Source organism: Caenimonas sedimenti (assembly GCF_007833165.1).
Taxonomy (GTDB): domain Bacteria; phylum Pseudomonadota; class Gammaproteobacteria; order Burkholderiales; family Burkholderiaceae_C; genus Ramlibacter; species Ramlibacter sedimenti.
On sequence record NZ_VOBQ01000015.1, the window covers coordinates 108,265 to 217,409 of the forward strand.

Here is a 109,145-nt window from a genome sequence, read left to right on the forward strand (position 1 = left end):
ATTCCGCCGGCTTCTCCACGCACCTGGAGGCCGGCGGCGCAATGCAGCGCTACCTGGGCCTCACGCCCGATGGACGCGAAGCCAAGCGCGCGTTCGCCGAGAAGCGCAAGCCGAAGTTCACGGGCGGCTACCCGCGCGTGGCCGAGTGAGGGTGGCACCATGAGCCGTCCGCTCGAGGGCTACCGCGTGGTCGACTTCAGCCACGTGCTGGCCGGCCCCATCGCCACGCACTACCTGTGCATGCAGGGCGCCGAAGTCGTCAAGGTCGAAAGCGGCAAGGGCGACACCATGCGCAACTACGGCGGCGAAGCCTTCGCCGATGGGATGGGGCCGTCCTTCATCTCGGTGAACACCGGCAAGCGTTCGGTCGTGCTCGACCTGAAACGGGCCAGCCACCAGACCGTGGCCCGCAAGCTCGTGGCCTGGGCCGACGTGGTGGTGGAGAACTTCCGCCCCGGCGTCATGCAGCGGCTGGGGCTGGACTTCGCCACCTGCAAGGCGATCAAGCCGGGCATCGTCTACTGCTCCATCTCCGGCTTCGGCCAGTCGGGCCCGTTGCGCGAGAACCCCGCCATCGACCAGATCATCCAGAGCATGTCCGGGATGATGGAGCTGTCCGGTGAACCGGGCAGCACGCCCATGCGCGTGGGCTTCCCGGTGGTGGACACCTTCACGGGGCTGCTCGCTTCCTTTGCCATCGTCAGCGTGCTGGCGCGGCGGGGGGAGAAGAAGGAAAGCCAGTACATCGACCTCGCCATGCTCGACGCCGCGCTGGTGATGATGATGTCCGTGGCCGGCCCCTACCTGGCGGCGGGCGTGGAGCCGCGCAAGACCGGCAACGTGGGCTACAGCAAGTCGCCCACGGCGGACACTTTCCCAACGGCCGAGGGCGACATCACCATCGGCGCCGTGCGGCAGGACCAGTTCGAGGCGCTGTGCCGCACGCTGGAACGCATGGACCTGGCGCAGGACGCCCGCTTTGCCGACCGCAAGCTGCGCCAGCAGAACGCCGCGGCGCTGCGCGACGAAGTGATCCGCGCCCTGGCGGCGCACACCGCCGTGGAGTGGGAGCAGCGCCTGAATGCGAATGGCGTCGCAGCCGGCGCCGTCCGGACGATCCCGCAGGCGCTTGCGCTGGAGCACCTGCAGCACCGCAACCTCACCCAGCCGGCGGGCCTGCACGACAGCCCGCAGGCGCGGGTGTTCCGCACCGGCTTCCTTTCCGGTGGCGCGCAGGCCGGCACTGGCCGGCCGGCCCCGCACCTGGGCGAGCATTCGCATGAAGTCCTGGCCGAACTGGGCTACGACCCGGGGCAGATCGAATCCATCCTGGGCGAGCCTGCGGGCGCCCTCCACCAAGAAGGAGACAAGCCATGAAAAAGCGCCACTTCCTCCGGATCGCGGCCGCCGTGCCGCTGGCCAGTGCCTCACACCTGGCCTGGGCCCAGGCCACGGACTACCCCAACCGGCCGGTGCGCATCATCTCGCCCTTCGCCGCGGGCAGCACCAGCGATACGTCGGCGCGTTTCATCGCGCAGCAACTCACGCAGGCGCTCGGCCAGCCCGTGACGGTGGAGAACCAGCCCGGCGCCGATGGCCGGATCGGCATGATGGCCGTGAAGAACGCGCCGGCCGACGGCTACACCATCGTCGCGGGCAGCTGGACCAACCTGGCCGTCAACACCATCGTCAGCAAGGACCTGCCCTATGACCCGCTGAAGGATTTCAAGCCGGTCGCCGGCATCGGCCGCAGCATGCTGGGCATCGCGGTCTCGGGCCAGTCGGACATCAAGACCTTCCAGGACCTGATCGCGGCGGCCAAGCGCAAGCCCAAGGGCACCAACTTCGGCAACTTCGCGGCCGGTTACCGGCTCGCCACCGAGTGGCTGTCCGGCCTGGCCGGCGTGCAGTTCACGCACGTGCCCTACCGCAGCACCAGCCAGATGAACACCGACCTGGCGGCGAAGCAGATCGACGTGGGCATGGACGGCGTCACCTCCATGACGGCGCTGGTCAAGCAGGGCCAGTTGCGGCTGCTGGCTGTCACCGGCGACCAGCGCCACAGCGAATTTCCGGACGTGCCCACCATCAAGGAGTTCTATCCCGAGTTCTCCATCTACGGCTGGTCGGCCCTGATGGTGCGCTCCGAAGTGCCGGACGCCATCACCAACAAGCTGGCCGACGCGATGACGAAGATCCTCCAGTCCAGCGAAGGCCGTGACTTCGCGAAGAAGGTCGGTTCCGAGCTGCTGCTGCGCAGCACCGGCGAGATGCGCAAGTACCAGGTGGCGCAGATCGAAACGCTCAGGCGCGTGGCGGACGCCGCCGGCATCAAGGCCGAATGAGCTGGCCCTTGTCAGCGCCGGGGCGACGAAGCGGCGAAGGTCTGCGGCAGCGCCTCCATGTGCGCGCGATGCTGCTCCACCACGCCACGCAGCGCCTCGACGAAGCCCTCGTGGTTGGCGCGCAGCGTGACGATGCGCCCGCCCAGTCCCAACACCATGGGAGGCTGGTGCTGCGGCGCGGCCAGCAGCATGGTGATGATGCCGGAGCCCGGCGTGGCCACGCCTTCGCTGAAGGCGTAGCCGCGTTCCCGGCATTCGTCCACCCGTGCCATGAGCTCGTTGAAGCGGACCTGGCGCGCGGGCGGCTCCTGCGCATTGGCGCGGCTCACCAGTGCGCGGATCTCGGCCTTGGGCTTGAGGGCCAGCACCACCAGGCCCATGGCCGAACGCAGCAGCGGGCGCAGCGCGCCGGTGTTGACGTCGGTGCGGTGCAGCGAGTCGGTGCCCTTCACCACCTGGATGTACTGCACCTGCAAGCCGCTCTGGATGCCCAGCACGGCGGTGCAGCCGGTGTCGTCGCGCAGGCGGTACATCAGGCGCACGATCGTGCCGTCCTGCAGCAGGGCATCGTTCACCCAGATGCCCAGCAGCGCGGCGCGCACCGTGGGCACGAAGGTGCGGTCCTCGCGGGCGTAGTCCAGGTAGCCCAGGTCCTTCAAGGTGTTGAGCAGCGCGAACGTGCTGGAGGCCGGGTAGCCGAGCGCGGCGCAGATCTGGCTGAGCGTGGCCGGCGCGCGCCGCTGCGCGAAGTACTCGAAGACTTCGACCACGCGCTGGGCGGACTTGACCGGGGGTGCCATGCGCGCATCCTAGCGGCTCGCCCTTCGGTTCTTCCCATCCTGCTCCCCGGAGACGACGCATGACTCGCCAATCCCAATTCCTTCGCCGGCGCCTGTTGCAGGGCGCCCTCTTGGCGGCCTGGCCGATGGGGTGGGCGCGCGCGCAGGGCTTTCCGTCCAGGACGGTGAAGACCTTGTTGCCGCAGCCGCCCGGCGGCGCCGCCGACCGGCTGGCGCGGGTGATCGGCGAAAAGCTGGAGGCGCGCTGGCAGCAGCCCATGGTGATCGAGCACAAGCCCGGTGGCGGCGTCGTGATCGGCACGTTGGCCACCGCACGCGCGCCGGCTGACGGCCACACGCTGGGTCTGCTCGGCAGCTCCATGAGCATCAACGCCGTCATCCGCAAGGACCTGCCGTACGACACCGTGAAGGAGCTGGCGCCCGTGGCGCGCATCGGCTACTACACCGTGGCGCTCCTCGCCACGCCGGCCGTTGCCGCCAACGACATCAAGGGCCTGATCGCGCTGGCGAAGCAACAGCCCGGCAAGCTCTCGTTCGGCTCCAACGGGATCGGCACCTCGGCCCACCTGGCGGGCGAGATGCTGAATCACATGGGCGGCATCCAGATGCAGCACGTGCCCTACAACGGCGCGGCCAAGATGTACACCGACATGGTGGGTGGACAGATTCCCCTGGGCTTCGCCATCGTGAGTTCGGCCGAGTCCTTCATCAAGGCCGGCCAGCTGAAGGTGCTGGGCGTCACCAGCGCGCAGCGCAGCCAGCTCTACCCCGAGTGGCCGGCCATCGCGGAGACGCTGCCGGGCTACGAGGCCGTCAACTGGGCCGGCTACGTGGTGCCGTCGGGGACGCCCAAGGACGTGGTGCAGAAGCTCGCCGATGACATCCTGGCCGTCATCAAGCAGCCGGATGTGGCGAAGAGCCTGGCCGGCATGGGCATCGACGTCGCGCCGCAGGGGCCGGCGGAGTTCGAGGCCTTTGTCCGCAGCGAGGTCACGCGCTTCGCCGTGCTGGCCAAGCCGCTCAGCGGCCGGATGCAATAGGAGGACCGTCAATGAGCAACGACAACGCGGCCTGGCAATACACCCGGTCCATCGCGTCCGACCCCACCTACGACCTGGTGGTGGCGGGCGGCGGCCCGGCCGGCACCGCAGCCGCGGTCTGCGGCGCGCGCCTCGGCCTGAAGACCCTGCTGCTGGAAGCCACGGGTTGCCTCGGCGGCATGGGCACCTCGGGCCTGGTGGCTTCCTTCGGGCCGGTGTCGAACGGCGAACGCATGCTGGTCGGCGGCTTCATGAAGGAGTTGCTGGAGCGCATGTGGGAACGCCAGGCCTTCGGCCCGCATGTGGTGCAGGAATTCCTGCATTCGCAGCTGAACCGTTGGGTGGCTTTCCGGCCGGAAGCGTTGAAGCGCATCCTCGATGAATTCGCGGTCGCGGCCGGCGTGGAAATCCGCTTCTTCACCCGCGTGATCGACGCCGACATCGAAGGCCGCCGCCTGAAAGGCGTGGTGGCGAGCAACGTGGAAGGGCTACGCTATGTGCCGGCGCGCACGTTCGTCGATTGCACGGGCGACGCGGCGTTGGCTGCCGCTGCCGGCGCCGAGTGCAAGGTGGTGCTGCGCGACACCGACACCGTGGCGCCGAGCACGCTGTGCTCGCTCTACGCGGGCGTGAACTGGGCCGATCCGGCTTATGGCGACGGCGGCTGGAAAGACCTGGACACGGTGCGCAACCGTACCAAGACCGAGCTGCTGGAGAAGGCCATCGCCGATGGCCACTTCTCGCAGGAAGACCGCTTCATGCCCGGCATGAACAAGATCGGGCAGCACAGCGGGGCCCTGAACGGCGGGCATGTGTTCAACCTGAACCCGTTGTCGAACCGCAGCCTGTCCGATGGCATGGTGTTCGGCCGCAAACTGGCGGTGGAGTACGAGGCGTTCTACCGCAAGTATGTGCCGGGCTGCGAAGAGATCGAGCTGCTGACCACCGCGCCGGTGATGGGCGTGCGCGACTCGCGCCGCATCGTCGGCGAGTTCGAGCTGGGCATCGAGGACTTCCGTGCGCGCCGTCAGTTCGCGGATCAGGTGGCGGTCTACAACCGGCCGACCGATGTCCACCCGACCAACACTTCGAAGGAAGAGTACGAGCGCTTCCTGAAGGACTTCCACGGCAAGGACAACCTGGGGCACGGTGGCAGCGTCGGCATCCCGTACAGCATCCTGGTGCCGCGCGGCTGGGAGAACCTGTGGGTGGCCGGCCGCTGCCATTCCAGCGACACCAAGGTGCACGGTTCGATCCGCGCGCAGTCGGCGGCCTACATGATGGGCCAGGCGGCTGCGTCGGCGGCGGCGCAGTCCGTGCGCACGGGACAACCCGCGTGCGATCTGGACACGGCGGCCCTGGTCGGCAGTCTGCGGGAGCAGGGGGCCTACCTGCCGCAGGCGGAACTCTCCAGGCACATGACGCGCTGAATTGACTTTTGCTCCCTCTCCCGCTTGCGGGAGAGGGCGGGGGTGAGGGTCCCTCTCCCCAGAGGGGAGAGGGAGCGACATCTGCGAGGCAGCGGGAATTCAGGTATGGTTCGCGCCCAATGCACGACGCCATCCTCTCCGTCACCGGGCTGTCCAAGACCTACGCGACGGGCTTCAGCGCCCTCAAGAACATCGACCTGCAGATCCGCCGCGGCGAGATCTTCGCCCTGCTCGGCCCCAACGGCGCGGGCAAGACCACGCTGATCAGCATCGTCTGCGGCATCGTGAATGCGACCGCCGGCAAGATCACGGTGGACGGCCACGACATCGCGGCCGATTACCGGGCCGCGCGGGCCATCATCGGCCTGGTGCCGCAGGAGCTGACCACCGAGGCCTTCGAGACGGTGTGGAACACGGTGTCGTTCAGCCGTGGCCTGTTCGGCAAGGCCGCGAACCCGGCGCACATCGAGAAGGTGCTGCGCGACCTCTCGCTCTGGGACAAGAAGGACAACGCCATCCGCACGCTCTCGGGCGGCATGAAGCGCCGCCTGCTGATCGCCAAGGCGCTGTCGCACGAGCCCAAGCTGCTGTTCCTCGACGAACCGACGGCCGGCGTCGACGTGACGCTGCGCCAGGAAATGTGGCAGCTGGTGCGTGCCCTGCGCGAAACCGGTGTCACCGTGATCCTGACCACGCACTACATCGACGAGGCCGAGGAGATGGCCGACCGCATCGGCGTCATCAGCAAGGGCGAGATCATCCTGGTGGAAGAGAAGACCGAGCTGATGCGCAAGCTGGGCACGAAGCAGCTGACGCTGCAGCTGGCGCAGCCGCTGGCGGCGCTGCCGGCGAGCCTGGCGAACCAGCCGCTCGTCCTGGGCGCCGGCGGCAACGAACTGACCTACACCTACGACGCGCGGCAGGACCATTCGGGCATCGCGGAACTGCTGCAGGCGCTGGATCACGCCGGCATCGCGTTCAAGGACCTGAAGACCAGCCAGAGCTCACTGGAGGACATCTTCGTCAGCCTGGTGAGGGAGAAGGAAGCATGAACCTGCACGCCATCCGCGCCATCTACCGTTTCGAGATGGCGCGCACCTTCCGCACGCTGCTGCAAAGCATTGTCTCGCCGGTGGTGTCCACCTCGCTCTACTTCGTGGTGTTCGGCTCGGCCATCGGCTCGCGCATCCCCGAGGTGGGCGGCGTGAGCTACGGGGCGTTCATCGTGCCCGGGTTGGTCATGCTGTCGCTGCTGACGCAGAGCATCTCCAACGCCTCCTTCGGCATCTACTTCCCCAAGTTCACGGGGACGATCTACGAGCTGCTGTCGGCACCGGTGTCTACCCTGGAGATCGTCATCAGCTATGTCGGTGCGGCCGCCACCAAGTCGATCGCGCTCGGGCTGATCATCCTGGCCACCGCGGCGCTGTTCGTGCCGTTGAAGATCGAGCATCCGGGCTTCATGCTGCTGTTCCTGGTGCTCACCTCGGTCACGTTCAGCCTGCTCGGATTCATCATCGGCATCTGGGCCGACGGCTTCGAGAAGCTGCAGTTCATCCCGACGCTGATCATCACGCCGCTCACCTTCCTGGGTGGCAGCTTCTACTCCATCGACATGCTGCCGCCGTTCTGGCAAAGCGTGAGCCTGTTCAACCCGGTGGTGTACCTGGTGAGCGGCTTCCGCTGGAGTTTCTACGGCGTGTCGGACGTGGGGGTCGGGATCAGCCTGGGCATGACGTTGCTGTTCCTGGTCCTGTGCCTGGGCGCGGTCGGGTGGATTTTCAAGACGGGGTACCGGTTGAAGAGTTGAAGGGCGCGTCGCCCTCGCAGGCAAAGCCGCACGCGGGCGGGCCTACGGACGCCGTGCCAGCGCGCCACAGCCTGCCCGCGTGCGGCTTTGCCCGCGACGCAGTAGAGCGTCAACAAGCGCGTGCCCTCACCCCAACCCTCTCCCAGAGGGAGAGGGAGCAAGACCAAAAGCAAAATGCCCGCCGAAGCGGGCATTCCACGAAACGGCCAGCCGGAATTACTTCTTGGCGGCAGCGTCCTTCTTGGCGTCGGCGGCGGCGACAGCCTTGTCCTTGGTGGCTTCGGCGTCGGCCTTCTTGCTCGTCTTCATAGCCTTCGCGTCGGCGTCGGCCTTCTTCTTCGCAGCCTTGGCTTCGGCATCGGCCTTCTTCTTGGCAGCCTTCGCGTCGGCGTCGGCCTTCTTCTTCTCGGCGTCGGCCTTGTCCTTGGTGGCCTTGGCTTCCGCCTTGGCCTTCTTCTTGTCGGCATCGGCCTGGGCCTTGGCAGCCTTGTCGTCAGCCTTCATTTCGGCCTTGGCGGCCGGGGCGGAGGCACCGGCCATCGGGGCGCCCGCGTGCGAGGCGGCAAAGGCGGGGGCGGCCAGGAAGGCGGCCAGCAGGACGGCGAAGAGTTTGGTCATGGGGCAAGGGTAGGAAAAGTGGAGGGGCGGCCGGGCAGCATGCCCAGCCTGGACCTACAACGCCCCATGGCCCGGCCGGGTTGACCGCGTCACTATCCGGGCGCCAGCATCCGCAGCCTCCGGGCGGCCTCCTCCGCCCGCGCGTCGTCGATTTCGCGCAGCACGCCTCCCAGGTCCACCTGGCCCTCCTGTTTCCGGAATACACCGGTCAGCGGCGTTTCCGGGGTCAGCAGCCCCCGTTGGTACAAGTCCCAGATCTCGGGGCCGAAGTCCATTTGCAACAATTCCGGCGCGAAGCCGCCGAAGAAGCCGCGCAGGTTCGCCACGTCGCGCAGCAGGATGCGCTGGGCGTGGTTGTTGCCGGCGGCGTCCACGGCCTGGGGCAGGTCGATGATCACCGGGCCGTCCTCGCCCAGCAGCACGTTGAATTCCGACAGGTCGCCATGCACGATGCCCGCGCACAGCATGCGCACCACCTGCAGCAGCAGCGTGGCATGGTGCGCGCGCGCCTGTTCGGCCGTGAGCGGCACGTCGTTGATGCGCGGTGCGGCGTCACCGTGTGCGTCGGTGATCAGTTCCATCAACAGCACGCCTTCGTGGAAGTTGTAGGGCGTCGGCACGCGCACGCCGGCGTGGGCCAGGCGGTAGAGCGCGTCCACCTCGGCGCTTTGCCAGGCGGCTTCCTGGGCCTGGCGGCCGAACTTCGTGCCCTTGGCCATGGCGCGCGCCTGGCGGGTGTTCTTCACCTTGCGGTTCTCGGTGTAGTCGACGGCCTGGCGGAAGCTGCGGTTGTTGGCTTCCTTGTAGATCTTGGCGCAGCGCGTCTCGTCACCACAGCGCACCACGTACGCCAGCGCTTCCTTGCCGCTCATCAGTTGCCGCACGACGCTGTCGACCAGCCCTTCATCGACCAGGGGCTGCAGGCGGGGCGGGGTTCTCATTGACGCATTGTCGGGCTTTGTGCCGGTGCTAAGCTGGCTGTTCCCTCCGCATTCCTCGAAAAGAACGCCATGCCCGGACTCCTGCCCCACGTCGACCCTGACGGCCTGCTCGAATTCTCCGTGGTCTACACCGACCGCGCGCTCAATCACATGTCGCGCAGCTTCCAGGGGGTGATGCGCGACATCTCCGCCATCCTGAAGGAGGTCTACCGCGGCCATTCGTCGGTGCTGGTGCCCGGCAGCGGCACCTTCGGCATGGAGGCCGTGGCTCGGCAGTTCGCCGGCGGGAAGGACGTGCTGGTGATCCGCAACGGCTGGTTCAGCTACCGCTGGACGCAGATCTTCGACATGGGGAACATCCCCGCGTCGTCCACGGTGCTCAAGGCGCGCAAGGTGGGCAGCGGCCCGGCCGCGGCGTGGATTCCCGCTCCCATCGCCGAAGTGACGGCCGCCATCCGCGACAGGAAGCCCGCGGTGGTGTTCGCGCCGCACGTGGAAACCGCCTCCGGGATGATCCTGCCCGACGACTACCTGCGCGCCGTCGGCGACGCCGTGCATGAAGTGGGCGGCCTGTTCGTGCTGGACTGCATCGCATCGGGCGCCATGTGGGTGGACATGCAGGCGTGCAGCGTCGACGTGCTGATCTCCGCGCCGCAGAAGGGCTGGAGCAGCTCGCCCTGCTGCGCGATGGTGGTGCTGAGCGAGCGCGCCCGCGCCGCCATCGACGGCACCACCAGCAGCAGCTTCGCCTGCGACCTGAAGAAGTGGCTGCAGATCATGGAGGCGTACGAAGGCGGCGCGCACATGTACCACGCCACCATGCCGACCGATGCCCTGACGCGCTTGCGCGAAACCATGCAGGAGACGCGGGCCTACGGCTTCGCCAAGGTGCGCGCCGAGCAGGAAGACCTGGGCCGCAAGGTGCGCGCGCTGTTCGAGAGCCGCGGCCTGCCCAGCGTGGCCGCCGAGCGTTTCAAGGCGCCCGGCGTGGTGGTGAGCTACACGACGGATCCCGACATCCAGTCCGGCAAGAAATTCCTGGGCGAGGGCCTGCAGACCGCCGCCGGCGTGCCGCTGCAGTGCGACGAAGGCAGTGACTTCAAGACCTTCCGCGTGGGACTGTTCGGGCTGGAGAAGTGGCACAACGTGGACCGCACGGTCGACCAGTTGCGCGGTGCCCTGGACCGCATCGGCGTCACTGCGGCAGCGGCGCCGTCGCGCACCGCCCAGCACGCCTGAAAAAAAGGCGCGGTCAGGGCCGCGTGTGGCTGACCACGCGGCCTTTGGCCACCGCCTGGTTGCCGAGCAGCACGTGGAAATCGGTGCCGGGTGCCAGGTGGGGCAACCCCGCGGCGGGCCGCAGCAGCTCGATCGGCAGCGATGGGTTGTCCGCGCGGGCGAGCACGCTGGCCAGCGGCTCCGCCAAGCGCGCGCTGAAGCCCCGGCGGCCGACGACCAGCGTACAGCGCCCGCCGGTGTCCGAGACGGATGCGGCGAAGCCCGCCGGCACCGGTACCGACTCCACTTGCGCCGTCAACTGCGCGGTGAAGACGCTGCCTTCATCGAAATCCAGCGGCGGTGGCGCGCCGCGCGGCACCTTGCGGATCAGGTAGGCGACGAAGTTGCCGACCGCGGGGAGCCAGAGCACCAGCAGCAGGGTGCCGACGTCGCGCAGGGTCGACGGGTTGGGCGCGAAGTAGCGGATGATCGCGCCCACCGTCGCCAGGCTCAGCAGCACGGCCATGACCAGGCGGCGCGAGGCGGAGGAGACGGTGAAGGCCATCCCCCATTGTCGGGGCTACCGCGGCGTCGGGTCGCAGCCGATGCGCTTCAGCGCCGCCTCCACCCACGACGTGTCCAGCTGGCCGGCTGCAATGTCCTGGATGGTCTTGACCTCGGCCGCCACTTTGGCGCGCGCCGCAGCCAGCACGGCCTCGGCATCCGCGACCGGCACGCACAGCACGCCGTCGGCATCGCCCAGGACCAGGTCGCCGGGATGGATCACCATGCCGTCGATGGCGATGGGCACGTTGACTTCGCCCGGGCCATCCTTGTACGGCCCGCGGTGGGTGACGCCGGCGGCGTAGACGGGGAAGTTTCCGCCGCTGATCACGTCCAGGTCGCGGATCGCGCCGTTGATCACGAAGCCGGCGACACCGCGGCTGATGGCATAGGTGGTCATCAACTCGCCGATCAGCGCGGTGGTGAGGTCGCCGCCGCCGTCCACGACGATCACGTCGCCTGGCACCGCCATGTCCAGCGCCTTGTGGATCATCAGGTTGTCGCCGGGACGCGCCTTCACCGTCAGCGCGGGGCCGGCGAGCTTGCCGCCCTTGTGCATGGGCCGCAACCGGGGGCCGGCGGCCGTCATGCGTGCCATGCAGTCGCTGACGTTGGCGACGGGGATGGCGCGGAACGCCTCGACGTGGCTGGCGGCGATGCACTGTCGGCGCGCGAGGATCTGCAGTCCGATCATGAATGGAATCCTGGTGGGTGGGAGACGAGGTAGCTGGAATCGAGTTCTTCGAGACGGGTGACGCCGAGCAGCGCCATGTTGCGCGAGACCTCGGCCTTCAGCAAGGCGATGCCCTGGCGCACACCGGCTTCGCCGCCAACGGCCGCCGCGAAGCTGAAGGGGCGGCCGACGAACACGAACTGCGCGCCCAGCGCCAGCGCCTTCAGCACGTCGCTGCCGCGGCGCACGCCGCTGTCGAGCATGATGGGGACGCCGGGGCAGGCCGCGACGATCTGCGGCAGCACGCGCAGCGGTGCCACAGCGCCATCGAGCTGGCGCCCGCCATGGTTGGAGACGATGATGCCGTCGGCGCCCGCTTCCACCGCCTGCCGGGCGTCGCGCGCATCGAGCACGCCCTTGACCACCAGCGGGCCTGGCCACTGGTCACGGATCATGCGCAGGTGGCGCCAGTTCAGGTGACCGCGGTCCGACATGTCGCGCTCGACGTTCGGCGACAGCACCGGTGCGCCGCGGTGGGCATAGCTGTTCTCGAAGTGCGGCAGGCCGTGCTGCAGCAGGGTGCGCAGGAAAGTGCCGCACAGCCAGCGCGGATGCGTCAGGCCCTGCAAGGCGAGCCGCGGACCGGGCCGCACGGGAATGGTGAAGCCGGCGCGCACGTTGTTCTCGCGATTCGCCGCCGCCGCCGTGTCCAGCGTGACGACGAGCGTGCGGAAGCCCGCGACCTGCACGCGCAGCAGCAGCGCCGCGATGGCCTCGTCGTCGCCCGGCAGGTAAGCCTGGAACCAGGCATCCGGATTCGCCGGCGCGACCTCTTCCAGGCGGATCAGGGAGGAGCCACTCATCACGAACGGGATGTTCTCGCGCGCCGCGGCCTGCGCCAACACCACGTCCCCGCGATGGGCCACGATGGCTTGCAGCCCCATGGGCGCGATGCCGAAGGGCGCGTCGAAGCGCTTGCCGAACAGCGTGACGCCGAGGTCCCGCCGGCTCACGTCCACCAGCGTGCGCGGCACGAAAGCGTGGTCAGTGAACTGGTCGCGGTTGGCCCTGAACGAACAGCCCGTCTCCGCCGCGCCCGCCACGTACTGGAAGATCGGCCAGGGCAGGTGGCGCCGCGCCGCCGCCTCGAAATCATCCAGGCACAGGATCAAGCCGGTTCTTTCGTCGCCGGGATGGGCATGCCGCCGAGACGCTGCACTTCCAGCGCGAGCGCGCACCAGTCCCAGTCGGCGCGGCCGGCTTCGCACATGGCATCGAGCAGGCGTTCGGCGAGTTCCGCCGTGGGCAGCGCGGCGCCGGTGGCCCGCGCGGTGTCCAGCGCCAGCCGCAAGTCCTTGCGCATCAGGCGGGCGCGAAAGCCCGGCGTGTACGAATGGCCGATGATGCGCGGCCCGTGCTTCTCCAACGAGAAGCTGCGGGCCGTGCCGCCCAGCAGGACGTCGCGCATGACGGCGGGGTCCACGCCCTGCGCCTTGGCCAATGCGACGGCATCCGCCACGCCTAGCAGCGCGCCGGCCACGGCGACCTGGTTGCAGGCCTTCACGGTCTGGCCGGCACCGGGGTCGCCCACGTGCGTGATCGTCTTGCAGAACGCGCCCATGACTTCGCGGCAGGCATCCACCACTTCGGCCGGGCCGCCGACCATGCAGCCGAGCGTGCCGTCGGCGGCGCCTTGCTGGCCACCGCTGACCGGCGCATCGAGCAGCCACACGCCTTGCGCTCGCAGCCGGTCGCCGAAGGTGCGGGCGGAACTCGCGGCGATGGTGCTCGTGTCCACGACGACGCTGCCCGGCTGCAACGCCGCAGCGAGCCCGTCGGCGCCGAACAACACCTCTTCCACCGCAGCGGCGTCGGGCAGGCTGAGGAACACCAGCTCGCAATCCCGCCCGAGAGCGGACAAGGGTGCGACAGCTTGTGCGCCAGCGGCCACGAAAGGCTGAGCCGCCGCCGGCTGGCGCGCGAACACCTGCAGGCGACGGATGCCCTTGCGCAGCAGGCAATGCGCCATGCCGCCGCCCATCACACCGAGGCCGGCGAAGCCGATGCGGCTTTCGGGGCCGAAGGGCTCAGGCACCTTCATTTGGCGATCGCCTTGCCGATCAGGTCGTATGCCTCCGACACTTCCTTCTGGAAGGCCGGGCCTTCGGCGTAGTCCTGCGTCAGGCCGGACTTGGCGACGTAGTCCTTCCAGGCGTCGGTCTGCATGGCCTTGCGGAAGGCGTCGTGCAGGTAGCGCTGCACTGGCGCGGGCAGGCCGGCGGGACCCATCAGGCCTTTCATGTTGTCCAGGGCGACGGGGACGCCGATCTCCGTCATGGTCGGCACGTTGGGCAACCCGGGCAGGCGCGAGCGCGAGAACAGCGCCAGCGGACGCACCTTGCCAGCGTCGATCATGGCCTTCATCTCCTCGTAGGCGCCGAAGGCGGAGTCGACCTGGCCGCCCAGCAAGGCGGTCATCGAATCGGCGGCGCCCTTGTACGGCACGTGCAGCAGCTTGATGCCGCTCTGCTTCTCCAGCACCAGCGCCGTGGCGTGGAAGATGCCGCCTTCGCCGGTGGAGCCGTAGGACACCTTTTCGGGCGCCTGCTTCGCCTCGGCCAGCAGCGCTTTCATGTCGGCGAACTTCGAATCCGCCCGCACGGCGAGGATGCTGGGCGCACGGGATACCTTGATCACGGGCGTGAACGATTTGCGCGGGTCGTAAGGCAGCGGCTTGAAGTGGCCGACCGACGTGCTCTCGCTGCCGCCGCCCACGAACAGCGTGTAGCCGTCGGGCTTGGCCTCGGCGGTGGCCTGCGCCGCGATGGCGCCCGCCGCGCCCACCTTGTTCACCACCAGCACCGGCACGGAGATGATGCTCTTGGCCGCGAAAGACAGCTGCCGCGCGATCTGGTCGGCCGAACCGCCGGGCGCGAAGCCCACGAGGATGGTGATGGGCTGCGTGGGTTCCCAGCCCGCCTGCGCCCAGGTGGGGGCGGCGAGCGTGGCGAGTCCCAGGGCGCCGAAGCGGCGGCGGGTCAGGGGGTGTGGCGTGGTCTTCATGGGGTCTCCTGCGCGGGATTGTCCGGCCGGAGCCCGTTCTCCAAAAGTGATAAATAGCGAACGCGCTTGTTCGCTTTTGGTGAAGAAGCTACCAAGCCCAGCTCTGCCACAAGGTCCACGTGGCCGTTCCCATCAGGAGCACCGCGACGGCACGCGCCAGCCGTTCCTGCCGCGCCTGGCTGCGGCCCAGTCCCGCCCGCAAGCCCGCCGCACCCAGCGCCACGGCGCCATAGACCAGCCCCTGCGTCACCGCGATGATGGCGCCGAGCACGATGGCCTGTTCGAGCACCGGCCCGCGGTCCGGGCGGATGAACTGCGGGAACACCGCCAGCATGAAGATGTAGGCCTTGGGGTTGAGCAGGCAGGTGACGAGCGCGCGCGTGAAGGTCTGGCCGAGCGAGCGTGTGACCCCCTCGCGCACTTCGCCCAGCGTGGCGGGATGGCGCCAGAGCATCCAGCCCATGTACCCCACGTAGAGCGCCCCGGCGAACAGCATGGCGTTGAAGGCGGCCGGGAACAGCTGCAGCAGCAGGCCGATGCCGACCGAGCTCATCGCCACGTGCACCATGCCGCCGGCGATGGTGCCGCCCACGGCCGCCAGGCCGGCGCGGCGCCCATCGACCAGCGCGCTGGAAAGCACGAACGCCATGTCCATGCCGGGCACGACGATGATGCCCAGGACGAAGAGCGCGAACAACCACAAGGGATCCATGACACACCTCCAGAAACTTGAAGGTGTGCAGTCTGCGGGCCTATACATGACAGCTGGCGGCATGATTTGAAGCTAGACTGGTTTCCATGCGTGCGAGCCGCCTGCTGTCCATCCAGATGCTGCTGGAAACCCGCGGCCGCATGAGCGCCACGGCGCTGGCCGGCGCGCTGGAGGTGTCGGTGCGGACGCTGCACCGCGACATCGACGAGCTCTCCGCCGCCGGCGTGCCGGTGTTCGCCGAGCGCGGCCGCCATGGCGGCTTCGCCCTGCTGCCTGGCTGGAAGACGACCTTGACCGGCCTGACGCCGTCCGAAGCCGAGGCCGTGTTCCTCAGCGGCCTGGCCGGTCCGGCGGCCGACCTGGGGCTGGGCGCGCACGTGAAGAGCGCCCAGCTCAAGGTGATGGCCTCGCTGCCGCCGCAGATGCAGGGCAGCGCCGGGCGCATCAGCTCGCGCTTCCACCTGGACCCGATCGACTGGTACCGCGAGGCCGACGCCTTGCCGCATCTGGCTGCCGTGTCGCAGGCGGTTTGGGAAGAGCGGCAGCTTTCCATGGCCTACGAAAGCTGGGCGAAAACGGCCAGCCGCGTGGTCCATCCGCTGGGCCTGGTGTTGAAAGCAGGCGTGTGGTACCTGGTGGCTGCGCGCGAAGGCGAGCCGCGCACCTACCGCGTGTCCAACATGTTGCAGGCGGAAGTGCTGGAGGCCGCTGTCGCGCGCCCGCGCAACTTCGACCTGCCGGCGTACTGGCGTGCCGCCGTGCGGCGATTCGAGACCGAGCTGTTCACGGGCGAGGCGGAAGTCGCCGCCACCGAAGGCGGGCTGGCGCAGCTGCGCCGGCTGGGCGCGGCGCAAGCGCGGGCCGTGGCCGCCGCCAAGCCCTCCCGCAGAAAGGACGGCCGCACCGTCCTGCGCGTTCCGATCGAATCCACCGAGCACGCGGCGGGCCAGATGCTGCGCTTGGCCCCGGAGGTCGAAGTGCTGGGGCCGGCGAAACTGCGTGCCGCGATCGTCGGGCGGCTGGAGGCGGCCCGCAAGCTCTATGGGCCCGCGCGGGCGCCAGGTGTTAGAAAGCGCCCATGACCCTCAAGCAGCTGGAGGCTTTCTACTGGGCGGCCAGTTCCGCCAGCTTCGGGGTGGCGGCGGCGCGGCTGCATGTCTCGCAGTCGTCGCTGTCCAAGCGCATCACCGAACTGGAGGGCCAGTTGCGCCAGACGCTGTTCGACCGCAGCGGGCACCGCGCCGTGTTGACGGAAGCCGGGCAGCAACTGCTGCCGCTGGCGCGCCGGATGCTGGGCCTGGCCGACGAGATGCGTTCGCTGGGCGCGCCCGGCGGTGGCCTGCAGGGCCATTGCCGCTTCGGCGTCGGTGAACTCGCCGCCCTGACGTGGTTGCCCGACCTGGTGGCCCTGGTGCGGGCGCAATACCCGGAGCTGGTGCTGGAACCCTACGTGGACCTGGGGGCGGCGCTGGAGCAGCGCCTGGAAAGCGGCGAGCTCGACTTCGCGGTGGTCGCCGGCTATTCGCAAAGGGCCGGCATCGCCAGCGACGCCATCGCCGAAGTCCGCTTCTCGTGGGCGGCGTCGCCGGCGCTGGTCGGCCGGCAGCGCTCGGTGACCGCGAGCCTGCTGCAGGAAACACCGCTCATCACCATGCCGGCGGCGGCCGGGCCCACGCGCATGCTGGAGCACTGGTTGGCCGTGAACAACCTCGAGGCCGGGCGGCGCCTCACCTGCAACAACCTGGCCGCCGTCGCCAGCCTGATCGCCGCGGGCGTGGGCATCGGCCTCTTCCCGAACGGCTGGTTGCGGCAGATGGCGGAGCGCCAGGCTGTGGTGGAGCTGAAGAGCAAGCCGGCCCTGCCGCCCCTGCAGTACACCTTCCAGTGGCGCCGGGATGACGGCCGGCCGTTGCTGAAGCGGATGCGCGAAGCGGTGGCCGGGACGGTGGATTTCACCAAGCCCAGCCCCTTGTGGTGAGCGCCGGCCTACTGGGCCAGCATCAGGTTGACGATGAGGCCGGTGGCGATGGCCATCAGCACGTAGTCGCCGCCCACTTGCACCCACTGGTGGCCGCGCGGCGGCGCATGCAGGTGGTGGCCGCGCCAGTCGTTCACCACGTACTGGCGGTGACGGTACTGGTGGGGCACATGGCCGCCACGCCGCCATTCCGGGCCACGCGCGCCGTAGTGGTAGTGGTCGGCGCGGCGGTCGTAGCCGCGGTCGCCGCGATGGTCGCCACGGCGGTCGTTGTCGCCGCGCTGGTAGCCGCGGCGGTCGTCGCCGCGGCCATCACGGTCGCCGCGGTCAGCGCGGTCGCCACGCTGGTGCTGGCCCTGGCGGTCATTGTCGCCACGATCGCGGCCTTGCGCGAAGGACAGCGAGCTGAAGCCGAGCGAAGCCGCGATCAGCGCGCAGACGATGGTTCTGGGGGTTCTGGATGTCATGAGTCGCACTCCCTGTTGATGGGTGAAGGTCCATGGTCCCCCGGATTCGTGTCGGCCGGGGTTCCGCCGTGTGCATGCTTTGTAAACTGCGGGCGTCGGGCGCACGAAGCGCGGTTGTCCTACAGGGCTCTCAGAACCCGAAAACCAGCAGCAGGTTGTTGGCCGGCATTGGGTGCCTCGCCCGCAATGCCAGACCAGCTTGCCGGGCCTGTGCCTCCACATCCTCCCGCCGGCGCAGGCCCCATGCGGGATTGCGCTCACGCAGGCTGGCATCGAAGTCGAGGTTGCCCGGCGCCGTGGCCACGCCGTCCTCGAGGTAAGGCCCGTAGGTCAGCAGCAGCCCGCGGGGCGTGAGATGGCGTGCGGCGCCCCGCATCAGCGCGGCGCATGTGGCCCAGGGCGCGATGTGCAGCATGTTGCAGCAATAGATCGCGTCGAAGCGTTCGGCGAACGGCAAGCCTCGCGAGGGCCATTCGGCGTCCAGGACATCCAGCAGCAAGGGCTGGCGCACATTGCCCAGCCCGTCCTGCGACGTCCAGGCGGCGATGGTGGACAGGATTTGCGGATCGGCGTCGGTCGGTTGCCAGGTCCAGCCGGGTAACGCGGCCGCGAACCAGGCCGCATGCTGGCCCGTGCCCGCGGCGATCTCCAGAGCCGTTCCGCGGGCCGGCAACAGCGTGCGCAGCACGTCGAGGATCGGCTGCTTGTTGCGGTCGGCGGCGGCGCTGTGGGGGACGGAGGGCACGGGGCCATTCTGCTGCCTGCGGCCGCAAAGGTTAGAGTGGCGCCCGTATCCCCAGCAAGCAAAAGCAACACGGCCATGGCCATCCAGTGGTTTCCCGGGCACATGAACCTGACGCGCAAGGCCATCGCCGAGCGCGTGAAGGAGATCGACGTCGTCATCGAGGTGCTCGATGCGCGCCTGCCCGGCTCCAGCGCCAACCCGCTGCTGGCCGAGATGACCGGGCACAAGCCCACACTCAAGATCCTGAACAAGCAGGACATGGCCGACCCGGTCCGCACGCAGCAATGGCAGGACCACTACAACGCCATCCCTGGCACCCGCGCCATCCCTTTGCAGGCCAACGCCGCAGGCGCGGCACAGCAGCTGGTGCCCGCCTGCCATGCACTCGCACCCGGGCGCGGCGGCCTGGCCAAGCCGATGCGGGTGCTGATCTGCGGCGTGCCCAATGCCGGCAAGTCGACGTTGATCAACGCGCTGTCGAACAAGCGCCATGCGAAGACGGCCGATGAAGCCGGCATCACCAAGCTGGAGCAGCGGATCACGCTGGCCGACGACTTCTATCTGTACGACACGCCGGGGCTGCTGTGGCCGCGCATCATCGTGGCCAAGAGCGGTTTCAACCTGGCGGCGAGCGGTGCGGTCGGACGCAACGCCTACGACGAGGAAGAAGTGGCGCTGGAGCTTCTCGACTATCTCCGGCGGCACTACGCGCCGCTGCTGGAGGCGCGCTTCAAGCTCACCGGCGTGGCGCAGATGCAGGACGAGGAAGTGCTGGAAGCCGTGGGCCGCCAGCGCGGCGCGCTGCTGGCCAAGGGCCGCATCAACACGCAGAAGGCCGCGGAGATCGTCATCCAGGAGTTTCGCGGGATGACGCTCGGGCGCATCACGCTCGAGACGCCGGAAGAGTTCGCGCGGTGGCTGGCCGAGGGGCAGCAGCTCGATGCGGAGCGTCTGGCGAAGAAGGCCGCTCGCAAAGGCAAGGGCAGGAAGACCGACGACGGCTAGTTCAGTCCGGCTGCTGCCACGCCGGGTTCCAGGCCACCTCCCATAGGTGCCCATCCGGGTCCTTGAAGTAGCTGGAGTAGCCGCCCCAGGTGGTCTCGTGCCCGGCCTTGACGATCTCGCCGCCCGCCGCCTGGACCTGCGCGAGCACGCCGTCGACCTCGTGCGCCGAGTTCACGTTGTGCGCGATCGTGAACTCGGTGGCACTGCGCGGCTGCTGCGGTAGGCCACTGTCGAAGGCGATGCTGGCGCGTGGCCAGAGCCCCAGACGCAGACCGCCTTGAAGTTCGAAGAAGCACACCGCGCCATGCTCGAACTCCCGGCCGATGATCCCCTCGGTGGCCAGGCCCAGCCCGTCGCGGTAGAAGCGCACCGCGGCCTCGAGATCGTCGACGCCAAGGGTGATGAGGCTGATGCGGGGCTTCATGCCTCGGGCGTCAACGGCGTGTGCTCGAGGAAAGCCGGACGGCAGGCTGCGCGCGGGGGATCACCGCCGGACGCGCCACGGCCAGCGGGGCAGGTGCCGCTTCATCGCGCCGGTAGATGCCGCAGCCGATCACGGCCTCGTCCACGCGCTCGACATAGGCCGATTTCGGCTCCACCCGCCCGCTGACCGGGTTCGGCACCCGGAAATCGTTCCAGCCCGAGCCGGCCGTGCGCGCGATCTCCACGTTCTGCCGCGACAGGTAGTTGCCGTCGGCATCCTGCAGGTTCCAGTCGCTCTGGCCGACGGTGGATGGGTCGGGCGGGAACGCAAGGCGCCGGCACTGCATGTCGACGACGAACAGGTAGTCCTCGCCCTGGACGAAGCCACCGCGCGGATCCATGAAGTCGCGGCAGGCACGCTCCAGCCCCACCTTGCGCATGTGGCGCACGCCGGACTTCACCAGCGCGACCGCCCGTGCGCGGTCCTCGGCGCGGTCGGTCTTGAAGCGACCGATGGCCCGCACCAGCTGCGCCGATTCGCGCTGGAAATCCTCCGTGGCACTCGCGGCCTCCTCCACCAGCGCCGCGTTCTGCTGCGTGGCGGCATCGATGGCGACGATGGCGCGGTTGATCTCCTCCACGCTGCCGCTTTGCTGGCGCGACGATTGCGCGATGGCCGCCAGCACCTGCGTGACCTCTTTCGCGCTGGCCACCACGTCCGTCATCGTGCGCTCGGTCGCGTCCACCAGGCCGCGGCCCTTCTGCACGCTCTCGGCGGAGTGGCCGATGATGTCCTTGATCTCGCGCGCGGCCTGCGCGCTGCGCTGCGCCAGCGCGCGCACCTCGCTCGCCACCACCGCGAAGCCGCGGCCATGTTCGCCGGCGCGCGCGGCCTCCACCGCGGCGTTGAGCGCGAGGATGTTGGTCTGGAAAGCGATGCCCTCCACGGTGGCCAGGATTTCGCTCACCTGCCGCGCGCTGCTGTCGATCTGCCGCATGGTCGCGGCCATCTGCTGCATGCTGGATGCGGCCTTCACGGCCACCTGGCCCGAATCGGCGGCCAGGTCGTTGGCGCGCGTGCAATGCTCGGCGTTCTGTCGGGCGAAGGCCGCCAGCTGCTCCATGCCCGAGGCGGTCTCCTCCAGCGACGCCGCCTGCGAATGCGTCCGCTCCGACAACTGCGAATTCCCTTCGGCGATGGTGCGGGCGCCCATGGAAATGGCTTCGGCGCTCGCCGTGACCTGCTTGACGATCCCGGCCAGGCTGCGGTTCATCTGCATGATGGCATCGTGCAACCGCACGATGTCGGCACCTTGCCCCGCCTGGGCCGACTGGGCGCTTTCGGTCACCAGCTCGCCGCTGGCGATGCGCTCCATGAGCTGGACCAGGCTGCCGATGCCGCGCGAGCGGTACAGGCGGACAGCCGCCAGGAAGTAGCAGGCCAGCGGGCACAGCACGAGCGCGGCGGCCCAGGTCGCCGAAGGGCCGAGGACACCGGTGAGGGCGAGCGCCGTGGGGACGAGGAACAGGATGGCCGACAGCGTCATGCCGGCCGGCAGGCCGATGCGCGCATAGAGCCAGAAAGCGGGGGCGAAGAAGGATCTCACCGTGTGATGCTACGGGAGAATCGCCCAAGCAAGTCAACAGTGGGCGAGCGGCTGATGCTGCGGGCAGCTCGGCCGCAGGGTCTGAATCACTTTGTTTCAAACACGGCAGAGCTCCGTTCAGCTTCCATTCACCCACCGGGGCCTAAGCTCACTCTCACATCAACCAACCTTGTGAGGTGAAGCATGAAATCCACTGTCCGTACCCAAGTCGCTGTCGCCCTGGCCCTGCTGGCCCCGCTGGGCGCCGCGATCGCCGCGCAGCCGGCGGTCGTCATCGACCGCGGCATCGTCCACGTGCAGGCCACTTTCGGCGGCAAAGCCATCGTGGCGCCCAGCCAAAGCCTGGCCATCGAACGCTTCGTGCTGCGCCAGGAAGGCCGCATCCAGCCTGGCGAGGAAGTGCGCTATCGCCTGATCGGGACCCCCGGCGGCCGGGCCACGGTGGACGTTCCCGGCGTGATGCGCAACGTCGTCATGACGGAATCGCGCCCCGGCGTCTATCTGACCACGTACGTGGTGCGGCGCGACGACAATCGTGATGCATTCGCGAACGCCACGGCCTCGCTCGAGAAGAACGGCCGCCGGATGAGCGCCAAGGTCGACATCGTCAACGACCGCGAATTCGCCGGTGGGGACAATCGCCCGCGCGACGAGCGCCCGCCGCAGATCACGGACCTGACGCCGTCCAATGGCGACCGCGTCCGCGAACGTGGACGCACGGAGATCTCCGCCACGGTGAAGGATGAAGGCTCCGGCATCGACCGATCGACCGTGGTGCTGCGCGTCGACGGGCGTGACGTGAGCAAGCGCATCCGCTTCGAAGGCGACGAGGTCCGCTTCCGGGACGACCTGCGGGACGGCCGCCACGTGGCCGAACTCTCGGTGCGCGACCGCGCCGGCAATGCGACCCGGACCAGCTGGAGCTTCGACGTGGTCGACCGCGGCCGCGGCGGCAACGGCCGTGGCGACGGTGAAGGGCGCAACCGCTAAGCGGTGACAGGTTCCGGCGGGTGCGGTCTGCACCCGCCGGTTCGATTTCCCTCCGGCGTTACCATCTGGACCAGCGATGACCCTCCCCTTCACCCGACTGCTCGCCGCCGCCTTGCTGGCCGCGGCCCTGCTGCCCGCCGCGGCCGCCGTCAACCGCGACCAGGCCGCGGCCGCCGCCCAGCGCGAGTCGGGTGGCCGCGTGTTGTCGGTGGACAGGGCGGATGCCAATGGGCGCAGCGTCTGGCGCGTCAAGGTCGTGACGAAGAATGGCGACGTGCGCGTGTTCCTCGTCGACGCCGACAGCGGCCAGGTGCAGTAGCCGCGGAGGCCTCCACGCGCATGCGGCTGCTGCTCATCGAAGACGACACCGCGTTGCGGGAAGGCCTGGCCCGGCAGCTCGAGGCCGATGGCTACCGTGTCGACCAGGCCAAGGATGGCGACGAAGGCCTGTTCTACGCACGCGAATACCCGCTCGACCTGGCCATCGTCGACCTGGGCCTGCCCAAGCTGAACGGCCTCACCATCGTGCAGCGGCTGCGCGCCGAAGGGCGCGACATTCCGCTCCTGATCCTCACGGCGCGCGGCACCTGGCAGGACAAGGTGGCCGGCCTGGAAGCCGGCGCCGACGACTACGTCGTCAAGCCCTTCGACTACCCGGAGCTGGCGGCCCGCGTGAAGGCGCTCCTGCGCCGCTCGCTCAAGGCCACGGGCGACGTGATGACGTTCGGGCCCATCGCCATCGAGGTCGGTGCGCAGGTGGTGCGGCTGAACGGCGAAGCGCTGGAGCTGACCGCCTACGAATATCGCCTGCTCGAGTTCCTGGTCCGCGAGCGCGAGCGCATCGTGCCCAAGCAGGAGCTGGCGGACTATCTCTATCCGCACGGCGAAGACCGCGACAGCAACGTGCTGGAAGTGCTGATCGGCCGCCTGCGCCGCAAGCTCGACCCCGAAGGCACGCTGAGCCCGATCGAAACCGTGCGCGGACGCGGCTACCGCTTCACCCTGCAATGAGCGCCGAGCCGGCGGCCGCGGGCTATTCCATCCGCGCCCGCCTGCTGCTCGGCGCCGCGCTGGTGCTGCTGGCCTTCATGGCGGGTGCGGGCGTGGCCGTGCAGCGCGCCCATGCCGACAGCGTGCGCGACGCGCACTATGCGCGCTTGCAAAGCACGGTGTACCTGCTGCTCGCGCGGGCGGAGCTGGACGCCGCCGGCGCCTTGCAGATGCCCGGCGAATTCGCGGAGCCGCGGCTTTCATTGCCGCAGTCGGGCCTGTACGCCGGCGTCTACAACGGGCTCCAACGCGAGCAGTGGCGCTCCCCGTCCAGCCTGGGTCTGCAGCCGCCGCTGCGGCAGGACGGGGTGGAGACGGGCCAATGGCGCAACGAGCTGCTGGCGCAGGGCGGCCGCAACTACCTGGCGGTGAGCTACGCCGTGCGCTGGGCGGTCGGGCGGCAGGCCGTGCCGCTGGTGCTTTCGGTGGTGGAAGACAGCGCCGCGTTCGACCGCGAGATCGCCACCTTCTCGCGCACGCTGTGGGCCTGGCTGGGTGGGGCGGGCGTGTTGCTGTTGCTGGCGCAACTGCTGCTGCTGCGCTGGGGCCTGGCGCCGCTCGGCCGCGTGTCGGCGGAGATCGGCCGCATCGAAAGCGGGGCGCAACATCGCATCGAGGGCAGCTACCCCACCGAGATTTCCGGGCTCACCGATGGGCTGAACGCGCTGATCCTGCAGGAGCGTGCGCGCCAGGAACGCCAGAAGGAGGCCCTGAGCTTCCTCGCGCACAGCCTCAAAACGCCGCTGGCCGTGCTGCGCAACGCATTGCAGCAGCCCGCGCAGCTGCCGGCGGCCGTGGAGCAGCAGGTGGCGCGCATGGACGAAATCGTGCAGCATCAGTTGGGCCGCGCGCGGGCGGGTGGCGCCTCGCGCTTCGCGCCGCCGGTGCAAGTGGCGCCCGTGCTCGCCCGGGTGCGCGACGCACTGGCGAAGGTGTATGCGGAGAAGTCGCTGGCGTTCACCGCGGATTGCCCAGCCGGACTGAGCTGGCGCATCGACGAAGGCGACCTGTTCGAGATCCTCGGCAACCTCATGGACAACGCCGCCAAGTGGGCGAAGCACCGCGTGGCGGCGAGCGCGGAGCGCACGCGCGAAGGCCTGGTGCTGCGCGTGGACGACGATGGCCCGGGCTTCACCGACACCGAGTCGGTGTTGCAGATGCACGTGCGCATGGACGAGCGCGTGCCGGGGCACGGGGTCGGGCTGGCGATCGTGAGCGACCTGGTGGCCAGCCATCACGGCCGGCTGACATTGAGCCGGGGCCCGCTGGGAGGCGGGCGGGTGGAGATCGTGCTGCCGCTGGCGTGAGGCAACCGTCATTCCTGCGAAGGCAGGAATCCAGGCCCAGCAAGTCCCGATCGCCAGTCCTCAGAACTTCCCGAACTCCAGGTAAGCCCGCTGCGGATCGACGCCGGCCAGGATCGCCGTGCGCACCTTGTTCTCGGTGGTGATTGCCGCTTCCGCTTTGGCCACCACGTCTTCGGCGATCGCGCGTGGAACGCGCACCATGCCGTCACGGTCACCGACCAGGTAATCGCCGGGCGCCACGATCACGTCGCCGATGCGGATGTCCACGTTCACGGCGCGCGGCAACCAGTAGCCCACGATGTCGCGCGGCGTGAACCCGCGCGACCAGGTCTGGAAGCCCATGGCCAGCAGGAAGTCGACGTCGCGCACGTAGCCATCCGCCACGCAGCCGAGCACGCCCTTGTTCTTGAGTGTCTCGGCCGAGAGTTCGCCCATGTGCGCGACGACGCGGTCGTTGGGCTGGCAGGTCCAGATGTGGCCGGCCGGCGCCTGCGACAGCAGGCCGGTCCAGGCGAGCAGCGTCTCGTGCGGGTCGGAGCGCGGATCGACCTTGCCGTCGATGGTGAAGGCCGGGCCGGCCATCCGCTTTTCCGGCATGAGCGGCCGCAATTCCGCGGGGAAGGTGAAGTCGCGCAGGCCCATCGCGCGCATCACGTCGTGCACGACGCCGGTGTAGCAATTGGCGAGGCGGCCGGTGATGGGGTCTTGCATGGGCTGGGCTTTCCGGGGAGGTTCGGAGGCTCAATCTACCTCAGGAACAACGCCGGGTCGACCATGGCGCGATTGAGCAGCACGCCCCAGTGCAGGTGCGGGCCGGTGGCCCGGCCCGTGGCGCCGACGGCGCCCAGCGGGTCACCGGGCTGGAGCACTTCGCCCACCTTGGTGCCGATCGAGCTCAGGTGGCAGTAGAGGGTGAGGAGGCCTCCGCCGTGGTCCAGCCAGACGGTGCCGCCGTTGAAGAAGTAGTCACCCGTGTCGACGACGCGGCCTGACAAGGGTGCCGAGACCTGCACCCCGGTGGCGGCCGCGATGTCCATGCCCGCATGCGGCGCGCGCGGCTGCCCGTTGAACACGCGCCGCAGGCCGAACGAACTGGAGCGCGGGCCGCGCACCGGCGGCTGCATGCCGAGCGCGTCGTGCGCGGGCGGCGGCAAGGAGAAGGTCGCCATCACTTCCTGCTGGCGCGCGCGTTCGCGCTCATGCCGCGCCAGGTCCTGCGGCGACAGTTCGACATGCCCCGGCGCCACCTTCAAGCGCTGCTCGGCGTATTTCTTGGCGCGGATCGCATAGACCAGCTTGCGAGGTGGTCCGCCGACGGGCTGCACGGTGATGTGCGCTTCGCCCGGCGTCGCGGACAAGGGAATGCCGACCAGGGCGGTCCAGGCTTCGGGGGTGCCGACGACCAGCAGGGGCACATCGCCGGTGCGCGCGGCGGGCGGTTGGGGACTGGCGCCGAGGTCGACACGCGCGACGCCGCCAGGGACGGGCAGCTCGCGGGGCAGGGGGGTCGCCTGGGCGTGCGAGTCAGCGCAGGCGAAGGCGGCAAGGGCGGCGGCGAAAGAGCGGCGATGGAGATGCATGTCTGCCCATCGTGCCACGGGAAATTGGAATCTGACCCCAATTCCTGCTTGCCAGCGGCTTGGCCCTGCGTCAGCAACGTTCACCCGGCCTTCACCTCGCGTTCACCGGTTCGCTCCAGAATCGCCGGCAAGAGGAGGGCGCGGCGATGGACCAAGCAAGACTTTTCTGGTGCGCGGCAGCGACGCTGCTGCTGGCGGCGTGCGGAGGCGGTGGTGGCGAGCCGGAGCCCGCGCCGACCCCCGCTCCGGCGCCGGCGCCGGCGCCGGCACCCACGCCCTCTCCGACGCCCGCACCCACTCCGGCCCCGACCCCGGCTCCCGCCCCCGGCGTGCTGCCCGTGGTCGGCGCCGGCCCGGCGTCCGACTGCTTCAGTGCACGGGGCTATGACGCGCAGGCCACTTCGATCGCCGTCTACCAGGAGACGGACGCGCTGGGTGCCAGCACGCAGTTCAGGGTGAGCACGCTGGGCCGTGGCGAGACCGTGTTTAACCAGCAACGGGCCCGTGCGCAGGGCGAGTATGTTGCGCGGCCGGTCGGGGCGCCCGAATCCTTCCGGACACTGCGGTACGTCCAGATCGAAGGCTTGGACATCCTGCTGGTCGGGACGTCCTCCGTGCCGCTCACGCCGGAGGGCAACCCGAGCACGCTCGAAACGGTGATCACCCATGCCGCGCCGCTCCCGCGCGACAAGTCGTTCACGCTGGCACCCGGCGGCAGCCACGTGACGAGTTACGCCGCAGTCACCGGGAACCCGGGCAACACGACCACCACGCCCTACACCGTCACGACGCACTACCTGGGGCAGGAGATGCTGACCGTGCTGGGCAAGCCCTACGAGACCTGCAAGTTCCAGTCGTTCGACTCGCGCAGTGCCTCCTTCACGGTGAACTGGTACGCCAGGGCCGAGGCGCTCAGGGGCATCATCGTGCGGACCGAGGGCCGCACGTCCGCGGGTCCGTTCGTGCGGGACCTGGTGATGGGCTACAACGGCACCCTGTTCGCGCCGTGAGCCCTGAGCGGGGCCCGCAATGGGCGCGACAATCGCGCCGTGCCCATCCACCGCCTCTACCTCGCCGGCCCCGACGTCTTCCGCCCCGATCCGCTGGAGCACGGCCGGCGCCTCACCGCGCTGTGCGCTGCCCATGGGTTCGAAGGCATCTTTCCCTACACGGCCCAGCTGCCCGCGCATTTGCAGGCGCCACGTGAACAGGCCGAGCACATCTACCGCATCAACATCGCGCACATCGAGGCCTGCGACGCGGTGCTGGCCAACCTCGACTTCTTCCGTGGGCCGGAGCCGGACAGCGGCACCTGCTTCGAGGTGGGCTACGCCGTCGCGCGCGGCAAGCCCGTGGTGGGCTACGTGGCCGAGGCCGGCAGCTTCGCCCAACGCATCCGCCAGCGGTACCCGCACGCTGTCGCGCCAGGCGGCACCGTGGACACCAGCGGCTGGAGCCTGGAAGAGTTCGGCCTGCCGCTCAACCTGATGCTGGCGGTGCCGGCGCGCATTGCCGTGGGCGGACTGGAGGCTGCGCTGGCCATGCTGAGGCAGGAGTACGGCCGCGTTTTGTGAGACATCCCGCACGGGCGGGGCTGGTGTGTTCTTGCAGATCCGCGCGAAGGGCAAAAGCAAGCTTGCGGATTCATTCCATCCACAAGGAGATCCGCATGGACGCCCAGAACATCAAGCAACGCATCAACGACATCGAACAGACCGTGGACGAAGCGAAGAACGCCATGCAGTCGGCGGGCAACGTGCCCGATTCGTTGCGGCAGAGCATCGAGCAACTGCACAACCAGGCGCGCCAGGCCAAGAAGGACGGCACCGGCAACGAAGACGCGCTGCGCCAGACGGTGATGCAGCTGGAAGAGGCCGCCGACCGCGCCAAGGAGGCCTGCCGCGGCGCGGGCAACGTGGACCCCAAGTTGCAGCAAGCCGTGCAGAAGGCCCATGGCGAGTTGTCGAAGCTGAAGCACCAGCTGGAAGCCGATTCGCCGGCCTGACGCATCCGGCACTGCATCGCCGCCAGGCGATGACGGCGGCGCCCCGCGTATATTCGGCCTGAACAGCACCGAAAGATCGCCATGCGCCGAATCGCCCTCATCGCCTGTGCCTGCCTGCTCGTGGCCGGCTGCGAGACCATGCCGCAACGCGCGGAGCGCCCGGCTGCCTATGCTTTCCAGCCGGCGGATTCAGCCCAGCGCAACCCGCTGGCCCGCTCCGTCACCTACACCTGCGAGGACACCTCCACGGTCAGCTTCACCGAGGGCGAGAGCTTCGTCCTGGTGGCGTTCAACAGCGGCACCCAGATGCGGCTGCAGCGGCGCGGCGACCGCTACGGCGAACAGCCTTACGAATTCCTGCGGCGTGGCGACGAGGGCCAGCTGCATTCGAGCGGCAGGAGTTTCCGCTGCCGGGTGAAGTGAGCGTCAGCCGACCGGTGCCGGCGCCACCGCGGTCAGCGCGATGCAAGCCTGCAACGCATCCGGCTCCACCGGCTTCGTCAGGTGCGCGTCGAAACCCGCCTCCGACGTTTTCTGCCGGTCGGCGTCCGTGCCCCAACCCGTCAGCGCGATGATGCGCGCCGTTCGCAGGCGCGGGTCGGCGCGCAGCGCGCGGCAGACCGCAAAGCCGTCCTGCACCGGCAACCCCAGGTCGAGCAGCACCACGTCGGGCTCGAAGCGGCGCGCGACCTCCACCGCTTCACCCCCGTCGCCCGCGCTGTCCACGGCGTAGCCCAGGAGCTCCAGCAGGGTCACGAGCGACTCGCGGCCATCGCGGTTGTCTTCCACGACCAGGACCCGGGTCAGCCCGGCCGGCGTGTCCTGCTGCGCAGCGGCTTCCGCGCTTCCGGCAGCCGGCATGGCCTCCACCAGCGGCAGCCGCACGGTGAACGTGCTGCCTTCGTCCAGCCCCTCGCTGGCCACGCTCACGCTGCCGCCGTGCAACTGCGCCAGCGTGCGCACCAGCGACAAGCCGATGCCCAGCCCGCCCTTGGCGCGCGCCGCCGAGTGCTGCAGCTGCGAGAACATCTGGAACAGCTTGCCTTGCTGGTCGGGCGGGATGCCGATGCCGTTGTCGGCCACCTCGATCACCGCTTCCTGCCCGTCCCGCCAGGCCGCCAGGCGGATGCGCCCGCCGTCCGGCGTGTACTTGGCGGCGTTGCCCAGCAGGTTGCCGACCATCTGCACGAGCCGCGTGGCGTCGGCATGCACGCGAACGTCGGGCGGCGGCAATTGCACCTGCAGGTCGTGCCGGGCTTCCTCCACCGCGGGGCGGGCGACTTCCACGGCCTGGCGCAGCACCGCGTCGAGCGGTGTGTCTTCCAGCTGCAGCTGGATCAACCCGCGATTGATACGCGACAAGTCCAGCAGGTCGTCGATCAGGCGCGCCATCTGCGTCACCTGCCGGTCGATCACGTCCTGCGCGTTCGCCACCCGCGCGGCGTCGCTCGAGCGGCGCAGCAAGGCCAGGGCGTACTTGATCGGCGCCAGCGGGTTGCGCAGCTCGTGGGCCAGCGTGGCCAGGAATTCGTCCTTGCGGGTGTCCTGCTCGCGCAGCATGGCGTGGGACCGCACCCGCTCGACGTGCGCCCAGGAGCGGTCCACCACCTCGGCGACCAGTGCGATCTCGGCGGGCGTCCAGTCGCGCGGCACGGACTGGTGCACGGCCATCATCGCCACCAGCTGGCCCTGCTTGACCAGGCCCGCGCAGATGATCGCCTTGATGCCGATGGCGTTGAACATCCGCCCGCCGCCTTCGTCACCGAGCTCGCGGTCGACGTCGCGCACCACCAGGTGCTCGCCGCGGCGCAGGTTGGTCGTGGCCTGCGGGCCGAACAGGTCCAGCGAATAGACGCCCGCGCTGCTGGGTACGCCTTCAGCCGTCCAGTCGTTGCGGATGGTGAAGCGGTTGCTGTCGGCCTCGACGTCCGCGTAGGCGCAGCGCGTGGCGCCGAGATACTCCCCGAGCGTGCGCGCCGTGACGGCCATCACTTCAACCGGGTCGGTCAGGGCGCGCGTGGCCTGGCCGAGCCGGTCGAGGAAGCGCAGGCGCAATTCGCTCTCGCGCAGCGCGACTTCGGCCTGCCGCGCGGCGGTGACGTCCACGCAGACGCCCACCCATTCGCGCACGGTGCCCGCATCCATGACGGGCGTGCCCTGGGCCAGCATGCTCCGGTAGGTGCCATCGTGCCGGCGCAGGCGATAGCCGAATTCGAAAAGCGCGGTGCCGCGGGTGGCCGCGTCCCAGGCTTCGGCCACGGCAGGGCGGTCGTCCGGATGCACGGCGTCGAGCCAGCCGAACCCGACGTACTCGTCCTCGCGCTGGCCGGTGAAAGTGGCCCAGGAGATGTTGCGCTGGCTGACGGTGCCGTCGGGCGCGGTGTGCCAGATGACGGTGGACGTGTTGGCCGCGAGGGCCTGGAGGCGGTCGAGTGCCGCGTTGGGATCGGACTGCTGGGGATCGGTACTGCTCATCGGAGACCTGCTGAAGGCAGCATAGCAGGGGACAACGCGCCGCGGGAAGGCTGAGCCACGGCCCCGGTCTCACCGCGCAGCTGCAAATTTCATGATCGCTTCCAGCACAGCCTGGCTGTCGCCGCACCACCAGAAGTGATCGTCGCCTTCGAGCGGGAGCCACAGCGCGTTGGGAATGTTCCTCGCCAGATGCTCGCCGGCCTGAAAACGCACCGCGAGGTCGCCGCGCCGGTGCATCACCAGCGCCGGTACCTGGATGCGATGCAGGTCGGCACGCATGTCCGTGTCGCGCAGGCCTTCGAGGATGGTCCGGAGCCCGCCCGGCGAGGCTGCGTGGCGCACGATGCGCGCCCACCAGGCACGCAGCGCCGGATCGTCCTTGGCGCTGGGCGCGAACGTCTCGATGCCCACGGGTCCGCCCCAGGCCGCGATCAACGCCTTCAGCCACACGCCATAGGCGGCCGCGGACAGCGCCCAGGGATAGTCGGGAGCGGCGGAGCCCCGGGCGAGCGATCCGAACAGGCACAAGCCCTGGACCCGCTCCGGATGATCGATGGCCAGGCGCGTCGCGCCGAGGCCGCCCTCGGAGGACCCGAAGACCCAGGCGCGGCGCACGCGCGCATGGTCGAGGATCGCCACGATGTCGGCCGCCATGGCCGCGGGCGTGCTGGTCGTGGCCAGCCGCTCGGACAGGCCGACGCCGCCGCGGTCGAAAATGATCACCTGGAATTTCTCGGCCAGCGATTCGACAAAGGTCCGCAACGGCGGGTGCTCCATCGCGATCTCGATCTGGCTCACGAAGCCCGGCGCGATCACCATGGTCTGCTCGCCCGCGCCCAGCTTCGCATAGGCGACCACGCCGCGGCTGGTCTCCGCGAACCGCACGTTCGTGCGCTTGGCCTGGTGGGAAGCGGCGCGCTTCAGGTCTTCGGACAAGCGCAGGTAGGCCTGGTCCGTCAGCGGTCCGGGGCGGATGCCGAACTCCGCACGCAACACCTCCGCGCAGCGCACGTAGGCCGCTTCGACACCGGCGCCGTGGCCCTGGCGGGCGTGCAGGCGCATCAGCACCACGTAGCTGGGCTCGTGATAGGGGTCCTGCGCAATCAAGGCTTCGGCCAGATCGAGTGCCGTCGCAGGGTCATGGGCGCCGACCGCGTCGATCACGCGTTCCAGCAGGCGCCCCAGCAAGCGCTCGTGCTCGATGAAAGCCGCCTTCAGCCAGTCGTCGAAGGCGCCGGAGCCGAAAGCGATGCCCTGCAGCAGCGGGCGGCGCACGTGCCCGATCCACTGGAGCGCCTGCGCCACGGTTTCGCCATCGAGCGCTCCGACGGCGACGGCACGGCGGGCGAACCGGGTGAACTGCAGCGCGTCGACCTCGACCGCCTCGCCGGCCAGGGCCAGTCCATCGCCTTCGGCCAGCAAGGCCCCGCCCCCCAGGGCTTCATCGATGTTGTAGACGAGGCGGCGCAAGCGTGCGCGGGCCCTGGTTTCGTCGGTATCGGGCCAGAGCAGCGCCGCCAGGTGCGTCCGCGGCACCGGGCCGGGGTTGAGCGCGAGATACGCCAGCAACGCCACCGACCGCTGCAGCGGCAGCGGCTTTTCGCGCGCGTGCACCAAGGCTCTCGGCGCGCCGAAAAGCTGCAGTTGGATCGACGGTGAGGAGGCGCCCGGCGGCATGGAAAGGTTCAGCGCCGCGCGAGGCACGTCGGCCGAGGGACGTTCAAGGGACGCCCCCGCCCTAACGTCACGTTTTCACTTGCAAAGGAGATATCGCCATGCGCGGATTGCTTTCGATAGTTTACGGGGTTGCTGCCTATGGCCTCGGGATGGGCGCACTGACCTACTTCATCGGCTTCAGCGGCAACCTGCTGGTTCCCAAGTCGGTGGACGTGGGTGGAGCGGGTGCATCCGTGACCCATGCGCTGGCGGTGAACGTCTTCCTGCTGGCCCTGTTCGGGCTCCAGCACAGCGTGATGGCGCGGCGCGGCTTCAAGGACTGGTGGAAGCGGATCGTGCCGCCGGCGGTGGAACGCAGCACGTTCATGGTGGCCACCAGCGTGGTGCTGGCCCTGATGTTCTGGTTGTGGCTGCCGATCACCCAACCCGTCTTCTGGCGGGTGGAGAACAGCGCCGGCGTCGCGCTGATCTGGGGCCTGTTCGCGCTCGGCTGGGTGCTGGTGCTGGTCAGCTCCTTCCTGATCGACCACTTCGAGCTGTTCGGCCTGCGGCAGGTGTTCGCCCGCATGAAGGAGCGGCCCGTGCCTGAAACGCAGTTCCGCACGCCGCTGCTCTATCGCTTCGTGCGCCACCCGCTGTACGCCGGCCTGCTGCTGGGCCTGTGGGCCGTACCCGTCATGACGGCCGGACGCCTGCTGTTCGCGGCCGGATTGAGCATCTACATCCTGATCGGCATCGCCTACGAGGAGCAGGACCTGGTGCACGCATTCGGCGACCGCTATCGCGCCTACCGCGAGCAGGTTGGCATGCTGATCCCGCGCCTTCGCTCGCCCCGGGTCACGGCTGAGGTGCACAGCGCCGAGGAGACGATCTGACATGCGCGCCGTTCTCTGCAAGAACTTCGGCGGCGTCGCCGCGCTGGAATATGGCGAGGCCGCGGACCCGGTGCCGCTGCACGGCCAGGTGCTGATCGAAGTCCACGCGGCCGCGGTCAGCTTCATGGACACTCTGATGGTGGCCGGCCGCTACCAGATGAAGCCCACCCTGCCATTCGTCCCCGGCAGCGATGCGGCCGGGGTGGTGGTGGCGGTGGGCGAGGGCGTCCGGCGCGTGCGCGTCGGCGACCGTGTGGCCTGCAGCCACTGGTTCGGCGGCATGGCCGAGCGCATGGTGGCGCCGGAGTCCGGCGTCACGCGGCTGCCGGATGGCGTGGGCTTCGACGTCGCCTCGACGGTGCGCTACGCCTATGGCACCGCCGACTACGCGCTGACCCGCGCTCAACTGCGCCCGACGGACACCGTCTTCGTCAGTGGAGCCGCCGGCGGCGTGGGTCTGGCGGCCGTCGACCTCGCTCATCGCGCGGGCGCCATGGTGATCGCCGGCGTCAGCTCGGAGGCCAAGGGCGAGGCGGTGCGCAGCCAGGGCGCGAACCATGTCGTCGACTATTCGCGCGAAGCGGTCCAGGCCCGGCTGCTCGAGCTGACCGGGGGCCGCGGCGTGGACGTGTTCTTCGACAACGTCGGCGGACCCCTGTTCGCCGCGGTATCGCGCGTGATGGCCTGGGGTGGCCGCATCCTGCCGGTCGGGTTCACGGGCGGCGAGATCCCCAGCCTGGCCATGAACCTGCCGCTGCTCAAGAACTTCAGCGTGGTGGGCTGCTACTGGGGCGCCTGGGCCGAGCGCCACCCGCAGGAAAGCCGGCGCATGGACGAGGACCTGTTCGCGGCCGTGGCGGAAGGCAGATTGCGGCCGCGGGTCGCGGACGTGCTGCCGCTGGCTGAATTCGGCGAAGCCCTGCAGCGCGTTGCGCGCCGCGAGGTGATCGGGCGGCTGGTCCTGCGGACGTGAGGCTGAGTTTTTGGCTTGGGCGCCGGCTCTAGGCCGGCGGGTTCCGCGCGCCGCTCACCAGCGTCCTGAACTCGCCGCTCGCGATCAGCGCCTTCAACTCCGCGGCGCCACCGACCAGCGTGCCCTGCACGAACACCATCGGGAAGGTCGGCCAGCCCGTCCACATCTTCAGCGCCAGGCGGCGGCGCCAGGTGTTGAAGTAGCTGCCGTACTCCAGGTACTTGTACGCCTGGCCGATGTCGTCGAGTGCCTTGCGGGCGAAACGGGGGTTGGGGTTCTGCCGCATGCCGACGACCCCCACGTCGTTCGCGGCCACGGCGTCCATCACTTCGCGCACGATGGATTGGTGGAAGCCCGCCACGAGGGAGCGCGCGGCGGGGTGGATGCGGGTTTCGTCGAGGATGGGGCGGGGCATGGCGGACTCTACGCTTTTCCGATGCGCCGAAGCGGGCTGCTATAGTGCCACCGTGCGCCCGATGACCTCCACCCCCATCGCCATGATGACCATGATTACCAAGCCCTCCCGGGGCAGGGTGGTCGTGCAGCGCACTTAGTCAGCACAGTCACCCAACCCCGCCGAACGGCCGGGGTTGAAGCGTTTTCTCCCCGGCGCCGCAGGCACCACGAGAAAACGAACATGCAAGCATCTCCTCCCCACCATCGCCCGGCACTGCGCGCCGGGTTGCTCGGCTTCGGCGTTGTCGGCTCGGGCACGCACGGAGTGCTGCAGGCCAACCGCGACACCATCCGCGCGCGTGCCGGCTGCGCGATCGACCTGAAGATGGTGGCGACGCGCACGGCGTCGCGCGCGCGCATGGCGGCCGACGCCGGCGTCGAGGTCACGCAGGATCCGATGCGACTGGCGCGCCACCCGGAGCTGGATGTCGTGATCGAGGCGATGGGCGGCACCACGGATGCGCGGCACTGCGTGCTGGAAGCCATCGCGCACGGCAAGCACGTGGTCACCGCCAACAAGGCGCTGCTGGCCACGCACGGCGAGGAGATCTTCGCGGCCGCCGGCGCTCGCGGCGTGACGGTGGGTTTCGAGGGCGCCGTGGCCGTGAGCATCCCGATCGTCAAGACCCTGCGCGAAGGCCTGGTGGCCAACGAGATCGAGTGGCTCGCCGGCATCGTCAACGGCACGAGCAACTACGTGCTCACGCAGATGGGCACGGCCGGCCGCAGCTTCGCCGAGGCGCTGGCCGAGGCGCAGGCGCTGGGCTATGCCGAGGCCGATCCGTCCCTGGACGTCGGCGGCGGCGACGCCGCCCACAAGCTCGCGCTGCTGGCGGCCATGGCTTTCGGCGGCCCGCCGCGGCTGGACGCGGTGCATGTCGAAGGCATCGCGGGCTTGCAGGCGGCAGATTTCCTGCACGCCGCCCGCCTGGGCTTCGCCGTGAAGCTGCTGGCCGTGGCGCAGCGCGCCGGCGGTGAGCTGCAGCTGCGCGTGCATCCCGCGCTGGTGCCGCGCGATTCGATGCTGGGCCGCGTCGAGGGGCGCATGAACGGGATCATGGTGAAGGGCGACGCGGCGGGGGTCACCATGTACTACGGAGCGGGGGCCGGGTCACGCGAGACGGCGTCGGCGGTCGTGGCCGATCTGGTGGACCTGGCGCGCGGCCTGCGTGACGGCGGGCGGGTGCGCGTGCCGCCGCTGGGTTTTCATGATGGCGGCGTGCGGCCGCCGCCGATGGGAACGATGGAGGGCGTGCGGCTGCGCAACTACCTGCGGGTGGCGCTGGACGAGGCGAAGGCCGGGCCGCGGGTGATCGAAGTGCTGGCGCGCCACGGGGTGCAGGCGGTGAAGGGCGTGCAAACGCGCGAGACGCTGGTGGTGTTGACGGCGGAGGTGGCCGAGTCGCGCATGGTGGATGCGATGCGGGGGCTGGAAGGGATGGATGGGGTGCGGCCGGGGGCGGTGCGGCTGCGTGTCGAGGCGCTGGCTTGAGCACGATGCACTTTCATCCATCTTGGGGATGAGCGGCTTTCCGGCCGGACTATTCTTACCGCCTGCGGAAAGAAAAAGGAGGGGAGGCGCGATGAACCAGGCTGCATTGCCGGACACGCCCGGCAAACTGTTCATTTCCTATCGCCGGGTTGACGCCTTCGCGGTTGACCATCTCGTGGAGGCGCTGGGCTACGCATTCGGCGACACCTGCGTGGGCCAGGACGTGTTCGATTTCGAGCCGGGCGCCAACTTCCCGCAGGAGATTGCCGAGCACGCGTCAGGCTGCAGTCTGCTCGTGGTGGTGATTGGCCCCCAGTGGTGCGGCGATGGGCCTGGCACCCGCATGCTGGACCCAGGCGACTGGGTGCGCCAGGAAGTGGAAATCGCACTCCAGCACGGCCGGCCCCTCCTGCCGGTGCTGCTGGCCGGCGCGACCATGCCGCGCGCCGAACAGTTGCCGCCCAACATGCAGCCGCTGTTGGCCCGCAACGCGCTCCCGCTGCGCACCGGGCCCGACGCGCCGGGCGACCTGCGCCGCATCGTGGCCGCGGCTCGCCCCTTCATGCCCAGGGATTGGCGGCGCCTGGCCGGTGAGGTCGCCTTTCTCGCCGCGGCGATGGCCGTGGTTGGGGCCGGCGGCGCGGCGCTGGGCTCCGCCACCGGCTTCACCGACTACGCCCCCTGGCAATGGCCCAATGTGCTTGTCGGCCTGGCCACGTCGCTCGCAGTGCCTGCCGCGGCCCTGGCGACGCACCTGAACCGCCTGTGGGCTGCGCGCTGGCGCAAGCCGGTCCGCATGTACCGGCAACCCCTATTGCTGGTCACGGCCGTCGGCGGATTGATCCTGCTCGTCGCCTCCACCGTGGCACATGATGAAGATCGCGTCATCGCTGACTTGTACCATTCACTGGAGACCACCCGCGCCGAGTTGCCGCGGGTGACGCAGCAGCTGGCCGCCACCCGGGCGATGCCGCGCTACGCGCGCAGCAGCCACCTCCGCCTGATCGAGCAGGTGCTTGCGGTACGCAAGGCCACCACGCTGACGGAGGACGGCGTCAATGAGGCCGTCAACGCCTTGTCGCCGTTCCACGACGCCTCGGACATCCGGCAGCGCTCCTGGGCGCGGCTGATGACCGCCGAGGCCCACAGCTTCATGGATCAGCACGACAAGCAGCTGGCGCTGTATGAACCCCTCGCCGGGGATGAGCGGTTGCGGCCTTGGCTGCGGTGGTATGCATGGAACGAAGTCGGCAGGATCGCCTACGAGAAGGGGGATCGCGCTCGAGCCCGCGTAGCATGGGAAGCAGCTCGCAGGCATCTCGAGACCCGCGGGGTGCTGATGAACCTCGCCACACTGGATGAAGACGAGGGCCGCTGGGACGACGTGCCCGGACGATACAAGCGCGCCGAGGAGGTGTTGGCGGACTACAAGCGCAAGCATCAGCTGGAGAACCTGGCCGACCAGGAGGCCACGCTCCAGTCCAATTGGTGCACGATGCTGCGCCGCCGCGCGCGGGTGGATGCTGCGCATGCCGCCGAATTGCGGGTGGCCGCGGCCAAGCGGTGTTCTGCCGCGATGTCCCGGTACAGCCCGCTGCTGGACTCGTATTGGAACCTCGCCAGGGTGGAGCTGGATGCAGGCAACCATGAAGCGGCCCGCCAGGCGCTTCAGAAGGCGTACCAGAAGATCCAGGACCTGTCGAAGTCCAGCCCCCAGTCGCTGGCTCGCCATGGGTACCAGACCTATGGCGACCGGTACACGATCTGGCTGCTGGTCGCCGAACGTTTCCTGGCGGGCAAGCCGCTGGCCGGCGACGCCGCGCTCAATGCGGAGTTCCAGCGGCTGGTGGTGCAGTTGAATCCGAGTCCCGCCGACGCGGTCGCGGCACTTCTTGCGCAGATGAAGGCCAGACAATTGACGGTGAACGATGACGAAGGATGGCTCGCGCAGATGCGCGCGAAAGCCTATCTCTGATTCACCGAACGCATCTACAGTGGAGCCATGCAGACCAAGTGGCTCGAAGACCTGATCGCGCTGTCGCACACCGGCAGCCTCACCCGTGCCGCGGAGCAGCGGCATGTGACCCACCCGGCCTTCGGCCGCCGGATCCGGGCGCTTGAATCCTGGGCGGGTGCGCCTCTCATCGAGCGGCGTGGAACCTCCGTGCGGTTGACCGGCCAGGGCGAGAAGCTGCTCGGATTCGCGCTCCAGCTGGTCCCGGCGATGGCCCAGGCCCGAAGCGAGATCGGCGGCGCGGATGCCGACGGCCGCACCACAACCGTCACCTTGTCGACAGGACGCACGCTGGCCCGCACGGTCGCCGCCGATTGGCTGGCCAGGATCAGCCGGCAACGCGCCGGCGTCCGGGTGGTGGTCCGCACCGGCCACATGGCGGAAACGCTTCAGCGGTTCGAGCGGGGCGAATCGGACTTCATGCTGACCTATCACCACCCGCAGATCGCCATGCGCCTCAGTTCGCACCAGTACCTGCAACGCAAGGTGGCGAGCGACCGCCTGGTGCCGGTGGGCAAGATCAACGCGCGGGGCCAGGCGGCGTTCAACTTCGAGCAACCCAGACCGGTGCCCTACCTGGCTTACGCGGAGACGCTGGCGCTGGGCCGGCTCGTGCGCGACCACCTGAGCAACCACCCGAAGGCGCCGCGGCTCGAGGAGGCCATCGAATGCGATTCGGCCGATGCGTTGCTCGAATACGCGCTCAAGGGGCTGGGCGTCGCGTGGCTGCCCTGGTCGCTGGCCGCGGGCGCCTGCAAGGCCAGGCAACTGGCGCCAGTGGGCAGCAAGGCCCTGGAGATCGGTTTCGAAATCCGGATGGTGCGGGCCAAGCGCAAGCTCTCGCCGGCGGCAGAGTCGTTTTGGCAGACCGTCGACCCCGGCTGACCGGTACTTTCCGGCAAGGCGGCGTGCCGAAAAGGCACAGCCGCGCCGGCACCCGAGGCAAAAAATGCGGGCACCACAGGAGACAGCCCATGAACAAGCCGCTTGCCCTCGCCCTCGCCACGCTCCCGATTCTTTTCGTCCACCTGGGCCTCGCCCACGCCCAGGAAGCCGCCTACCCCAACAAGCCCATTACCGTGCTGGTGGGCTACCCGCCGGGCGGCAGCACCGACCTGACGGGGCGCGCGGTGGCCGACCAGCTGGCGAAGAAGCTGGGGGTGCCGGTCGTCGTCGAAAACGCCAGCGGCGCGGGCGGGGCGATCGCCGCCATGCGCGCCTCCAGGGCCCAGCCGGACGGCTACACGCTGCTGCTCGGCGCCAACAACGAGATCGCCATCAACCGGCTGATCGCGCCCGCATCGGTCAAGTACAGCTACAAGGACTTCACGCCGGTGGGCCTGGTCGCCACCACGCCGATGGTGCTGGTCGCATCCGCGGGCACGGGCGTGAAGACGGCCGAGCAGTTCCTCAGCACCGTCAAGTCCAAGCCCGGCCGCTTCAGCTACGGCAGCAGCGGGGTGGGCACGGCGCTGCACCTGGCGGGAGAGATGGTCAAGGACCAGGGCGGCCTGTTCATGACGCACATTCCCTACCGGGGTGTTTCGCCGCTGACCATCGACCTGGTGGGGGGTGCCCTGGATTACGGTGTCTTCGTGCTCTCCAGCGGGCTGCCGCACATCCGCAGCGGCAAGGTGGTGGCGCTGGGCGTGACGCAGAAGCACCGGTCGCCCGCCGCACCGGACATCCCCGCGTTGGCGGAATCTCCCAAACTGAAGAACCTGGACATCGACGTCTGGTTCGCCCTGATGGCGCCGCCCAAGCTGCCGGCCCCCATTCTCGCCAGGCTTCGTACAGCGCTCAACGAGACCTTGCAGACGCCCGAGTTCCGCAAGAAGCTCGAGGAATCCGGTTCGGCGATCGCCCCGTTGAATGTCGACATGGCGAGCTTCCTGGAGACCGAAACCGCCAAGTACCAGAAGATCGTCGACTTCGCGAAAATCAAGGAATGACCGATCTGCGATTCGACCTGCCGGTGCCTGACCTTTCCGCCTGGCGCGCGGGCAACACCGGCACCGAGGGCGTCTGGCACTTCGACTCGGGCGAGCCCGGCCGGTGTGCCATGGTCACCGCGCTGGTGCATGGCAACGAGCTGTGCGGCGCCTGGGCGGTGCTGGGATTGCTCGAAGCGGGCGTGCGGCCGCGGCAAGGCAGCCTGACGCTGGCCTTTTGCAACCTCGCCGCGTTCGACCGGTTCGACGCGGCCGCCTTCGATGCGGCCCGCTTCGTCGACGAAGACCTGAACCGCCAGTGGTCGACCGGGCGGATCGCTGACGCAACCACTCTGGAGCGCCGCCGCGCGCGCGAATTGCGCCCGTTCGTGGAGCGGGCGGACTGGTTGCTCGACCTGCACTCCATGCACGAGCCGGGCGCGCCGCTGATGCTGGTCGGCATGCAGGCCCGCAACCTCGAACTGGCGCGCAGGCTGCGGACGCCCGAGCACATCGTCGTCGATGAGGGTCACCAGGACGGCATCCGCATGCGCGACTTCGGCGCCTTCGGGCTGCCCGACGCGCAGGCGGGCGGCAAGTGCTCGTTGCTCATCGAATGCGGATTTCATGGGGAGGTCGCCAGCAGGGACGTCGCGCGCGACCTGACGGCGCGGTTCCTGGTAGAAGCTGGCGTGGTCGATGCCAACGAGATCCACGACGCGCTTCCCGGCTGGAGCCGGCCGGACGCAGCGCGGCAACAGGTCTTGCGCGTGACGGGCGGCGTCGTGGCGCGCAGCAGCGGCTTCCGCTTCCTCGGTGGCCATGAGGGCCTGCAGGTGATCCCGAAGGCGGGTACGCCCGTTGGCGACAACGACGGGGAACTCATCGCCACGCCTTACGACGACTGCGTGCTCGTCATGCCTTCGCTGCGGCAGGCGCGGGCGGGCGTGACCGTGGTGCGCTTCGCGCGGGCCTGAGCGCTAAGCTCGGGGCTTTTGCCACCGAGCCACGCCATGTCCCGACTCGATCCCCTCCCGCCCGAAACCACCCCGAATTGAAGTCGCACTTCGACTTCTTCCTCGGCACGCTGGGCTTCACGCCCAACAGCGTGCTGACCATGCAGCGCAGGCCGCGCCTGGTTCAGGCCTTCGCCCAGCTGAACGCGGCGGTGATGGACCCGGCCGGCGAAGTCGACCTGGGATTCCGGCGCCTGATTGGCCATGTCGCGAGCAAGGCGGCAGGCTGCCTCTATTGCCAGGCGCACACGCTGCTGGGCGCCGCCAACTTCGGCGTGAGCGAGGAGAAGCTGGCCGCCGTCTGGAACTACGCCACCAGCCCGCTCTATGACCAGCGCGAACGCGTCGCGCTCGATTTCGCGCTGGCGGCCGCGGCCCAGCCCAATGCAGTGACCGACGAACTGTTCGATCGCCTGCGTGCGCACTGGAGTGAAGGGCAGATCGTCGAGATCCTGGGCGTGGTGGCGATGTTCGGGTTCCTGAACCGCTGGAACGACAGCATGGCCACACCGCTGGAGGCCGTGCCCACGGCGGTGGCGCAGCGGGCGCTGGGCACGCAGGGGTGGGATGTGGGGAAGCATCGGCGCTAACCGGAAATTGGAATCTGACCCCAATTCACTGAACCAGAAAGCCCCGCATGCCAAATCCCCGCCGTTTCCTTGCCCTCGCCGCGTGTATTGCGCTTGGCGCGACCTCCGCCATTGCCCAGGATGCCGCGGCGCCGGCAGCCGGCACGAACACACGCCCGTTGTGGGAAATCGGCGTCGTGGCCGGCGGCATCTCGCAGCAGGCCTACCCCGGCTCGGACCGGCAGGTCAACCGGGGCCTCGTGTTGCCTTGGGCGACGTACCGCGGCCGCTACCTGCGCGCGGACGGCGAAAGCATCGGGGTTCGCGCCGTCCGCACGCCCGTTTATGAATTCGATATCAGCGTGGCCGGCGCCTTCGGCTCGCGCGCCAACGACGACCCGGTCCGGCGCGGCATGCCCGACCTGGGTACCCTGGTGGAGTTCGGCCCGCGCTTGCGCGTGAACCTGGGTGGCACGGCGCAGGACGGTCTCTGGCGGCTGGACCTGCCGCTGCGCGGCGTGTTCGACATCAGCGACTCGTTCGCGTACCGCGGGACGATCTTCCAGCCCGGCGTCTCCTGGTCGCGCCGGCTGCCGGGTGCGTGGAACCTGGGCACCAGCGCCAGCCTGGTCATTGCCGACGAACGCCTGTCGAGCACGTTCTACGAAGTGGAGCCCGTCTACGCCACCGCCACCCGGCCGGCGTACGAGGCCAAGGCGGGCCTGCTGGCGACGCGCCTGTCGGCATCGCTCACGAAGAATCTTTCGCGGGACTGGACGGTGTACCTCTTCGCGCGTGCCGACACCGTGGCCGGCGCCGCCAACCGCCACAGCCCGCTGGTGAGCCGGACGACCGGGTTCACCGCCGGGGCAGGGCTGTCATGGACCTGGCTGCGCTCGTCGGAGGCGGCGAGCGACTGACGCCGAGGGCTACAGCCGCCTGCGCCGCGGCACCACCTGCAGCTGCACCTGCAACTGGGTCGCCTGGGCGCCGGCATTCACCGAACGCACCGGCAGGTCCACCAGCTGGTCCGCTTGCCACACGCGTACTTGCGCCGCGCCGTTGGGCACGTCGTTGAAGACGACCCGGCCGTCCGGCCCCGTGCGGTCGGTCCAGGGCGAGTCGGTGACGAACACGTGGCCGCGCATCGACGCATGCAGGTGGCAGCCGAGGAGGATCGCGCCCTTCTCGGTCATCGTCACCTCCGCCGACTGGGCCGCCTGGCCGTCTTTCTTGCCCGCCAGCCGCAGCTCGAAGCCGTCGGACGTGCTGGCCGTGAACTGCGCCATGCCCGCCGCCGAGCCGCGCACGTGGTGCTCCCAGGGGTCGTTGTTGACGAAGGTGAGGCGCGCGCCGACCGGCACCAGCGTGACGGCCGGCGTGAACCGCATGCCCGTCTGGGCAATGACCGCCTGCGCCGCCAGCGGTGGCCGTCCGGCCCCCGGGGCGGCCGGCGTGATGACCACCACGGCATCGGCCACGGGGTTGCCCTCCCGGTCGACGACGCTCACCGTCACGGTGGCAGCCTGGGCGGCCGCCGCGGCCCCCAGGCACAGCACAGCGGCGAAAGCGCGCCAACGGGCCTGCGTGGCCATCAGGGTTCCAGCGCGATGGCGCGGACCGCCTCGCCACCACCGACGGTGCCCAGCGAGGTGGCCATGCCGGTGTTCAGGTCGATGGTGACCCAGCGGCTGGAACCGGTGCCGTTGTCCAGCGCGGCGAAGGCGACATCGCTCACCGCCTGGATGTCGAAAGCGGCCGTGCGGAACGGCATGCGCAGGCTGCCCACGGTGAACAGCGACCCGGTGTTGGGCGAGACGGCGGGCGTCGCACCTTCACGGCTGCCCTGCGTGACCAGCGTGCCGGACGCCGCGTCGAGCGCGTAGTTGGTGGTGATGCGGGGGTTGGCCTTGTTGTAGCTGTAGGCCGCGCCGACCACGGAGGGCGTCTTGCCTGCCCCCGCGTCGCCGGCGGCGTAGGCCAGCTTGCCGTCGATCTGGACGCCCGCGGTGTCGGCATTGGAATCCACCACCGCGCCTGTGTCCGGGTGCAGCCGCAGGTTCTGGCCGCTGTTGCTGACGACCCGGATGCGATCGACCGTGGGGTTGAAATCGAACCCGATCTCGGTACCCTCCAGGCGGACGGCGAAAGGCTCGCCCACCGGCTTGGCCACCGCGGTGTCTTCGTCCAGCGTGTAGAGCCGGCCGGAGCTGCCGATCGCGTAGAGCATGTCCTTGGCCACGCGGTAGTCGATGCCCAGCACCTGCTCGCCCGGCTGCAGGCCGGTGATGGCCTTGGAGGACAGGATGCGGCCCGGCTGGCCGGCATTGAACTTGATCAGGCGGTTCGACATCGTGACGGCGACGGCCTTTTCGGCGCGCGCCGGGGCTTCGGCCGGTGCCGGGGCGGCGGCCATGTTGGCGCAACCGGCCAGCGTGGCCAGGGCCGCGACGGCCAGGAGGGAGGAGGTCAGTTTCTTCATGGGGGGCGATCCTTCTGATGGAGTGGCGTTTGGAGTACGCAGCCCATGGCGAATTGGATTCAAGTCCGCGGCATTGAGGATTCACCCGGCAGGCTCGTCGTATTCGATGAACATCCTGCCGCCGGGCGCCAGCAACCTCTTGAGCGCTTCCCGCGCCCGAGGATCGCGTTCAAACAGCGCGACGCGCGCCGCCAGGATCTTGGTGAAGCGCCGCGCGCCGAGATCGACGGATTCGAAATCCGCGCAGATGAACTCGGCCCTTCCGGCTTCGACGTGGCGCGCGTTCCTGCGGGTGGCCGCCGCGATCATCTTGGCGGACCGGTCCACGGCCACGAGGTGGCCGGACCGCAGTGATTCGCAAATCAAGGAAGCCGCAATCCCGTGCCCGCAGCCGATTTCGAGGACCTTGTCATCCGGCTGGATCTTCATGCGCTGGACGATGCGGCCGAGGCGGTCATTCATGGTGCGGCACGCTCCTGCGCCGTCTCGCTCCACCAATCCCCCAACGCATCGATCAATGGCAGCAGCCGCAGCCCCGCCGGGGTGAGCGTGTACTCGACACGAGAGGGGTAGCCCGCATAGGCCATGCGCGACACGATGCCCGCCTGCTCCAGCTTGCGCAGCTCCAGGGTGAGCATGCGGTGCGAGATGGTGGGGTTGTCGCGCTGCAGCTCGCTGAAGCGCTTGGTGCCGTCTTGCAGGTAGTAGAGGAGCAGGGTGGGCCAGCGCCCGCTGAGCAGCACCATGGCCTCTTCGATCGGGCATTCGGAAACGGCGGATTTCATGCGCGCGGAACCTCGGCAATAAAAGCTCGGTGACAAAAAAGTGCGTCATTGACCCTGCGGAATGCGCCTTGCACATTGGCGGATCGCAAATCACTTTAATGCAATGCAGGAACACGCAATGACAGCAGCAACACCGATTCTTCTCTACGGTTTCCCCGCCGGCAGCTCCATGGGCCTGGTGGCCGCGCTCGAATGGCTGGGGCAGCCCTACCGCCTTTGCCGCGTCGACATGCTGGGCGAGATGCGCGACGCCACTTATGCACGCGTGAACGCCCGGCATGAGACACCGGTGCTCATCACCGGCGATGGGCGCCCGCTCACCGAGACGCTGGCCATCGCCGCCTGGCTGGAGGCACGAGACGAGGCGCGCCGCATCAGCTTCGCCCCGCGCACGCCGCAGGCCGACCGCATGCACCAGCTGATGGCCTTCATCAACACCGGCTTCACGGGCGCCTTCAGTCCGCTGTGGACGGCCATGGAGATGGACCCGCCGGACCCGGCCTTCCAGGCCGCGCTGCGCCGGCATGGCCGCGAAGCCGTGATCGAACGCCACGACAAGCTGGAGGCGATGGTCGGTGACGGCCCGTATCTGGTCGGCGATCGGCCTACGCTGGCGGACGGCGCGTTCATCGGCGTGGCGCGTTGGCTGGACCTCCACGAAGTGGCCGACAAGGCGCGCTGGCCGCGGCTGGCCGCGCTGCGTGCCCGGCTGGAGGCTGACGAGGCGGTGCGCTTTGCGCTGGCCATGGAGGACGGCGAGCAGCCGGCGGGCAGTGGTGCGCTGGTGGGGCAGGTGCCGCTGCGGGAGGTGATTGCGGCGCAGGCTGGTTGACGCTTCGCTACCTCAGCAGTTCGATACCGTTGTTGCAGGCTGGGGGCTTGCGTGTGACTGCGACTGCGCCGAAGGTGGAGGCATCCAGACCAAGAGGAGCAGGATGCCACCGCATCGCCAGGATGATCGCGAGCATGGGCCGGAATCGACGGGCAGCTTCGTGCACCGGTTGCTGCGTCGCGTTCGCGCCAAGGGTCCGCCGCCAGAGGAGCCGCAACCCGCCAAGCGAGAAGTCCTGCCGCCTTCTGGCCAGCGCAGTGGCACCGGCGCGGCCAGTGCCGAGCCTTTTCTCAAGGAGGAGCGGGATTCGCGGCCGACGCCGCTGGAGTGAGGGCCGTCTACAGCACCACCGCTTCCGTCAATCCCGTGTAGTCACCCAGGATCTTGCGGTGCGTGTTGGGCGGGCCGGGATAGATGGAGTACTTGAATCCGATCTCCCGCGCATCCACGATGCGAAACGGCGCCTTGCCCAGGTGCGGAGCGATCGCCAGCGTGTAGCAGATCGGTCCGGTGGTGCGATAGACACCCATGGCGCCGACGCCGTGGAAACCGGCGTCATAGCTGCGGATGTTGAACAGCGCGCGATTGACCACGTGCGCAAGGAAAGGGTGCCCCGGCGCGGCGACGATATGCCACTGCTGGAATTCGCCGCCGGGGATGGTCGTGAGCTCCGGGTGCAACCCGTAGCTTTGGAACTCATCCCCCAGCTTGTTGTGCCACTGCGCCAACAGGAAGTGGTCGGTCGCCTGCAGCACTTCGTCCAGCGGCTTCATGGCGGTGGACTTGATGTCGAGATACACGCCCCCGCACTGGTGCACCAGCAGGTACTTGAACAGATCCGCCCTGGCGACGCCATACGCCGGGTTGATCTTTCGGAACGCTCCGACCACATCCGCGCTGTAGTGGGTGCTGATGAAATCGTCCATCTCCAGGTTTTCGTAGAGCCGATGCTCCCAGCTGGGGTTGAGCGTGCGCATGCGCTCGATGTTGGCCACCAATTCGCCGGGCAGCGCGCGCTTGTCCTTGCACGTCTGGTGGATGATGCGGGGAATGGGCATGGGGGCTTCCATGGTGATCGTTCCCTGATTGTTGCGTAAGCCCGCCGGCGCGAAAGCGCTTGGACGGCGAGCGGACGGCTTCAGGCAAGCCATAGCTTGACCCCGGCAGAATCCAGCATGCCCGCCAAGACCCCCCGCACCGACCCCGGCCTCGTCCCCACCCACACCACCGCCGCCGCATCCTCCATCGCCCGCTGGATCACCCAGCACCACGGGATGGACGTGCAGCAATGCCACCTGATCCGCCGCGGCCTCAACGACAACTACGCGCTGCGGCTGGCCGACGGCACCCGCCACGTGGCGCGGCTCTACGCGATCCGCCCGCGTGGGCCATTCAATATCGACTATGAGACTGCGCTGCTGGCGCACCTGCAGGCCAAGGGCTGCGGCGTGGCGGCGTCGGTGCCAACTGCGGACGGCCGGGCGTCCGTGGAACTGCAGTTCCCGGAAGGCCGGCGGGCGCTGGTGCTTTTCCAGCATGCCGAAGGCGCCGTCCCCGAGGCGGCGGAGGACTTCGAGCTGACCGGCCGCGCGCTGGCGGAGATCCACACCGCCGCACGCGACTACGCGGGCCCGCCCAGCCGCTACACGCTGGACGGCCATCACCTCGCCGGCCGCACTCGCGACTGGATGACGGAGCACCCCAGCTTCGTGGCCGACACCGAAGTGGCCGCAGCCTACCGCGAGGTGATCGATGGACTGCTTCGGCAACTGGCCGAGGTGGAGCACCGCCTCACCCGCGTGGCCTGCCACGGCGACACGCACGGGTACAACAACCATGTTCACGGCGAACAAAGCGCCAGGAAATCGGTGTTCTTCGACTTCGACGACGCCGGCCCGGGCTTCCTCGCCTACGACTTGTGCGTGCTGCTATGGAGCGGCATGGTGCGCAAGGGCCTCAAGGCGCCGGACGACCAGCTGCGCGAGCGCTGGCCGCTGTACCTGCGCGGCTACCGCGCGGGTGCCGAGGTGGGCGAGCACGACCTGGCGGCGCTGCCGCTCTTCGTGCAGCTGCGCCACTTGTGGAACACGGGCGAGGCGCTCGGGCGCGTGCACCATTGGGGAACGAGTTCGGCGCCGGTGGAGTGGTTGAAGAAGCAGGGGGAGGTGTTTGCGGCTTGGGGGAAGGTGGAGCTGCCGGCGTGACCGTAGAAGAAAAGCTATTCTGGCGAAAAACTTTGAAAATCGCTAAGATAATGGCACATGGCAAACCGCACATCCTCCTTGCTCCCCGCGACGGAGCGGCGCCTGCGCGAGCTCGGTGAACGGCTGCGGCTTGCCCGCTTGCGCCGCAAGCTCACCGCCGCGCACCTGGCCGAAAGGGCGGGCATGGCACCGATGACGCTGCGCGGCATCGAGCGGGGCACACCTGGCGCGACGCTCGGCGCCTACGCAGCTGTGATGCAGGTGCTGGGGCTGGATGCGGACATCGACCTGCTGGGTGCGCAAGATCCGTTGGGGCGCGAGCTGCAAGACAGCCGCCTGGGCCAGCGAGCGACGCCGGCCGCCGCCGCACGCGTGAAGCACCCCGCCGCGGAGCTCCACCACCCACCGGGAGCGCGCGCCGCGCCGGCTCGCCGGCGGTCCGCCCCGCCCGAAGGGCACGCGTCGGAAGACCTGGCCAGGCTCGTCGCGCCCAAGCCCGTCCGCGGCAAGGGCCGTTGATGGCGCAAAGGGTGCTGGTGTTCGCCGACTGGCAGGGCCTGGGCAGCCCCCGCCTGTTGGGAACACTGCACGCCCGCGCCGGCAGCGGCCGCGAGGTCTTCGAGTTCGCGTTCGCGGCGGCTGCACTGGCGGACCGTGCCTTGACAGGTGTCCGGCTTGACCCGCACCTGGCCGCCTTCGCCGGCCCGCAGCATGCGCACCGCGAAGCCGCGAACTTCGGCGCCTTCTCCGACGCCAGCCCCGACCGCTGGGGCCGCCTGCTCATGCGCCGCCGGCTCGAGAGACTGCAGCGCACCGGAGCCGTTGCACGCGACTATCGCCTGCGCGAATCCGACTACCTGCTGGGCGTGCACGACGCCTTCCGCGCGGGCGCACTGCGCTTCAAGTTGGAGGAGACAGACCCCTTCCTGGACAACCAGCACGATGTGGCCGCGCCGCCTTTCGTTCGCCTGCGCGAACTCGAAGCCGCCGCACAGGCGCTGGAAGACGAGCGCGGCGTGCCCGACGCCAGCCGCATCGATGCCTGGCTGCGCATGCTCGTCGCGCCCGGCGGCTCACTGGGCGGCGCGCGGCCCAAGGCAAGCGTGGCTGACGAGAACGGCCACCTGTGGATCGCGAAATTCCCCAGCGTGCAGGACGCGCACGACGTGGGCGCCTGGGAACTCGTCGTGCACGCGTTGGCGCAGGCGGCTGGCATTGCCGTGGCGCCGGCATGGGCGCGCAAGTTCGGCGGTGGTGGCCACACGTTCGCCGTGAAGCGCTTCGACCGCACAGCGGGCGGCGAAAGGCTGCATTTCGCCTCCGCCATGACGCTCACCGGCCGGCGCGACGGCGAAGGCGCGGCCACCGGCGCCAGCTACCTGGAACTGGCCCGCGTGCTGATGGAGCACGGCGCGCAGCCAGCGGCCGACCTGCGGCAGCTGTGGTCCCGCATCGTCTTCAACCTGCTTGTTTCCAATACCGACGACCACCTGCGCAACCATGGCTTCCTGCTCATTCCGGGCAAGGGCTGGCGGCTGGCGGAGGCGTACGACATGAACCCGGTGCCCGACGCCGGCGGCCTGAGCCTGAACATCAGCGAGACGGACAATGCGCGCGATCTTGAGTTGGCGCGAAGCGTGGCCGGCGTCTTCCGCGTGAAGCCGGGGGAAGCCGAGGCCATCATCGCGCGGCTCAGGGCGGTGGTGGTGCAGTGGGCGGTGCTGGCGAAGCGGTTGGGGATTGCAGCCAGGGAGCAGGACCGGATGGCGGGCGCGTTTACGTTGGCTTGATCCCGCAGAGGCATCGCCTGTTCAACTGCCTCCACAGAAGCCCACAGATCTGGCCACTTCGGTGCGCGCGGCCGGCTTGGGCATCTCAAAGCTTCCCGACCACGAACTCTCGCAAAGCTGGAACCGAAGTTGCCGCCGCGCCTGAGGCGTGTCGCTCACCTTGATGGCCGCTTCGGCCTTTGCCTTCATCGCTTCGTCGTTGAGCGCCTGGGCCACGATCAGGCGATCGATCTCGTGCAGGAGGAAGGGCCCATCCGGCCGCCCGGCCCACGCGCCTTCGCGGCGGCTCGTCTCGTAGGTGGACCAAGCGCCCCGCAAGGCTGCCTGGTCGCGTTGCACCAGGTGCGCCCAGGACAGCGCTTCGTGCAGCCTCTGATTGGCGTGTTGCCAGCTGATGGAAACTTTCGCAGGCAAGCGCGCGGTTGCATGCTGCAGCAGCTGGACGGCCTCCCCCGGCCGATGCAGGCTGATCAGGTACCAGGCCAGGTTGATCTCCGCCTCCGTACGTTGCACACGCGTGCGGAGCGCGTCGCCGCTGCGGTCGGCCGGCGATGGGATCACATGCGCATCGACGATGCGACGCAAAACCGCCTCGGCTTGGGCCGCCTGGCCGTTGCGGTCATAGGCGCGCGCGAGCGCGGACTGCGCGGACTGCATTCCCTGCGCATCGGACTCGGCGCTCTTGCGGTGCGCCACGGCTTGTTCCAGTTGCGCGACTTCGTCCCCTGCCGTGGCGGCGCCCAGCGCCAGGTTTTCCTTGACGCGGGCCAGCAGAAGCAACGCACGGCGATCCGTGGTGCCTTCCTGTTCCTGCACCACTTGCCGCAGGCGTGTTTGCGCGGACTCGCCGTCTTCGATGGCGGACAGCTGGAACAGGGCTTCCGCGCGTTCCACGTCTCCCGAGGGCCGCTTCTCGGCCTCTGTCCAGGCCGCTTGCAGGTAGCGCCGCCGGCGCTCCTCTTCGTACTCGTCGTGAGCCTGTTCCGCGGCGCGCAGCAGCACGTGCAGGCGCTGCGCAGGCGCCACGGAGGCGACGTTCTCAGCCTCCGGGTACCAGTCCCGCCGCGCGGGGGGCGCTTCCCGCGAAGGGCCACGGTCGATATCGTCCGCCACATAGGACTGGCGCATCCCGAACAACAGGGCCGCCGTCTGCCAGCCCCCCGAGACTTGCAGTGCCAGCACGAGCGGGCCGAACAGGCACAGCAGATACACCGCCATCCCGCAGACCGATTCGAAGAAGCGTGCCTGGCGCCCCTGGAGTTCGGGCATCAATGACGTCGCGATCGACTGGCGGGCCAATGCGTCCCAGCGCGCGAAAGCGGGCCGCTGCAACGCGCCGAAAATGCGTTCCATGGCCGCGCGTTCCGTGATGGTCTCGCCCGCCTTGCGCTCGATGGAGCGGTCGACCCGCATGACCCGCCACTGGTGCGGCAGCGAAAGTCCCACCAGCGCGCCCACCACGAGCAGCACGACATCGTCCAGGCGGGCGCCCGCACCCAGCAGCACCAGCACACCCAGCACGGCGAAGCCGAAGCGCGCCGCCGGCAGTCGTGCGAAGAGAAGGGTCTCGACGATGCGTCCACCGTCCAATGGGGACACAGGCAGCAGGTTCAGGTAGTTGATGATCAGGCAGGCGATGAGGAACTCGATGAACCACGGGGAGGGCACGAACGTGCCGGTGACCATGCCCGCCAGTCCGGCACTGGCCAGCAGGATGCCCGGCACTGGCCCGGCCAGGTAGACGAGCAATTTTTCCCAGGGGCCCGCGGTGGGCTTCTCTCCACTGGCCAGCCCGCCCAGGCCAGGCACGAAGAACACCGACAGGTTGCCGAACCTCAGGAACTTCATCGCCAGGAAGTGGCCGCCTTCGTGCAGTGCAATCACGGCCAGCAGGATGGGCAGGAAAGTCCAACTGATCCAGAGGCTTCCGATGCCCAGGAACAGCAAGGCGCTGAGCGCGAACATCTGCCACTTGCGGCGGGTGGACCAGCGCAGTGACCGTTGCAGCGCGAGCTGCTTCTCGTACTTGTCGACTTCGGCCTGCAGGCGCTCCTCCAGATTGCCTGGTGCCACGGGATCGACCGGCGCCGGCGCCAGCGCTGCGCGCACACGATTGACTCGACGTTGGCCGAGGTTCCAGCGGACCACATAGCGCAGGGCTGCGCCCCAGCGCAAGAACCAGTGCGGGCCTTCGCGCCGCACGAGGCCCAGGCGCTCCGCGTGGGCCACTTGCGAGTCGGTGGCCAGCTTGTCGGCCGCGTAGAAGGCCGGGCCATCCCTGACGATCGCTTCGCCCGCTGCTTCCACGCGTCGCTGGTCACCGGCCAGGCCTCCTGCCAGGTGGGCAGGTAGGGGTCGTGCACGTCGGCGTTCGGGAAGGGGATGATGGACTCGTGCGCCCGGCAGTTGTAAGTCACCATGACGGGACCATTCGCCACCAGCGACACGAACGTGAGCTTGCAGGGCTCCGGGTCCCCGACCAGGGAGGACTGGCTGACCATCGCATGCGTGCGTTGATCAGAGTGCTGGTAGATGTCTGCAAAGTGCAGGGCGTCGCCCTCGGCCACGGCCGCATGCGCTTGCGCTGTGGTGTACCGGAATTCGAACCCCAAGGCCTCGAGCGCCGGCCGGGCCGTGTCGAGTGCCGTGCGCGTGGGCGGCGGAACTTCGCCTGGATCAGCGACGCGCAAGGCGACCTGGCGCAACGCCAGGCGTGTGAGCCGGCTGGCCGCCAGCAGGACTTGAACGCCGATCAAGACCGCCAGCCCCGCGACCAGCCCAACCACCGCGTAGACGATCACAAGCATGCGCAGACCTCAGCGAATGGAGCCCAGCAAGCTCGCCCAATTCGCGAGCCAGTGCCGGAAGTCGTCGTAGCGCGTGACGATGCCGTTCTCGTATTGCAGGACGCTACCCGCGGGCAGGTGTTCGCCGGCACCGGCCAGCAGGACCACCGCGAACCCATCCTCGCGAACCGGCACGATCGGCACCATCATGTCCATGGCAGCCGGGCGCACGAAGGTTTGCGCATCGTTGTTCATCAAGGCGAGCAGGTTGTCCGGCGGCAGCACCATCAATTGGCCTTCGCGTCCCGAGTCGTTGCCATGCTCCTTCCAGAAGGCCTGGATCACCTGCGAGGGGGCAGGCGCATGGTCAGCGCCCAGCTTCAGCTCCGCCAAGGCCAGCACGGGCGCTGGGAAGTCTTCGGATGAGGCGAAGCCGTCGCAATGCGTGTAGAAGTCCGCCAGGTCCGTTGGCAGGCGCTTGTCAGCGGCCAGGGTTTGGGCATCCGCGCGCGCGACGCGCGCCTGGCCGCGCCACGGCGCGTGTTCGGAATGCATGCCGGCGAGGCACTGCTCGATGAACTGGGGCATGGGCAGCGCCCGCAAATCCTGCGCGGCGATGCGCTGGTTTTTCACGGTCTTGGCAACGTGCGTCACCACCTTGCCGACGCGAAAAATGTCGAGCAGACCCATGGCCCGTCCCTCTCCTGTTTGTAAGTCCAATGTTATACAACATGGATGAGCAAGGGAGCGGCGGAATGCTCAATGAGACCCGGAACCTAGTGGCGGGACCACTTTGGAGACGATGTAGCGATTGGTGGCGCGAAACCCTCGGCGCCTTGCCAGGCCGGCCAGATTCTCAAGTGGCGAGGGTACGCAAAGTCTCCTCCGATCCGACGATCCAGAGCTTGGGTTGCTGCAGCACTCGCGTCAGGAAAGCATTGTCCTTCCTCACACGCTTCATAAACTCCGCCCTGGTGTAGACCGTGGGGTTGACCGGCCGGCCCAGCGAGATCGCTGCCGGCTCCAGGGCGCCGAACAAATCGGCGTAGCCCAGCGCGTCGCTCACGACCATGACGTCGATGTCGCTTGCGGCTGTGTCTTCCTGCCTGGCGATCGAGCCGAAGATGAAGGCGCAAGCGATCTGTTCCAGCACGGGTGTCAGCGCTTGGCGGATCACGTCCGCGAGGCCGAAGGTCTTGAGAACCAGCCCGCGCAGCTCATTGAAGACGGGTGCGGAGGCGTTGGCTTGGTAGTGGCGTTGATTCCCCTGCGCGCGCACGGTGAGCAGGCCAGCGGCTGTGAGGTCGGCCAGTTCGCGCTGCACGGCTCCCCGGCCGGATTGGGCGAGGGCCATCACCTCGCTCGCGAAGAAGCTTCGGTCCGGTTGGCCGAAGAAAAGCGCCAGCACGCGCTGCCGCACGCGTGGGAAGAGTGCGTCCGCCAGACTGATGGCTTCGGGAGGCGTACCCATAACGGGGCTGATAATACCCGAATTGGGTACTTCGTGTGTGGCCTCCTGGTGCCCTACGAGCATGGCTGGTCGAGGGCCCACAAACGACGGCTTGAGGTCCTACTTGGCGATGTCGTCTACGACGTCCCCCGAAAACCCGCTTTCCACCCGGAAGTCGCCTGGCTGCACGACGAGTTTCGGGAACGTTGTCGGCGGCTTGACCCCGAACCACGAGCAAAGGACTTCGACCCTGAGTTTTCCAGCGTGCGCGACCGGCCCTTGTTCTGAGTCGGCCAGCTGGAACGTCCCAGTGATTTCCCGACTTCCGCGGTATGTCGCACCCTTGACATGAATCACGGTGGCATTCTGAACCGGGCGCCACGCTTGTGGTCTTGCCTGGGGATGTGTCTTGGGCGTCTTGCCGTCAGCCCACTGCGGATAGGGTGTCATGGAGTCTCCTGAATCAGCGCCTTGGGGACGCAAGGGTTCGTTCACTATGGGTGGAGCAACACAGCTGGCCGGCGTGGGCACCGTTCGTGAAGTGAACGCATCACGCCGTGCTCCGAAAAGGGGATCAATGGCGTCGACGAACCGCCGATAGCGCTCCGATTGCGAGACCGTCAGTCTCGCTTCCTGGCTCTGAAAATTGCCGCTGCCGATCAAGTACAGAAGGCGATCGATCCCCACCGGAGCTATTCCGCTGGCCTGTGCCAACCGCTGGACGTCCTCAATACAACGCCACAATCCACCCTCGTCAGGCCAACCACGGTGCAGTTGATATTCGTAGTTGGAACCCATGTGAGCGCCGGGTCGACCTTCGGCGTAGCGCAGCTGCAGTTGTTCGAGCTGTTTCGCGTCAAGAGTGGAAATGGCATCGCTGCCAATACCGAGGTTCGCCGCACGCCCCGTGGCGTAAAGCATGAGCCGAAGGACGTGCATGTCAGGCTTGACGAACCAACCGACGTGACAGTTGCCCAGATCTTCGAACCGTTGCCGGACTGAACGGCCATCAGGTGCGAATGCCGAGAGCTGCGAGTCTTTGAGGAAGTTCATGCCCACGGCCACACCCACTTGGGGAAAGTCGATGATCTCGCGCAGCTTGTTCTGAGGAAATGGGTTCGGAACAACGGCGTCGTGCCGGTGCATGAAGGGGGAATGGAAGTTTGCCGCTTGTCCGCCGTAGTGCGGCTCGTTCAGCAGCCGCACAAACTGCACGACACTCTGCATGAGTCGAGGCAACATCAGTCCTCTTTGCAGAACCGCACCGTCAGCCAATTGTTGAATCTCCCGCCGGTAGACGGGATTCCGATCAGTTCGACCGACCAGCTGTTCGCCCGTTTCATCGAGGTAGGCGGCGCAATGGCGAGCGAGGGCACGCAGTTCCATCGGACGGACAGCATTCTGGTGAATGAAATGCCTCGTGCCAGCGGCAATCATTTGGGCAAACGCCTGTGCATTCGGGCCGCGGGCCCCCGAGTTCAGCAGATTGGCGGCATAGACGTAAATCAGATCCCGGGTGCTCTGGTGCGGTGACGGCGCACCGGGGTAACCATGACCGATCACCCAATCCAACAGCGATTCTTCGGTTTGCCCCTCATATCGCGGATCGTCGTGAAGGATGCTGAGCACCAGATTGACGAGCGTTTGCCACATCTTTACTCCTGAGTCTTCGTAGCTTCTGGCGTCACGCCAACAGATGGGCATCTTCCTGAGAATCCAGACAACCGTCAATCAGGATGCGTCTGCGACGTCCAGCGATTCCACGCCTCGCAGACCATCACCATCGCCAGCGTATCCAATTCGCAATACCTGAGCAACGCCGCTTCGATCGAATGCCGCTCCTGTGGCGCGAGATCCTCGAACTGCAATCTGGCATAGGCTGCCATCGCCGCGCCGCCCTGTCTGAGTTCCAGGTCTTCGTCCGCCTCCAGCGCATCGATCGCCTCACGTGTCACGTCCTTGAACACCGGCGGCAGCATGCAGTACGGATCCACCACAGCCCCGTCCACCTCATGCCACCAGGCCTGATCCACGAAGTTGAGGCTGGGTATCCCGCCCTTTGCCCCGTAGATCGGACTTGCGTACCGCGACTGCAGATATTCGGAGGCCTGCATCACCGCCGGCAGCACCTTCTTGATCGAGCTGCTCCCTTTGGTTGCAGGATGGAAGAAGGCTTTCTCGGCAAGTCGGCAAAGATCGACCATGGCACGGTGCCCGACCTCGGCGCCAGGGTTGTCATGCGGGTTCTTCGCTGAGTCCTTCGGGATCTTTCTGGTCGTCAGGCTGCGAATAAAGATGGCCAGTTCGGCAATGTCAGGCGGCGGCGAGGCATCCTGCTCCAGCTCCTCGAGAATCGCGTTGAGCGTCGTGTTCTCATGGGGGGACCACATGAACACAGTTCCCGTGGTCCCCAGTGCGGCCCGCAGGGCTCGCACGAAGTCGTAGTTTGGCTTCCTGCCCGGGGTGGTGCTGAGGAACTGGGTTCGGTGCTCGACTTCCCCGTCGTGGTCGATCACATGATGGGAGAACTGGAACGCGATATTTTCATACGGCCTTTGGCCCGCGAAAAACGGGATCGCAACACGAGATGTCTCAAAGTCGATGAAGTGCAACGGGTGCACCCATCTGGTCATCTCCTTTCGCATCAGGGCGGTGTCGATGAAGAAGTCCGGCCCGCCAGGCCATTGCCCCGTCACCTGCATCGCCTGTCGGCGGCCCCGCGTCAGACCATCTGCACTGTCCCCCAGGTCACCCGGGTTGCCCAAGGCATCGAGCGGAACATCGGCCAGTCGCAGCACGCCACGCTCGATCAATGCCTGCCTGCCACGGAAGCTCCACAGGTCCAACACGGTGCCCCGAGCGATGTCGGCTGTACTGAGTCCGCCGGCCTCGCGCCAACATTCGTGCAGTCCGCTGCGTAGATCCGTGTCACGCGTGCCTGGCGGTTCCGCGCGGAATTCGCATTTCGCGCACTGGGCGCCGATGGCCGGGCGGATACGCTCGTCCGCGCGGTAGCGTTCCGCCCAAGTGGCTGCGAGTTCGGCGAGCGTTCCCGTCACCCCGGGCGCGTCGATCAGGGCGCCAAGGATCTCGTCAACCAGGTCGTCCACGTTCACGCACGTCAAGACTGGTGTGCCGATCGAACGCTCGTCCGTGCCCGGGGCCGCCGTCACCTGGGGTCGCCCTTGCGCACGGCGGATCCTGAAGCGCTGGTTCAGCCCGTCGATCGAGCAAGCCTTGGACTTGTCAATGAGCATCAGGAAGCTGCTGGGCTGCAAGTGCGGGTAAGCCAGGCCCAGCACGTAGTGTTGAAACGCCACATCCTGCAGGTAGGGGCGCATCTCGCCCTGGATGTGGCCTCGTTCGCCGCGGAATCCCCGGTGTGCCGTGGAATCAAATGACTTGGCCTTCACCTCGATCAGCTCGATGCGTGTCCCGTTCTTGCGCAGCACGTCGACCCGCACGAACAGATTGCCGTGGCGTATGGCGGCCTCGAACAGGGTGACGCTGTCTCGCTCCAGCATGCGCTCGGTCTCCGTGACCTGTTCGTCGTGGCTCGTTTGGATGATTTCGATGCCTTCGGGAAACATCAGCTTGGCGAGTTCCCCAACCTGAAAGCCCCCTTCCGCCAGCGCCTGCAGAAATTCGTCATCGAGATTGCCATCGGCGTACAAGTCCTTCTTGCCCGTATAGAACAGTTTGGTCGGGCAATCGAGTGCCAGCTTGAAGCGGGACTTGGTGAGATAGCGGGGCGGCTGTTCGCTGGGCATGCGTTTCCTCGATCCACCTAGTGTGCTGGCAAGCGGCGACAAAATCTATCGCGCCCGAGGGTTGGCGAAATTGAGCGTCCATGCCAGTTCGTCGAGAATCGGACAAGCTCTCGACGACTTGGCCCATGAAACTGGACGTTCTTCTCAACATGCTGGAGGTGCTTCCGCTGCACCCGGCCGAAGCCCTCGCCGTGCAGGAAGTCTGTGATCGGTACTACCGGCGCTTCCCGCCGGCCGCCGGCTTGCGGCCTGAATCCCTTCGCACGAACATCCGTCGCTACCTGCAATCGATGCGGGACGATCGACTGGTGGCCGTGGTGGAAGCCGACCACGCGAGATCCGAGCCGGGCTACTACATCCGGGCGGCATCGATCCCCAGCCACTTCATGAACAGCAAGGTGGCGCTTGGCTTGCTCTGGAGCCGTCGCCTGCTCGCACCGCTGGTGCCCGCGCTGGCCGACGCAGAGCCGGCGCAACTGGCCGACGCCGCGAGCTTGTCGGAAAGCGAGCGCATCCTGCTTCGTCGCGTCCGCATCGTTCCCGACGGCGTCGGGCGCCTCGATGCCGCCATCCACCCCGGGCACTTGCGGAGTGCGGCCGATGCCTTGCAGAGTGGCCACATGATCGAGCTGCGGTATGACTCCCGTTCCGGGGGGCCGCAGGTGCACCGCCTGAGCGTCCTTGGCCTGGCCGCGAAGGACGGCACGATCTATCTGGTGGGGACAACGGGAATGGAAGCGCCGCCTCGGCACTACGCGCTCCATCGAGTCCGAGGCATCGAACTCCTGAAGGAGCGGGCCGATCTTCGGCCCGATTTCGACATCGACGACTACGTCTCGCAGCATCACCAGTTCTCGCACAAGCTGGAGGCCGGTTCCGCGGCGATCAGGCTGGAACTGCTTGTGCACCGCGATGCGCTGTTCCATTTCATCGAGCGACCTTTGATGGGCCAGGACCCCATCGACGAGGCAGCCTTGTCCGTGGACGGGGACTGGGTACCGGTCACCGCCACGGTGCCGGACACGGTGCAACTGGCCCCATTTCTCTGGAGCCATGCCGGCTGGGTGCGCGTCCAGGGGCCGCCAACGATCAGGAAGCGCGTGAGCGAGGGCCTGCGCGCGGCCGCACTGCTCTATTCTGCGGACCCGGTCTAGCGCGGACCGGCCGCAACGCGGCATCATCGGCTCGGCTTCCGGTGCCACCAGTCGCGAACGTCACGCGCGATCATGATGGCCAGCAAGACCTGCAGGACTGCCCAGAGAACGGCGACGACCAGGCAGAAGGCTTCGACCAGCAACCATCCCGGGAATCCCAGGGTATCGATCGGATGCCACTTGGTGGAGTCCCGCAAGTATCGGGTGCGCAGGCTGTCGCGCACCTCGACCACCACCTCCGTCGCCTTCACGGCGAGCCAGACACCACCGAATATGGCGGCAACCGTCAGCCCCGCAATCGCCAAACCGCTCAGTGCATTCATCGTTGCTCCTTCCCGCTGGATGCAGGCTTGGGGAGCGATCCTCGGTCCACATCACGACAAATGGTGTCCGCGCAGGTTGCGAAACTCCAACGATGCGCGACAGGCTTTGTCGCAACCGCCCCGGACACTCCTGCCTGTTCATTCACCAGCAAGGAGAACCATGCCCCAGACTATTCGCCGCGTTGCCGCCTCATCGGCCAGCCCCACTTGCGCAGGGACACCCCGCACCGAGGACGAGGCTGCGGAGGTCATGTGGGACCACTACCGCACTCACAAGCAGCAACTTGTTGGCAGCATCAGCGAGTCGCGCGCTTTCATCTTGGCGCAGCTGATGGCCGGCTTGCCGGTCGAAGACGTGTTCGCCCCCTTCGTGAAGCCGATCAATGTGGCGAAGTCGCTGGCGCTTCCCGCACGAACCCCCGCAAGAACCCACTGAACACCCCCGCCGCCTCCCCCATCCCCACCACCGGCTGCAAGATCCCCAGTGGCCGCATCGCCGGCAAGCCCGGCACAGGCAGCTCCACCAGCTCCCCGTTCTCCAACATCGGCCGTGCCAGCTGCACCGCGACCAGCAACAACAAGTCGCGCTGGCGCAGCAGCCACCACGTCATCGTCAGCGAATAGGACACCAGCGGATAGATGGCCGGCACCTCCGGCAGGCTCGCCGCGAACTCGTCGTGGTGCGCGCGGACGGCCGAACCGGCGGGCAGCACCAGCCAAACCTCCTTGGCCAGCCGCGCGGGCGAGATCTTCCGCACCTTGGCGAGTGGATGCGCCGCCCGGCAGACGGCAGCGATGCGGTCTTGCCGCAGCGGATGGAACTCCCAACCCGCGGGCATCGCCTGCGGCTGGCGGCACACCACCACGTCAACCTCGCCGCGCGCCACCGCCAACAACTGGTCTTCGCCCTCGGCTTCGCGCAACTGCACCTGGATGCGCGGATGCCGGTCCGCGAAGGCCGGCAGCGCCTGCACCAGCACGCCATGGATCGCGGCGGCGGAACCGATCATGCGCACCACGCCTTCGCCGCGCTGGCGATGCGCCAGCACCACGTCGGCGCTCTCGGCCACGCGCAGCAGCATCTGCCGCGCGGCCGGCAACAGGCCCACGCAGGCGGCAGTCGGCCGCACGCCGCGCGCATGGCGTTCGAACAACTTGACCTCAAGCAGGGCTTCGAGCGCCGCCAGGCTTTGCGTGACGGACGATTGCGTGAGGCCCACGACCTCGGCGGTGCGCTGCACGCTGCCCAGCTCGGCCAGCAGCAGCAGCACCTGCACGTGACGGAACTTGCCGCGCGCCAGCAGGCGGTTGAGCAAGGCGGTGGCGGAGGTGGGCTGCAAGGTATCGGAGAGTCTAATGGCTGACCCGCAGAATTAATTTGTCCCCGATAGCTCGCGCCGCCAAGATGCCGGCACCCAAGGACCGCCCGAGAACCCCCAAAAGGGCGGCTAAACCGGAGACAAGCCCATGCGAACCTTCATCGCCGCCGCGCTCGCGGCCTTCACCGCGCTGGCCGCGCCCGCTGCCCTGGCGCAAGCCGACTGGCCCGCGCGCCCTGTCAAGATCATCGTGCCGGCGCCCGCCGCGGGCCCGTTCGATCGCATCATCCGCCCGCTGGCGCAGCACATGGCTGGCACGCTCAAGCAGTCGGTGATCGTGGAGAACCGGCCCAGCGCCGGCAACATCGTGGGCACGCAGGCCGGCGCCACCGCGCCTGCCGACGGCTACACGCTCACCATGACCGGCATGCTCAACACCATCGCGCAGGGCATGTACGAGAACGTGCCGTTCGACATCGTGAAGGACTTCGCGCACATCGCCGCCATCGGCGAAGGCGCGCAATGGCTGGTGGCGCGGCCCGACGCGGGCTACGGCACCTTCGCCGACTTCGTGGCCGCCGCCAAGAAGGAGCCGGGCAAGATCAACTACGCCACCTCGGGCGCGGGCAGCACCGGCCACCTGGTGATGGAGCAGCTGCAGCACGCCGCCGGCGTGCAACTGACCCACGTGCCCTACAAGGGCGGCGCGCCCGCGCTGCAAGACGTGCTGGCCGGCGTGGTGCCGCTCACGGTGATTCCGCAGAATGCGGCGCTGATGCATGTGCAGAGCGGCAAGCTGAAGGTGCTGGCCGTCTCCAGCAAGGAGCGCAGCCCGGCGGCGCCGCAGGTGCCCACCTTCCAGGAGCTGGGTTATCCGCAGCTCACCATCAATTCCTGGGTCGGCCTCTCGGCGCCCAAGGGCACGCCCGCGCCCATCGTGCAGAAGGTCAACGCCGCCGTGCAGGCCGCGCTGCGCGACCCGGCGCTGCTGAAGCAACTGGAGTCCGAAGGCATGGTCACGCTGTCGGCCGGGCCGGAGCAATACACGCAACTGGTGCGCACCGACACCGAGCGCTGGGGCCAGCTGGTGAAAGCCCTCAACCTCAAGGCCAACTGAAGATGGCGTTCCTGCAAAACGGGGGGCGGCGCATCTACTGGGAACGCCACGGGGAGCCGCAAGACCCGGCCATCCTGTTCATGCACGGCGCCGGCTCCAATGCCGCCACCTGGTGGCAGCAGCTGCCGGCGTTCCAGGCGAGCGGTTTCACCTGCCTGACGATGGACATCCGCTGCTTCGGCCGCTCCGCCGCGCCGCTGGACGAGTTCACCTTCGAGCACATGGTGGCCGACGCGCTGGCCGTGCTGGATGCGGCCGAAGTGAAGAGCGCCGCGGTGGCCGGCCAGTCGCTGGGCGGCATGATCGCGCTGCGCATGGCCCTGCAGCACCCGGAGCGGGTGCGCGCCTTCATCTCCTGCGATTCATCGCTGGGCGTGGACCACCCGGGCGTGCTGGAGACGATCCGCAGCCGGCAGATCACCATGCAGGCCGCGAGCATCGAGCAGCGCTCGCTGGGGCCGTGGTTCCTGGCGAACCATCCGGACAAGGCCGCGCTGTATGCGCAGATCAATCACTTCAACCCGAGCGCGCACAGCGTGCCGGCGGCAGAGTGGGGTGGGGCGCTGGGGCGGTTGATGGAGCCGGGGCAGCTGCTGCCGATGGAGGCGTTGCTTGGCGTCACGCAGCCCACGCTGTTCGTGGTGGGCCGGCAGGATCCGATTGTTTCGCCGGAGGTGACGCGGGAGTTTGCGGGGCGGGTGCCGGGAAGCGATGTGGTGGTGGTCGAGGACTCGGGGCACTCGGCGTACTTCGAGCAGCCTGGGCGGTTCAATGCGGGGGTGCTGGGGTTTCTGAAGGCTCGGCTACTTCAGGAGCTCAGTACAGGTGTTGGAGGCTGAGCGCTGAGCGCGACAGTGACTGCGCCGAACCTTGAGGCCGTCGAACTCAAGAGGAGCCGGATGCCACCGCATCGCCAGATGTTCGCAAACATGGCCGCGGCGCGCGCGCCGACAGCTTGGCCGGTGCCGCCAACCGCACAGGCCCCCGGGTGAGCCGGACCACCGGGTTCACTGCAGGGGGCCGGTGTCGTGGACCGAGTCACGATCGTCAGAGCATGACGAAGACTAGAGGGCCGCTATCGACGAAGCTCGCCTTTGATTTGATCGGAAATTCTTGACAAGAACTGCTGCTCAATTCTGAACTCCACCTTACCCTGTCCTTCAGAGACACTGAAATTTGGCCTGTCAAGCATTCCGACACGTTCGACAACGAATGCAAGTGTTGGATCCACAGTTCCACGGACCGCGATGCAGTGCACGGACACTGAAGATTGCAATTCCAAATTAGAAAGTCGACTCCCTAGGTCGGCTGGTTCGGCGGCAAAGATCATCGGCTCTATGACGTGCCTTTGCTCCTCCGCGATGGTGAGTCTGCCGCTTCCGTCTTCCTTGACCTGCACACTGCGTATGAGCAGGAAATCGCCGCAGTAGTCCTGCTTCAAGACAAACTGGGGCGCTGAGAGTCGCAAGTCTTCTCCGGAAAATGCGGCCTCCCAAATATAGAACGTGACGTCGCCCAACTTAGCGAAACGACCATCTGTCCTGTGGGCAACCTCGTAGCCTCCTCCAAAAAAATGTCGAATCGTCGGCGCTGCGTCTCCACCGTGAAACTCGGCCCGCAATAGCATGGAACCAAATAGGTGACCTGTGAGTTGAGCAATGTCTACTGCATTCGCGTGACCAAACTGAGGAGCGATTCGCGGTGCATGAGCGGCAGCTTCGCGCATGGCAAAGGACCCGGATCCTCCTGCAACGATCGTCCCGAATCTCGTGTTGTACTGTCGCTCTGCTTGGTATCCAAATTGTCGGACGTATCCTCCCTCATGGACCCAGCCCACGAATTCATTGCCATGCGCCTTGACGTCAGTATGGCGCTGGAAGAACTTCACCACTTCATCGGCTGAAGGAACGCGGTACCCGAGCCACTCGCGTAAGTCGTGCAGGGCGACGCGCGCGCTGACCCAACTACCAGCCCACGCAATGACGCAATCGTCATTTACCAATACGACCTTTTGCTTGAGCCCGGCAATCGCCCATGCACCACCAAAAAAGTCAGAAGCGTCACCGAGCGCGGGGATAGGCACGGCGCCCGGAATGACAGTGGCGCGGGTAACGAGCAGGTCGCCTATGACGACCGGGATCTCCCCGCAACTGAGGGCTGCTATTGCTGTCATTTCAGCTCCGCGGACTGTCCTTCTGAAACTTTGGCAAGGCTCCGCTTTAGTCATTTCTGGGCGAAAATCGAATCTGAACCCCATTCACTCTGTGAACGTCTGATGAGGGGCCGCGCCTGCGATGCCGAATACCTTGGCTGCCTAAGAAAAATTAAACCCGCCCCGAAAATCCAAGGAGTGCAATCGAGGGTAGTCCTCCAACAACTCTGGCAGCTTTCGGACAATACCCTGGATCGCCGCACCTGTCTCGGCATCTAAGTCGTCCAATCGGACTGATCCATCATCTCCGGCGCCAAGCTTGCGAGCCGTTTGCGAGCGAAGTATGCTGCCATGGATGCTTTCGGGAGCACCTGCGATTCTTGGACACGAAGAAGCTTGGCGTCGCAACCTTCGCGACTGCGACCTAGGCAGCGGGAAGCGAACTTGGAGTGCCAGTGGCGTGTGTAGTTGGATGATCTGAAGGGGAGGATCTAACCATGGCAGAGGAAACACCATCCATTCTCAAATTGAGATTCGATCTCTTGCTGGAAGAGCAAAAAGTCCTGAACTCGACGGAGAACTGGGCGACGACGCTGTTCCTGACCGCTATTGCACTGGTTGTAAAGCAGATAGTTGACTGGTCTGGTGGGAGTGGCACGGCGCCAGCAAATGGGTCGATACCAATACAGGGACCTGTCTATCTCGTGCCATTCCTTATCGGAATAGTCGCCTTCTGCTTCTTGCGCGCCCTGAATTTTCGAATTCGGAGTGTCCGGAATCAGCAGTACCGTCTGATAAGCGATTCCAACAAGACTCATCCTTCACCGCGAGGTGTCTTGGGATGGTTGATGGCCGGAATGCCACTAGTGACAGGATTCTCTTGCTCCCTATATCTCATATTGGTTCAGCAAGGAGGGCTAGTCGGATTCGGCATTTCTTGCGTCGCCGCGGCCTTTGCAGTGCATCGTGCGAAATACTATTTCGATCAACAGGTGCTGGCTATGGCTGCGCAAGACGCGGCACGAATTGCGGCTCACGTGGCTGGTGAACTGCACGTGCAAAAAAGCATCGAGAGTTGAGAGAAGCGATCGAGAACTGGTGCGCGATCGTGGTCGCTGCCCGAAGCGGATCGTTGCGCGATCGCCACCTTCTATCCCGACGTCACGGCACCCCTATCGTCCCCATTCGAACTCCATTCGGTCCGGAGGCCCCACATGCTTAAAGGTTGCCTTGGTCTTGCCGTCAAGTCCACCGAGTTGCACAACAGCAGATTCACCGCCAAGAAGCGTGATTCTATGAAGCAGAAGGAAATTGTGGAGCTGGTCGGCCCACTCCCTGATCGTGCGTCGGCTGGTAAGGGGCGGTGACGGAGAGAAGGGATTGCGCACATGCAGCTGGTCATTGACGAACTGGTACAGCTCAAGCCACTCTGCCTTAGAGAACGCTTGTCCTCTATGGTCCCAGTCGGCAATGTGCAACTCCCCATTCTCAACCTTCGCCGTCGCGAGTGGGACGGGGAAGAACTGTGGGTTGGCCCTCTCGACCTTTTTCAACACACTTTCTGCTCGCGTCATCTGTTCGATGTCCTTCGCCTGATTTCCCTGGGTTCGGTCGTTCTCAATCCGCTGCTTAACTAGGGTTTCATTCGCGAGCAACGTGCTGTATGCGATCAGCTCAAGAATCATGCGAATGTTCAACATTACGCCCTGATCTGCGATCGAACCACCGCTCCGACCACACGCCAATTCGGACCGATAGAGAGAACAGAGGCGATCACGTACCTCATCCATGCTGCGACAGTACTTCACGGCCGGATGATCTGGGTCGGTTATAACTTGCCTCGCTTCCATGTCTACAGCTTATCGCACTAGGCGTGCAAAGTTATTGAGAATCAATATCGTGGAAGTTGGTGATTGCCCCGAAATCAGGGTCAATAAAATCTTCGCAGTTCGTCACTAGGTTTGCGAGGTCACGGATACAGGGATTCGTCAAACTTCGTAGACCCCGCGCAGCGCGCATCCGACTGTACATGCAAGGTGCTTGTGCTGTCGATCTGCAGAGCGGAAGCGCACTGCGGAATGCGCTTCGGGTTGGCTGCATGGATCAGGCGACGACTGACTTTGATACGTGTCGCCTTGTCCCGAGCGCATGCACCTTGGGTGGCCCGCGTTTACCTTTGCTTCTTTCACGCAATTGCAGCTTGACTTGAGTCTCGCATTTCCTCAATCGCATGCAGCAGCAAGAAGTCCTTTGTGCCGGGATCGATCCAGAAAATGGCCTGCAGTGGATGCACGATCGGAGCTGCAATATACGCCGAAGCGCGCTGCCGGACTCCTTGAAGTGTCTCGGCGTTCTGGTGCGCTGTCGCGTTCCTGATTAGCTGCACAGTTTTGATCGGCGCATGCGCAGAAGAGAAAGCGGCGAGCAGTTGACTTGTGTTGGAAGGCGAGAGACGCGTTAGGATCGTGTTCAAAACGTCAACGTCACCCCACGTTGGCTCTTGCCTAAGTGATGTTGTTGTTCCCCCCCAAAAGGGTGGGTTCTTCTTCTGCCTTGCGCGCACTGCGGCGCCAGATACGTGGGCCTCTGAGGTTGCGAAGGGATCTGCAGGAAGAACCACACCGTTCGCGGTAGTGCACCCCATGAGCGACCGCATCACACAGGTCCGGCAAAAATCGCCCCAAGACTGCCAAACAAAGGACACCAGGCCCTCAAGCAACAAGAGATCTGGAAGACTAAAGGTTGCAGGCGGAAAAGGTGATGGGTGTGCCGAACATAGATCAAGGAACACGTCCGATGCTTGGTCAAGCCGGTTGCACAGCTCAGTCCAGCACGCGTACATGCTGCCCTAGCGAATCTCACCACGAAGTGCGCGGCAAAGCCATTTAATTCGTGTGGTTCGTTGCGCCGCTCTATTGCCGCCTTCCAAAGCTGCGGCTACATAGTCCGGAAACTGGCTCGTATCCTTTGATTCATGCGCCACGGCCAATTGCTTAATCCCATAAATTGCAGATTCGCGATCCGTATAGAAGCTTCCGGTAGGAGGCATATCTATTGCTTCCGCAACGCCCGGTAGGCCATACTTGTTGTGCAAGAGCGCACAAACTAATGAATGGAATACATGAGTGCGCATGGCATACGTACCCTGAATTTCGGAGAGGCCGATCGTGATCGCTTCAAAAGTGGAAGACAGTTTTTCAGTGAACTCGTCCCGCCTCGGGAACGCAGATTCGTACCTCGCATACAACGACTTCAGCTTTGCGGGACTGGTGCTCACGATTCCTTCTTCGATCGCTAAGGCAAGGTCTGTAATAAGTTCAGCATCGGCCATTCGCACCACAAGTCGGCTAGTAAGAATATTCCAATCGGTGAACAACTGGCCGAACTGATCGAGCATCGTGTTGACCCAATCTTTAAATTCGCCGAAGTACTCACTGTGTCGCTTCTCCGCGTCGTTCAACGGCAGCGTGTATGCGTTCATGCGTCGAAACATCTGCAAGATATCTGCGCGTTCTGCATTTCGGATAACGTCGACAGAAACCGTATAGGTCAAAAAGTCTTCTTGGGTGTTTTCTGGGAGACCCGCAAATCGTTGACCTTCATATCCCGGTGCATTCTTGCCTAGCGCGAACTTGCCGTCGACGAAGTCGAAGATGCAGTTGAGGCGTTGCTGCCCGTCCACAATCTCTCTCCTCGGTCGTTTTGTAGCTTTGTCCAGTTTCTCGTGGAAATAGACTTTGGGGAATGGGAACGACTTCAGTATTGTGTCAATGAAATAGCTCTTCGCGGACGTAGGCCACAACCGTCCCGCGCGCTGATACTCTTCGTTCGCGACAAGATCTTTTTTTCGGTACCAGTCAAGCAGTTCGGCGATCGAGTATTTTCCTTCTTCTATTTTCATCGTGCCCCTCTTGGATCAGATGCCCAACTATCCTTTAAGCTGGCCGCTCGGTTAAAGATGGGATTGATCCCGCCACCCCGGTGATCCTTCCGATCCCCCACAAAATACCCATGCCTCTCAAACTGCACCTTGTCATCCCCCTTCAGTGCAGCAGCTGACGGCTCCACATACCCCGTCACCACCTTGAGCGACTCCGGATTCAACTCCTCCAGAAAATCCGTCTCCCCCGTATCCGGCTGCGGCACCGAGAACAGCCGGTCATACAGCCGCACCTCCGCCTTCACCGCATCCGCCACGGCCACCCAGGTGATCACGCCCTTCACCTTCACGGCGTCGCTGCCCGGCGTGCCGCTCTTCGTGTCCGGCACCAGCCTGGCCTGCACCTCGGTGATCGCGCCCGAGGCATCGCGCAAAGCGCCGGTGCACTCGATCACATGCCCATACTTCAACCGCACCTTGTTCCCCGGGAACAGCCGGTGGAAGCCCTTGGGCGGCGTCTCTTCGTAGTCCGTCCGCTCGATCCACAGCTCTTTGCCGAACTTGAACTCGCGCCGCCCCATCTCCGGGTGGTGCGGATGCACCGGCGCACTGCAAGCATCCAGGAAACCGGCGCCATGCAGTTCATCCCAATTGGTGATGACCAGCTTCACCGGGTCCAGCACCGCCATCGCGCGCGGGGCTTTCGGGTCCAGGTCGTCGCGTAGCGCGCCTTCCAGCGTGCTGTAGTCGATCCAGCTGTCCGCCTTGGTCACGCCGATGCGGTCGCAGAACAGCTGGATGCTTTCCGGCGTGTAGCCGCGCCGGCGCAGGCCCACGATGGTGGGCATGCGCGGGTCGTCCCAGCCGCTCACGTGGCCCTGGTCCACCAGCTGCTTCAGCTTGCGCTTGCTGGTGATCACGTAGGTGAGGTTCAGGCGCGCGAATTCGTACTGTCTTGGATGCGGCGTGTTGATCAGGCCGCCTTCGGCCAGGCGGTCCAGCAGCCAGTCGTAGAAGGGCCGCTGGTCTTCGAACTCCAGCGTGCAGAGGCTGTGGGTGATGTTCTCCAGCGCGTCCTCGATGGGGTGCGCGAAGGTGTACATGGGGTAGATGCACCACTTGTTGCCCGTGTTGTGGTGCTCCGCCGTCTTGATGCGGTAGATGGTCGGGTCCCGCAGGTTGATGTTGGGGCTGGCCATGTCGATCTTGGCGCGCAGCACGGCGCTGCCGTCGGCCAGCTTGCCGTCCTTCATCTCGCGAAAGCGCTGCAGGTTCTCGTCGATGCTGCGGCTGCGGAACGGGCTGTCGGTGCCCGGGCGGCCGAAGTCGCCGCGGTTGGCGCGCATCTCCTCGGGCGTCTGTTCGTCCACGTAGGCGTGGCCGGCCTCGATCAGGTATTCCGCCGCGCGGTACATGAAGTCGAAGTAGTCGCTGGCGTGGTACAGGTGCTCGGTGCCGTTGGCGTCCCAGCTGAACCCGAGCCACTTCACGGCGTCCAGGATGCCGTCGACGTACTCCTTCTCCTCTTTCTCGGGGTTGGTGTCGTCGAAGCGCATGTGGCACACGCCGCCGTAGTCGGCGGCCAGGCCGAAGTTCAGGCAGATGCTCTTGGCGTGGCCCACGTGCAGGTAGCCGTTGGGCTCGGGCGGGAAGCGCGTGCGGATCTTCGCGGGGTCGCGGTCGCCGGCCTGGTGCTGCTGCGCATCGCCCGGGCCGCCGCCCCAGTTCCTCTGGTTGTAGGTGCCCTGTTCCAGGTCGCGTTCGATCACCTGGCGCAGGAAGTTGCTGGGTTTCGGGGAGTCTTTACTGTCGGGAGCGGAAGCCATATTGCAACGATTTTGTCACGCCCGGCCGGGTTACCTCTGGCAACGGCTTTGACGAAGGCGATGTAGTCGTGCGCGAAGGGTCCACGTTAAATACGCACATGGGGCGCACATGACCCCGGAACCATCAAGCAGGAAACATGAAACTGATCCGATTTCACTACCTGGCGGTCGCGGCACTGGCCGTCACCGCACTCGGCGCGGCCACTTCGGCGCAGGCCCGCGATGTCTATTGGTCTGTCGGCGTGCACGCGGCGCCGGGTGTCACGCTGGGGGTGGGCAATGCCCGCCCGGTCTATGTGGCGGCCCCAGTCTATTACGCGCCGCCCCCCGTGTATGTGGCGACGGCCCCGGTGTACTACGGGCCCACGTACTACGCCCCCGCCTACTACGGCCCGGTGGTCTACCACCGCGGCCACCACCATAAGCACAAGTGGAGGAGCAAGCGGCAGCACTGGAATCACTGACTGAACCTCGCAGTCCGGATGCCCCACTAGCCTCCAAGCCACACGATTTTCTCCAAGCGAAATTGGCCCCAACCCGTCTTCCGGGCTGGGGCCTTCTTTTTGTTGGCTCGTTGTTGTTTGCTGCGGTCCGTCCCGCTGTTTATTGGTGGTGCTCGTCCTTGCCTCGGGGCTCCGGCATGATGACCAGCAAGCCCGGTTGCAGCAGCTCTTTGAGCTTCAACTGGTCGCGCAGGTGCGGCCGCACGCTTTCGGAGCCATAGCCGCTGTGGCCGCGCGCGGTGGCGCGCTCCACGAAGGCCTTCTGCTTGCGCGGGCCGTTTCGCCGGCGGTCGAGGTTGCCGGGGCGGTCATTGCCGCCTCCAGCTGTGGGTCTGCCGTCTTGTCTCATGGTTGTGCTCCGTCGGGGCCTTGTCTTGTGTGTGTGTGTCTACAAGGTAAAGCCGAAGCGGGGGCTCACATGACAGCGCTGCCCGGCTGTAGACGTCAGGGAATGACGACGCGGGCATACCCAAAAAAAAGAACCCCCAGGTCAGACCTGGGGGTAACAATGCCGATCGCGGGACGGAGGGCCGGACCAGCTCACCCCGGAGGAGGAGGGGACTCAGAGGAGTCGGGGTGAAGCCCAGAGTAGAAAGGCCAAACGCCTGCCGCCCTGTAGGACAGCGCCCACAGGCGCTGACGGACAGGGGCGACTCCTTTTGCCCTACCAGTTGTCGGACCGCATTTGCGCTTCCCACAGCCCGTTGCGGACCGCATAGACGCTGATCACGCCATAGCGCTGCTCGCCCTTGGCGTCGAATTTCATCGATCCGGTGACGGGTGCGTAGCCGTCGATCGCGCGCAGGGCCTTCACGATGTTCTCCGGCTTGGCCGATTCGCCGCGTTTGATGGCGCCGGCCAGCACATGCATGGCGTCGTAGCTGTAGTGGCCGCCGTAGGCCGGATCCAGCTTGAACGCTTCGCGGTACGCCGCCAGGAACTTGGCGCCGGCCGGGAATTCGCGCGCTTCGAGGATGGGCGAGGTGGCGTAGACGGCTTGCGCCAGGCCCGCGGCCTTCAGGCCGGTGGTGGTCTTCAGCGTGTCGCCGCCCAGCACGGCCAGGTTCGTGTGTCCGATCTTCTTCAGCGCTTCCAGCATCGCAACGACCTGGAAGTCGTTCAGCGTGGAGATGATCGCGTCGACGTTGGCTTCCTTCAGCTTGCCGGCCAGCTCGTCGAACGCGGTGGTCTTGTCGTCGAACGACTGGCGCAGGACGATGTTCTTGCTGGCCGTCTTCAATTGCGCCGCGGCGCCATCGGCCAGGCCCTTGCCGTAAGGCGTGCCGTCGTCCACCACGGCGAAGGTCTTCGCGCTGAGCTGCGAGGCATAGGAGCCGATGGCCTTGGCCTGCAGCGTGTCGTTGCCGACCAGGCGGAAGGTGGTGGCGTGGCCCAGGTCGGTGTACTTCGGGTTGGTCGAGATCGCCAGTTGCGCGATGTTCTTGTCGGCGTAGATCGGTGCGGCGGCGATGCTCACGCCGGAGTTCAGGTGGCCGATCACGGCGACGATGCCGGCGTCCACCAGTTGCTGCGCCACCTGCTTGCCGGTGTCGGCGTTGGCGCGGTCGTCGACCACCACCACTTCCAACGTCACGGGCTTGCCCTTCACCTTGAAGCCGGACTTGTTCAGCTCGTCCACGGCGAGCTTCACGCCGTTGTGCATGTCTTGCCCGAGCGCCGCGAGCGGGCCCGAGAGCGGCTGCGCAACGCCGATCTTGATGACGCTGGGGGTGCTGTCGCAGGCGGTCAGCAGGCTGGTGGCGATGACGCCGAACGCCAGGATGCTTGTGGCAGCCAGGCGGCGGTTGGGCTTTTGCATGGGGAGCTCCAGGGGGTGGTTGGAAGTGCAACGGAATGTAGTGAGCGCCGTGAATATTCACGCAGCGGGTTTCCTCTGCCCTCATGAAACATGGCTGGGCATTAGCAGCCCTGATGCTGAGGCAGGGCCCTTTGCCCTCTGGACGGCCACCCAGTACGTAGAACTACATGAGGGAAAGCGTCGTCCCTCCGGCTGAAACAGCTTGTCACACTCCGCTGACACAAAGGAGACAAGCATGGACATGCGTACAGCACTCAGAGGCTGGTTCGGGGCGGCGTTGTTCGCGCTCGCGGCCAGCGCGCAGGGGCAACTCGTCATCGGCCAGGTCGCGCCGCTCTCCGGGGTGCTCGCCAGCACCGGCAAGCAGATGGTCGTGGGCGGCGACATCTACTTCAAGCATGTCAATGCCACGGGCGGCGTGCACGGCCAGCAGATCAAGGTGCTGGTCGTGGACGACGCGTACAAGGTGGATGAGACGGTGCGCCTCACGCGCGAGATGCTGGTGCGCAACGAAGTGGTGGCGCTGTACGGCTTCGCGGGTACGGCCAACATCACCAAGCTGCTGCAGGACGAGATCCTGGAGCAGGGCGGTGCGGCGCTGGTGGCGCCTTACACGGGCGGCGAATCGCTGCGCAACCCGTTCAACCCCTGGATCTTCCATGTGCGCGCCGGCTACGCCGACGAGGCCGAGCACATGGTGCAGCAGCTCACGACGCTGGGCATGAACCGCATCGCGGTGATGTACCAGGACGACGGCTTCGGCAAGGCGGGGCTGGCCGGCGTGGAGGCGGCGCTGACGCGGCGCAAGATGAAGCTCGCGGCCAGCGCGGGCTACGAGCGCAACACCGACAAGGTGGATGCCGCTGTCAAGACGATCAAGGCAGCCGACCCGCAGGCGATCATCATGGTGGCCATCAACCGGCCGGCCGCGGCGTTCGCCAAACAGTATCGCGAGGCGGGCGGGGGCGGGCAGCTGCTGAACATCTCGGTGGTGGACCCGGCGGAGATCGTCAAGCTGGCCGGGCTGAAGAACGCGCACGGCCTGGGCGTGAGCCAGGTGGTGCCGTATCCCTTCATGGCCAACATCCCGGTGGTGCGCGAGTACCAGGAGCTGCTGAAGAAGTACGCGCCCAACGAGCAGATCAACTACACGTCGTTCGAGCAGTTCCTGGGGGCGAAGGTGCTGGTGGAAGGGCTCAAGCGGGCTGGACCGAAGCCGACGCGGGCGAAGGTGGTGAAGGCGCTGGAAGGGATGGAGCGCTTCGACCTGGGCGGGTGGAGCGTCGGCTACTCGCCGACGGTGCGGGCGGGGTCGAAGTTTGTGGAGGTGACGGTGATCGGGGCGAGCGGGAAGCTGCTGCGGTAGTTGGCTTTCCTCCTTCCCCCTCCGGGGGAAGGTCGGGATGGGGGCGCCGGGTACGCAGTCACACACCTCGACGCGCGCGCCCCCACCCCAGCCCTCCCCCGGAGGGGGAGGGAGAAAATTCGCCGCTCACATCGCCTTGTAGAAAATGTAATCCGCCTGGTACTTCACCACCTGCTTCGCGCCCATGTTCCCCTGGCCGCAAGCCGTGGCCGGCGCGACGCCGCCCTTGGTGGCCACCCGCTGGATGTACGTCACGCCCGTCATCGCGCCATTCCCCATCGCCGGATTGGCCTTGACCAGCTGCAGGGGGATGCTGCCGTCCATGTGCGGCGCCACGGCCACTTGCGTGGCGGTCAGCTTGGAGCCGTCCATGTTCTCCCACGTGGCGGGAGGGCCCCAGTACTTGCCGACCTGCTTGCCGGAGCGGTCCATCAGCTTGGCATCGGGGCCGACGAACACCCACTCGTACTGGCCGGGCATGTTGGCCTTGACGCGGCATTCGTAGGTGATGTCGCCGGCGCCCACCGTCTCCATCGCCACCTTGTTGCCGGCCGGCACTTGCACGGCGGCGGGCAGCATGGCCTGGTCGTAGGGCTTCATCATCATCGGGCCGCTGGCGCAGGCGGCCAGCGCGGTGGTGGCGGAGAGGACGAGGGGGAGGCGAAGCATGGGTGGACTCCTTGATGGTGTGGAGTTGCCGGTACGCGTCGGGCGTGCGATTGGATTCTCATCAGGCTCCTTCCCCCTCCGGGGGAAGGTTGGGATGGGGGCGCTTCGTCCGACGACGCACACCTCGCCGCGCGCGCCCCCACCCCTGCCCTCCCCCGGAGGGGGAGGGAGCAAAGCCCAATCACATCGCCTTGAACAGATGAGCGTACAACCGGCTCACTGCCAGCTTCTCCGCTCTTCCGCGCAGCGCCAGATGCAGCTTCCCCGCCTCGTCCCGGTGCACGCTGTCGATCGCCGTGGCGCGCACGACCGTCCCGCGATGCACCTGCCAGAACACCTGCGGGTCCAGCTGAGGCAGCAACTCCTTGAGTGCCGTGCGGATGAGGTACTCGTTCTTCTCCGTCAACACGCGCACGTACTTGTCGGCGGCTTCGAAGTAGAGGATCTCCTCGACAGGAACCATGCGGATGCTGGTGCCCACGCTGGCCTGCACCACCTTCAGCAGCGGCTGCGGCGGCGCGGCCAGCAAGTGGCGCAACTGGCCCAGCGTGGCTTCGAGGTTGTTGTGGGCTGCGCCCCCGGCAGCCGCGCGCTGCGACAACAAGTCGCGCAGCTTCGCTACCGTCTTCTGCAGCCGGGCCGGTTGCACAGGCTTCAGCACATAGTCGACCGCTTGGGCTTCGAAGGCCTGCACCGCGTACTGGTCGTACGCGGTCACGAACACCACCGCCGGGAAAGGCGCACCATCCGGCCATTCCTCGGCCAGTTCCGCCGCGGCTTCCAAGCCGGTCTGCCCTGGCATGCGGATGTCGAGGAACAGCACGTCGGGCTTCAACGCCAGCGCCTGCGTCACCGCCGACGCGCCATCTCCCACGGTCGCGATCACCTTCAGCTCGGGCCAGGCGCGCGCCAGCTCGGCCTGCAGCGCCTGCGCGAGCAGCGGCTCGTCTTCGGCGATCAACGCGGTGCCGGCAGTCATGCGGCGGCCGGCAGATGGATGATGGCGCGCGCGCCTTCGGCTTCATTCGCGCTGAACGCCAGCCCGGCGCCGTCGCCGTACAGCGTCGCCAGCCGCTCGCGCACCTGGTTCAGCCCGAAGCCCTTGCCCGGGCCGGGTGCAGGCGCGGTGCCCACACCCGTGTCGCTCACCTCGAGCACGATGCGCTCGCCGTCGCGCCGCGCGCTGACCTGGATGCGCCCGCCCTGCACCTTGGGCTCCAGCCCGTGCTGGATGCTGTTCTCCACCAGGGGCTGCAGCAGCAGCGTGGGGATGGGCTGGCTGGCGAGTTCGGCCGGGAGGTCCAGCGCATACGCCAGGCGCGAGCCCATGCGGATGGCCATCAGTTCCAGGTAGTCACGCAAACGGTCGAACTCGGCTTGCAGGCTGTGCGTGGGCGCGCGCGACGCGTTCAGCGTGGCGCGCAGGTAGGCAATGATGTGGTCCAGCATCTGCTGGGCCCGCTGCGCGTCGACGCCGATCAGCGCGCGCAGGTTGGCCAGCGTGTTGAACAGCATGTGCGGCTCCAGCTGCGCCTCCAGCAGCTTGAGGCGCGCCTCGTTGGCGTGCTGGCGCTCTTCCACCATCTTGCGTTCGAGGTAGGCGCTCTTGTTGACGCTGTAGAAGTAGAAGATGCCGACCACGCCCGCGATGGCCGACACCAGGATGTCGCGCGTGCGGTCGCGCGGCGTGTAGACCGGCGTGCCGGCGTAGAGCCCAAGGACCCGGCAAAGCAGGTCGGCCACCGCGTTGCCGCCCAGGTAGCCGACGATCAGCCCGCCCGCCACGAGCAGCGCACCGGGGAGCCCCGCGGGCCAGCCTGTTTCGGTGCGGAAGCCGTGGCGGCCCAGGTCGACGATCGCCCAGGTGATCGTGCCGATGCACAACGAATACACCACCGAGGGGCCATAGAGCCGCTCCGGCGTGAAGGCGTACTGGATGGCCGAAACCGCGAGGCAGAAGGCCCACACCTGCAGCGCATGCCGCAGCTTGGAGAGCCAGTCGATCTTCACTGGTCGCCGCGCTCGCGCTGCAGCCGCTCGCGCTCCTTGCGCACCATGCTTTCGCGCAGCCCGCTGCCGGTGCCCAGCACGAATACCGAGATGCCGTGGAACGCGAGGCCGACGCCCCAGCCCAGGAGCGGGAACACCGACCAGCGGCGGTGCCCGAACCCGTATTCGGAGATGGCGAACAGGAACAGGTTCACCAGCAGGTAGATGGCGGCGTGCGAATACCAGCCCAACTTCGCCCCCGCGCGCTTGCGCGCGAGGCGGTCGATTTCTTCGGGGGACAACGGGGTGGGCATGGCGGGCGCGAGTTCAATTCATTCTAGTGGCAGGCCCGCACCACGGCCGCCACGGCGGCAGGCTCCAGCGTGAGGCCGATGTGGTTGACCCCGGGAACCAGCGTCACGGGCACCGTGCGCCCAGCCGCGGCCAGCACTTCGGCATAGCGCGGGGCGTCGAACAGTTCGTCGGCGCTGCCAGCCACCAGGCGAACGTCGCCGCGCGCATTGCGCACGCTGGCGCGGTAATCGTCGCCGGGGCCGAAAGCGCTGGCGAGCGTGAACGAATAGCTGGGGGTGAGGAAGCGGCTGGCGGCTTCGTCCAACGCGAAGTTCAGCACCGGCAGGTCACCCCACGCGCGGATGCCGAAGCGGTCCAGCATGGTCAGCGCGATCATGCGCGGCAGGCCGACCGCTGCCCAGTGGTCGTTCCCCGGCTTGTTGGTGGGCGCGTCATGGCGCAGGAAGGGCGCGAGCAGCACATAGCGGTCGAACAGCTGCTGGCGGCTGCCGCCCGCCATGCGCAGCGCGAAGCCGCCGCCGGAGGAAAAGCCCACCAGCGTGCTCGGGCCGGCGTGCGGCACGGCCTTCATGAAGTCCTCGACGTCGTCTTCGAGCTGGCCGATGTACGCGGCGTGGCCACGCGGGCCGGAGTCGCCGTGGCCACGCATGTCGAGCGAGGCCACGCTGAAGCCCGCCTGCGCCAGCCCCTGGGCCAGCATATGCATCGATTGCCCGCGGCCGGACGAGCCATGGACCAGCACGACGCGCCGGCCATTGGGTGCCTGCGTGCCCGTTGCGGGATAGTGCAGCCAGGCCAGTGACGCGCCGTCGCGGGCCTGGAAGCGCCGGGCTGGCGGCACGGCGCTGAAGTCGACCTTGGCGAAGGGCGCGTTCACGCTGGCCAGCGGCGCTGCCTTGGCCGGGCCGCCGAAGGCGATAGCGGCGGCGAATGCGAGCACCAGTAGAGCGGCTATGCAGCTGGTGACGATCACGGCGGCTTTCACGGCAGCAGGTGCTTGCGCAGGAAGGCGGCGATCTTGCGATCGACCTCGGGCAGCACGGTGCGGTCGAAGCCGGGCGGGTCACCCAGCATCGCCAGTTCGAGTTCGCCCAGCAGGTGCGCGGGGGGCGGCGGCGAGAGCAGCGCGCCATGGCCGGCGTTCGGCAGGTGCGCGATGCGTTCGCAGCCCGAGCACACGGCCAGCACCTGGTCGGAGTGGAAGCGGGGCACCAGCCAGGCGTCCAGCCCCACCGTCACCAGGCCCAGCGGCACGCGCGGTTTGGCCAGCGACTGCATGTCGAAGTCGGCGGCCACGGGCACGCCGGCCACCACGGCGCGGATGCGCGGCTCGTCGTGCAGCTGCCAGGTGTCGTCGCCGAACTTCCAGCGGATGGCGCGCAGCGACACGGCCTTCTTGAGGCCGTCCCAGCTGTCGCCGCGCAGGCGCGTCAGCAGGCCCATGCAGGTGTGGAAGTCATCAGCGATGTGGGCCTCGCAGTGGCGCACGAACTGGCCGGGGGACCAGCGCCCCCCGGCCAGGCTGAGTGCGGTGTGTCCGCCGGCCGACATGCCGTACATGCCGACCTTGTCCAGGGTGAGCAGCGGCGCGAAGCGTGCGTCCGCGCCCACCACGTCGATGGCCCGCGACACTTCGGCCGGCCGCAGCTTCCAGCTGTCGGGCCCGCGCTTGGACGTGTCGGTGTGGTTGTCGCCGCGATGGCGGGGCAGGGCCACGACGAAGCCATCGTCGACCAGCACGCGGGCCAGGTTCGCGTAGACCCAGGGCGCGCCGCCGGACCCGTGCGAGATCACCACCAGCCGGCCATTGCCGCGCGCTGGTGCGCCGTCGCGCGCCACCTGCAGGGTGAAGGGGCCGAGCCGTTCGGCGCGTTCAGCCGCGGCGGTGGGGTAGTAGACGGTGACGGGGCCGTCGTCGACGCCGGACAGCTCGGTGAGGCCCACGGCGGCCTGCGCGCAGGCCGCGACGAACGAGAGGGCACAGGCCAGGAGAAAGGGCGCGTAGCGGTGCATGACGGGCTCCTTCGTGCTTACCAGGGATCCCGCTGGAGCTGCTGGCGCTCGTGCCGCAGCAGGCGCTCGTGCAAACCGCCGCCGCCGGTGATGGCGAAGACGACGAAGCCGTGGATCGCGAGGCCGATGCCCCAGCCGAAGAAGGGGAAGATGGCCCAGTTGCGATCGCTCATCGAGGAGAGGATCGCCATCATGATGTTGACGGCGACGAAGACCAGGGCATGGATGATCCAGCCCAGCTTGGCGCTGGCACGGCGGCGGGCCTGGCGTTCGAGTTCGGCGTTGGCGAGCGTGGCGTTGTTCATGGTGGGGCTCCTTAGGCGTTGACGGTGGAGAGGGAAGCGGCGGGACGGAAGGCCAGGCGCAGCAGGCGCACGGCGCGGCCGGTGAACAGGCCGTTGAACACGCCGTACAGGGCGGAGATCGACACGGCGAAGCCGAAGTCCGTCTTCAGCGCCGGCTGCATGGCGAGTTCGATGCCGACGACGTACTTGGTGAGGAAGATGCCCAGGATCAGCAGCAGCGGCACCGCGCTGCCCGGCAGCGCGAAGGTGCGCGAAGCCGCGTCGTAACGGGTGCCCGCGGCTGGGGCGGCGACGCCGATCAGCGCGGACACCAGTGCGGCGGCGGCCAGCCAGGCGCCGAGCGCCCAGGCCAGCGCCCCGGAGGCGCGGAAGTCGGCCGCCATGCTGAAGAGCGCAAAACCGGCCATGGCGATGGGCATGATCGCGATGCGCACCAGGCTGGCATGGCGGGCCCGCAACTGGCTGATGCCCAGCGCGAGCAGCGCGGCGAGCAAGCCCCACACCCAGGTGGGCGTGCGGGCGATGACGGTGACCACGGCCTCGGGGTGGTTCGCGATGAGTTGAAGCAGCATGACGGGTTCTCCTGGAAGATCGGATGGAATGAGGGTCAGACGAGGCCGAGCCACTGGCCGAAGACCAGTTGGCCGAGATAGCGTTGGGGCAGCAGCGTGAAGCCGCCGGCGACGATGCAGGCGCCGATGTAGAGGCGCTGCATCGTCTTGCGGTGGGCGTCGATGTTGCCCTTGGCGAGGAACCAGAAGGCGCCGAACAGGCCCACCAGGGTCACCGGCACCAGCAGGTGGATGGGGGTGTAGCCGGCGATGTTGGGCAGCGAGTAGTCGCGGATGAAGATGGCCGAGACGGCCGTGATGAGCATCAGCGTGACCCAGGCGTAGCCGAAGGCGCGGTGCAGCTTCGGGCGGGCGGTGCGGCCGCGGCGGGCCCACAGCGCGATGGGGCCGGTGACGATGGCGGCCAGGGCGGCGGTCATGTGGACGGCGATCACGGGGGTCATCTGCATGGCGTTCTCCTGGTCGGTTGCGGTTGTCTGGAGCGGACTTTGCGCGGCGGGGCCCGGCGGGGCCACCGGCCTGGGACGAAACGCGGTTCGGGCGGCGCGAAATGCAGACGCCGGGGAGTGAAATGCAGCCGCTTTACACGCTGGAGACATGGCCGGCGTGCGGTACGGATGAGCCGTTCCTACAATCCGGTGATGAAAAAGCTCTCCTGGAAGCTGTGGGCCGGCGGCGCGGCGTTGCTGGCGCTGGCGGGCGGCGGCGGCTGGTGGTGGATGCAGGCGCGGGCTCCCGAGGCCAGCTACCGCACCGGCAAGCTGGAGCGGGGCACCCTGCAAGCCACCGTGTCGGCCTCCGGCACGGTGACCCCGGTCACCCAGGTGGTGGTGGGCACGCAGGTCTCCGGCCAGATCAAGGAGCTGTACGTCGACTTCAATTCCGAGGTGAAGGCGGGCCAGCTGATCGCCATGATCGACCCCGAGACCTTCGAGTACCGGGTGCGCCAGGCCCAGGCCGACGTCGAGGCTTCGCAGGCCGCCGTGCTGACGGCCCAGGCCAATTCGGCCGCATCCCGGGCTTCGGTCTCGCGGGCCAAGGTCGACCACACCGAGGCGCAGCGCGACTACGAACGCAAGAAGTCGCTGGTGGAGAAGCAGTTCATCACCCAGAGCGAGGCCGACAAGGCGCAGGCGCTGGTGAACACCACGCGCGAAAGCATGGCCTCGGCCGACGCCCAGCTGGGCGTGACCGAGGCGCAGGTGAAGAGCGCGCAGGCCAACGTGCAGCAGCGGCTGGCGGCGCTGGCGCAGGCGCGGGTGGACCTGGCCCGCACCCGGATCCTGTCGCCGGTGAACGGCATCGTCATCAAGCGCGCGATCGAGAAGGGCCAGACGGTGGCGGCCAGCCTCTCGTCGCCCGAGCTGTTCGTCATCGCCCAGAACCTGCAGGACATGCAGGTGGAGGCCAGCGTGGACGAGAGCGACGTCAGCCGCATCCGCCTCGGCCAGCGCGCGACGTTCACCGTGGATGCCTTCCCGGGCCAGACCTTCGAGGGCGAGATCCGCCAGGTGCGCAAGGCGGCCCAGACGGTCGCCAGCGTGGTGACCTATGTCGCCGTGCTGGGCTTCTCCAATACCGGCGGCCGCCTGCTGCCAGGGATGACGGCCAACGTGCGGGTCGTGACGGACGTGCGCGAGAACGTGCTGAAGGTGCCGAACGCGGCGCTGCGGGTGCGCATCGCGGGCGTGGAGCCGGCGGGAGCGCCGGGCAAGCCGGCGTCGGGCGCTGCTGGTGCCGTGACCACGGGGCAGGCGGGCTGGTCGCTGTTCTCGTTAGCCAACGCGCAGCCGGCCGGTGGCCGCGCGGGCGGTGGCCTGGCGGCGATGAAGGAACGGCTGGTGGCCGAGTTGTCGCTCACCGCGGAGCAGCAGGCCAAGTTCGATGCGATCACGGAGGACCTGCGGCCCAAGTTCCAGGCCCTGCGCGACCTGCCGGAGGGCGAGCGGCGCGAGGCGCGCGACAAGGTGCTGGCCGAGATGCGCGGGCGCATCGCCGCGATGCTGAATGCCGAGCAGAAGGGGAAGTACGCGCAGATGCAGGCCCAGGCGGCGGGGCAGGCGCAGGCGAACGCGCAGGCACCGGCTGCCGCCGCGGCGACCGCGCCTGCCGCATCGTCGGCGGCACCTGCCGCCGGGCCGGTCGTGCCCAAGGCAGCCGCCAAGGCGCCCGCGCCAGCGGCCCCAGCTGCAGCCGCCCCCGCGCCCGGCGGCGGCGGCGGCCCCCTGGCCGAATTCCGCAACCGCCTCGTCACCGAACTTCAGCTCGACGCCGCGCAGAAAGACAAGGTCGATGCGATCTACGCGGACGCGCGGCCCAAGTTCGGGCAACTGCGTGAGCTGCCGCAGGAGGAGCGTGGCAAGGCGCGCGAGCGCCTCACGGCCGACATCCGCGCGCGCATCGCCGACTTGCTGACGCCCGAGCAGAAGACCAAGTACCAGGCCATCATGGCCGAGGTGGCCGGCCGCGGCGTCACGCGCGGGCGCATCTTCCTGCTGGGGGAAGACGGCAAGCCCCGGGCCTTCAACGTGCGGCTGGGCATCACCGACGGCACGATGACCGAGCTGCTGGTGGCCCCCGCGGACGCCGGGGAACTGAAGGAGGGCGCCCATGTGATCACCGCCGTCTCCACGCCCGCGGCGGCCAGGCCCGCCGGCACCAGCCCGCGCATGGCCTTCTGATGGCGCTGATCCAGGCGCGCGGCCTGACCAAGGTCTACGCCATGGGCGACCAGACCGTGCACGCGCTGCGTGGCGTGTCGCTCGACATCGAGGAGGGCGGCTTCGTGGCCATCATGGGCGCCTCCGGCTCCGGCAAGTCGACGCTCATGAACATCCTGGGCTGCCTCGACCTGCCGACGGAAGGGCAGTACCGGCTGGCGGACGAGCCGGTGGAACAGATGGCGCCCGACCAGCTGGCGTCCATCCGCAACCGGCGCATCGGCTTCGTGTTCCAGCAGTTCAACCTGCTGCCGCGCACGTCGGCGGTGGAGAACGTCGAGCTGCCGATGGTCTATGCGGGCGTGAAGGCGGCGGACCGGCGGGCGCGGGCGATGGAAGCCTTGTCGCATGTGGGCCTGGCCCAGCGTGCCAGCCACACCCCTTCGGAGCTGTCGGGCGGCCAGCAGCAGCGCGTGGCGATCGCGCGGGCCCTCGTCAACAAGCCGCAGCTGATCCTGGCCGACGAGCCCACGGGGGCGCTGGATTCGCAGACCAGCGAGGACATCATGCGGCTGCTGACGGAATTGAATGCGCAGGGCATGACCGTCGTGCTGGTCACGCACGAGAGCGACATCGCGGCGTGGGCGCGGCGCAAGATCGTGTTTCGGGACGGGCATGTCGTCGAGGATTCGACGGTGGTCGTCCCCCAAGCTGTCATCCCGGACTTGATCCGGGATCCATCGATGCATGGCACGGCGCCGCCATGGATTGCGGGTCAAGCCCGCAATGACAGCCCGGCATGAACTCCCTCGCCGCCCTCCGCTCCGCCCTGCGCGCGCTCGCCGCCAACAAGCTGCGCAGCATGCTCACGATGCTGGGCATCATCATCGGCGTGGGCGCGGTGATCACGATGATCGCCATCGGACGCGGGGCGACGGAGCGCGTGCAGGCGCAGATGAAGTCGCTGGGCACCAACGTGCTGCTGGTGCTGCCGGGCGGCGTCACCGCCGGCGGGGTGCGCATGGGCGCGCAGACCGGCCAGGCGCTCACCGAAGAGGACGCCGCCGCCATCGCGCGCGAGATCCCCGAGGTGCAGGTGGCTGCGCCCAACATCCGCTCGACGGCCCAGGTGGTGGTGGGCAACACCAACTGGAACACGGTGATCTTCGGCACCACCAGCGACTACCTGGAAAGCCGCGACTGGCCGCTGGCGGGCGGCCGCGTGTTCGAGCCGGCCGAGCTCGCCGGCGCGGCCAAGGTGGCGATCATCGGGCAGACGGTGGCCATGCAACTGTTCGGCGAGGCCGATCCCATCGACCAGATCATCCGGGTGAAGAAGGTGCCGGTGACGGTGGTCGGCCTGCTGGAGAAGAAGGGCCAGAGCGCCACCGGGTCCGACCAGGACGACATCGTCATCGTCCCGCTCAACACCTATCGCAACCGCATCCAGGGCGGCGCGCCAGGCCGGCTGAAACGGGTCGGCTCCATCGGCGTGAGGGTCCGTGAAGGCGCCAGCATGAAGGTGGCCGAAGAAGGCATCAAGGAGCTGCTGCGCCAGCGCTTCAAGGTGCAGCCGGGCGCGGAAGACCCCTTCTCGCTGCGCAACCTCACCGAAATCCTGCAGGCCCAGGAGGAGTCCAGCCGGGTGATGACCATGCTGCTGGCGGCGGTGGCGGGCATCAGCCTCGTCATCGGCGGCATCGGCATCATGAACATCATGCTGGTGAGCGTGACCGAGCGCACGCGGGAGATCGGATTGCGCATGGCCGTCGGCGCCCGGGGCCGGGACATCCTCACGCAGTTCCTGATCGAGGCCGTCACGCTGTCGCTGATCGGCGGAGCCATCGGCGTGGTGGTTGGCGCGGTCTCCACCTGGGCGGTGGCCCAGTTCGCCGGTTGGCAGGTCAGCATGACCGTGGGTTCGGTCGTGTTGGCCGGCGGCTTCTCGGCATTCGTCGGAATCTTCTTCGGCTTCTACCCGGCGCGCCGGGCCTCGCAGCTGTTGCCCATCCAGGCGTTGCGGTACGAGTAGAGGGTTGTCATCCCGGACTTGATCCGGGATCCATGCGGCCAAGCCTGGGACTCTGCCATGCTGCAAAGGATTGCGGGTCAAGCCCGCAATGACAGCTGACTACGCCCAGATCTGCCTGTGTTTCTCGGCCAATTCCTGTTGTCGCATCATGATCTTCGGCACGTCGGGGTGCATCGGGTTGATTTCGGACATCGCCCAGCGGTAGAAGGCTTGGGCGACCACTACGTGGAGGAGGCTGATGACTTTCATGGGAAGCAATGGTGGGGGCTGGCCGTTTTTTCCCTGTAGGTTTCGCGCGCGCAGCGATTCCATGCATTTCCGGTGTGCATGTCGGACAACAGGCAGGCGCTGAGTAGTAGCGGTTGGCTGATGAGCCAGGCCGGCACGGCGATAATCCGGCTCTTTTGCCTGGAGAACCGTGTGGATGTCGTGCTGCTGGTGAAGGCCGCCGTGATGGGCGTGGTGGAGGGCCTGACCGAGTTCCTGCCGATCTCCAGCACGGGACACCTCATCCTGGCGGGCGCCTTGCTCGGCTTTGACGACGAGAAGGCCAAGGTCTTCGACATCGCCATCCAGACCGGCGCGATCCTCGCCGTGATCATCGTGTACTGGCAGAAGATCCGCTCGACGCTGGTGGCGCTGCCGAACGAGCGGGCCGCGCAGCGGTTCGTGCTCAACGTGGTCGTGGCGTTCGTCCCGGCGGTCGTGCTGGGGCTGCTCCTCGGCAAGATCATCAAGTCGCACCTGTTCGTGCCCTCGGTCGTCGCCACCACGTTCATCCTGGGCGGTTTCATCATCCTGTGGGTCGAGAAGCGCGCACCCGTGGCCGTGCGCATCCAGGAAGCCGACGACATGGACTGGAAGGACGCCCTCAAGCTCGGGCTGGTGCAATGCCTGGCGCTGGTGCCGGGCACCAGCCGCAGCGGCGCCACCATCATCGGCGGCATGCTGCTGGGCCTGTCGCGCAAGGCAGCGACCGACTTTTCGTTCTACCTGGCCATCCCCACGCTGATCGGGGCCGGCGCGTACAGCCTGGTGAAGGAGCGCGCGCAGCTGTCCATGGACGACCTGCCGCTGTTCGGCGTTGGGCTGCTGTTCTCGTTCCTCAGCGCGTGGCTGTGCGTGCGCTGGCTCCTGCGCTACATCTCCAGCCACAGCTTCACGCCGTTCGCGTGGTACCGCATCGCGTTCGGCGTGATCGTGCTGGTGACCTGGCTCACCGGCTGGGTGAAGTGGCAGGCCTGACCTTGGTCCGGCGCGCCCGGCGCATCGCGGCGCGGCCGCGCTGGTAGGGCCGCCAGCGGCCCTCCGGCTGCGCCAGCCGGTCCGCCACGATGCGCAGCACCTGCGCGTTGGTGCCCATGCCCAGGTGGCTCGCGTGCACCTCGATGTTTTCCGCGAGCGGCGAGACACGCTCCAGGCAGCCCTGCCAGCAGACGACACCGTCGTGCCGGCTGTACACCGACGTCGTCGGGACGTTCGGGCAGGTGCTCAGGCGCCGCTTCATCTCGGGGGTGAGTTGCGAGGTGTCGCCGCCCAGCAGCTTGTACAGCGTGCCGGCGTGGTTGGCACCATCCATGGAATTGAACGGCGTGCCCAGCGTGATGACCTGGCGCACCGACTCGGGGCAGCGCTTGGCGACCTCGCGGGCGAACACGCCGCCCAGGCTCCAGCCGACCAGGCTGACCTTGCGGCCATGCTGGGCGTGCAGCGTGCGCACGCGCGCCACCAGGCCGTCCAGCCAGGGGTCGAGGTCGCCCTCGGGGCCGGTGTTGACGCCGCCGCCCCAGTCGTGCGCGTCGAAACCGCTGTCACGCAGGAAGCGCCGCAGGTGCGAGGTGCTGAGGGCGCCGCCACCCAGGCCGGGATAGACGACCACGGGATGGCCGTCGCCCACGGGCGCGGCCCGGGCGCCGACCTTGGCGCCGACGAACTCGAAGAGGGCCCGCAAGGGCTCGGTGGCCAGCAGGGTGAGTGAAGGCGCCCGGTAGGCGCTGAGGGTCTCGGAAGGTTGCATGCTTCCCATGGTGGGGATGGCGCTTTCCCGTCCCTGTGGGCGGCCGGGTATCGGCTCTGTAGGACCACGACAACTGCTGCACCGCAGCACTGCGGCGAGATGTCCAACGAAGGTCCTAACCCTGCAGATGAATGGTTGTGAACCGTGTCGTGATCAGCGAATATCAAACATTCAGCTACAAACTCCATGGCCGACACTGCATTCGCTATTGGCAAGTACCGCGTCGAGAAGGAAATCGGGCGCGGCGCGAGCAGTGTGGTCTACCTCGCCTACGACGCCTTCCATCGGCGCAACGTCGCGGTCAAGCAGATCCACGCGCACCTCCTGAAGGAGGACGCCCTCTCGTACCGCTACCGGCGCAGCCTGCGCAACGAGGCGCTGATCGCCGGTCAACTGCGGCACCCGCACATCGTGCGGCTGTTCGACGCCGACGAGTCCGCCCTGCAGCCCTACCTGGTGCTCGAGTACGTCGAGGGCGACACGCTCGCCTCGTACACCTCGCCCGACAAGCTGCTGCCGGTGGCGCAGGTGCTGGACATCGCCTACAAGTGCTGCAGCGCCCTGCAGCACGCGCACAGCCGCGGACTGGTGCACCGCGACATCAAGCCCGCGAACGTCATGGTGCAGAGTGGCGGCAACGTGAAGCTCACCGACTTCGGGACGGCGATCTCGACGCGCGGTGACCAGACCCAGATCACCGGCCTGGTGGGTTCGCCGCTGTACATGTCGCCGGAACAGGTGCGCGAAGAGCAGCTGACCCACCAGAGCGACATGTTCTCGCTGGCCGTCGTCATCTACGAGCTGCTGACCGGCCGGCGCCCGTTCGCGGGCGATTCGGAATACGCCATCCTCTACAAGATCGGCACCGAGGACCCGCCGGCGCCCAGCTCGCTGCGCGCGCAGCTGCCGGCGGCGCTGGACGAGGTGATCCTGAAGGCGATGGCGAAGAAGCCCAAGGACCGCTACGAGGACTGGTCGGATTTCGCCGACGCGCTGCTCGCCATCAACCGCGCCATGCCCGCCAAGCGGCCGCAGGACCGCGAGGCGGTGCACTTCGTGCAGATGCGCCAGCTGCCCTTCTTCGAGGGCTTCCACGACGCCGCGCTGTGGGAGGCGCTGAACCTCGGGACGCTGCATTCGTACCCGGCTGGCAGCGCCCTGATGAAGGAAGAGTCGCCGGGCGATTCGTTCCTGATCATCCTGGAAGGCCGCATCGCCGTCAGCCGCAAGGGCATCAAGCTCGTGACCATCGAGCCGGGCGTGACGCTCGGCGAGATGTGCTACCTGCAGCCCGACAACCCGATGCGCACCGCGACGGCCGTCGCCGAGACCGACGTGGTGGCGCTGGAGATCCGCAATTCGGGCCTGCGCATTTCGTCGGACGACCTGCAGATGCGCTTCGACAAGGCTTTCATCCGGCAACTGGTGCAGCGCCTGATCGCCACCACGGCCAAGGTCGGGGCGTGGGATGTGGACACGTCGCGCACCGGTGACGGCGGCGGTCCCGCGCTCTCGCTGGCGCCCATGGCGCAAAAGAACTAGCTTCCGTAGGCTGGGGTGAGCCCGCAAGGCGAACCCCAGCGATCATCGCGCTGCGGGGGTTCGCCGGCGGGCGCACCCCCGCCCACCTGTCTCCCACTAAAGCGCGAGCAGGCTGGCCTCGATGGCCGCGGCCGTGGCGATGGGCTTCTCCATGGGGAACAGGTGGCTGCCGTCCACCAGCATGTGGCGGCCTCCGGTCAGCTTCTCCGTCAGCGCCATCCCCACTCTTTGCATCTCCTCCGACTGCAGGCCGCCGATGAATGCCGCCGGGCAGCGCAGCGGGTGCCGCTGCAGCAGCCGGTCGAGGTTGTCGGGCAGCGTGTCGTAGATCATCGTCTCCACGTCGCGGTCGAAAGCGAGCACGCGCTCGCCGTCTTCGTCGTGCGTGCCGTGCGCGACGTAGTCGGCCAGCACCTGCGGGTCCCACTTCGCGAAGGCCTTCTTGTGGCGGAAGTGCTCCAGCGCGGCCTCGCGCGACGGCCAGCGGTTCTTGCGCTTGCGGCTCACTGCACCGGGCGTGAATGCGCCGACCAGTTGCGCGGACTTCACGGCGCGCAGCGCCTGCGCTTTCCAGCCACCCAGCATCGGGGCGTCGAGCAGCAGGAGCCCGCGTGCGAGCTCCGGGTGGCGTGCCGCGCACATCAGGCTCAGGAAACCACCGAGCGAGTGGCCCACCAGGTACGCGGGCTGGCCTGCCTTCTCGGTTTCGCGCTTCGCGAAATCGTGCAGCTGCTGCACCAGGTGCGGCCAGTTGTTGGTGACAGGGTAGTCCGGGTCATGACCGAACCGGTCCACCGCCTTCACGGTGAAGCCGCGCGAACGCAGGCTCTTGAACAGGACGCCGTAGGTGGAGGCCGGGAAGCTGTTGGCGTGGGAGAAGACGATCAGTGGATTCATGCCGGGCCGGTCAGCGCGGCGTGCGCAGCGCCTGCGCCTCGAGCTGGTGCGACCACAGCTCCTTGCCCTGCGCATCGAACGACTTCATGGTGATGACGCGGCGCGTCTTCGGCCCGTCCACCGTGAAGCTGCAGAAGTTGCGGATCGGCACCATGGTGCCAGGGATGCGGTCCGGCCGGGCCGTGTCGGGCGCGCCGGGGAAGGCGCCCGCGGTCAGCGGCGAACACGTCAGGTCGTACAACGGGTACGTGCCGGCGCGTTCCACCTTGGTGAGTTCGGTGTGGTGCTTGTCGCCGCTGAAGAACAGCACCCCGTCGAGCCGGTTGCCGGCCAGCCAGTCCATGAAGTCCTGCCGCTCTTCGGGGAAGCGCGACCAGCCTTCGGAGCGCGGCGAGACATTGGCCAGGAACTGGCTGCCGCCCACCACCACCTTCAGGGGGGCGGTGGATTGCAGCAGCGCGTTCTTCAGCCAGCGCACCTGGGCGTCGCCCAGCATGCGCTTGTTCTTCGTGTGCGCGTCCTTGTCGGCGTCACGGTACCAGCGGTTGTCCAGCAGGAAGAAGTCGACGTCGGAGAAGCTGAAGCTGCCGAAGATCCCGGGCACGCCGGGCAGGCCCCAGCTGGCGTTCGCCCAGTAGCGCTTGAACATGTCCAGCGCGGCCTGCTTGAATTCGTAGGAACTGTTGGAGTCGTCCGGGCCATAGTCGTGGTCGTCCCAGATGGCGGCGTGCTGCCCGACGCGCAGCAAGGGCTGCAGTTCAGCCTGCGCGCGGTCCGCCTGGAACCGGTAGCGGATGCCCTCGGCGCTGGACCATTCGTTCTCGCGCAGGTAACTGTTGTCGCCCAGCCAGAGCGTCAGGTCGGGCTGCCTGGCCGCCATCGTGCTGAAGATGCCATAGCCGGCGCCGAAAGGGTTGCCGTCGCGGTCGCGCGCCGGCTCGTTCAGGTAGTGGCAGGAGCCGAGCAGGGCGGTGAATGCGGGGGGCTCGACCTGGCCGCGCCATTGCCAGCGTGTCTGGGTGCGGAAGTGCTGGACGTCACCGGCCGGCTGGCCATTCAGGCGCAGGCGGTAGGCGTAGCGGGTGGCCTGCTCCAGGCCTTCGATGCGCACGTGGGCCACGTGGTCATCCGCTGCCTGGAGTTGGGCGGAAACGCGCCGCGTCTTCGTGGGCTCCTGCACCGGCCAGTATTCCAGCTCGGCCCGCGCCGGCGCGGTGCCTTGCAGCCAGATGGTGGTGCCGTGCATGTCCGTGGCACCGACCATCGGCCCGGCGGCGAGCGACTGGGCGGCCGCGTGGGCGGCCCACGCCAACGCCATGGCAATGAGCAATCTGCGCATTTTTCGCTCCTCTCAGGCCGGCGCGTGCCGGCGTTCCCCTCAGATCAGCCGCTCTTCCGGCCGCGAGATCTTCTTCAATGGCTTGCTGCGCCCGCCCTCGGTGTGCGTCATCAGCGGGATCTCCGTGTGGGCGTCGTCCCAGACGGGGTCTTCCAGGCTGTCGAATACCTCGCGCAGCTTCTGGCCCCAGCTGGTGTGCAGCATGCGGAAGTAGGGATTCTGCATGTCGATGCAGACCACCTTGTCGGTCTCGAACCGGTTGGCGTCGTACACCACCAGGTCGAGTGGCGGGCCGACCGAGAGGTTCGACTTCATGGTGGAATCCATCGAGACCAGCGCGCACTTGGCGGCTTCGTCCAGCGGGGTGTCGGGCGTCAGCACGCGGTCGAGCACCGGCTTGCCGTATTTGTATTCGCCCACCTGGAAGTAGGGCGTCTCGGGCGTGGCCTCGATGAAGTTGCCGGCCGAGTACACCTGGAAGAGGCGCATGCCTTCGCCGCGGATCTGGCCGCCGAAGACCAGGCTGACGTTGAACTCCACGCCGGCGTGCTTGAGCGCCTCGGCGTCGCGGTCGTACACGTGGCGCACCGCCTGGCCGAGCACGCGGCAGGCGTCGAACATGCTGTTGGCGTTCCAGATGGTGATGGGCTCGCTCTCGGGCGTTTCCTTCAACTGCTCCACCTGCAGGATCTCGCGCACCGATTGCGAGATGCTCAGGTTGCCCGCCGACAGCAGCACCATGAAACGGTCACCCGCCTTCTCGTAGATGATCATCTTGCGGAAGGTGCTGATGTTGTCCACCCCCGCGTTGGTGCGCGAATCGGAGAGGAACACGAGGCCCGCATTGAGCTTGATGCCGACGCAATAGGTCATGGCTTGCTTTCTGTTTTCTTCTTCAGCGCATAGAGCGCGTCCAGGGCCTCGCGCGGGCTGAGCGCATCGGGGTCCAGCGCCGCCAGCGCGGCTTCCACCGCGCTCGGCGCGGCGGCATCCATGGCCGGAGGTGGCGCGAACAAGTCTACCTGCTCGCGTGCCTGGACCTGCTGGTTTTCCAGCGCCGCCAGCGCATGCCGGGCATGGTTGACCACCGCGGCGGGCATGCCCGCCAGCCGGGCCACCTGAATGCCATAGCTGCGGCTCGCCGGGCCCGGCTGGATCTCGTGCAGGAACACGATGTCGGCACCCGACTCGGTGGCTCCCACGTGGACATTGACTGCGCAATGGTGCTTGGCCGGGAACTCGGTCAGCTCGAAGTAGTGGGTGGCGAACAGCGTGAAGGCCTGGGTGCGGTCGTGCAGATGCGCGGCGATGCCGGACGCCAGCGCCAGGCCGTCGAAGGTCGAGGTGCCGCGGCCGATCTCGTCCATCAGCACCAGACTCTGCGCCGTGGCGCCATGCAGGATCTGCGCGGCTTCCGTCATCTCCAGCATGAAGGTCGACTGGGCATTCGCCAGGTCGTCGGCCGCTCCGATGCGCGTATGGATCGCGTCGATCGGCCCCAGACGGCAGGCCTGCGCCGGCACGTAGGAGCCCATGGCCGCCAGCAGGCAGATCAAGGCCACCTGCCGCATGTAGGTGGACTTGCCGCCCATGTTGGGGCCGGTGATGACCTGCATGCGCTGCTTCGGCCCCAGGCGGGTGTCGTTCGGGATGAAGGCGCCGGCGTGGGTTTCGGCCAGGCGCATTTCCACCACAGGGTGCCGGCCCTGCGTGATCTCGATGCCCGGCTCCTTGATGAACTGCGGGCGGCACCAGTTGAGCGTGAGCGAGCGTTCGGCCAGCGCGGCCAAGGCATCGAGCGACGCCAGTGCCCGGGCGAGTTGGGTGAGCGCGGGGATATGCGCCTGCAAGTCGTCCAGCAACTGCTCGTAGAGCCACTTCTCGCGCGCGAGCGCGCGCTCCTGGGCCGACAGCGCCTTGTCCTCGAACGTCTTCAGCTCCGGCGTGATGAAGCGCTCGGCATTCTTCAGCGTCTGGCGGCGGCGGTAGTCGGCCGGCACCTTGTCCAATTGGCCTTGCGTGACCTCGATGTAGAAGCCGTGCACCTTGTTGAACTGCACCCGCAGGTTGGCGATGCCGCTGCGGGCGCGCTCGCGGCCTTCGAGCTCCAGCAGGAAGCCGTCGCAGTTGTCCTGGATGGCGCGCAGCTCGTCGAGTTCGGCGTCGCAGCCGGTGGCGATGACGCCACCGTCGCGGACCAGGGCCGCGGGGTCTTCCCGCAGGGTGCTGCGCAGGCGCTCGCTGCAGCCGGGTGGCGCCGCGAGCTGGTTGCGCAAGTCCGCCAGCAAGCCAGTCGCGCCGTGCACCTGCGTCGCCACCTGCTCCGCCTTGGCGAGCGACAAACACAAGCCGACCAGCTCGCGCGGCCGCACCTGGCGCAACGCGATGCGTGCGCTGATGCGCTCGACGTCGCTCACGCCCTTGAGTTCGGCGCGCAGTTTTTGCCAGCCGCCTTCGCGCAGCGCCGTGATGGCTTCGAGCCGCTGGGAAGCGATCGTCCGGTCGCGCAGCGGCTCCAGCAGCCAGGCTTTCAGCGCGCGGCTGCCCATGCCGCTCTGGCAGGTGTCCAGCAGGGAGAACAGGGTGGGCGAGTCTTCGCCGCGCAGCGTTTGCACCAGTTCCAGGTTGCGGCGGGTGGCGGGCGGCAGTTCGAGGTGCTCGCCGTCGCGCAGCACCTGCAGTTGGCGGACGTGGGAGAGCGCGCGGCCCTGCGTGTGCTCGGCGTACGCGAGCAGGCCCGCGGCCGCCGCATGGGCGCAGGGCAGGGCCTCGGCGCCCCAGGCAGCGAGCGTGCCGGCCTGCAATTGCTCCAGCAGCTTGCGCTGGCCCAGGCCGGCGTCGAACTGCCAGGCCGGGCGTTCCGCCAGGGCGAAGCCGTTCGCGGTGCGCTGCCCCTGCAGCCGCTGCGTGAAGGCCGCCGTGCTGTCGGCGCCGTACAGCAACTCGCTGGGCGCGATGCGCGCGAGCCAGGCTTCCAGGTCGCCGGCGTCGCATTCGGCCAGCTGGATCGCGCCCTGTGTCACGCTCAGCCAGGCCAGGCCCACCCGGTGCCTGGCGCCTTGATGGACCGCCAGCAGCACCGCCTCGGACTTCTCGGCCAGCAACTCGCTGTCGGTGAGCGTGCCCGGCGTGACCACGCGCATGACCTTGCGCTCCACCGGCCCCTTGCTGGTGGCGACGTCGCCGACCTGTTCGCAGATGGCGACCGACTCGCCGAGCCGGATCAGCCGGGCGAGGTAGCCCTCCATCGAGTGGAAGGGCACGCCCGCCATCACCACCGGCTCACCCGCCGACATGCCGCGGCGCGTGAGCGTGATGTCCAGCAGCCGCGCGGCCTTCTCGGCGTCGGCGAAGAAGAGCTCGTAGAAGTCGCCCATGCGGTAGAACACCAGCGTCTTCGGGTGATCCGCCTTGATGCGCAAGTACTGCGCCATCATGGGCGTGTGGGCGCTGTAATCCGGCGGGTTGTGGGTCATCCTGCCGGGATTATCCCGAACGTTTCGTTGCCCACCTGCCCCTGCCATCCTGTACAGTGACGCGACCGTGAGTGCGCAAGGGGCGCGCCGTCCAACGGGGAGGAGCAGAAAAATGACGACCAACGTCAGGCAGGCCATCGCGGCCAGCATTTCACCCGATCTCGTGCGCCAGGCGTGCGAGGAAGCCAAGGCACGCTCCTCCGGGAGCGCGGAAGATTTTTACGCCCAGCTCGCCATGTCGCTGAAGCGGCGGGTGGCCGCCCCCTTGCCGGAAAACACGCCTTGGGCGGTGATCCTGGTCGCCGCCGATGGCGGCGTCCGCGCGGTGCTGAGCACCAAGGCCCCCCGATTTCTCGAACCGCGGAACATGCATGACGATATCGCCAGCGGCGCGGTTTCGGTCTGGTTCAGCGTGCACCACGAAGACGAGATCGCTCCCTTCGCGAGCCGGGAAGAGGCCGAACGCGGAGTGCAGGGGGTGATCACCGCCATCGGGCAGCCGGGACTGAGCGAGCGGCTGCGGATCGTCCCGGCGGACCGCAAGGGCGAACAGGAATTGCTGGTCCACATGGCCGCGATCGTCTCCCAGGCGGCGCCGGAGCCGGCCAAGTTCCTGTCGACGCAGGTGTTCCAGGCGTTCGTGAATCCGGCGAAGGCGGGCTGAAGGCGCTCAGGCGGGCAGGGGTTCCGCCTGGACGGTGCGCAGCTGCGGCAGGCTGTCCGGATGCTCGCGGTTCAGGAAGGCCAGCAGGCCCTCGCGGACCTTGCAGCCCAGGTCGAACGCGCGGCTGGCGTCGGCCGCGGAGATCAGTGCCCGCAGCTTCATCGTGCGTTCGCTCGTGTCGGCGACCACCAGCGTGCAGGTACGCCCATCCCATTCGGGGGCGGCGCGCACGATGCGCTCCAGCTCCGCGCGCAGCGGCGCCAGCGGCGTCGCGAAGTCCACGTGCAGGTACACCGGCTGGTGGATGGCCGAGTTGTTGCGGGTCCAGTTCTCGAACGGATGCTCGATGAACCACTGCAGCGGCACGATCATGCGGCGCTCGTCCCAGATCTTCAGCACGACATAGGTGCCGGTGATCTCCTCGACCCGGCCGAACTCGCCCTCGACGATCAGCACGTCGTCCAGGCGGATCGGCTGCGCCAGGGCCAGCTGCAGGCCCGCGATGAGGTTGCTGAAGATCGGCCGCGCCGCGATACCGGCCACGATGCCCAGCACCCCGGCGGAAGCCAGCAACGTGGCACCCAGCTGGCGCGCGCCCGGGAAAGTGAGCAGGGCCATCGCCGTACCGGCGATCACCACCAGCACCATGGCGCTGCGCGAGAGCACCCGGGCCTGCGTCTGGATGCGCCGGGCCGCGAGGTTGTCTTCCATGGTCGACGGGTGGCGGGCGATCAGCCCATCGGCCAGCCCGCCGATCACGCCCATGGCCAGCGCCGTCAGGACGGCGATCAGCGCCAGGCCGTTGACGTGGCGGACGGTGGAGATCCAGGGGAGCGTGTCGGGGGCTGCCTGCCAGACGATCTGCAGCGCGATCAACGGCCAGGCGATGCACGCGGAGCGTTCGGTGCGGTCCAGCAACGCATGCAGGAGGAGTGACCCGCGCGCGGTGCGGCGCAGCAGGGCGCGGACTGCGCGATGGATCCCCAGGGAAAGAACAACCGCCAGCGCGGCGGCCAGCAGCACGGCCACCCAGTGATTGTCCGAGAGGAAGGAGGAGAGTTGGGAGGTCTCAGGCATCTTTCGCGGGGGCCTCGTCCACCTGCGTGCCGGGACGCAGCGCGGGGTCGACCAGGGTGGGGGTGTTCTGCCGCAAGTCGGCCTTTTCGCCGGCGCTCGCGAACTTGCTGTGCTTCTTCAGGATCTGCACCAGCTGGCCGTAAACCTTCGGGTTGCCGGCGACGCATTCCTTCTGCTCCAGGAAATCGGCTTCCCCGGTGAAGTTGCCGACGAGTCCGCCGGCCTCGGTCACCAGCAGCGAACCCGCGGCCACGTCCCAGGGCGACAGCCCCGTTTCGAAAAAACCTTCGGTGAAGCCGGCAGCGACGTAGGCGAGGTCGAGCGCGGCCGCGCCCGGACGGCGCAGGCCGGCCGTGCGCTGCATCACGTCGGCCATCATGCGCAGGTACACGTTGAAGTTGTCGCCCGGGCGGAACGGAAAGCCGGTGGAAACCAGCGAGTCCTTGAGCTGCGTGCGCTTGCTCACGCGCAGGCGCCGGTCGTTCACGTAGGCGCCGCGCCCGCGCGTGGCGGTGAAGAGGTCGTTGCGGGTGGGGTCGTAGACCACGGCCTGCTCGACGCGGCCTTTCACGAGCAGCGCGATGCTGACGCAATAGACCGGGAAGCCGTGGATGAAATTGGTGGTGCCGTCCAGGGGGTCGATCACCCACACGTGATCGCTGCTCGCGTTGCCGTGTTCGCGGCCCGATTCCTCGGCCCAGATCCCGTGCGTGGGGTAGGCCCCCAGCAATGTCTCGATGACGGCGCGTTCGCTCGCGTGGTCGACTTCGGTGACGAAGTCGTTCACCTGCTTCTGGGAGATGCGGACGGACTCCACATCGAGCGCGGCGCGGTTGATGATGGCGCCGGCGGCGCGAGCGGCCTTCACGGCCACATTGAGCATGGGGTGCTGGTTGGACGACATTGGATTTTGGAAGAGCTGCGCCCGCGAAGGGGCAAAAGCCGTTCCGGCGATGCGGACGGCCAACTTAACGTGATTTTACCGGGTGGGGGTGTAGTCCGCCCCGCAGGGCTCCCGGAGGCGCCCTCTTACGTGGAATTGCCTATCCGCGGGACGGGCAGCGTCAGGCGCGGAAGGCGCCCTGCTCGAAGCGTTCGATGACTGCGGTGACCAGGGCTTGCGTCGAATCGACGACCGTCCTGGGGTTGTCCCGCGTGCGCCGAACCATGCCCAGGGGGATCTCGGTGCAGCCCAGGATGATCTGCTGCGCGCCGCGCTCGATCAGCCGGTCCGCCGCCACGTCGAACTTCTCTTCCGCTTCGTGCATGCGGTTGCCCTTGATGTCCGCGATGCCGGGGCTCACCAGGGTGGAGAATTCGTCCGGCCTCGGAGTCAGGACTTCGAAGCCCATCTTTTCCAGCACGCCCTTGTAGATGCCCATGCGGTGGGTGCCCTCGGTGCTGAGCACGCCGACGCGCCGCGTCTTGGGATCGTTGCGCTGGACCTGGCGGGCGCTGGCTTCGACGATGTGCAGCACCGGCGCCAGGCTGGCATCCGCCATGTCCTGGTACCAGACGTGCGCGCTGTTGCAGGGGACGGCGATGACCGCGCAGCGCGCCGCGTTCAGGAATTCGATGCCTTCCAGCAGCTGCGGCAAGGGCGACGGTCCCTTGCCCAGCACGGCGGCGGTGCGGTCCGGCGTGGTGCAGTCGCCGTACACGAGGACCGGGATGTGTTCCTGGTCGTGCCCTGCGCGCGTGGCCGCGGCGAGCTTGTAGAGAAAATCGGCTGTCGCCAGGGGGCCCATGCCGCCGAGAACGCCGAGCGCGGGTACGCGCATCTTGGACTCCACCGCCTTACGAATGATTACAGAAGTATCGCAGTTGTCGCCAGCAGAGACAATCCCAGGGCCTGCTAACGCTATTTTGGCGATGCGTTGCTCGCCAAAAAGGTCATGCGCGCGGGGTCCCCGGAAAATCGCTCCGCGATTTTTCGGGGGCCGCGCTTGGCGCGAGTCCGCAGGCGCAGTGACCTGCGTCAAGGACTCGTAACGCGGCGCATGGCCTTTTTGGCCGCAACCCGGAGCGAACGTGCCTGAAACCGCGCCAGGCGTCGTTCCACTCCTAGCCAAGGCGGCCAGCCTTGGCGTCGTCGTGCGCCTAGCCTGGCGCGGTTTCAGGTACGTTCGCATCGTCAAAATAGCGTTAGCAGGCCCTGACCGTGAACACCCGTTTCATCCTGATCGAGACCAGCCATGCAGGCAACGTCGGCGCCGCCGCGCGCGCCATGAAGGTGATGGGTTTCGACGACCTGGTGCTGGTGAATCCGCGCTGGGACGACGTGCTGACGCGGCAGGAAGCCGTGGACCGCGCCAGTGGCGCCACCGACGTGCTGGCCAAGGCGCGTGCCGTCGCGACACTTGACGAAGCGCTGGAAAATGTCACGCACCTGTGCGCGACGGTGATGACGGCGCGGGATTTCGGCCCGCCGACACGGACCCCGCGCGAGCACTTGGCCGCGCTGCCGGCCGCTGGTGGCTGCGTGGGCTTCCTCTTCGGCTCCGAGCGCTACGGCATGCGAAATGAGGACGTCTACCGCTGCCATGCCGCCTTGCGCATCCCGGTCGCGCCGGACTATGGCTCGCTCAACCTCGGTGCGGCGATCCAGGTGATTGCCTACGAATGGCGGATGGCGCTGGGCGGGTTCTCAGGTGCCGCGCCTTCCCCATCAAGCACGGAACCCGCCGACGCCCAGGCCGTCACCGGCATGCTCCAGCACTGGGAGCAGGCGCTGATCGAGGTGGGCTTTCTCGATCCGGCGGCGCCGAAGAAGCTGATGCCGCGCCTGAACCAGCTTTTCAACCGGGCGCAACCGACCCCCGAGGAAATCCACATCCTGCGTGGTGTCGCGAAAGCCATGGCCGACGCAGCAAGAAAAGCAAAGCTTTAGACTGTCATCATGTTCACGCGCGTGCGTTCCGACATCCAGTGCATCCTCGACCGCGATCCGGCTGCCCGGAGCACCTGGGAGGTGCTCACGTGTTATCCGGGCCTGCATGCGGTGGTGCTGCACCGGCTGTCGCACTGGCTGTGGAACCGCGGCTTGAAGTGGCTGGGCCGCTTCATTTCCATGCTCTCGCGTTGGTTCACCGGCATCGAAATCCATCCGGGCGCCAAGCTGGGCGAACGGGTCTTCTTCGACCATGCCATGGGCGTGGTGGTGGGCGAGACCGCCGAGATCGGTGATGGCTGCACGATCTACCAGGGCGTGACCCTGGGTGGGACCTCGCTCTACAAGGGCACCAAACGGCATCCCACGCTCGGCCGCAACGTGGTCGTCAGCGCCGGTGCCAAGGTGCTGGGCGGCTTCGTGGTCGGCGACGGCGCCAAGATCGGCAGCAACGCGGTGGTCATCAAGCCGGTCCCGGCGGGTGCCACGGCGGTGGGGATTCCGGCGCGGATCATCCCCTCGAAGGACGACACCAGCGCCGACGTCACGGGCCAGCCCGAGAAGTTCTCGGCTTATGGCATCACGCTGGAAGACGATCCGCTGTCTCAGGCCATGAAGGGCCTGATCGACAACGCCGGTTCGCACGAGCACCAGATCGCGCTGCTGTGGCAGGCGATCGAGAAGCTGTCGCAGGAGCGGCGCAGCAGCAGCGACTGCGTGCCGCTGGATGCACAGACGAAGGAAAACTTCGAGGCGGAGAAGCTGACGCAGCTGGTGGGGAAATAGGCGCCGCCATCCCGCAAAGCCTTGTCATGCCGGACTTGATCCGGCATCCATCGAGGCGCGCCACCATGGATCCCGGGTCAAGCCCGGGATGACACCTTGATCGCCGACTTCGGCCGGAACCCCTTGCACACCTCGTCGTTCGTCTCGAGGTAGGGCCCGCCGATCAGGTCGATGCAATACGGCACGGCCGCAAAGATCCCCGGCACCAGCGATTGGCCATCCGCATCCTTCAGCCCTTCCAGGGTCTCCTGGATCGATTTCGGCTGCCCGGGCAGGTTGATGATGAGGCTGCGTCCGCGGATCACCGCCACTTGCCGCGACAGGATGGCGGTCGGCACGAAGCGCAGGCTGATCTGCCGCATCTGCTCACCGAAACCGGGCATCTCGCGGTCGGCAATGGCCAGCGTGGCTTCAGGCGTCACGTCGCGCACCGCCGGGCCCGTGCCGCCGGTGGTCAGCACCAGGGAGCAGCCCGCGTCCACCAGTTCCACCAGCGCGGCGCTGATGCCCTCCTTCTCGTCCGGGATCAGGCGCGACTCGAACGTGAGCGGATTTTTCAGTGCGCGCGTGAGCCAATCCTTCAGCGCGGGCAGGCCCTTGTCCTCGTAGACGCCGCTGGATGCGCGGTCGCTGATGGAAACAATGCCGATCCGGACGGCGTCGTGCTCACTCATCGTCCGGTCCATCCAGCGTTTCGCGCACGATCTGGAAGATGTCGCGGAAGGCGCGGCTGCGGCGCGGGGCCAGGCCTTTCGAGACCGCATCCGCGTCCGGTACCGCTCCGTCCTTCCGGGCTTGGCGGATCAGCGCGCGCAGCTGCTGCGCGTCGGTGGCCGGATGCGCGTCCAGCCATTGCTGCAGCGCTTCGTCACGCGCGATCAGGTCGTCGCGCCAACGCTCCGCAGCGTGCAGGGCCAGCGTTTGCTGGGCCGAACCGCTGTGCTGTTCCTGGAGCGCATCGCGGATCGCCTGGCGGGTTTCTTCCTCCAGGCCGCGCATCAGCTTGCCGACGTACTGCATCTGGCGGCGCCGGCCTTCGAAGTTGGTGATCTTGCGCACGGCGTTCAGGGCGTCGTCGAGGCTTTCGGGCAGGGCCAGCCGCTCGTACAGGTCGCGCCGAAGCGTCAGCAGGTCTTCGCCGAGCTTCTGCAGCTCGGTACTTTCGCGCTTGAGTTCGGTCCGGCTCGGCACACCGCCCGTGCGTTCGGCCTCCAGTTCGAGGTCGAGCTCACTGCCTTCCGCCACGAACTCGCCGCGGACGTAGTAGCCTTTTTTGGGTTTGCGTGGCATGGGTCGCAAGTATCATAGCCCGCCATGAACAACGCAAAGTCGCAGGCCGCGGCCGGTTTCGCCTACAGCCGCGCCGATTTCGAAGAACTCGTGGACGCCGCGTTGGCCCACGCCCGCAAGCTGGGCGCCACCGACGCCGGTGCCGAGGCCTCCGAGGGCTGCGGCCTGAGTGTCTCGGTGCGCAAGGGCGAGCTGGAAAACGTCGAGCGCAACCGCGACAAATCGCTCGGGATCACGGTCTACCTGGGCAACCGGCGCGGCAACGCGAGCACTTCTGATTTCTCCACGGCCGCCATCGAGCGCACCGTGCAGGCCGCTTACGACATCGCCCGTTTCACCGCGCAGGACCCGGTGGCGGGGTTGCCCGAGCCGGACGACATCGCGCAGCAGAAGGAACAGCGCGATCTCGACCTGTTCCATCCCTGGGCCATCGACAGCGCGCACGCTGCCCAGCTGGCGCTGCGCTGCGAACGCGCCGCCTTCGACACCGACCGGCGCATCACCAACAGCGAAGGCGCCGGCGTTTCGGCACAGCAGAGCCACTTCTTCAGTTCGCACACGCGCGGTTTCCGCGGCGGCTACGCCAGTTCGCGGCATTCGATCTCGGTCGCGCCCATCGCGGGGCGCGGGGACGAGATGCAGCGTGACGCGTGGTACAGCTCCATGCGGTCCGCCGACGAACTGGCCTCGCCGGAAGCCGTGGGCCGCTATGCCGCCGAACGCGCCCTGTCGCGCCTGAAGTCGCGCAAGATCAAGACCCGCGAATGCCCGGTGCTGTTCGAATCACCCCTGGCCGCGGGGCTGCTGGGCGCTTATGTGCAGGCGACGAGCGGTGGCTCGCTCTATCGCAAGAGCAGCTTCCTGCTGGATTCACTGGGCAAGCAGGTGCTGCCGGACCACATCGACGTGCTGGAGGACCCCTTCGTGAAGCGCGGCAAGGGCAGCTCGCCTTTCGACGAGGAGGGCGTCCGCACCCAACCCCGCAAGGTGGTGGACGGCGGCCGGGTGGAAGGCTATTTTCTCAGCAGCTATTCAGCGCGCAAGCTGGGGATGAAGACGACCGGCAATGCCGGCGGCTCGCACAACCTGACGCTGACGTCGCGCCTGACAAAGCCCGGCGACGACCTGCGCGAGATGCTGCGCAAGCTGGGCACCGGCCTGTTCGTGATCGAGCTGATGGGGCAGGGCGTCAACTACGTGACGGGCGACTATTCGCGCGGCGCCAGCGGTTTCTGGGTGGAGAAGGGCGAGATCGCGTACCCGGTGCAGGAGATCACGATCGCCGGGAACATGCGGGACATGTTCACCGGCATCCAGGCCGTGGGGGCGGATGTCTACAACTATGGGGCAAAGACCGTGGGTTCGATCCTGGTCAACAAGATGAAGGTGGCTGGCTCTTAAGAAGGCTGTCGTCCCTGCGTAGGCAGGGACCCAGGGGGGCGAAGGCCTGGATCCCAGCCTTCGCTGGGATGACCCCCTAGGGGGCCAGTGCCGCCTTCACCGCGGCGCTGACTTGTCCCATGTCGGCCTTGCCAGCCAACCTGGCCTTCACCGCGCCCATGACCTTGCCCATGTCGCCCGGCCCCTTGGCGCCCAGCTCCGCCACGATGGCTTTCACTTCGGCGGCGACTTCCTCGGCCGACAGGCGCTGCGGCAGGTAGGCCGACAGCACGGCGACTTCGGCCTTTTCCTTGTCGGCCAGGTCCTGCCGGCCGGCCTTCTCGAAGGCCTCGATGCTGTCCTTGCGCTGCTTCAGCAGCTTGTCGACGATGGCGATGACCTGCACGTCGTCCAGCTCGATGCGCTCGTCCACTTCCTTCTGCTTGATCGCGGCGGTCAGCATGCGGATGGCGCCCAGGCGCTCCGCTTCCTTGGCCCGCATGGCGGCCTTCATGTCGTCGGTGATGCGTTCCTTGAGGGTCATGTTCTTTTCCTGAACAACAAAAGAGAAAGGCCCGCGCGGGGTGTCCCCGTGCGAGCCTTGCGTGGTGAGCCGGGGCCCGTGAAACTCTAGAAGAGCTTCTTCGGCAGCTGCATGCTGCGAACGCGCTTGAAGTGGCGCTTCACGGCGGCGGCCTTCTTGCGCTTGCGCTCGGCGGTGGGCTTCTCGTAGAACTCGCGGGCGCGCAGTTCGGTCAGCAGGCCCAGCTTTTCAATGGTGCGCTTGAAGCGGCGCAGGGCCACGTCGAACGGTTCGTTTTCCTTGACACGGATGGTCGTCATGCTTCTCTTGGTTCAGTGCGCCGGGGGAAGATCGAGGGCCCCTGGCTGGGTTCCCCAACTGATTCATCGATTGGGCCGTTGGGGGTTGGCCAGCAAAGCCCGAGATTATAGCCTTGGTCGGCGTTTCGGCAACTCAGCCGTTCCAAACCCGGCCGTTCGGGCCACCGCCGGGGGGAAATCGGCCAGAATGGCCGCCGTGGGCCCAGGCGAACATTCCGGTGCGGACCGGCTGCAGGAGCAGCGCGAAGTGCTTGGCCGCGCGGGCCGGCTGCTGGCGGCCGCCGACGATTTCGGCGACACGCTGAAGCAGTCCCTGGCCGCCTGCCTGCCGGCCCTGGGCGATTTCGGCTTCTTCGACGTGGCCGTTGGCAACGGTGAAGTGCGTCGCACCGTCGCCGCTTACCAGGGGCCGCACATCGAAAGCTTGCTGGCGCCGACCCAGTGGGTGAAGCAAACCCATCCCGAACTCAATCTCTGCGCATTCTCCACGGGCGACGCCGCCCTGCACCCGGCCATCGATGACGCCTGGTATGGCCGGGTCGCCGCCAACGAGCAGCACTTGGGCCTGCTGCGCGAGCTGGCCTTCCGTTCCATGATCACCGTGCCGGTGCGGTACCGCGACGAGCTGGTGGGCGCGCTCACGCTGTTCATGGGCAGCTCGGGCCGGCGACATGACGCGGACGACCTGGCATTTGCCGGAGAACTGGCCGCTCTGGCCGCACCCGTCGTGGTGACGGCCCGGCTGCTGGAGCAGCAGCGCAACGCCGAGGCGCAGCTGCGCATGCAGGAGGAGCGGCTGCGCCTGGCGGTCGAGGCCGGCCAGGTCGGCATCTGGGATTGGGACATCGCGCGGCAGTCCGTGACGTGGTCGGACCGCGTCTACGACATGCACAAGATGGCGCGTGGCTCGGACACCGGCGGGCTGGAGGGCTTCCGCTCGCGCATCCACCCGGACGACCTGGCCACGGTGGAAGGTGCGTTGCAGGCCGCGCTGGCCGGTGGCCCGGCGTACCGGGCGGAGTTCCGGACCGTGCTGGCGAACGGCGAGGTCCGCTGGATCGCCACGCGCGGCCACCTGGTCCGCGACGGCGCGGGCCAGCCCACGCGCATGGTCGGCGCCAGCACGGACATCACCGAGCGCATGGACCTGCTGGCGGGCGAACGCATCGCCCGGGCCGAGGCGGAGGCCGCGCAGCGCCGGGTGGAACTGCTTTCCAGCGCCGGCGCCCTGCTCGCGAAGTCGCTGGACCCGGAAGACACCTTGCGAACCATCGCCACCACCGTCGTGCCCGGCATCGCCGACTGGTGCCGCATCGACCTGCTGGATGACGAAGGCGTGCTGCGCCGCCGCCTGGCGTATCACCAGGACCCCGAGCGCGCGCAGGAAGCGCTGGAGATGGCCAGGACGATGCGCGCGGCGCCGGCGACGGTGGGCTCCATGGCCTGGTGCATCGCCAATGCCAGCGATCACCACGGCCGGTTCGACCTGCCGCCGGCGACCGACGACCCGGTGCTGAGGGCGTTCACCTCGCACTTCGGCATGCATGCGCACTACATCCTTCCGTTGGTGGCGCGTGGGCGGACCATTGGCGCGATGGGCGTGGTCCAGGCCGAATCCGGGCGCATCCTCGGCCGGGCCGACCGCGCCCTGATCCGCGAGCTGGGGCAGCGCGCCGCGCTCGCCCTGGACAACGCGCGGGCCTATGCCGAAGCGGAGGCCGCGCGCCGCCAGGCCGAATCCGCTAGCCGGGCCAAGGACGAGTTCCTGGCGATGCTGGGCCACGAACTGCGCAACCCGCTGGCGCCCATCGCCACGGCACTGGAGCTGATGGCGCGCCGCGACGCGAAGGCCCACGTCGAGGAGCGGCGCATCATCGGCCGGCAGGTGACGCACCTGTCGCGCCTGATCGACGACCTGCTGGACGTCTCGCGCATCACGCAGGGCAAGGTGGAGTTGAAGCAGGTGGCGGTGGAAGTGCGAACCCTGATCGCGCATGCGCTGGAGCAGACGCAGCCGGTCTATGAACGGCGCGCGCAGCCGGTGCAAGTGCGTCTGGACGCGGCTGGAGCGCGCGTGCTGGGCGACCCGACGCGGCTCACGCAGGTGCTGTGCAACCTGCTGATCAACGCGGCCAAGTTCACGCCCCCCGACGGCCGGGTTGAGGTGACGCTGCGCGCCGATGCGACCTGGGTGGAGATCGTCGTGGAGGATTCGGGGCGGGGCATCGCGCCCGAGCTGCTGCCGCACGTGTTCGACCTGTTCGTGCAGGGCCGGCAGTCGATCGACCGCCGCTCCGGTGGCCTCGGGCTGGGCCTGGCCATCGTGCGCATGCTGGTCGAGCGCCATGGCGGCCAGGTGCAGGCAGCCAGCGGCGGCGACAATCAGGGCAGCCGCTTCACCGTGCGGCTGCCCGCGCTGTTGGCGCAAGGCGTGACCGAAGGAGAGCACCCCATGGAACCCGCCACCCCCACGCTTCCGGCCACCCCGGCGCGCATCCTGATCGTCGACGACAACGCCGACGCCGCGGACACGCTGGGCGAACTGCTCAAGATGGTGGGTTACGAAGTGCGCGTGGCGGGCGACGCCGAGGCGGCGCTGGCCCTCGTGCAGGAGGACCTGCCCCAGTTGGCGCTGCTGGACATCGGCCTGCCGGGCATGGACGGTTACGAACTCGCCGAACGGCTGCGCGCGGACGCCCGCACCCGCGGGATCAAGCTGGTGGCGCTGACGGGTTACGGCAGGGAGAACGACCGGTCCCGCGCGCTGGGGGCCCAGTTCGACGAGCACGTCGTCAAGCCGGTGGCGGTGGACAAGCTGTTCGAACTGCTCGGTCGGATGCTCGCCTAGATCCGTCCGCCCGCAGCCGCCAGCGCTTCGGCGCAGGCGAAGCCGCTGGCCCAGGCCCACTGGAAGTTGTAGCCGCCCAGCCAGCCGGTCACATCCACCACTTCGCCGATGAAGTAAAGCCCCGGCTGCTTCGATTCCATGGTCTGCGACGAGAGATCGCGCGTGTCGACGCCGCCGGCCGTGACTTCCGCCTTGCGGTAACCTTCGCTGCCGGTGGGCACGAGTTCCCAGCGCTGCAGGCGCTCGGCCAGTTGCGCCAGGGACTTGTCGCTCGCTTCATTGACCGGGCGTTGCCAGGCGGGGTCCTGCTGCACCCAGGCGTCGGCCAGGCGAGAAGGCACCAGGGAAGCCAGCTCATTGGCGATCAGCTTGCGGGAGCGCGCCTTGGCCTGCAGCAAGGCCGCGGCGACGTCCACGCCAGGCGCGAGATCGATGCGCAACGGCTGGCCCTCGCGCCAGTAGCTGGAGACCTGCAGCACGGCCGGCCCGCTCAGGCCGCGGTGCGTGAACAGCAGGTCTTCGTCGAAGGCCATGCGCTGCTTCTTCTCGCCGGTCTCGATCCGCACCGGCAGCGCCAGGCCGGCGAGCTGGGCGAACGGTGCCCAGGCATCGCCGTCGAAGGTGAGCGGCACCAGTGCCGGCCGGGTCTCCACGACGCGCAGGCCGAACTGGCGGGCGATGCGGTAGCCGAAATCGGTGGCGCCAATCTTCGGGATGGAGAGCCCACCGGTGGCGATGACCACCTGGCTCGCCTGCACGATGCCCTGGCTCGTCCGCAACGTGTAGCCGCCCTCCGCGGCATCGATGCGTTCCACGGTGCAGGGCTGGCGCCGCACCACGCCGCCGGCGTCGCACTCGGCCACCAGCATGCGGATGAAGTCCTCCGAGGAACGGTCGCCGAACAGCTGGCCCTTGTGCTTCTCATGGAAAGGGATGCCGTGCTTCTGCACCAGCGCGATGAAATCGGCCGGCGTGTACCGCGCCAGGGCGGAGCGGCAGAAGTGCGCGTTCTTACCCAGGAAATGCTTCTGCGGTCCGCGCGGGTCGAGTTCGCGGTTGGTGAAGTTGCAGCGGCCGCCGCCCGCGATGCGGACTTTCTCGGCGATCTTCTCGCTGTGATCGAGCAGCAGGACCTTGATGCCGCGCTGGCCCGCCTGGCCAGCGCAGAACAAGCCGGCAGCCCCTGCGCCGACGACGACGGCGTCGAACTGTTCGGTCAGCCCTTCCACGTGAACGGGAACTGGAACTGCTTGACGAAGCCGTTGGGCACGTAATCGCCCAATACCCCATACGCTTCAGGCCAGGCCTTGTCGCTCTTCACCGCCGTGCCGAACAGGTGATCGAGGAAGGCGAAGTGCGCCGCGTAGTTCTTGTCCAGTGCCTCCTGGTCCTGGCTGTGGTGCCAGTGGTGGAAGTTGGGCGTGACGATCACGTAGCGCAAGGGCCCGAGCCGGACGCTGACGTTGGCATGGTTGAACACGGCCTGGAAACCCACGATGACGATGTAGGCGTCGATGACTTCCTTGGAGAACCCCAGCACGTAGATGGGCGCCAGCACCAGGGTGCGCGTGATCAGCAGTTCGAGGATGTGCTGGCGCGAGCCCGCCATCCAGTCCATGCTCTTCACGCTGTGGTGCACGGCATGCAGGCGCCACAGCAGCGGCACCTCGTGGTACGCGCGGTGCGTCCAGTACTGCACCAGGTCCGCCACCAGCACGATGAGGAACAGCGCCAGCCAGAAGTTCAGCCCCTGCACCCAGCCGCGGATGCCGTCGCTGGCGGCCCAGCCGAAGAACTTGTGCACCATCAGGTTGGTGGCCAGCAGCACGAAACCGACCACCATGTGGTTGACGATGAAATGGTGGAAGTCGGTCTGCCACTCGGCGCGGAACACCGGCTGGTCGCGGCGCAACGCGAACAGCTTCTCGACGAAGATGAAGATCAGCGACGAGCCCAGCAGGTCCAGGATGAACCAGTCCAGCCCGATGTAGGGCGTGTTGTCCGGGAAGTTGGGGTTGACGTGCACCTGGTGCCCGCCCAGGAGCGCCGTCAGCGCCACCAGCAGGAAGGCGAAGGCCGACAGCCAGCGGGCCCGGTTGAAGATGATGTTGACCAGCGAGATGCCGCCGGCGACGGCCAGCGCGCCGAGCATGATCTTGCGGATCACGTCGACGTTGTAGCTCTTGCGCAGCTGCGGCGTGGTCAGGTACTCGGGGAAGTGGAAGGCCAGCACGCCGAGGAAGCACAGGATGGCCAGGCTGAGCGCGATGACGCCCGTGACCAGTCCGCGGCCTGGTCGCAGCTCGCCATGGCTCTCGGTGAATTCGTTGAGTTTGTCCAGCACAGCGCCGCCCTTCCCGCGTCTGGCCGCAGTGTAGCGGCGGCGGGCGCGGACCTCAGGCTGCGCGGCTGCGCGCCACCGGATCGGCGGCGGCCGCGGCCACGCCACGCACCACGTCGCCCACCACGATGACGGCCGGGCTGGCCATGCCCTCGCGCGTGACGGTTTCGGCCAGGCGACCGAGCGTCGTGACGACGTGGCGTTGCTCCGGCAGCGATGCGTGCTGCACCACGGCCACCGGCGTCTCGGGCGGAAGGCCAGTCAGCAAGTCATCCTCGATGCGCGAGACGCTGCTGACGCCCATGTAGATCACGAGCGTGAGCCGGGCGCTGTGCGCGGTCGCGGCGAGCGCGCGCCAGTCGGGCGTGTCCGTGCCTTTTTGCGCATGACCCGTGATGAAGATGACACCCTGCGCATGGTCGCGATGCGTGAGCGGCACGCCCAGCGACGTGGCGGCGGCGAGCCCCGACGTGATGCCGTTGATCACGGTGACTTCGAGCCCGGCGGCGCGCAGGTGCTCCACCTCTTCGCCGCCGCGCCCGAAGATGAACGGGTCGCCGCCCTTCAGGCGTACCACGGTTTCGCCTTCGCGCGCCGCCATCAGCATCAGCTTCTCGATGAAGGCCTGCGGCGTGCTCTTGCAGCCGCCGCGCTTGCCCACGTGGACGATGCGTGCGCGCGGCGAGGCATGGGCCACCACCTCGGGGCTCACGAGGTCATCGACCAGCAGCACGGTGGCCGCCTGGATCGCCTTCAGCGCCTTCAAGGTCAGCAGTTCCGGATCGCCGGGACCGGCGCCCACGAGGGTGACTTTGCCTGTGTTCATGATGCGTCAGCCAGATGCAAGATGTGTTCCACCTGCAGCGCCATCGAATCGGGCACCGGGCGCTTGCCGTCGAGCACGTCGTGGATGTAAGCAGCTGTGGTGTGCACATCCACCTCTTTCGGCAGGTCGGGCAAGTCGGTGAGCGTGCCCTTGCGGCCTTCCTGCAGCAGCACGCGCTGACCTTGCCGGAAGCCATTCATCTCGGGCAGGCGGCGCGCATCGGCCACTACTTCGCCCTCGGTGCCGCGCAGCAGCAGGGCGGTGGCACCGGTGAGTTCGAAGACCGCCGCCATGGAGACGGCGTACTCCGGGTGCGTGTAGCTGCTGACGATGACGGCGGGGCCTTCGCAGGGGTTCATCAGCTTCACCAGGCTGTGTGCGCTGTTGCGCAGGCCGACGGCGCGCCGCACGTCGAGCAGGCGCTTGAGGCCGGGCGAGAACAGCTCGGTGGCGAAGTAGACGGCTTCACCGGGCTCGACGCGGCGCACGGCCGTCTCGGGGGGCACGCCCATCGCGGCGAGCACATCCGGCACGAAGATCCGATTCGATTCGGTGGCCGTGCCATGGATGACGACGGCAAGGCCGCGCCGGGCCAGCAACTCGGCCAACAGCGCCGTGAGCACAGGCAGGCGGCGCGCGCCGTTGTAGCTGGGCAGCACGACAGCTGGCTTGCCGCCGCCGATCGGGACGCGGCGCAGGCGTTCCGCCGTGGCATCGAGGAAGCCTGCCATCTCGTCGGGCGTTTCGCCCTTGATGCGCATGGCGAGGCAGAAGGCGCCGACTTCGAGATCGGTGACCGAGCCATCGAGCAGTTGGCCGAACAGGTCCTGGGCCTGCGCACGCGTGAGCGAACGCGCGCCCTGCTTGCCGCGGCCGATTTCCTTGATGTACTGGCTGATGGCCATGGCTGAATTGTCCCAGAGCCCTGATGACTTTCAGCCATAAGCCGAATCACGCCACTTTCTGC

113 protein-coding genes (2 of these 113 only partly in view) are annotated in these 109,145 nt (G+C 67.6%); 49 read left to right on the forward strand and 64 right to left on the reverse strand.

Features of this window, described 5'->3' with window-relative positions:
• The 3 genes in view from FN976_RS19335 to FN976_RS19345 are tightly spaced (at most 10 nt apart) and all read left to right on the forward strand, a layout consistent with a single transcriptional unit that may run on beyond the window.
• Positions 1-149: the final stretch of an enoyl-CoA hydratase/isomerase family protein gene (locus tag FN976_RS19335; RefSeq protein WP_145894700.1), read on the forward strand. Its footprint begins 637 nt before the window's first position; 149 of the gene's 786 nt are visible here — the last part of the coding sequence; its start codon lies beyond the left edge, outside the window; it ends in the stop codon at positions 147-149.
• A gap of 10 nt (positions 150-159) precedes the next feature.
• The gene (locus FN976_RS19340) at positions 160-1,377 is read left to right on the forward strand and encodes a CaiB/BaiF CoA transferase family protein (protein WP_145894701.1); all 1,218 of its coding nucleotides are present in this window, start codon (positions 160-162) and stop codon (positions 1,375-1,377) included.
• Positions 1,374-2,345 carry a Bug family tripartite tricarboxylate transporter substrate binding protein gene (locus FN976_RS19345; protein WP_145894702.1) on the forward strand — a complete coding sequence of 324 codons (972 nt, stop codon included), beginning with the start codon at positions 1,374-1,376 and terminating at the stop codon, positions 2,343-2,345. The genes FN976_RS19340 and FN976_RS19345 overlap by 4 nt, the downstream gene beginning before the upstream one ends.
• Positions 2,346-2,356: 11 nt before the next feature.
• Here FN976_RS19345 and FN976_RS19350 read toward each other — a convergent pair whose 3' ends face one another.
• Positions 2,357-3,145 carry an IclR family transcriptional regulator gene (locus tag FN976_RS19350; RefSeq protein ID WP_145894703.1) on the reverse strand — a complete coding sequence of 263 codons (789 nt, stop codon included), beginning with the start codon at positions 3,143-3,145 and terminating at the stop codon, positions 2,357-2,359.
• A 59-nt stretch (positions 3,146-3,204) separates the two neighbouring features.
• Here FN976_RS19350 and FN976_RS19355 point away from each other — a divergent pair, with 59 nt between their 5' ends.
• From FN976_RS19355 to FN976_RS19370, 4 genes are all read left to right on the forward strand, one after another.
• A complete protein-coding gene (locus FN976_RS19355) occupies positions 3,205-4,185 on the forward strand; it encodes a tripartite tricarboxylate transporter substrate binding protein (RefSeq protein ID WP_145894704.1) in 981 nt (326 codons plus the stop codon).
• Positions 4,186-4,196: 11 nt separating this feature from the next.
• Positions 4,197-5,615: an FAD-dependent oxidoreductase gene (locus FN976_RS19360; RefSeq protein WP_145894705.1), complete on the forward strand. Its 1,419-nt coding sequence runs from the start codon at positions 4,197-4,199 to the stop codon at positions 5,613-5,615.
• A 119-nt stretch (positions 5,616-5,734) separates the two neighbouring features.
• A complete protein-coding gene (locus tag FN976_RS19365) occupies positions 5,735-6,667 on the forward strand; it encodes an ABC transporter ATP-binding protein (protein WP_145894706.1) in 933 nt (310 codons plus the stop codon).
• Positions 6,664-7,425, forward strand: coding sequence for an ABC transporter permease (locus FN976_RS19370; protein ID WP_145894707.1), 762 nt, complete (start codon positions 6,664-6,666; stop codon positions 7,423-7,425). The genes FN976_RS19365 and FN976_RS19370 overlap by 4 nt, the downstream gene beginning before the upstream one ends.
• A 216-nt stretch (positions 7,426-7,641) precedes the next feature.
• Here FN976_RS19370 and FN976_RS19375 read toward each other — a convergent pair whose 3' ends face one another.
• Together FN976_RS19375 and FN976_RS19380 are read right to left on the reverse strand one after the other, a co-directional pair.
• Positions 7,642-8,043: a cell envelope biogenesis protein TolA gene (locus FN976_RS19375; protein ID WP_186511011.1), complete on the reverse strand. Its 402-nt coding sequence runs from the start codon at positions 8,041-8,043 to the stop codon at positions 7,642-7,644.
• Positions 8,044-8,135: 92 nt separating this feature from the next.
• On the reverse strand, positions 8,136-8,984 hold the full coding sequence (locus FN976_RS19380) for a PA4780 family RIO1-like protein kinase (RefSeq protein ID WP_145894708.1): 849 nt from the start codon (positions 8,982-8,984) through the stop codon (positions 8,136-8,138).
• A gap of 69 nt (positions 8,985-9,053) precedes the next feature.
• Here FN976_RS19380 and FN976_RS19385 point away from each other — a divergent pair, with 69 nt between their 5' ends.
• A complete protein-coding gene (locus tag FN976_RS19385; protein WP_145894709.1) occupies positions 9,054-10,223 on the forward strand; it encodes a pyridoxal-phosphate-dependent aminotransferase family protein in 1,170 nt (389 codons plus the stop codon).
• Positions 10,224-10,236: 13 nt separating this feature from the next.
• Here FN976_RS19385 and FN976_RS19390 read toward each other — a convergent pair whose 3' ends face one another.
• The 6 genes from FN976_RS19390 to FN976_RS19415 form a co-directional block, all read right to left on the reverse strand.
• Positions 10,237-10,767, reverse strand: coding sequence for a hypothetical protein (locus FN976_RS19390; protein ID WP_145894710.1), 531 nt, complete (start codon positions 10,765-10,767; stop codon positions 10,237-10,239).
• Positions 10,768-10,782: 15 nt separating this feature from the next.
• On the reverse strand, positions 10,783-11,460 hold the full coding sequence (locus FN976_RS19395; RefSeq protein ID WP_145894711.1) for an RraA family protein: 678 nt from the start codon (positions 11,458-11,460) through the stop codon (positions 10,783-10,785).
• Complete coding sequence (locus FN976_RS19400) at positions 11,457-12,686, reverse strand: alpha-hydroxy acid oxidase (RefSeq protein ID WP_432417878.1); 1,230 nt, start codon at positions 12,684-12,686, stop codon at positions 11,457-11,459. Before FN976_RS19400 ends, FN976_RS19395 begins: the two co-directional genes overlap by 4 nt.
• Positions 12,608-13,540 carry an NAD(P)-dependent oxidoreductase gene (locus FN976_RS19405; RefSeq protein ID WP_145894712.1) on the reverse strand — a complete coding sequence of 311 codons (933 nt, stop codon included), beginning with the start codon at positions 13,538-13,540 and terminating at the stop codon, positions 12,608-12,610. The genes FN976_RS19400 and FN976_RS19405 overlap by 79 nt, the downstream gene beginning before the upstream one ends.
• The gene (locus tag FN976_RS19410) at positions 13,537-14,502 is read right to left on the reverse strand and encodes a Bug family tripartite tricarboxylate transporter substrate binding protein (protein ID WP_145894713.1); all 966 of its coding nucleotides are present in this window, start codon (positions 14,500-14,502) and stop codon (positions 13,537-13,539) included. The genes FN976_RS19405 and FN976_RS19410 overlap by 4 nt, the downstream gene beginning before the upstream one ends.
• A gap of 88 nt (positions 14,503-14,590) precedes the next feature.
• Positions 14,591-15,214 carry a LysE family translocator gene (locus FN976_RS19415; RefSeq protein ID WP_145894714.1) on the reverse strand — a complete coding sequence of 208 codons (624 nt, stop codon included), beginning with the start codon at positions 15,212-15,214 and terminating at the stop codon, positions 14,591-14,593.
• A gap of 86 nt (positions 15,215-15,300) precedes the next feature.
• Between FN976_RS19415 and FN976_RS19420 the strand changes: the two genes are divergently transcribed.
• A complete protein-coding gene (locus FN976_RS19420) occupies positions 15,301-16,296 on the forward strand; it encodes a helix-turn-helix transcriptional regulator (protein ID WP_145894715.1) in 996 nt (331 codons plus the stop codon).
• Entirely contained in the window at positions 16,293-17,192 is a 900-nt protein-coding gene (locus FN976_RS19425; protein ID WP_145894716.1) for a LysR family transcriptional regulator, read from the forward strand. Before FN976_RS19420 ends, FN976_RS19425 begins: the two co-directional genes overlap by 4 nt.
• 8 nt (positions 17,193-17,200) lie before the next feature.
• Here the strand turns inward: FN976_RS19425 and FN976_RS19430 are convergent, their stop codons facing one another.
• Together FN976_RS19430 and FN976_RS19435 are read right to left on the reverse strand one after the other, a co-directional pair.
• Positions 17,201-17,659, reverse strand: a complete 459-nt coding sequence (locus tag FN976_RS19430) for an RcnB family protein (RefSeq protein ID WP_145894717.1) — start codon at positions 17,657-17,659, stop codon at positions 17,201-17,203.
• Positions 17,660-17,789: 130 nt separating this feature from the next.
• On the reverse strand, positions 17,790-18,404 hold the full coding sequence (locus FN976_RS19435) for a DUF938 domain-containing protein (RefSeq protein ID WP_145894718.1): 615 nt from the start codon (positions 18,402-18,404) through the stop codon (positions 17,790-17,792).
• Positions 18,405-18,479: 75 nt separating this feature from the next.
• Here FN976_RS19435 and ylqF point away from each other — a divergent pair, with 75 nt between their 5' ends.
• A complete protein-coding gene (ylqF, locus tag FN976_RS19440; RefSeq protein WP_145894719.1) occupies positions 18,480-19,409 on the forward strand; it encodes a ribosome biogenesis GTPase YlqF in 930 nt (309 codons plus the stop codon).
• Position 19,410: 1 nt separating this feature from the next.
• On the opposite strand, the gene FN976_RS19445 is transcribed toward ylqF, so the two are convergent.
• Together FN976_RS19445 and FN976_RS19450 are read right to left on the reverse strand one after the other, a co-directional pair.
• Complete coding sequence (locus tag FN976_RS19445) at positions 19,411-19,833, reverse strand: VOC family protein (protein ID WP_145894720.1); 423 nt, start codon at positions 19,831-19,833, stop codon at positions 19,411-19,413.
• 10 nt (positions 19,834-19,843) lie between these two features.
• On the reverse strand, positions 19,844-21,439 hold the full coding sequence (locus FN976_RS19450; RefSeq protein WP_145894721.1) for a methyl-accepting chemotaxis protein: 1,596 nt from the start codon (positions 21,437-21,439) through the stop codon (positions 19,844-19,846).
• Positions 21,440-21,622: 183 nt separating this feature from the next.
• Between FN976_RS19450 and FN976_RS19455 the strand changes: the two genes are divergently transcribed.
• The 4 genes from FN976_RS19455 to FN976_RS19470 all read left to right on the forward strand — a co-directional run bounded on the left by FN976_RS19455 (position 21,623) and on the right by FN976_RS19470 (position 24,786).
• A complete protein-coding gene (locus tag FN976_RS19455) occupies positions 21,623-22,429 on the forward strand; it encodes a hypothetical protein (protein ID WP_145894722.1) in 807 nt (268 codons plus the stop codon).
• 76 nt (positions 22,430-22,505) lie between these two features.
• A complete protein-coding gene (locus FN976_RS19460) occupies positions 22,506-22,748 on the forward strand; it encodes a PepSY domain-containing protein (RefSeq protein ID WP_145894723.1) in 243 nt (80 codons plus the stop codon).
• Between the two features lie 20 nt (positions 22,749-22,768).
• Positions 22,769-23,440 carry a response regulator transcription factor gene (locus FN976_RS19465; protein ID WP_145894724.1) on the forward strand — a complete coding sequence of 224 codons (672 nt, stop codon included), beginning with the start codon at positions 22,769-22,771 and terminating at the stop codon, positions 23,438-23,440.
• Complete coding sequence (locus FN976_RS19470) at positions 23,437-24,786, forward strand: ATP-binding protein (protein WP_145894725.1); 1,350 nt, start codon at positions 23,437-23,439, stop codon at positions 24,784-24,786. Before FN976_RS19465 ends, FN976_RS19470 begins: the two co-directional genes overlap by 4 nt.
• 60 nt (positions 24,787-24,846) lie before the next feature.
• Here the strand turns inward: FN976_RS19470 and FN976_RS19475 are convergent, their stop codons facing one another.
• Positions 24,847-25,497 (reverse strand): RraA family protein, encoded by a 651-nt coding sequence (locus tag FN976_RS19475; protein WP_145894726.1) that lies wholly within the window; start codon positions 25,495-25,497, stop codon positions 24,847-24,849.
• A gap of 35 nt (positions 25,498-25,532) precedes the next feature.
• Complete coding sequence (locus FN976_RS19480; protein WP_145894727.1) at positions 25,533-26,366, reverse strand: peptidoglycan DD-metalloendopeptidase family protein; 834 nt, start codon at positions 26,364-26,366, stop codon at positions 25,533-25,535.
• A gap of 146 nt (positions 26,367-26,512) precedes the next feature.
• Here FN976_RS19480 and FN976_RS28945 point away from each other — a divergent pair, with 146 nt between their 5' ends.
• The 4 genes from FN976_RS28945 to FN976_RS19500 all read left to right on the forward strand — a co-directional run bounded on the left by FN976_RS28945 (position 26,513) and on the right by FN976_RS19500 (position 28,794).
• Positions 26,513-27,376 carry a hypothetical protein gene (locus tag FN976_RS28945; RefSeq protein WP_186511013.1) on the forward strand — a complete coding sequence of 288 codons (864 nt, stop codon included), beginning with the start codon at positions 26,513-26,515 and terminating at the stop codon, positions 27,374-27,376.
• A 45-nt stretch (positions 27,377-27,421) separates the two neighbouring features.
• Complete coding sequence (locus FN976_RS19490; protein WP_222432858.1) at positions 27,422-27,940, forward strand: nucleoside 2-deoxyribosyltransferase; 519 nt, start codon at positions 27,422-27,424, stop codon at positions 27,938-27,940.
• A 95-nt stretch (positions 27,941-28,035) separates the two neighbouring features.
• Positions 28,036-28,371: a hypothetical protein gene (locus FN976_RS19495; protein WP_145894729.1), complete on the forward strand. Its 336-nt coding sequence runs from the start codon at positions 28,036-28,038 to the stop codon at positions 28,369-28,371.
• Positions 28,372-28,452: 81 nt separating this feature from the next.
• Positions 28,453-28,794, forward strand: a complete 342-nt coding sequence (locus FN976_RS19500; protein WP_145894730.1) for a lysozyme inhibitor — start codon at positions 28,453-28,455, stop codon at positions 28,792-28,794.
• 3 nt (positions 28,795-28,797) lie between these two features.
• Here FN976_RS19500 and FN976_RS19505 read toward each other — a convergent pair whose 3' ends face one another.
• Together FN976_RS19505 and FN976_RS19510 are read right to left on the reverse strand one after the other, a co-directional pair.
• Entirely contained in the window at positions 28,798-30,846 is a 2,049-nt protein-coding gene (locus FN976_RS19505; RefSeq protein ID WP_145894731.1) for a hybrid sensor histidine kinase/response regulator, read from the reverse strand.
• Positions 30,847-30,915: 69 nt separating this feature from the next.
• On the reverse strand, positions 30,916-32,460 hold the full coding sequence (locus tag FN976_RS19510) for a bifunctional AfsR/SARP family transcriptional regulator/alpha/beta hydrolase (protein ID WP_186511015.1): 1,545 nt from the start codon (positions 32,458-32,460) through the stop codon (positions 30,916-30,918).
• Positions 32,461-32,621: 161 nt separating this feature from the next.
• Between FN976_RS19510 and mddA the strand changes: the two genes are divergently transcribed.
• A complete protein-coding gene (gene mddA, locus FN976_RS19515) occupies positions 32,622-33,398 on the forward strand; it encodes a methanethiol S-methyltransferase (RefSeq protein ID WP_145894733.1) in 777 nt (258 codons plus the stop codon).
• A 1-nt stretch (position 33,399) separates the two neighbouring features.
• The gene (locus FN976_RS19520) at positions 33,400-34,371 is read left to right on the forward strand and encodes an NADPH:quinone oxidoreductase family protein (protein ID WP_145894734.1); all 972 of its coding nucleotides are present in this window, start codon (positions 33,400-33,402) and stop codon (positions 34,369-34,371) included.
• 28 nt (positions 34,372-34,399) lie between these two features.
• Here the strand turns inward: FN976_RS19520 and FN976_RS19525 are convergent, their stop codons facing one another.
• Positions 34,400-34,786 (reverse strand): thioredoxin domain-containing protein, encoded by a 387-nt coding sequence (locus FN976_RS19525; protein ID WP_145894735.1) that lies wholly within the window; start codon positions 34,784-34,786, stop codon positions 34,400-34,402.
• Positions 34,787-35,008: 222 nt separating this feature from the next.
• On the opposite strand from FN976_RS19525, the gene FN976_RS19530 reads away from it, so the two are divergent.
• The 7 genes from FN976_RS19530 to FN976_RS19560 all read left to right on the forward strand — a co-directional run bounded on the left by FN976_RS19530 (position 35,009) and on the right by FN976_RS19560 (position 42,769).
• Positions 35,009-36,319 carry a homoserine dehydrogenase gene (locus FN976_RS19530; RefSeq protein ID WP_145894736.1) on the forward strand — a complete coding sequence of 437 codons (1,311 nt, stop codon included), beginning with the start codon at positions 35,009-35,011 and terminating at the stop codon, positions 36,317-36,319.
• Positions 36,320-36,410: 91 nt separating this feature from the next.
• Positions 36,411-38,294, forward strand: a complete 1,884-nt coding sequence (locus FN976_RS19535) for a toll/interleukin-1 receptor domain-containing protein (protein WP_186511017.1) — start codon at positions 36,411-36,413, stop codon at positions 38,292-38,294.
• 27 nt (positions 38,295-38,321) lie between these two features.
• The gene (locus tag FN976_RS19540; protein WP_145894738.1) at positions 38,322-39,218 is read left to right on the forward strand and encodes a LysR family transcriptional regulator; all 897 of its coding nucleotides are present in this window, start codon (positions 38,322-38,324) and stop codon (positions 39,216-39,218) included.
• 89 nt (positions 39,219-39,307) lie between these two features.
• Positions 39,308-40,285 (forward strand): Bug family tripartite tricarboxylate transporter substrate binding protein, encoded by a 978-nt coding sequence (locus FN976_RS19545; RefSeq protein WP_145894739.1) that lies wholly within the window; start codon positions 39,308-39,310, stop codon positions 40,283-40,285.
• Entirely contained in the window at positions 40,282-41,241 is a 960-nt protein-coding gene (locus FN976_RS19550) for a M14 family metallopeptidase (protein ID WP_145894740.1), read from the forward strand. The genes FN976_RS19545 and FN976_RS19550 overlap by 4 nt, the downstream gene beginning before the upstream one ends.
• A gap of 77 nt (positions 41,242-41,318) precedes the next feature.
• Positions 41,319-41,870: a carboxymuconolactone decarboxylase family protein gene (locus FN976_RS19555; protein WP_222432854.1), complete on the forward strand. Its 552-nt coding sequence runs from the start codon at positions 41,319-41,321 to the stop codon at positions 41,868-41,870.
• A gap of 47 nt (positions 41,871-41,917) precedes the next feature.
• Positions 41,918-42,769: a MipA/OmpV family protein gene (locus FN976_RS19560; RefSeq protein ID WP_145894741.1), complete on the forward strand. Its 852-nt coding sequence runs from the start codon at positions 41,918-41,920 to the stop codon at positions 42,767-42,769.
• 9 nt (positions 42,770-42,778) lie between these two features.
• Here FN976_RS19560 and FN976_RS19565 read toward each other — a convergent pair whose 3' ends face one another.
• The 4 genes from FN976_RS19565 to FN976_RS19580 form a co-directional block, all read right to left on the reverse strand.
• On the reverse strand, positions 42,779-43,444 hold the full coding sequence (locus FN976_RS19565; protein WP_145894742.1) for a cupredoxin domain-containing protein: 666 nt from the start codon (positions 43,442-43,444) through the stop codon (positions 42,779-42,781).
• Entirely contained in the window at positions 43,444-44,331 is an 888-nt protein-coding gene (locus FN976_RS19570; protein WP_145894743.1) for a DUF4394 domain-containing protein, read from the reverse strand. Before FN976_RS19570 ends, FN976_RS19565 begins: the two co-directional genes overlap by 1 nt.
• An 81-nt stretch (positions 44,332-44,412) precedes the next feature.
• On the reverse strand, positions 44,413-44,793 hold the full coding sequence (locus FN976_RS19575; protein ID WP_145894744.1) for a class I SAM-dependent methyltransferase: 381 nt from the start codon (positions 44,791-44,793) through the stop codon (positions 44,413-44,415).
• Positions 44,790-45,116, reverse strand: a complete 327-nt coding sequence (locus FN976_RS19580; RefSeq protein ID WP_145894745.1) for a winged helix-turn-helix transcriptional regulator — start codon at positions 45,114-45,116, stop codon at positions 44,790-44,792. Before FN976_RS19580 ends, FN976_RS19575 begins: the two co-directional genes overlap by 4 nt.
• 118 nt (positions 45,117-45,234) lie before the next feature.
• Here FN976_RS19580 and FN976_RS19585 point away from each other — a divergent pair, with 118 nt between their 5' ends.
• Together FN976_RS19585 and FN976_RS19590 are read left to right on the forward strand one after the other, a co-directional pair.
• Entirely contained in the window at positions 45,235-45,948 is a 714-nt protein-coding gene (locus FN976_RS19585; protein ID WP_145894746.1) for a glutathione S-transferase family protein, read from the forward strand.
• A 103-nt stretch (positions 45,949-46,051) separates the two neighbouring features.
• Positions 46,052-46,279 (forward strand): hypothetical protein, encoded by a 228-nt coding sequence (locus FN976_RS19590; protein ID WP_145894747.1) that lies wholly within the window; start codon positions 46,052-46,054, stop codon positions 46,277-46,279.
• 7 nt (positions 46,280-46,286) lie between these two features.
• Here the strand turns inward: FN976_RS19590 and FN976_RS19595 are convergent, their stop codons facing one another.
• Positions 46,287-47,006, reverse strand: a complete 720-nt coding sequence (locus tag FN976_RS19595) for a glycosyltransferase family 32 protein (RefSeq protein ID WP_186511021.1) — start codon at positions 47,004-47,006, stop codon at positions 46,287-46,289.
• A gap of 117 nt (positions 47,007-47,123) precedes the next feature.
• Here FN976_RS19595 and FN976_RS19600 point away from each other — a divergent pair, with 117 nt between their 5' ends.
• Genes FN976_RS19600 through FN976_RS19610 form a run of 3 tightly spaced genes read left to right on the forward strand, consistent with a single transcriptional unit; the run spans position 47,124 to position 49,942 of the window.
• Positions 47,124-48,152 carry a phosphotransferase enzyme family protein gene (locus tag FN976_RS19600; RefSeq protein WP_145894749.1) on the forward strand — a complete coding sequence of 343 codons (1,029 nt, stop codon included), beginning with the start codon at positions 47,124-47,126 and terminating at the stop codon, positions 48,150-48,152.
• 57 nt (positions 48,153-48,209) lie between these two features.
• Positions 48,210-48,671: a helix-turn-helix domain-containing protein gene (locus FN976_RS19605; RefSeq protein WP_145894750.1), complete on the forward strand. Its 462-nt coding sequence runs from the start codon at positions 48,210-48,212 to the stop codon at positions 48,669-48,671.
• On the forward strand, positions 48,671-49,942 hold the full coding sequence (locus FN976_RS19610) for a type II toxin-antitoxin system HipA family toxin (RefSeq protein ID WP_145894751.1): 1,272 nt from the start codon (positions 48,671-48,673) through the stop codon (positions 49,940-49,942). Before FN976_RS19605 ends, FN976_RS19610 begins: the two co-directional genes overlap by 1 nt.
• Positions 49,943-49,963: 21 nt before the next feature.
• On the opposite strand, the gene FN976_RS19615 is transcribed toward FN976_RS19610, so the two are convergent.
• The 5 genes from FN976_RS19615 to FN976_RS19635 form a co-directional block, all read right to left on the reverse strand.
• On the reverse strand, positions 49,964-52,249 hold the full coding sequence (locus tag FN976_RS19615) for a site-2 protease family protein (RefSeq protein WP_145894752.1): 2,286 nt from the start codon (positions 52,247-52,249) through the stop codon (positions 49,964-49,966).
• Between the two features lie 509 nt (positions 52,250-52,758).
• Positions 52,759-53,418, reverse strand: coding sequence for a hypothetical protein (locus tag FN976_RS19620; RefSeq protein ID WP_145894753.1), 660 nt, complete (start codon positions 53,416-53,418; stop codon positions 52,759-52,761).
• A gap of 166 nt (positions 53,419-53,584) precedes the next feature.
• Entirely contained in the window at positions 53,585-54,199 is a 615-nt protein-coding gene (locus FN976_RS19625; protein ID WP_255440606.1) for a nucleotidyltransferase domain-containing protein, read from the reverse strand.
• A 99-nt stretch (positions 54,200-54,298) separates the two neighbouring features.
• Positions 54,299-55,831 (reverse strand): hypothetical protein, encoded by a 1,533-nt coding sequence (locus FN976_RS19630; RefSeq protein ID WP_145894755.1) that lies wholly within the window; start codon positions 55,829-55,831, stop codon positions 54,299-54,301.
• A 74-nt stretch (positions 55,832-55,905) separates the two neighbouring features.
• Positions 55,906-57,948, reverse strand: a complete 2,043-nt coding sequence (locus FN976_RS19635; protein WP_145894756.1) for a DUF2779 domain-containing protein — start codon at positions 57,946-57,948, stop codon at positions 55,906-55,908.
• Between the two features lie 125 nt (positions 57,949-58,073).
• Here FN976_RS19635 and FN976_RS19640 point away from each other — a divergent pair, with 125 nt between their 5' ends.
• A complete protein-coding gene (locus FN976_RS19640; RefSeq protein ID WP_186511023.1) occupies positions 58,074-59,102 on the forward strand; it encodes a helix-turn-helix transcriptional regulator in 1,029 nt (342 codons plus the stop codon).
• Positions 59,103-59,125: 23 nt separating this feature from the next.
• Here the strand turns inward: FN976_RS19640 and FN976_RS19645 are convergent, their stop codons facing one another.
• Positions 59,126-59,425 (reverse strand): hypothetical protein, encoded by a 300-nt coding sequence (locus FN976_RS19645; RefSeq protein WP_145894758.1) that lies wholly within the window; start codon positions 59,423-59,425, stop codon positions 59,126-59,128.
• Positions 59,426-59,805: 380 nt separating this feature from the next.
• On the reverse strand, positions 59,806-60,765 hold the full coding sequence (locus FN976_RS19650; protein ID WP_145894759.1) for a LysR family transcriptional regulator: 960 nt from the start codon (positions 60,763-60,765) through the stop codon (positions 59,806-59,808).
• A 127-nt stretch (positions 60,766-60,892) separates the two neighbouring features.
• Between FN976_RS19650 and FN976_RS19655 the strand changes: the two genes are divergently transcribed.
• The gene (locus FN976_RS19655; protein ID WP_145894760.1) at positions 60,893-61,861 is read left to right on the forward strand and encodes a Bug family tripartite tricarboxylate transporter substrate binding protein; all 969 of its coding nucleotides are present in this window, start codon (positions 60,893-60,895) and stop codon (positions 61,859-61,861) included.
• A 2-nt stretch (positions 61,862-61,863) separates the two neighbouring features.
• A complete protein-coding gene (locus FN976_RS19660) occupies positions 61,864-62,700 on the forward strand; it encodes an alpha/beta fold hydrolase (protein WP_145894761.1) in 837 nt (278 codons plus the stop codon).
• A gap of 236 nt (positions 62,701-62,936) precedes the next feature.
• On the opposite strand, the gene FN976_RS19665 is transcribed toward FN976_RS19660, so the two are convergent.
• Entirely contained in the window at positions 62,937-64,034 is a 1,098-nt protein-coding gene (locus tag FN976_RS19665) for a hypothetical protein (protein ID WP_145894762.1), read from the reverse strand.
• A gap of 476 nt (positions 64,035-64,510) precedes the next feature.
• Between FN976_RS19665 and FN976_RS19670 the strand changes: the two genes are divergently transcribed.
• Entirely contained in the window at positions 64,511-65,092 is a 582-nt protein-coding gene (locus FN976_RS19670) for a hypothetical protein (RefSeq protein WP_145894763.1), read from the forward strand.
• A 93-nt stretch (positions 65,093-65,185) separates the two neighbouring features.
• Here FN976_RS19670 and FN976_RS19675 read toward each other — a convergent pair whose 3' ends face one another.
• The 4 genes from FN976_RS19675 to FN976_RS19690 form a co-directional block, all read right to left on the reverse strand.
• Positions 65,186-65,713 carry a hypothetical protein gene (locus FN976_RS19675; protein WP_186511025.1) on the reverse strand — a complete coding sequence of 176 codons (528 nt, stop codon included), beginning with the start codon at positions 65,711-65,713 and terminating at the stop codon, positions 65,186-65,188.
• Between the two features lie 485 nt (positions 65,714-66,198).
• Complete coding sequence (locus tag FN976_RS19680; RefSeq protein WP_145894765.1) at positions 66,199-66,486, reverse strand: hypothetical protein; 288 nt, start codon at positions 66,484-66,486, stop codon at positions 66,199-66,201.
• Between the two features lie 375 nt (positions 66,487-66,861).
• Positions 66,862-67,914 carry a DUF262 domain-containing protein gene (locus tag FN976_RS19685; protein WP_145894766.1) on the reverse strand — a complete coding sequence of 351 codons (1,053 nt, stop codon included), beginning with the start codon at positions 67,912-67,914 and terminating at the stop codon, positions 66,862-66,864.
• Positions 67,911-69,719 (reverse strand): glutamine--tRNA ligase/YqeY domain fusion protein, encoded by a 1,809-nt coding sequence (locus tag FN976_RS19690; RefSeq protein ID WP_145894767.1) that lies wholly within the window; start codon positions 69,717-69,719, stop codon positions 67,911-67,913. Before FN976_RS19690 ends, FN976_RS19685 begins: the two co-directional genes overlap by 4 nt.
• A 137-nt stretch (positions 69,720-69,856) precedes the next feature.
• Between FN976_RS19690 and FN976_RS19695 the strand changes: the two genes are divergently transcribed.
• Positions 69,857-70,183 (forward strand): hypothetical protein, encoded by a 327-nt coding sequence (locus FN976_RS19695; RefSeq protein WP_145894768.1) that lies wholly within the window; start codon positions 69,857-69,859, stop codon positions 70,181-70,183.
• 139 nt (positions 70,184-70,322) lie between these two features.
• Here FN976_RS19695 and FN976_RS19700 read toward each other — a convergent pair whose 3' ends face one another.
• Together FN976_RS19700 and FN976_RS19705 are read right to left on the reverse strand one after the other, a co-directional pair.
• Entirely contained in the window at positions 70,323-70,571 is a 249-nt protein-coding gene (locus FN976_RS19700; protein WP_145894769.1) for a hypothetical protein, read from the reverse strand.
• A 315-nt stretch (positions 70,572-70,886) separates the two neighbouring features.
• A complete protein-coding gene (locus tag FN976_RS19705) occupies positions 70,887-72,041 on the reverse strand; it encodes a branched-chain amino acid ABC transporter substrate-binding protein (protein WP_145894770.1) in 1,155 nt (384 codons plus the stop codon).
• Positions 72,042-72,276: 235 nt separating this feature from the next.
• Between FN976_RS19705 and FN976_RS19710 the strand changes: the two genes are divergently transcribed.
• A complete protein-coding gene (locus tag FN976_RS19710) occupies positions 72,277-73,407 on the forward strand; it encodes an ABC transporter substrate-binding protein (RefSeq protein ID WP_432417877.1) in 1,131 nt (376 codons plus the stop codon).
• A 126-nt stretch (positions 73,408-73,533) separates the two neighbouring features.
• Here FN976_RS19710 and FN976_RS19715 read toward each other — a convergent pair whose 3' ends face one another.
• The 9 genes from FN976_RS19715 to FN976_RS19755 all read right to left on the reverse strand — a co-directional run bounded on the left by FN976_RS19715 (position 73,534) and on the right by FN976_RS19755 (position 79,719).
• The gene (locus tag FN976_RS19715; protein ID WP_145894771.1) at positions 73,534-74,076 is read right to left on the reverse strand and encodes a DUF3455 domain-containing protein; all 543 of its coding nucleotides are present in this window, start codon (positions 74,074-74,076) and stop codon (positions 73,534-73,536) included.
• Positions 74,077-74,257: 181 nt separating this feature from the next.
• The gene (locus FN976_RS19720; RefSeq protein ID WP_145894772.1) at positions 74,258-75,055 is read right to left on the reverse strand and encodes a LytR/AlgR family response regulator transcription factor; all 798 of its coding nucleotides are present in this window, start codon (positions 75,053-75,055) and stop codon (positions 74,258-74,260) included.
• Positions 75,052-76,086 carry a sensor histidine kinase gene (locus FN976_RS19725; RefSeq protein ID WP_145894773.1) on the reverse strand — a complete coding sequence of 345 codons (1,035 nt, stop codon included), beginning with the start codon at positions 76,084-76,086 and terminating at the stop codon, positions 75,052-75,054. Before FN976_RS19725 ends, FN976_RS19720 begins: the two co-directional genes overlap by 4 nt.
• A complete protein-coding gene (locus FN976_RS19730) occupies positions 76,083-76,379 on the reverse strand; it encodes a 2TM domain-containing protein (protein WP_145894774.1) in 297 nt (98 codons plus the stop codon). The genes FN976_RS19725 and FN976_RS19730 overlap by 4 nt, the downstream gene beginning before the upstream one ends.
• 23 nt (positions 76,380-76,402) lie before the next feature.
• On the reverse strand, positions 76,403-77,365 hold the full coding sequence (locus FN976_RS19735) for an alpha/beta hydrolase (protein WP_145894775.1): 963 nt from the start codon (positions 77,363-77,365) through the stop codon (positions 76,403-76,405).
• Positions 77,362-78,393 carry an alpha/beta hydrolase family protein gene (locus FN976_RS19740; RefSeq protein WP_145894776.1) on the reverse strand — a complete coding sequence of 344 codons (1,032 nt, stop codon included), beginning with the start codon at positions 78,391-78,393 and terminating at the stop codon, positions 77,362-77,364. The genes FN976_RS19735 and FN976_RS19740 overlap by 4 nt, the downstream gene beginning before the upstream one ends.
• A 17-nt stretch (positions 78,394-78,410) precedes the next feature.
• Positions 78,411-78,698 (reverse strand): 2TM domain-containing protein, encoded by a 288-nt coding sequence (locus FN976_RS19745; RefSeq protein ID WP_145894777.1) that lies wholly within the window; start codon positions 78,696-78,698, stop codon positions 78,411-78,413.
• 11 nt (positions 78,699-78,709) lie between these two features.
• Positions 78,710-79,270: a DUF6622 family protein gene (locus FN976_RS19750; RefSeq protein WP_145894778.1), complete on the reverse strand. Its 561-nt coding sequence runs from the start codon at positions 79,268-79,270 to the stop codon at positions 78,710-78,712.
• A gap of 35 nt (positions 79,271-79,305) precedes the next feature.
• Entirely contained in the window at positions 79,306-79,719 is a 414-nt protein-coding gene (locus tag FN976_RS19755; RefSeq protein ID WP_145894779.1) for a DUF2306 domain-containing protein, read from the reverse strand.
• Between the two features lie 192 nt (positions 79,720-79,911).
• Here FN976_RS19755 and FN976_RS19760 point away from each other — a divergent pair, with 192 nt between their 5' ends.
• Genes FN976_RS19760 through FN976_RS19770 form a run of 3 tightly spaced genes read left to right on the forward strand, consistent with a single transcriptional unit; the run spans position 79,912 to position 83,962 of the window.
• Positions 79,912-81,951 (forward strand): efflux RND transporter periplasmic adaptor subunit, encoded by a 2,040-nt coding sequence (locus tag FN976_RS19760; protein WP_186511027.1) that lies wholly within the window; start codon positions 79,912-79,914, stop codon positions 81,949-81,951.
• The gene (locus FN976_RS19765; RefSeq protein ID WP_284699199.1) at positions 81,951-82,733 is read left to right on the forward strand and encodes an ABC transporter ATP-binding protein; all 783 of its coding nucleotides are present in this window, start codon (positions 81,951-81,953) and stop codon (positions 82,731-82,733) included. Before FN976_RS19760 ends, FN976_RS19765 begins: the two co-directional genes overlap by 1 nt.
• A complete protein-coding gene (locus tag FN976_RS19770; protein ID WP_145894782.1) occupies positions 82,730-83,962 on the forward strand; it encodes an ABC transporter permease in 1,233 nt (410 codons plus the stop codon). The genes FN976_RS19765 and FN976_RS19770 overlap by 4 nt, the downstream gene beginning before the upstream one ends.
• Positions 83,963-84,061: 99 nt before the next feature.
• Here FN976_RS19770 and FN976_RS28950 read toward each other — a convergent pair whose 3' ends face one another.
• Positions 84,062-84,211, reverse strand: a complete 150-nt coding sequence (locus FN976_RS28950; protein ID WP_222432856.1) for a hypothetical protein — start codon at positions 84,209-84,211, stop codon at positions 84,062-84,064.
• A 171-nt stretch (positions 84,212-84,382) separates the two neighbouring features.
• Between FN976_RS28950 and FN976_RS19775 the strand changes: the two genes are divergently transcribed.
• The gene (locus FN976_RS19775) at positions 84,383-85,207 is read left to right on the forward strand and encodes an undecaprenyl-diphosphate phosphatase (RefSeq protein ID WP_145894783.1); all 825 of its coding nucleotides are present in this window, start codon (positions 84,383-84,385) and stop codon (positions 85,205-85,207) included.
• Here the strand turns inward: FN976_RS19775 and FN976_RS19780 are convergent.
• Positions 85,179-85,979, reverse strand: a complete 801-nt coding sequence (locus FN976_RS19780; protein WP_222432857.1) for an esterase/lipase family protein — start codon at positions 85,977-85,979, stop codon at positions 85,179-85,181. The genes FN976_RS19775 and FN976_RS19780 overlap by 29 nt on opposite strands.
• 186 nt (positions 85,980-86,165) lie before the next feature.
• Here FN976_RS19780 and FN976_RS19785 point away from each other — a divergent pair, with 186 nt between their 5' ends.
• Entirely contained in the window at positions 86,166-87,521 is a 1,356-nt protein-coding gene (locus tag FN976_RS19785) for a serine/threonine-protein kinase (protein ID WP_145894784.1), read from the forward strand.
• Between the two features lie 96 nt (positions 87,522-87,617).
• On the opposite strand, the gene FN976_RS19790 is transcribed toward FN976_RS19785, so the two are convergent.
• Genes FN976_RS19790 through mutS form a run of 4 tightly spaced genes read right to left on the reverse strand, consistent with a single transcriptional unit; the run spans position 87,618 to position 93,233 of the window.
• Entirely contained in the window at positions 87,618-88,418 is an 801-nt protein-coding gene (locus FN976_RS19790) for an alpha/beta hydrolase (protein WP_145894785.1), read from the reverse strand.
• 10 nt (positions 88,419-88,428) lie between these two features.
• Complete coding sequence (locus tag FN976_RS19795; protein ID WP_145894786.1) at positions 88,429-89,757, reverse strand: alkaline phosphatase D family protein; 1,329 nt, start codon at positions 89,755-89,757, stop codon at positions 88,429-88,431.
• 39 nt (positions 89,758-89,796) lie between these two features.
• Positions 89,797-90,630, reverse strand: a complete 834-nt coding sequence (locus FN976_RS19800) for a proteasome-type protease (RefSeq protein WP_145894787.1) — start codon at positions 90,628-90,630, stop codon at positions 89,797-89,799.
• The gene (gene mutS, locus FN976_RS19805; RefSeq protein ID WP_145894788.1) at positions 90,627-93,233 is read right to left on the reverse strand and encodes a DNA mismatch repair protein MutS; all 2,607 of its coding nucleotides are present in this window, start codon (positions 93,231-93,233) and stop codon (positions 90,627-90,629) included. Before mutS ends, FN976_RS19800 begins: the two co-directional genes overlap by 4 nt.
• A gap of 112 nt (positions 93,234-93,345) precedes the next feature.
• Between mutS and FN976_RS19810 the strand changes: the two genes are divergently transcribed.
• Positions 93,346-93,897: a hypothetical protein gene (locus FN976_RS19810; protein ID WP_145894789.1), complete on the forward strand. Its 552-nt coding sequence runs from the start codon at positions 93,346-93,348 to the stop codon at positions 93,895-93,897.
• Between the two features lie 6 nt (positions 93,898-93,903).
• Here the strand turns inward: FN976_RS19810 and FN976_RS19815 are convergent, their stop codons facing one another.
• The 3 genes from FN976_RS19815 to cuyB form a co-directional block, all read right to left on the reverse strand.
• Complete coding sequence (locus FN976_RS19815; protein WP_145894790.1) at positions 93,904-94,974, reverse strand: mechanosensitive ion channel family protein; 1,071 nt, start codon at positions 94,972-94,974, stop codon at positions 93,904-93,906.
• On the reverse strand, positions 94,967-95,878 hold the full coding sequence (locus FN976_RS19820) for an inositol monophosphatase family protein (RefSeq protein ID WP_145894791.1): 912 nt from the start codon (positions 95,876-95,878) through the stop codon (positions 94,967-94,969). Before FN976_RS19820 ends, FN976_RS19815 begins: the two co-directional genes overlap by 8 nt.
• 160 nt (positions 95,879-96,038) lie before the next feature.
• The gene (gene cuyB, locus FN976_RS19825; RefSeq protein ID WP_186511033.1) at positions 96,039-96,755 is read right to left on the reverse strand and encodes a cysteate racemase; all 717 of its coding nucleotides are present in this window, start codon (positions 96,753-96,755) and stop codon (positions 96,039-96,041) included.
• Positions 96,756-97,135: 380 nt separating this feature from the next.
• Here cuyB and FN976_RS19830 point away from each other — a divergent pair, with 380 nt between their 5' ends.
• Together FN976_RS19830 and cysE are read left to right on the forward strand one after the other, a co-directional pair.
• The gene (locus FN976_RS19830; RefSeq protein WP_145894793.1) at positions 97,136-97,864 is read left to right on the forward strand and encodes an RNA methyltransferase; all 729 of its coding nucleotides are present in this window, start codon (positions 97,136-97,138) and stop codon (positions 97,862-97,864) included.
• A gap of 9 nt (positions 97,865-97,873) precedes the next feature.
• On the forward strand, positions 97,874-98,650 hold the full coding sequence (gene cysE / locus FN976_RS19835) for a serine O-acetyltransferase (RefSeq protein WP_145894794.1): 777 nt from the start codon (positions 97,874-97,876) through the stop codon (positions 98,648-98,650).
• A 77-nt stretch (positions 98,651-98,727) separates the two neighbouring features.
• Here the strand turns inward: cysE and mog are convergent, their stop codons facing one another.
• On the reverse strand, positions 98,728-99,324 hold the full coding sequence (mog, locus tag FN976_RS19840) for a molybdopterin adenylyltransferase (protein WP_145894795.1): 597 nt from the start codon (positions 99,322-99,324) through the stop codon (positions 98,728-98,730).
• On the reverse strand, positions 99,317-99,940 hold the full coding sequence (gene yjgA / locus FN976_RS19845) for a ribosome biogenesis factor YjgA (RefSeq protein WP_145894796.1): 624 nt from the start codon (positions 99,938-99,940) through the stop codon (positions 99,317-99,319). The genes mog and yjgA overlap by 8 nt, the downstream gene beginning before the upstream one ends.
• A gap of 24 nt (positions 99,941-99,964) precedes the next feature.
• On the opposite strand from yjgA, the gene pmbA reads away from it, so the two are divergent.
• Positions 99,965-101,341 (forward strand): metalloprotease PmbA, encoded by a 1,377-nt coding sequence (gene pmbA / locus FN976_RS19850; RefSeq protein WP_145894797.1) that lies wholly within the window; start codon positions 99,965-99,967, stop codon positions 101,339-101,341.
• A gap of 76 nt (positions 101,342-101,417) precedes the next feature.
• On the opposite strand, the gene FN976_RS19855 is transcribed toward pmbA, so the two are convergent.
• Together FN976_RS19855 and rpsU are read right to left on the reverse strand one after the other, a co-directional pair.
• Positions 101,418-101,864, reverse strand: coding sequence for a GatB/YqeY domain-containing protein (locus tag FN976_RS19855; RefSeq protein WP_145894798.1), 447 nt, complete (start codon positions 101,862-101,864; stop codon positions 101,418-101,420).
• Positions 101,865-101,950: 86 nt separating this feature from the next.
• On the reverse strand, positions 101,951-102,163 hold the full coding sequence (rpsU, locus tag FN976_RS19860; RefSeq protein ID WP_145894799.1) for a 30S ribosomal protein S21: 213 nt from the start codon (positions 102,161-102,163) through the stop codon (positions 101,951-101,953).
• 196 nt (positions 102,164-102,359) lie between these two features.
• Here rpsU and FN976_RS19865 point away from each other — a divergent pair, with 196 nt between their 5' ends.
• Positions 102,360-105,011, forward strand: a complete 2,652-nt coding sequence (locus FN976_RS19865) for an ATP-binding protein (protein WP_186511035.1) — start codon at positions 102,360-102,362, stop codon at positions 105,009-105,011.
• Here the strand turns inward: FN976_RS19865 and FN976_RS19870 are convergent.
• The 5 genes in view from FN976_RS19870 to FN976_RS19890 are tightly spaced (at most 52 nt apart) and all read right to left on the reverse strand, a layout consistent with a single transcriptional unit that may run on beyond the window.
• Entirely contained in the window at positions 105,008-106,240 is a 1,233-nt protein-coding gene (locus tag FN976_RS19870) for a BaiN/RdsA family NAD(P)/FAD-dependent oxidoreductase (protein ID WP_255440610.1), read from the reverse strand. The two genes, FN976_RS19865 and FN976_RS19870, sit on opposite strands and share 4 nt — an antisense overlap.
• The gene (locus FN976_RS19875) at positions 106,228-107,355 is read right to left on the reverse strand and encodes a sterol desaturase family protein (RefSeq protein WP_145894801.1); all 1,128 of its coding nucleotides are present in this window, start codon (positions 107,353-107,355) and stop codon (positions 106,228-106,230) included. Before FN976_RS19875 ends, FN976_RS19870 begins: the two co-directional genes overlap by 13 nt.
• Positions 107,356-107,407: 52 nt before the next feature.
• Positions 107,408-108,178 carry a uroporphyrinogen-III C-methyltransferase gene (cobA, locus tag FN976_RS19880; RefSeq protein WP_145894802.1) on the reverse strand — a complete coding sequence of 257 codons (771 nt, stop codon included), beginning with the start codon at positions 108,176-108,178 and terminating at the stop codon, positions 107,408-107,410.
• Positions 108,175-109,083: a DNA-binding protein YbiB gene (ybiB, locus tag FN976_RS19885; protein WP_145894803.1), complete on the reverse strand. Its 909-nt coding sequence runs from the start codon at positions 109,081-109,083 to the stop codon at positions 108,175-108,177. Before ybiB ends, cobA begins: the two co-directional genes overlap by 4 nt.
• Before the next feature lie 46 nt (positions 109,084-109,129).
• Positions 109,130-109,145, reverse strand: the 3' end of a protein-coding gene (locus tag FN976_RS19890; protein WP_145894804.1) for a nitrate reductase. Its footprint extends 2,807 nt past the window's final position; the window shows 16 of its 2,823 coding nt (coding positions 2,808-2,823); its start codon lies beyond the right edge, outside the window; the stop codon is at positions 109,130-109,132.

Excerpts from the sequence above, each read along its gene's own strand:
- FN976_RS19585 (WP_145894746.1), top strand. The coding sequence starts at position 45,235 with ATGACAGCAGCAACACCGATTCTTCTCTACGGTTTCCCCGCCGGCAGC.
- FN976_RS19595 (WP_186511021.1), bottom strand. The coding sequence starts at position 47,006 with ATGCCCATTCCCCGCATCATCCACCAGACGTGCAAGGACAAGCGCGCG.
- FN976_RS19815 (WP_145894790.1), bottom strand. The coding sequence starts at position 94,974 with ATGCCTGAGACCTCCCAACTCTCCTCCTTCCTCTCGGACAATCACTGG.
- FN976_RS19720 (WP_145894772.1), bottom strand. The coding sequence starts at position 75,055 with ATGACTGCCGGCACCGCGTTGATCGCCGAAGACGAGCCGCTGCTCGCG.
- FN976_RS19520 (WP_145894734.1), top strand. The coding sequence starts at position 33,400 with ATGCGCGCCGTTCTCTGCAAGAACTTCGGCGGCGTCGCCGCGCTGGAA.
- mog (WP_145894795.1), bottom strand. The coding sequence starts at position 99,324 with ATGAGTGAGCACGACGCCGTCCGGATCGGCATTGTTTCCATCAGCGAC.
- FN976_RS19740 (WP_145894776.1), bottom strand. The coding sequence starts at position 78,393 with ATGCACCGCTACGCGCCCTTTCTCCTGGCCTGTGCCCTCTCGTTCGTC.
- FN976_RS19625 (WP_255440606.1), bottom strand. The coding sequence starts at position 54,199 with ATGGGTACGCCTCCCGAAGCCATCAGTCTGGCGGACGCACTCTTCCCA.
- FN976_RS19645 (WP_145894758.1), bottom strand. The coding sequence starts at position 59,425 with ATGAATGCACTGAGCGGTTTGGCGATTGCGGGGCTGACGGTTGCCGCC.
- FN976_RS19810 (WP_145894789.1), top strand. The coding sequence starts at position 93,346 with ATGACGACCAACGTCAGGCAGGCCATCGCGGCCAGCATTTCACCCGAT.
- FN976_RS19750 (WP_145894778.1), bottom strand. The coding sequence starts at position 79,270 with ATGCTGCTTCAACTCATCGCGAACCACCCCGAGGCCGTGGTCACCGTC.
- FN976_RS19600 (WP_145894749.1), top strand. The coding sequence starts at position 47,124 with ATGCCCGCCAAGACCCCCCGCACCGACCCCGGCCTCGTCCCCACCCAC.
- mutS (WP_145894788.1), bottom strand. The coding sequence starts at position 93,233 with ATGACCCACAACCCGCCGGATTACAGCGCCCACACGCCCATGATGGCG.
- FN976_RS19770 (WP_145894782.1), top strand. The coding sequence starts at position 82,730 with ATGAACTCCCTCGCCGCCCTCCGCTCCGCCCTGCGCGCGCTCGCCGCC.
- FN976_RS19610 (WP_145894751.1), top strand. The coding sequence starts at position 48,671 with ATGGCGCAAAGGGTGCTGGTGTTCGCCGACTGGCAGGGCCTGGGCAGC.
- FN976_RS19425 (WP_145894716.1), top strand. The coding sequence starts at position 16,293 with ATGACCCTCAAGCAGCTGGAGGCTTTCTACTGGGCGGCCAGTTCCGCC.
- FN976_RS19495 (WP_145894729.1), top strand. The coding sequence starts at position 28,036 with ATGGACGCCCAGAACATCAAGCAACGCATCAACGACATCGAACAGACC.
- FN976_RS19340 (WP_145894701.1), top strand. The coding sequence starts at position 160 with ATGAGCCGTCCGCTCGAGGGCTACCGCGTGGTCGACTTCAGCCACGTG.
- ylqF (WP_145894719.1), top strand. The coding sequence starts at position 18,480 with ATGGCCATCCAGTGGTTTCCCGGGCACATGAACCTGACGCGCAAGGCC.
- FN976_RS19365 (WP_145894706.1), top strand. The coding sequence starts at position 5,735 with ATGCACGACGCCATCCTCTCCGTCACCGGGCTGTCCAAGACCTACGCG.
- FN976_RS19525 (WP_145894735.1), bottom strand. The coding sequence starts at position 34,786 with ATGCCCCGCCCCATCCTCGACGAAACCCGCATCCACCCCGCCGCGCGC.
- FN976_RS19540 (WP_145894738.1), top strand. The coding sequence starts at position 38,322 with ATGCAGACCAAGTGGCTCGAAGACCTGATCGCGCTGTCGCACACCGGC.
- FN976_RS19465 (WP_145894724.1), top strand. The coding sequence starts at position 22,769 with ATGCGGCTGCTGCTCATCGAAGACGACACCGCGTTGCGGGAAGGCCTG.
- FN976_RS28950 (WP_222432856.1), bottom strand. The coding sequence starts at position 84,211 with ATGAAAGTCATCAGCCTCCTCCACGTAGTGGTCGCCCAAGCCTTCTAC.
- FN976_RS19375 (WP_186511011.1), bottom strand. The coding sequence starts at position 8,043 with ATGACCAAACTCTTCGCCGTCCTGCTGGCCGCCTTCCTGGCCGCCCCC.
- FN976_RS19560 (WP_145894741.1), top strand. The coding sequence starts at position 41,918 with ATGCCAAATCCCCGCCGTTTCCTTGCCCTCGCCGCGTGTATTGCGCTT.
- FN976_RS19745 (WP_145894777.1), bottom strand. The coding sequence starts at position 78,698 with ATGAACAACGCCACGCTCGCCAACGCCGAACTCGAACGCCAGGCCCGC.
- FN976_RS19660 (WP_145894761.1), top strand. The coding sequence starts at position 61,864 with ATGGCGTTCCTGCAAAACGGGGGGCGGCGCATCTACTGGGAACGCCAC.
- FN976_RS19565 (WP_145894742.1), bottom strand. The coding sequence starts at position 43,444 with ATGGCCACGCAGGCCCGTTGGCGCGCTTTCGCCGCTGTGCTGTGCCTG.
- FN976_RS19820 (WP_145894791.1), bottom strand. The coding sequence starts at position 95,878 with ATGTCGTCCAACCAGCACCCCATGCTCAATGTGGCCGTGAAGGCCGCT.
- yjgA (WP_145894796.1), bottom strand. The coding sequence starts at position 99,940 with ATGCCACGCAAACCCAAAAAAGGCTACTACGTCCGCGGCGAGTTCGTG.
- FN976_RS19355 (WP_145894704.1), top strand. The coding sequence starts at position 3,205 with ATGACTCGCCAATCCCAATTCCTTCGCCGGCGCCTGTTGCAGGGCGCC.
- FN976_RS19395 (WP_145894711.1), bottom strand. The coding sequence starts at position 11,460 with ATGATCGGACTGCAGATCCTCGCGCGCCGACAGTGCATCGCCGCCAGC.
- FN976_RS19665 (WP_145894762.1), bottom strand. The coding sequence starts at position 64,034 with ATGACAGCAATAGCAGCCCTCAGTTGCGGGGAGATCCCGGTCGTCATA.
- FN976_RS19685 (WP_145894766.1), bottom strand. The coding sequence starts at position 67,914 with ATGAAAATAGAAGAAGGAAAATACTCGATCGCCGAACTGCTTGACTGG.
- FN976_RS19550 (WP_145894740.1), top strand. The coding sequence starts at position 40,282 with ATGACCGATCTGCGATTCGACCTGCCGGTGCCTGACCTTTCCGCCTGG.
- FN976_RS19700 (WP_145894769.1), bottom strand. The coding sequence starts at position 70,571 with ATGAGACAAGACGGCAGACCCACAGCTGGAGGCGGCAATGACCGCCCC.
- FN976_RS19470 (WP_145894725.1), top strand. The coding sequence starts at position 23,437 with ATGAGCGCCGAGCCGGCGGCCGCGGGCTATTCCATCCGCGCCCGCCTG.
- FN976_RS19800 (WP_145894787.1), bottom strand. The coding sequence starts at position 90,630 with ATGACCTATTGCGTCGGCATCAAGCTCAATGCGGGCCTCGTGTTCCTC.
- ybiB (WP_145894803.1), bottom strand. The coding sequence starts at position 109,083 with ATGGCCATCAGCCAGTACATCAAGGAAATCGGCCGCGGCAAGCAGGGC.
- FN976_RS19430 (WP_145894717.1), bottom strand. The coding sequence starts at position 17,659 with ATGACATCCAGAACCCCCAGAACCATCGTCTGCGCGCTGATCGCGGCT.
- FN976_RS19635 (WP_145894756.1), bottom strand. The coding sequence starts at position 57,948 with ATGCCCAGCGAACAGCCGCCCCGCTATCTCACCAAGTCCCGCTTCAAG.
- FN976_RS19765 (WP_284699199.1), top strand. The coding sequence starts at position 81,951 with ATGGCGCTGATCCAGGCGCGCGGCCTGACCAAGGTCTACGCCATGGGC.
- FN976_RS19480 (WP_145894727.1), bottom strand. The coding sequence starts at position 26,366 with ATGCATCTCCATCGCCGCTCTTTCGCCGCCGCCCTTGCCGCCTTCGCC.
- FN976_RS19360 (WP_145894705.1), top strand. The coding sequence starts at position 4,197 with ATGAGCAACGACAACGCGGCCTGGCAATACACCCGGTCCATCGCGTCC.
- FN976_RS19545 (WP_145894739.1), top strand. The coding sequence starts at position 39,308 with ATGAACAAGCCGCTTGCCCTCGCCCTCGCCACGCTCCCGATTCTTTTC.
- FN976_RS19350 (WP_145894703.1), bottom strand. The coding sequence starts at position 3,145 with ATGGCACCCCCGGTCAAGTCCGCCCAGCGCGTGGTCGAAGTCTTCGAG.
- FN976_RS19655 (WP_145894760.1), top strand. The coding sequence starts at position 60,893 with ATGCGAACCTTCATCGCCGCCGCGCTCGCGGCCTTCACCGCGCTGGCC.
- FN976_RS19345 (WP_145894702.1), top strand. The coding sequence starts at position 1,374 with ATGAAAAAGCGCCACTTCCTCCGGATCGCGGCCGCCGTGCCGCTGGCC.
- FN976_RS19475 (WP_145894726.1), bottom strand. The coding sequence starts at position 25,497 with ATGCAAGACCCCATCACCGGCCGCCTCGCCAATTGCTACACCGGCGTC.
- cobA (WP_145894802.1), bottom strand. The coding sequence starts at position 108,178 with ATGAACACAGGCAAAGTCACCCTCGTGGGCGCCGGTCCCGGCGATCCG.
- FN976_RS19380 (WP_145894708.1), bottom strand. The coding sequence starts at position 8,984 with ATGAGAACCCCGCCCCGCCTGCAGCCCCTGGTCGATGAAGGGCTGGTC.
- FN976_RS19795 (WP_145894786.1), bottom strand. The coding sequence starts at position 89,757 with ATGCGCAGATTGCTCATTGCCATGGCGTTGGCGTGGGCCGCCCACGCG.
- FN976_RS19670 (WP_145894763.1), top strand. The coding sequence starts at position 64,511 with ATGGCAGAGGAAACACCATCCATTCTCAAATTGAGATTCGATCTCTTG.
- FN976_RS19590 (WP_145894747.1), top strand. The coding sequence starts at position 46,052 with ATGCCACCGCATCGCCAGGATGATCGCGAGCATGGGCCGGAATCGACG.
- FN976_RS19570 (WP_145894743.1), bottom strand. The coding sequence starts at position 44,331 with ATGAAGAAACTGACCTCCTCCCTCCTGGCCGTCGCGGCCCTGGCCACG.
- FN976_RS19370 (WP_145894707.1), top strand. The coding sequence starts at position 6,664 with ATGAACCTGCACGCCATCCGCGCCATCTACCGTTTCGAGATGGCGCGC.
- FN976_RS19390 (WP_145894710.1), bottom strand. The coding sequence starts at position 10,767 with ATGGCCTTCACCGTCTCCTCCGCCTCGCGCCGCCTGGTCATGGCCGTG.
- FN976_RS28945 (WP_186511013.1), top strand. The coding sequence starts at position 26,513 with ATGGACCAAGCAAGACTTTTCTGGTGCGCGGCAGCGACGCTGCTGCTG.
- FN976_RS19785 (WP_145894784.1), top strand. The coding sequence starts at position 86,166 with ATGGCCGACACTGCATTCGCTATTGGCAAGTACCGCGTCGAGAAGGAA.
- mddA (WP_145894733.1), top strand. The coding sequence starts at position 32,622 with ATGCGCGGATTGCTTTCGATAGTTTACGGGGTTGCTGCCTATGGCCTC.
- cysE (WP_145894794.1), top strand. The coding sequence starts at position 97,874 with ATGTTCACGCGCGTGCGTTCCGACATCCAGTGCATCCTCGACCGCGAT.
- FN976_RS19760 (WP_186511027.1), top strand. The coding sequence starts at position 79,912 with ATGAAAAAGCTCTCCTGGAAGCTGTGGGCCGGCGGCGCGGCGTTGCTG.
- FN976_RS19780 (WP_222432857.1), bottom strand. The coding sequence starts at position 85,979 with ATGCAACCTTCCGAGACCCTCAGCGCCTACCGGGCGCCTTCACTCACC.
- FN976_RS19790 (WP_145894785.1), bottom strand. The coding sequence starts at position 88,418 with ATGAATCCACTGATCGTCTTCTCCCACGCCAACAGCTTCCCGGCCTCC.
- FN976_RS19500 (WP_145894730.1), top strand. The coding sequence starts at position 28,453 with ATGCGCCGAATCGCCCTCATCGCCTGTGCCTGCCTGCTCGTGGCCGGC.
- FN976_RS19605 (WP_145894750.1), top strand. The coding sequence starts at position 48,210 with ATGGCAAACCGCACATCCTCCTTGCTCCCCGCGACGGAGCGGCGCCTG.
- FN976_RS19695 (WP_145894768.1), top strand. The coding sequence starts at position 69,857 with ATGAAACTGATCCGATTTCACTACCTGGCGGTCGCGGCACTGGCCGTC.
- FN976_RS19460 (WP_145894723.1), top strand. The coding sequence starts at position 22,506 with ATGACCCTCCCCTTCACCCGACTGCTCGCCGCCGCCTTGCTGGCCGCG.
- FN976_RS19505 (WP_145894731.1), bottom strand. The coding sequence starts at position 30,846 with ATGAGCAGTACCGATCCCCAGCAGTCCGATCCCAACGCGGCACTCGAC.
- FN976_RS19855 (WP_145894798.1), bottom strand. The coding sequence starts at position 101,864 with ATGACCCTCAAGGAACGCATCACCGACGACATGAAGGCCGCCATGCGG.
- FN976_RS19415 (WP_145894714.1), bottom strand. The coding sequence starts at position 15,214 with ATGGATCCCTTGTGGTTGTTCGCGCTCTTCGTCCTGGGCATCATCGTC.
- FN976_RS19405 (WP_145894712.1), bottom strand. The coding sequence starts at position 13,540 with ATGAAGGTGCCTGAGCCCTTCGGCCCCGAAAGCCGCATCGGCTTCGCC.
- FN976_RS19630 (WP_145894755.1), bottom strand. The coding sequence starts at position 55,831 with ATGTGGCAAACGCTCGTCAATCTGGTGCTCAGCATCCTTCACGACGAT.
- FN976_RS19535 (WP_186511017.1), top strand. The coding sequence starts at position 36,411 with ATGAACCAGGCTGCATTGCCGGACACGCCCGGCAAACTGTTCATTTCC.
- FN976_RS19420 (WP_145894715.1), top strand. The coding sequence starts at position 15,301 with ATGCGTGCGAGCCGCCTGCTGTCCATCCAGATGCTGCTGGAAACCCGC.
- cuyB (WP_186511033.1), bottom strand. The coding sequence starts at position 96,755 with ATGCGCGTACCCGCGCTCGGCGTTCTCGGCGGCATGGGCCCCCTGGCG.
- FN976_RS19530 (WP_145894736.1), top strand. The coding sequence starts at position 35,009 with ATGCAAGCATCTCCTCCCCACCATCGCCCGGCACTGCGCGCCGGGTTG.
- FN976_RS19675 (WP_186511025.1), bottom strand. The coding sequence starts at position 65,713 with ATGTTGAACATTCGCATGATTCTTGAGCTGATCGCATACAGCACGTTG.
- FN976_RS19620 (WP_145894753.1), bottom strand. The coding sequence starts at position 53,418 with ATGGGTCTGCTCGACATTTTTCGCGTCGGCAAGGTGGTGACGCACGTT.
- FN976_RS19410 (WP_145894713.1), bottom strand. The coding sequence starts at position 14,502 with ATGAAGACCACGCCACACCCCCTGACCCGCCGCCGCTTCGGCGCCCTG.
- FN976_RS19575 (WP_145894744.1), bottom strand. The coding sequence starts at position 44,793 with ATGAATGACCGCCTCGGCCGCATCGTCCAGCGCATGAAGATCCAGCCG.
- pmbA (WP_145894797.1), top strand. The coding sequence starts at position 99,965 with ATGAACAACGCAAAGTCGCAGGCCGCGGCCGGTTTCGCCTACAGCCGC.
- FN976_RS19715 (WP_145894771.1), bottom strand. The coding sequence starts at position 74,076 with ATGCTTCGCCTCCCCCTCGTCCTCTCCGCCACCACCGCGCTGGCCGCC.
- rpsU (WP_145894799.1), bottom strand. The coding sequence starts at position 102,163 with ATGACGACCATCCGTGTCAAGGAAAACGAACCGTTCGACGTGGCCCTG.
- FN976_RS19445 (WP_145894720.1), bottom strand. The coding sequence starts at position 19,833 with ATGAAGCCCCGCATCAGCCTCATCACCCTTGGCGTCGACGATCTCGAG.
- FN976_RS19640 (WP_186511023.1), top strand. The coding sequence starts at position 58,074 with ATGAAACTGGACGTTCTTCTCAACATGCTGGAGGTGCTTCCGCTGCAC.
- FN976_RS19710 (WP_432417877.1), top strand. The coding sequence starts at position 72,277 with ATGGACATGCGTACAGCACTCAGAGGCTGGTTCGGGGCGGCGTTGTTC.
- FN976_RS19580 (WP_145894745.1), bottom strand. The coding sequence starts at position 45,116 with ATGAAATCCGCCGTTTCCGAATGCCCGATCGAAGAGGCCATGGTGCTG.
- FN976_RS19730 (WP_145894774.1), bottom strand. The coding sequence starts at position 76,379 with ATGCCCACCCCGTTGTCCCCCGAAGAAATCGACCGCCTCGCGCGCAAG.
- FN976_RS19455 (WP_145894722.1), top strand. The coding sequence starts at position 21,623 with ATGAAATCCACTGTCCGTACCCAAGTCGCTGTCGCCCTGGCCCTGCTG.
- FN976_RS19755 (WP_145894779.1), bottom strand. The coding sequence starts at position 79,719 with ATGCAGATGACCCCCGTGATCGCCGTCCACATGACCGCCGCCCTGGCC.
- FN976_RS19690 (WP_145894767.1), bottom strand. The coding sequence starts at position 69,719 with ATGGCTTCCGCTCCCGACAGTAAAGACTCCCCGAAACCCAGCAACTTC.
- FN976_RS19385 (WP_145894709.1), top strand. The coding sequence starts at position 9,054 with ATGCCCGGACTCCTGCCCCACGTCGACCCTGACGGCCTGCTCGAATTC.
- FN976_RS19705 (WP_145894770.1), bottom strand. The coding sequence starts at position 72,041 with ATGCAAAAGCCCAACCGCCGCCTGGCTGCCACAAGCATCCTGGCGTTC.